The organism is Flectobacillus major DSM 103 (assembly GCF_000427405.1).
Taxonomy (GTDB): Bacteria; Bacteroidota; Bacteroidia; order Cytophagales; family Spirosomataceae; genus Flectobacillus; species Flectobacillus major.
Genome location: NZ_KE386491.1, coordinates 355001 through 470343 on the forward strand (window position 1 = coordinate 355001; position 115343 = coordinate 470343).

Below are 115343 nucleotides of genomic sequence, written 5' to 3' on the forward strand. Positions count from 1 at the left end.
AGAGCTCACATCGACGGGGAGGTTTGGCACCTCGATGTCGGCTCGTCACATCCTGGGGCTGGAGAAGGTCCCAAGGGTTCGGCTGTTCGCCGATTAAAGTGGCACGCGAGCTGGGTTCAGAACGTCGTGAGACAGTTCGGTCCCTATCTGTTGTGGGCGTAGGAATATTGACAGGTTCTGACTTTAGTACGAGAGGACCGAGTTGGACTGACCGCTGGTGTATCAGTTGTTCTGCCAAGGGCATTGCTGAGTAGCTACGTCGGGACCAGATAAGCGCTGAAAGCATCTAAGTGCGAAACTGACCTGAAGATGAGTATTCCAAATAAGGGCCGTTGTAGATGACAACGTTGATAGGTTGTAGATGTAAAGGTAGAGATACCAAAGTCAAGCAATACTAATTACCCAAAAGCTTGTATCAACTGTACTAACTATTTAGTTCTTACTTGTTCAACATCTTTCACGATATGCGAACCTCAAGATATTAGAGGGTTTATATGAGGCTAGAGTCTGATATAATTAACAATACCCTCAACAGGCATTATGGAGCCGATAGGACTGGTGTTCACCTCTTCCCATCTCGAACAGAGCAGTTAAGCCCAGTACCGTTGATGATACTGCAATCACATGCGGGAAAGTAAATAAGCTCCAAATATATAACAAAGTGAAGGCTACCTGAAAGGGTAGCCTTTTTTGTTGTATGATGGAATAGGATTATTATCAATATCAAAGTGTACTTCGGTATGTAATATTTAGTACAAATCTTAGTAATATTTGCAGGCATTGCTGAGTCGCTTAGAAATAGTTCGGCGGAGTCTGATTGGTGATAATACTTCTACGCCATCACCAAAGCCTAAAATTTCTTTCTCTAGCTCAAAATTGATTTGTAATGCTAATTCAATGGTGAGTCCTCTTTCATTTTCCTCGATAACTTTTTGTGAATGATGTAAAGGTTTCGTAATTACATAAGGGGCATGCAAAGGGGTAAACTTTAATACTATTTGTTGTGGACGAAGATTATTTACAGTAACTCCAATGGTATTTTTATAGTATTCTTCTTGAACAATGATATCATTTGGTAGGTAAGTAATGTCTTCAGAGACGTGAACTTCTTGTATTCTGTCCAAAGCAAGGTGTAAAATTCCTTCTTGTTCCTTCCTTTTTCCTACTAGAAACCAACGGTTTTTAAATTCTTTTAACCACCATCCGTGAAATACAAAAACTCCCTCTTGCCGTGCTTTGAATGATTTGTAAGTTATGATAAGTGCTTTTTTAGCTAAAATGGCATGATAAAGATAGTCTAAATAGGAAAGTCCCTTCAAATTCTCATTTTTTTCAAAATCAATAATAGAACTTCGTTTTTCTTGTGCACTGTAAACGTGTTCTTCTAGCTTATTGACTACCTCGCTCAATTGATCAAAATGTGAAAAACCTTTGAATTGCTTTAATAATGATAACGCCTCATTCATTTGAATAAGGTCTGTTTGGGTAATTGGTGATTTTGTAATGCTAAAATTAGGGTCAGCATAGGTATAATATTTTTTATCAACAACGATTATCGGTGCTTCATATCCTAATTTGTCACTGCGCATGACTTGAATATCTGCTTGAATGGTACGCAAGCTGATTCCTTTATCTATTCCTTCATACTCATAGAGTGCATCAGATACCTTTTCTATTAAATCATCTAAAGTCCATTTTCGCTGACGATTCTGTAAACAAGCATCGATTGTTTTGTAGCGAATGAGAGCATTTCTATTGGTTGGCATATTTAAAGCACACTTTTTATAAGTTTTTGAAATATTTTTTACAAAAAAGTAAAAATAAATACATCTACGCAAAAAGACTGCGTAGATGCACTGCAAATTTGTATTAGAAATTTAAAACAACCTAATGTCATGAAATTCAATTTCTTAAAGAAGACCAATACTATTCTCAAAAATTATGAAGGAGCACCTTCTTATAAGTTGAGTCCAGAAATGGAATTATATAGTGCTACGGTGACAAGCCTGCTTCATGACAGTTTCTATGAAAAAGCAGAAGAAAGATTAATACGCCTACAGCAATTGATTGAAAAAGTGTCACCAGAATATTGTGCTAAACTGGCAGTGTATGCTCGCCGTTCTATGAATTTGCGTTCTGTGCCAATTGTGCTTTCGGTAGAGTTAGCCAAAAAAGCGGATGCAGGAGCTTGGGTTGGAAAAGCTATTGAGCAAATAGTTTTGCGACCAGATGAGATCACTGAGACTCTGGCTTATTATCAGCAAACCAACAAAAGGACAGGAACAAAGCGACTCAATCGACTTTCAAAACAGATTCAAAAAGGTTTGGCAAAAGCATTTAATCGTTTTGATGAATACCAGTTTGCCAAGTATAATCAAAATACGGAGGTAAAATTAAGAGATGCCTTGTTTTTGGTACATCCGAAACCTAAGGACTTAGCTCAACAAGTCGTTTTTGATAAAATTACTCAAAATACCTTGTCTACGCCATATACTTGGGAGACAGAACTTTCTGCACTTGGACAGCTTCATTTTGGAAGTGAAAAGGCAAAAAATAAAGCCTTCAGAGCTAAATGGGAAGAGCTGATTCTGAGCAAGAAAGTAGGGTATATGGCCTTGCTGAGAAATCTTAGAAATATGCTGGAATGTAATATCTCAGATGAATGTTTGGATATGGTTTTATCTTATTTATCTGAAGAAAATGCCGTCAGAACTGCCAAACAGCTACCTTTTCGATATTGGTCTGCCTATCGAGAATTGAGTAATATAACCGATGGTAGAGTGACTAGGGTTATTGATGCTTTAGAAAAAGCGATGCTATTAAGCGCTCAAAACATCAAGGGTTTTGATAACGATACCAAAGTTGTTTTGGCTTGTGATGTGTCAGGCTCGATGCAACAAAGATTATCTGCAAAAAGTAGTCTGATGTATTATGATATAGGTTTGCTATTGGCGATGCTCTTGCAAAGCCGTTGTAAAAATGTAGTTACGGGGATGTTTGGAGATGCTTGGAAAGTGATACAAATGCCTAGTAAAAGTATTTTATCGAATGTAGCAGCATTTCATCGACGTGAAGGAGAGGTGGGATATTCAACAAATGCACATTTGGTGATTGAAGATTTGTTAAAGCGTGAATATCAAGCTGATAAAGTGATGATTTTTACGGATACGCAGTTATGGAATAGCCAAAATAGAGATGCGAACAGCATTAAAACGGCTTGGCAAAACTATAAAAGGAAATTTCCGAAAGCAACATTATATCTTTTTGATTTAGCTGGTTATGGTCAAAGTCCCATGAGAGTAGAATCAGGAGATGTGTATTTGTTGGCGGGCTGGTCAGATAAAATTTTTGAAGTACTCGATGCCCTAGAAAATGGACAAGGTATTGTAGATTTTATTCAAGGAATAGATTTGTAAAGTACCTATGTGTTAAGTTCTAAGCATAAGGCTATCATATTGAAGATTTTGTAAAATGCCGTAAGGTTAAGATACTTCGCAGCCAATATAGGGGAGGAATGGCGTGATTGAGTAATACAATGAGGTCATCTGGTTCGACTCCAGCAATGCAATGCCCCGTTCTCGACCTGCCTATTGCTTTTACAAAAAAACCAGAGTGCCGTAAAAGAGCGATACTTCGAATGTAATCGACTCCTTTTATCATCGCTCTTTGCTCATTGCCTCTGGTTTTTTAAGATTTTAAAGAGTGTCGTAAAAAAGCGTTACTTCGGCTGATTGGGTCGTAGGTTCGATTCCTACCTGTCTTGTACAGTAGCTCAGCGGTAGAGCAAATTATTAATGTCGCTTTTTGCATGTTACCTCTTTATTTCCCTTTAAATAGTTCTACATCTTTTAAAACAATTATACAAATTCTAAAAAAATGGAAACAGTAATCATTACCCAAGAAGACTTACAACAATTGGGTGTACATCATGAAGAAGCCTACCCAAAATTCTTGAGGGTAGCCAATGGTTTGTTAAATAATGGGGTTTATCCCAAGTCTCATATATTGTTATTGTTTGCTCAAATGATAGATTCGCCAAAGAAGTTTAGTTTTTCCAAAAACAAATTGACCAATTTGGCGCTCTATACCAAACATTTGAAAGAGATAGGTCAAGAGCTTGTTTTATCAGAATATGGACAATCCTTGTTGGAGGCAGAAAAAAACAAACCTAAATATGAATTACCTAAAACGGGTCGTCAGTCAGAAAACTATTTTGACTTAAGAGAAGAAACATTATCCTACCGAATTTACGGAGGAAATTACATAGAGCAAGGCGCCTTGGACCAAATGCAAACAGCGATGAAATTGCCTATTTCGGTAGCTGGAGCACTGATGCCCGACGCCCATCAAGGATATGGATTACCTATTGGCGGGGTTTTGGCAACGACAGCAAATACCGTGATTCCGTATGCTGTAGGCGTGGATATAGCCTGCCGTATGTGTATGAGCGTATTTGATTTACCTGTGTCGATGATTCAACGAGAAGATAAATTGTTGAAAAAAATGCTTGAAAACCATAGCTTCTTTGGGATGGGTTCAGAGTCGAAGCAGAAATATGATGATACACTTTTTGACCGCTCGGAATGGACTGCAACAAAGTTAATTCGAGACTTAAAAGATAAAGCTTATCGACAATTAGGAACCTCAGGAACGGGTAATCATTTTGTTGAATGGGGTGTTTTAGAGGTTTTAGAGCAAGACGAATTAATGGATTTGCCCGTAGGAAAATACCTTACTTTGTTGTCACATTCGGGGTCAAGAGGATTTGGTGGTGCTATTGCCAATCACTATTCAAGAATAGCTATGGAAAAAACTAGGCTTCCTAAGGAGGCGAAACATTTGGCATGGCTAGATATGAATAGCGAAGAAGGGCAAGAATATTGGTTATCTATGAATTTAGCAGGAGACTATGCCTCAGCCAATCACCATGAGATTCATCATAAAATTGCTGCTGCCCTGAACCAAACGCCATTAAAGCGAATCGAGAATCACCATAATTTTGCGTGGGAAGAGCGTCTTGCTGATGGAACTCCAGTAATTGTGCATCGAAAAGGAGCCACGCCCGCTGGTAGCCAAGATTTAGGGATTATTCCTGCCTCGATGACTCAGCCTGGCTATGTGATTCGAGGGAAAGGTACACCAGAGGGATTAAATTCTGCTTCGCATGGCGCAGGTCGTAAAATGTCTCGTACCAAAGCTTTAGGAACGATTACTAAAGATGATTTGAAAGAAGCTTTATCAAAAGCTCAGGTTCAATTGATTGGGGCCGATCTTGATGAAGCACCACAAGCCTACAAAAATATTGCTAAAGTAATGGCTGCCCAAGAAGAGCTTGTTACCGTTTTAGCCCAATTTTCGCCTAAAATCGTACGTATGGCCGATGGTAAAGAAAAGGCTGAAGATTAGACATTTTATAAGAAACATGAGTCGTCCCTAATTTGGTGAATTGTGATTGAGCGAATGAGTGATTATTGTTGAACATGATTTTCTCCAGTAGATTTGCATCTAAAGATGAGTTATTCAGACATTGAACATGAAAGCGAGTTATTACGCCTTTTTGATTAATAGTCAATAAAAGCCTACCATTTGTGTGCTTTTTTCCAAATAGAGTGTAACTCAAGTCGCACCCTATTTGGAAAAAAGCACGATGGTTTACCTCGTGAATCCCAACGAACACCAATAGGAGGTTAAAATTCGAGATGACTCATGTTGCTTAGGCAAAATTCTTAACTACGAGTTTGCTTTATCCTATTATATTCCTTTTGTAAAGGCATTCGATTCAATCGTATACCTGTTAATTTGGCTGCAGCATTGGCAATGGCCGCACCAATTGGCCCAATAGGAGGCTCGCCTACGCCACGAGGAGTATCGCCCGTAGAAACAATTTCTATGATTATTTCTGGTGCATCTTTTAATTGAGCCATCTGATAAGAAAGGTACTGATTAGGCATCACCTTACTATTTTCTATTTGTATTTCCTCGTACATACTTGCACTAAGCCCCATCATGATAGCCCCTTCGCACTGAGCTTTTATACCATCTGGATTAATCACTAAACCTGCATCGAGGGCACAGTATACCTTTACTACTTTTATTTGCTCATTTTCAAGCTTTATTTCTACTACCTGAGCTACAGGAGTATTTACGTCTGTAGAACAGGCTATTCCCAAAGCATGGCCTTGGGGTAAGAGTGGATTTTTCCATTCCGCCATTTTTTCTACGGCTTTTAGTACCCCTTTGAGTCTTGTGCCTCGTTCATCGTCGGCAATATGGGCTATTCTAAAGGCTATTGGGTCGATATGACTCTTGAAGGCTAGCTCATCGATAAAAGATTCTATGGCAAATGAATTAGCCAATAAACCTAAGCCTCGCCACCAACTTGTGGCAAAAGGTAATTGACATCGCCAAGAGACTGTTTGAAAATTAGGAATTCTTTCATACTGAAGCATACCACCACGCCATGCCCCAAAATCCGCGCCCAAGATAGGAGCTGCAAAGCTTGGCACAAGCGACGACCCAAATGCTACATCGCCACTAGATGTATTATGCTCTAAAGCTATAATTCTGCCATTTTGTAGCTTGGCTTTTAAAACATGATGGGTTGGTGGTCGTAAATAGCTATTTTGAAACTCTTCTTCTCGCTCAAACAATACCTGAACGGGTTGTTCAACAGCTCTGGAGAGTATCACTGCTTCGGCCGCATGCGGTGTATACAGCCTTCGGCCAAACCCTCCACCCAAAAAAGTAGGCTGTATGTCAATATCTTCTTCGGCAATCCCTGTAGCTTTGGCCACCTCGCTGCGGGTCAATAAAACAGACTGTGTACTCATTTTGAGCGTCACTTTACCATCCTGATACAATGCTGTAGCTCCATTGGGTTCCATCTGAGCATGAGCTCCCATTGGAGAGTGATATTCGGCAGTATAAATATCGGTATCTTGCCAAAATGATTCTGTATCGCCCGAAGACTGAATAAGCGTTGGCGTTCCTTTTCCAACCTGAACTGTGGCTAGAATATCCTGCTGTTGTACGGGCTTTTCGGGTTGTGTCCATGTTACTTTCAGTTTTTGTTTGGCTTCCAAAGCTTGATACCGTGATAAGGCTACTATTCCGACAAAGTTTTTTTCTACGAATACTTTCTTTACGCCTGTTGATTGTTCTGCCAATGTGGTATCTATTGACACAATCGTTACGTCAAATTGTGGTGGCCGTAAAACAGTAGCAAAAAGCATATTCGGAAAAGAAGCATCAATACCAAAAATAGGTTCAGCCTTTATTTTGGCTATTAAGTCGACTCTAGGCAAGGCTTTTCCGATAATTTTAAAATCTGTATTTTTCTTTAAAACAGGTTCTGTGTCGGGTATTATCCACGTTGGAGTCTGGGCAACAATTTCGCCGTAGGTTAGCTTTTTTGTTTGATAGCTCACAATACTATTTTGGGTTATCAAGCTGTCGGGCGATACATTCCATATCTTAGCAGCTTGTAATTTTATCATTTCCCGCATATTGGCTGCCAAGGTACGTAAAGCCATATACATACTCGAAACCGAGTCGCTACCACCTGTAGTATTAGGGTCGTTTGGGCCACGTTTTGTAGTACTATGCACCACTTGTATGTGCTGAATGTCGGCATCAAGCTCTTCTGCTACAATTTGAGCCAAAGCCATAAAAATTCCTTGTCCCATTTCTACTTTGGGCGAATAAATGGTGAGTTGATTATTGGCCAAAATTTCGAACCATAAAGTAGGTTCGTCGTTGGTGCTAAAAGTTCTTAATACGCCTTTATCGGCCTGTTCTGCAAACTTACGTCTTACAAAGCTTTTGCCAATGATACCAAGCCCCAAAGCTAATCCAATACCTATTCCTGATTTAACAAGAAAGTTTCGTCTCGAAAATGTCCATTGAGTAGCCATATTTCAGTCTTTTTTATGAGCTATTTCTGCTGCTCTATGAATGGCCTTTCTTATTCTATAATATGTTCCACATCTACAAATATTAGTAATATATTCATCTATTTGTTGATTGGTTGGCTTAGGGTATTCCTGCAATAACTTTACGGTAGCCATCATAAATCCAGGTTGACAATAACCACATTGAGGTACAATTTCTTCGAGCCATGCCTGTTGAACAGGATGAAGTTGCTCGGCCTCGCCAATACCTTCGATAGTTGTTATTTGCTTGTTTTGAACCAAATTGGCAGGATACGAGCATGAACGTACAGCTTCATTGTTGACAAGAACGGTACATGATCCACAAAGACCTTTCCCACAACCATATTTTGTACCTTTCAAATTCAGTATATCACGAATTATCCATAACAAAGGCATGCCTTCGGGAACTTCAATAGCTTGTTTTTTACGATTTAATTCAAACGTTAATTTCATTAGATTAGCAGTTTGTAAGCTATAAATTCACTATTGTGATTTTGATAATAAATAGTAATGTTCTAATATAAGCAAAATATGTCACTTTATTGAGGAATAAATAGCAGGGGCTCAGGTAGGCAAAAGTAGTAATTTGTCTAAGCCCTACATTTGTTTAGATAAATATCTTGCACCAGAAACTAAAATCATAGAACTTCACGTTAAGAAAACAAACCATTTAATCTTCCAAACAAATGCTTAAATCAAAATTATTCGCACTGATATTGACGTTGTTGACTATCAACGCTTTTGCCAGTAAAAATCCCAACAAAAAAGACGAAGGAACTACAGGTATTCAATTTTTTCATGGAACATTCAAGGAAGCTTTAGCCAAAGCTAAAAAAGAAAAGAAATTAGTATTGATGGATTGCTATACTACTTGGTGTGGGCCATGTAAATATTTAAAAACCAAAGTGTTTACAGATAAAGCTTTAGGTGACTATATCAACCAAAAGTTTATTAGTATTGCTGTTGATTATGAAAATGGTGAAGGCCCTGGGGTAGCTCAAATGTATCCAGTAGAAGGCTATCCAACTTTATATTTCTTGGATGGTGCTGGCAAAGTAAAGAAAACAATTTTAGGTGTACCTCAAGGTGGAGCAAAAGAGATTTTACAAACAGCTCAGAAACTCAAATAATACGTAATTAAGACAAAAAGCCCGTACATCTACGATGTACGGGCTTTTTGTCTTAATTATCAGTCAATATTTAAGATGTTTGTTGTTCGTCGTCCAATAAACCTTCCTTTTTAGCCTGAGCTTTGTAGTCGTGAAGTTGTACAGGTTTTGCTTTATCGCTTTTCATATTCAAAAACTCAACCAACAACGAGAAGGCAATAGCGAAGTACAAATAGCCTTTTGGCACAGTTCCTATATGCGAATCGAAAATAGCAACCTCCGAGTTATGAGCACTTTCGGCAATCAACATAAAGCCAATCATAATCAAGAATGCCAAGCCCAACATTTGAATAGATGGGTGTTCGTTGACAAACTTACCCACTGGCCCTGAAAAGCCCATCATAATCAAAATAGAAAATATCACCGACATAATCATAACAGGCAAGTTATGCGTTAAACCAATTGCTGTCAAAATTGAGTCTATCGAGAATACAATATTGATTAACGCAATTTGCAAAACTACGGCTGTCAACTTATCGGCAGCACTTCCTTTAGGACGTTCTACGTGATCGTCTTGTGGGTCGCCTTCTAGCTTATGATGGATTTCGGAGGTAGCCTTATAAAGTAAGAACAGCCCCCCAATAAATAAAATCAAACTTTGACCCGAAATACCAGCTTTAAACCAGCCCCAGTCAATATGTACAAAAGGCTCTTGTAAAGAAATAATAAATGACAAGCCAAATAGTAATATTACACGAAATAACATGGCTAGCAACAAACCAATATTACGAGCTTTGGCTTGGTCTTTCAATGCCAATTTGTTAGCGGCAATTGATATAAAGATAATGTTGTCAATTCCGAGTACAATTTCAAGGAATGTAAGGGTGATTAAACTAATAATAGCATCGGGGCTAAATAAGGCTTGTATCATTTTTAGACTTTGGTTTAAGAAATATTAAATGTCTTTAAGATTTCTACAAATCTATTGGGTTTTGGGAATAAAAAAAATGTTCTTTTCCATAGAAGGTAACTTTTGATTACAAACTCTAGGTATTAAATGTCAGTTGGTAAATACATTTTCTAAAAATATCTGAGAATCCTAAAATATTATTTAGGTATTTGTTATTAAAAAATAAGCTTTGAGTATAAAAAAGCCCTCTGTGTGTGTTAAATCAATAATTAATCCTAAAAAAAAAATTATTTTTTTTAGGATTTAACTTACTGATAACAAAATAATTAAAGACTATTTGATGTTTTTTGTTATTTTTTTTTGCTAGAAAAGCTTGCAAGTTAAAATTAAAGGGTGTAATTTTGCACCACGTTAAACGAAACGGAAATAACAAAAACAAATTGGTTTCATAGCTCAGCTGGTTCAGAGCACCTGCCTTACAAGCAGGGGGTCCTAGGTTCGAATCCTAGTGGGACCACCAATTTTATTGACACAATGGTTTCATAGCTCAGCTGGTTCAGAGCACCTGCCTTACAAGCAGGGGGTCCTAGGTTCGAATCCTAGTGGGACCACCAAAAGCCCTCTTACGAAAGTTTGATGGCTTTTTTGTTTTTGCATTTTTCCTAGTTGGCTTTTCTGCACAGCCAAGTATTTAACATAAAAAACTCATATTAATTTGGTGTTCTTTTGAATAATAGTACAAAACCAGTTTGATTTTTATGAGCCTGTTTAAGTGTATTTCAAGTTAGTATCATTGAATAAGTTAGAAATACCAGAAATACTTCTTGAACTCATGATTTTAAAAATAAAAGGAATCACTAAACTCTTTTAAAGCTTAGTATTTATAATAATTAATTGCCTATTAGTTGGCGAAATATAAAAACGCCTTAGAATGTCCCATTTGAAGGCCTTCGATACTTTCCTGTCAATGTACTTTTATGTCCTCTCAATCGCCTTAAAAGCTTTTAAACGAGCTATTTTGAGGGCTATTCCTTATTAAAGCCATATCTTTCCTCAATCCTCAATACCAGTATAATGGTTTTCTTCGTAATTTTGCTATATTCTTTTGTTTACCATATATCAATTCAATGAATAATAATCCTTACGAATTAAATCCCCAAGTACAAGACCAAGATTATATTCAACAATTATCAGTAGATTGTGTCATTTTTGGCTTTCACCAAAATCAACTCAAAGTATTAGTATCACGATTTAAGAATACTGATTTGTGGGGACTTTTGGGAGGGTATGTTAGGCAACAAGAGAATATCGATGATGCCGCCAAACGGATTTTATATGATACTACACGACTTGAAGGGATTTATTTAGAACAATATCATACTTTTGGAGAATACGACCGTACCAGTAATGAGCAACTTCAGCTTATTCTGCAAAAAAATCAAATATCCATCGAAGATTCTCATTGGATGTTGCGTCGTTTTGTTTCTATTGGGTATTATGCTCTCGTTGATTTTTCGCAGGTACAGCCTAGTCCTGGGTTTTTGTGTGATATCTGCGAGTGGTATGACCTACAACAGCTTCCTACGTTGGTACTAGACCATGAAATAATGATTCGGAAAGCTTTGGCATGTCTGCAAGGTGGTTTAGATCAAAAACTTGTTGGTTTTAGCTTATTACCCGAAACATTTACGATGGCCGAACTCAAAATCCTTTATGAAACTATATTGGCGAAGAAAATCAGAATGAATAATTTTCAGCGGAAAATATTAGATCTCAATATTCTTGAACGCATAGAAAAAAAATATACAGGTGCTGCCCATAAAGCTCCATATCTATATCGTATCGCTCAAAGAGATAAAATTATTGATAGTGTTTAGGGTAAAACAACTTGATAGAATTTGGATAGTCTATTTATGGTTTCTCTAAAAAACGTTCAATGTTTATTTTTTTACCATCCCAAACAGCATAATGATAACTCGTTTCTTCGTTGTCATAGCACCATTCCCCCAAATTAATATACCTACTTTGAGTACCTACCTCCAAGTCTAACAAAAGGTGTCTATGCCCAAAAATATAAAAATCATGGTGTTTTTTAGCCTCTTCTGCTATTGCATGGTTGAGCAACCACTCGCTATTACCTTTAAATACCAATTCTCGTTTGATTCTTTCAGGGTCTTTTCGGCTTCCCGACCACCAATGTGCCAAGGTAATACCAATGTGTGGGTGTAACCAACTAAAAGCCCATTGGCATAGCTTATTTTCAAAGACTTTCTTCAGTACTTTATAGCCATTATCGCCAGGGCCCAATCCATCGCCGTGAGCAATATATAATTGCATGGGTAATGTTTTTTCGGGGTAATAAATAGCGTACTCTTGTGGGTCTCGGTATACCTTTATGCCCATTTCTTTGGTGAAATAGTCAAAAATCCAGATGTCGTGATTGCCTGTAAATAAAATAATTTCGATGCCATTATCAGATAGTTCGGCTAGTTTGCCCTGAAGTCTAATAAAACCTTTAGGAATTACATTTTTGTATTCAAACCAAAAATCAAATATATCACCAACCAAAAAAATAACTTGTGCATCATTTTGGATGCTATCAAGCCAGCGAACCATTTTACGTTCTCTTATCAAACTTTCTTCATGAGAGGGGTATCCAAGGTGAAAATCGGAGGCAAAATATATTTTTTTATGGGGTTGGAGTTGAATCTGAATCATTCTATGAATTGTAAAACAGCGATGAAATGATATGTTTATGAGTTTGGGTTAAAGCACGAAGATAAAAGAAAAGTAGCTAAATTATGACAAAGCACTTACAAAAAAAGCCCTTCATCTTGTTAGATAAAGGGCTTTTTTTGTACAGATAAGCTACTATTTAGATGCTTCAGGTGTTTCGGTTTCTACCGATTCAGCTTGAGACTCTTCATTAGCTTTTTGTTCTTTTTCAAGTTCTAGTGCTTTTTCTTTTTCCTCTTCACCTTTGATAAACTCTTGGTAAGTAGTCAATTGAGCAAAAGGACGCTCACCTACCAATCTTTCTAAGTCACTTTGGAATAACACTTCTTTTTTCAAAAGCTCTTGAGCCAAGATTTCTAACTTATCACGTTTTTCTGTTAATAAATCTTTGGTACGTTGATAAGCATTTTGAATAATTGCTCTTACTTCTTCATCAATCTCACGTGCTGTTGTTTCAGAATAAGGCTTATTAAAGTTATACTCCGAACCTTTTGAATCATAATAAGAGATATTACCTAATTTTTCGTTCATACCATAGATTGTTACCATGCTATATGCCAATTTGGTAATTCTTTCTAAGTCGTTTTGAGCACCAGTCGAAATTTTACCAAAAATAATGTCTTCAGCCGCACGACCACCCAAGGTAACACACATTTCGTCTATTAACTGTTCGGTACGGTACAAGAATTGTTCTTTCGGCAAATATTGAGCATAACCCAAAGCCGCAATACCACGAGGAACAATGGTTACTTTTACCAACGGATTGGCGTGTTCTAAGAACCATCCTGCAATAGCGTGACCTGCTTCGTGATAAGCAACAATTTTCTTTTCTTCAGGCGAAATCAATTTATTTTTCTTTTCCAAACCACCGATTACTCTGTCCATCGCTTCTTGAAAATCTTTCATATCAACCGCAGTTTTTCCACGACGAGCTGCAATCAAAGCTGCTTCGTTACAAACGTTGGCAATTTCAGCTCCAGCAAATCCTGGCGTTTGAGCCGAAAGTTCTTTCGGGTCAACATCCGAAGACAACTTCAAAGGTTTTAAGTGTACTTTGAAAATTGCTTCACGGCCAACAATATCGGGCTTGTCTACCGAAATCTGACGGTCAAAACGACCTGGACGTAGCAACGCTGAGTCTAGTACATCTGGGCGGTTGGTGGCAGCCATGATAATAATACCAGAGTCGGTAGCAAAACCATCCATTTCAACCAACAACGAGTTCAAGGTATTTTCACGCTCATCGTTTGCCCCAGGCATAGCACCTCGGCCACGCGAGCGACCTACTGCATCAATCTCATCAATAAAGATAATACAAGGTGCTTTTTCTTTGGCTTGTTTAAACAAGTCACGAACACGAGCAGCACCTACACCAACAAACATTTCAACAAAGTCTGAGCCAGACAACGAGAAGAACGGTACACCCGCTTCGCCTGCAACAGCTTTGGCCAATAAGGTTTTACCTGTACCCGGAGGGCCTACTAATAATGCACCTTTTGGAATTTTACCTCCCAAATCAGTAAATTTCTTAGGATTCTTCAAAAACTCTACAATTTCTTGTATTTCCTCTTTGGCCTCGTCTAAGCCAGCAACATCGTTGAAGGTAATTTTCACTTTTGCTTCGCCATCGAACAAAGTAGCACGAGAGCGGCCAATATTGAAAATTTGTCCTCCAGGACCACCAGCACCCCCCATTCTAAAGAACATGAAGTAAATACCAACAAACATCAAAATTAACAATCCGGGTCCCATCAAGAAATCAAAAATCCCCGTTCGTTCGTCAGAGGTTGCATGAATTCTTTGTTCGCGAGGAATATCCTTTTGTAAGTCATTCAGTTCTGTTTCAAAAGAGAAAGCCGAATTGATAGGAAGCTCAAAATGAGGGCCTGTACCTTGTGTCATTACCGAACCTTGTTGGTCATTGAGCTCGGCTTTATATTTGGGTAATGCTTCTTTTTTAAGCGTAATCTCTACAATATCTTTGTTTTTGATTATGGTTAATTTTGAAATTTCATGATTCAAAACCATTTGTTCAAATTGCAGAGGCTCTATGCTTTTAAGCACACGAGTTTTACTGAGAAAGTAAATGCTAACCAAAGCAATAATTAAAGCAACTACTAACCATCCTTGGAATCCACCGCTAGGTACGTTGGGGCGACGAGATTGTTTCGGGAAGTCCTGCTGTCTGTTATCTCCGCTATTATTTTCTGCCATTGTTTTTAAAATTACACTTTAAATTCATAATGCTGGTTCTGGATTCTGATACTTTAGATGTAGCCTACCTTACTTTACTTTTAAAGTTATATAAACAGGTTTGGTTTCATCGAAAATCCAGAATTTTACCACTCTTAACTAAACAACATCTTGTAAACGTACTTTGTTTCTAAACAGATATATTCGTGAAAAGTGGTAAATTGATTTTATAAGAGGTTTAAACTGGTGCCTAAGCGGCATCTTCGTCAATATAAGTAAAATCTGCATCGCCCCATAATTCTTCAAGTTTATAGAATTCTCTTCTATCTTTTTTGAATACGTGTACGATTACGTCATAATAATCCAATAAAATCCATTCACGATTGGTTTTACCTTCTACGCTTTTTGGATTGGTATGCGTTGCTTCCCATACTTCTTTATCTACCGAATCTGCAATGGCATCAATTTGTGTGTCGGATGTACCTGCACACACCACAAAAAAGTCGGCAAAGGCATTTTTTACTCCTCTCAAATCCATCACTACAATGTCTAATGCTTTTCTTTCTTGCATTCCTTTTACTACTAAACGACTAAGTTCTTCTGAACTTATTTCTTTTTCTGCTTTAATCTCTACCATGCTAAATTCTTTATATATTGTTCTCTTGTGGACTGAGCCTAGTATATTTGTACAACTTTTTTGTTGATAACCGATACGCTAGTGCCGTATATCTTCTATTTAGAAACCTAAAATTACAAAATAACCTTGTACAAAATTCAACCCAATACTTTATTTACTGGCAAAATTATTAAATATCTGCCAACTTGTCATTCTACTAACGACATTGCGGCTGAAATGATTCAATCTCAGGATGTTTTTGAGGGTACTATTGTGATTACCGACCATCAAACTGCTGGAAGAGGACAAAGAGGCAATACTTGGGAAGCCTCCAGTGCACAGAATTTGACTTTATCGATTATCTTAAAACCATCTTTTCTAAAAGCTAGCGAGCAATTTAAACTCAATGTAGCGATTTCTTTAGGTGTTTACGATTTTTTGAGTGAGTTTATCGATGAAGGTTTAAAAATTAAATGGTCGAATGATATTTATCATGAAAATAAAAAATTAGGGGGTATCCTTATCGAAAATACTTTACAGGGGTATCAAATCGGCTATTCTGTTGTAGGTATTGGTCTTAATATCAATCAATTACAGTTTACTGTTCCTACGGCTTCTTCTCTAAGAAAAGTAACGGAATCGCCTATTCCTTATGATTTGGACGCGGTGCTGGGAAAGTTGCTTGAGCAAATTGAAAAATATTATCTCCAAATTAAACAGGGCTATTACGAAACCCTCAAAATAAAATATTTGCACGTGCTGTTTCGCTACCAAGAATGGCACTATTTCAGAAAAGATGGTCAATTATTTTCTGGCCAAATTATTGGTATCGATGAAACAGGCAGGCTCGCTATAGAATCGGAAGATATGGTACATTATTTTGGTTTTAAGGAAGTCGAATTTGTAATTTAATAAAGTTATCTTCTTGGCGAAAATGAATCAAAACTCTGGAAAAATACATAACCAATAAGACAAGTCAAAAGACCTATCAGAATAATACGTACTACTGCTTGACTTTTCATTGGTTATGCTGGGGTTAAGTTGATGACCTGATATTTGTAATATTCTTTGAATTCTATGGTTCGATTGTTGAGAATGAGTAATTACATATTGTTTTTTTTTTTGTTTAATAATTGGAAGTTAATGAATATTTTTTGATTTAACTAATAGATAATCAGTATGGTTTTGGGTTTGTTGTAAGTGGGGTAAATGAATACTGGAGTAGTTCTTATTAGATAAATATGGTGCTTAAGCCGATTGCTAGTTGTGCTATCTTCTTTTTGTTTTTATCCAATATCTCTTAGCTTATTCAAATGGTCTAGTAATCAGTAAATTATTCAAATAAATATAATTAAAATCTATTTTTATATTTATCTTGTTTGAAAAAAACTACTGACTCGATACTATTTTTGCTATGTCCAGACCATTCGGAACTCTTGTTGAGAACTTTTACTATTGGGAAGCCCAAACCCCTAATAATGTTTTTCTTAAACAACCTCAAGGTTCTACCTTTCGAGATTTTACTTTTGCCGAATCAGGAAAGCAGGCTCGCAAAATAGCCAGTGCTATTTTGGCCATGAATTTACCGCCCAATAGCCATATTGGTATTGTATCTAAAAACTGTGCCCATTGGATTCTTGCCGATTTGGCAATTGCTATGGCTGGGCATATTTCAGTACCATTTTACCCAACCCTAACAGCCGAACAACTTCATCAAGTATTGGTTCATGCCAATTGTAAGGTTCTATTTGTCGGAAAACTCGATACTTGGGATGCCATGAAAGAGGGTGTGCCTGCTGGAATAAAGTGTATAGCCTTTCCAACGTATTATGAGGGTTCACCTGCTATATTCGAGAACTGGGATGCTCTGTTAGATAAGTTTCAGACATTATCTATCAACGTTTCACCCAAATACGATGCCATTTGTACCGTTGTCTATACCTCTGGTACTACAGGTGTACCCAAAGGTGTTATGCTTACTCATGGAGCATTTGTTGAAGCACTTAATCATACCAAAGAGGTAGGTTTATTAGAGATGTCGAATACCCGTTTTTTTTCGTACTTGCCGCTATGTCATATTGCCGAGCGGAATATCGTAGAAGCAGCAGGTATTGCTACAGGAGGTACGATTTATTTTGCTGAAAATATAGATTCTTTTCAAAAAAATCTTGAAGCGGCACAGCCTACACATTTTCTGGCTGTTCCACGTATCTGGACAAAATTTCAGTTGGGGATTCTCTCAAAAATACCACAAAAGAGACTCACCCTTTTGCTGAAACTACCCCTACTCAATACCTTGATTAAGCGAAAAATTAAGCAAGGATTGGGACTAGCAAAAGCAAAAATTATTTTGACAGGAGCAGCTCCAATGCCTACAAGTCTTTTACAATGGTTTCAGCAGCTCGACATTACGATTCAGGAGGCTTATGGTATGACCGAAAATATGGGGCTAACTTCTTTGATGCCACTCAACGCTGTTAAGTCGGGTACTGTAGGCAAACCTCATAAAGGTGTGCATATACGCATTAACCCCAATACCCAAGAAATCCAAATGCAATCGCCTTGGAATACACTTGGTTACTATAAAGAACCTGTTCTTACCGAAGAACTATTCCATGAAGGCTGGCTTTGTACAGGCGATATGGGTACTATTGATGAAGATGGATACCTGAAAATTATTGGTCGAGTAAAGGATATGTTCAAATCATCAAAAGGCGAGTATATTGTACCTACACCTATCGAAAGCCTATTGGCTGTAAATCCTATTATTGAGCAAGTGTGTGTGGTTGGCTCGGGCTTGCCACAGCCGATTGCCCTTGTTGTTTTGTCAGAATTTGGACATAATATCTCCAGAGAAGTACTTATTGATACCTTTTCTACTATACTAGAGCGGATAAACCCTCATTTTAACAACTATGAGCATTTGCAAAAAATGGTTATTGTAAAACAAAATTGGAGTGTTGAAAATGGAATACTAACCCCTACGCTAAAAGTAAAGCGGAATGTAATTGAAGCTGCTTATAAAGACCGAATCTTTAGATGGTACAATATCTCGGAAAAAGTGGTTTTTGAATAAATATTACTAAGCTATTGGAAAAGGTATTTTTGAAATGAAAATATCATTCTATTTCAAAAATACCTTTCGTTATATTTAATAAGAATACACTGTAAGTATGAGCTTTGGCTTTAACAGTATCAGAGTAGTCAATTAATTATTTAATCTCAAAACTCAGCACTTTTGTTTAATGCCCACCGCCAAAACTAACAGGTTTGTCGGCATCTCCTTCAGTTTTTACAATTTTGACAAATGTTACAGCAATAGCGGCAAAAAACATACAAATACCACCCATTCTTAGTACATTGGCAGGATTACCCCCCAACAGACTATCGTATGTCAACCAGGTGAATATAATCTGAATCATCATCGGAATCACGATAAACATATTGAAAATACCCATATAAACCCCCGTGCGTTCTGGCGGAATACTCCCCGCAAGCATCTCATAAGGCATCGACATAATACTAGCCCATGCAATACCAAAACCAACCATCGGAGCATATAAAAATTCTCGATTATGAATCTGTGGAATTGTCAACATAGCAATACCCGCTAGAATCAAACATACAAAGTGTACCCACTTGGCCCCAAATTTTTTGGCAAACCAAACCAATATAAATGCTGAAGAAAAAGTGACAATATTATAAAAACCATTGATTTGACTTGTAATTAAGTCGGCCTGACGAAATTCGCTTGAAAGAGGGTCTTTTGTTCCAAAAATAGATTGAGAGATGGTTTTAGTAACATATTGCCAATAACAAAACATAGCAAACCACTGGAAAAGCTTCATAACAGCTAGTTGACGCATCGTTTGAGGCATTTCTTTGAAGGCATCTATAATTTCTAGTAAATTAGCCCATGCACCTCCCTTACTGGCTTTGATTTTATCAATTTCTTCCTGCGATAGTGGATATTCGGGGGTTGTCATAACGGAATATCCAATGGTGGCAATAGAGGCTACTGCACCGACCAAAAATGCTGCTACCGTTCGGTACGGAATACCAGAGGGCATTTGTCCCGAAATACCTGTCCACTCAAAAATCGTGGGAGTAAAGTTGGCTAAAGTAATGCCTAGTCCACAAAAAAAACTTTGCATCAAAAAACCCAAAGATAGCTGAGGAGCTGGAAGCTTATCAGAAATAAAGGCTCGATAAGGTTCCATAGCAATATTATTACCAGCATCCAGAATCCATAACAAGCCTGCGGCCATCCATAAGGCACTACTAAAAGGCATAAACAACAAACATAAACTACACAGAAGTGCCCCAACCAAGAAATAGGGTTTTCTTCTGCCAAAACGCCCATACGTTTTGTCGCTCATAGCCCCAATAATTGGCTGAATAATCAAACCAGTAATAGGCCCCGCAAGCCAAAGTAAGGGTAAAGAAGACTCTTCGGCACCAAGATAAGAGTAAATAGGACTCATATTAGTTTGTTGTAATCCAAAACTATATTGAATCCCAAAAAATCCGAAATTCATATTCCAGATTTGCCAGAAAGATAAACGAGGTTTTATAAATGTCATAAAAATGGTTAATTAAAAAATGGTAAAACCATAGCATCTTGAATTATGCCTTAGTTTTACAACAATATTAATCAATAAATTAGCTTTTATAAAGATTTTCTTAGACTTTTCATTCAAAAAAAACTCCTCTTTTTCCCCTTTAATATGATAGCATTATATATTCTATAAATTCCAGTGAAAAATCTGGGGCAATTGCTTAGCTATGCACATATTTGTTTATTTTTGAAAATGCTACTTCTTAGTTTATTCTGTTCATTATGGGGCTTCTGCCCAAAAACTCTTCCAATCGACTCGTTTGTGGTGGTTCAGGAAATTGTGTTGGAAGGCAATAAAAAAACCAAAGACTATATTATTACTCGGGAATTAGATTTTGCCGTTGGTGATACGCTTTATCTTCATCAGCTCGATAAACGCTTGGAGTTTAATCGACGTAAAATCATGAATACCAGTTTATTTCATTATGCCTCATTGACAAGCGAGGTAGATACTAGCCCCAAAGTTACCATTCGTATTAAACTAGAAGAGCAATGGTATATTTTAGGGTATCCAGATATTCAGATTGCAGATAGAAATTATAATGAATGGTGGAGTAGGGGCCGCCGATTAGATAGGCTGATTTTTGGAGCACATATTATTCATAGTAACTTTAGAGGTCGTGCCGAAAAACTGTTGATGAACTTAGAAGTTGGGTTTGCTCAAAAAATAGAGCTTTTTTATAGAATTCCTTATATCGATAAAGCCCAAAAAACAGGTATAGGATTTGGAGTGTCTTTTTCTACCAACAAAAATGTAGCATTTTCAACCTTACGAGATACGCTTGCCTTTATCAAATCGGACGATGTTTTACGCAGGAGATTTTATGCTGTCGCTTCCCTAAAAAAGCGTTATCATTTTTATGATAATCATACTGTCGAGCTACGTTACAATAACAACTGGATTGCCGATACTATTAGAATACGAAATGAAAATTATTTTTTGAAAAATAAAAATACTCAACACTACTTCCAGCTTAGCTATTATTTCAACTATGATTTTAGAGACAATGTCGTGTACCCGCTCAGGGGGTATCGTTATGAGCTATATATCAACAAACTCGGTATTTTGCCCAGCGACGACCTTAATCAGCTAGATATTGTTGCCGATTATTATCGTTTTTGGCCTATTAATAAACGCTTTTTTCTTAGCTTTAATGCTGAGGGCAAAATATCGTTTCCACAAAAACAGCCTTTTTTCAATACGCGTGGTTTGGGTTATGGTGTTGATTTAGTGAGGGGCTATGAACTATTTGCCATAGATGGGCAAAAATATATATATGGAAAAAATAACCTTCGTTATTTACTTTTCGATAAAAAATTTCACTTCAAATTTATTCGGTCAAAGCAGTTTAATACAGTTCCTGTACAGCTTTACCCCAATATATTCTTCGATGCGGGTTATGTTGCCAACCAATATGCTGCTGTCAATCAAAGTAGATTTGCCAATACACTTTTGTATGGTTATGGTATAGGAATAGATTTGGTTTCGTACTATAATATGGTAGTGAAGTTACATTATGCCATAAATCGTCAAAATAATTCAGGATTTATTTTCAATATTACCCGTGAGTTTTGAATGAAACCCATATAAAAGACAAAAGGAGACGTTAAAAACATCTCCCTGTGCAAATTAATAGTTCTACACCTATTATCTTAAATATTTTTATAAGGTATTGTATTTTAAAAACATAGGGCGACAAGGGTCGCCCTTGTTTCCTAAATACCTAACCACTAATTTCTTTGTTTAAAATTACTTATTGTCCTAAGTACTGGCGTTTCTTTTCTAAAAACTCCTTTTTCTTACGACGAGACACCGAAATCTTCGCTCCATCCTTCAATTGTACGTACATATCTTCCTTAACATCAAAGTGAACTAAATAATTCAAATTAATTGCAAAAGACTTATGTACCCTCACAAACATTTCGGCATCTAATTTACTCAAAAAATCTTTCATTGTACGCGAAACTAGCAAGTTTTTTCCATTACTGAAGTAAAACTTTGTATAATTGCTAGTAGCTTCGAGGTAAGTGATGTCTTTCCAAGCAACAGAAATGTTTTTTTTGCAACAAACAGGCAATGAGATGTAACCCTCTTTTGGGGTTTTTCGGGCATAAACGTCCGGCTTCGGCAAGCGAAGTGGCTCTAGAGAAAATACATTGTAGTCACCGTTAAGCGGAGTAACGGTAATAGCAGATAAATTAGAAAGTCTTGATGTTACCATGATAGTTTTTTAAAGTTTCGTTCGGATATAAATTTTATACTAATGCATGGTTAGGTTGCTGATACAAATTTGAGGCTTTTTTTTGACCCTGTCAATCACATCATGATGTGATTTATATGACCAAAAGTCCTATTTTCATGCTTAATTTCTTTATTCTCGACCCGAAAGGTCAACTATTTATCATGTTTTAATGATGTGGCGACTATCAAAAAAGGGAATCTAAATACTATTTTTTGTAAAAAGAACTCTAGTACCTAATAACTATAATTTATTACACAATATTTTCATGAATAGCCTTGGCAACAGCTTCGGTTTGGGAATGCACATGTAGCTTATCATAAATCTTTTTGATATGCGAACGTACAGTATCCATGGTAATGCCACATTTATCGGCGATCATTTTGTAACTATTACCTTTTACAAGCAAATTCAAAATTTCGGTTTCTCGTTCTGTTAGTTTATACGACACATTTTCGGCTACCCTAGGTTGTTGTTGGGGCAACATCTGTAATACTTTTCGGGCAATACTCGATGTCATGGGTGCTCCGCCGTGATGGGCATCATAAATGGCCTCCAGTAATTTGGTTGGAGGAGTTCTTTTTAGCAAATATCCTACCGCACCAGAGCAAATAGCGTCAAAAATATGTTCATTGTCGTCAAAAACAGTAAACATTAGTACATTTACATTTGGTGCCATTTTTTTTATAGCCCTTAATCCTTTCAAGCCATTGGCTACAGGCATATCAATATCCATTAGCACAACATCGGGTTTAAATTCCCTCATTTGGGCTTCTACATTTTCACAATTGATGAAAGCTCCCGCCAACTCAAATCCTACCGACCCTTTCAGTAAGACAGAAAGGCTTTCTCTTAAATCAGGATTGTCTTCATAAACTACTATTTTAATGGGAGAAGAAGTCATAATTTTTATTGGTTCTTTTTTAGAATATAAATATTAAGTAGAAAGAGAAATTTATTCTTAATGAATAAAACTAATGACAAGCGTGATAAATATACAAAAACAAATAATACAGAGTTGCTAAACCTTCAAAAAAAAAAGAAATACCACATGATCATGTGATGCTTTGCTATTGTTAATTGATGATGCAACTTCGTAATAGAGAAGTAATTATTGGTCATTCCTAGAAATCGTGATAGGTGACTCAGAAAGTTTTTGTACTTTTGTCATATATTTCAAAATCTTTTATTACGACCCAAAGGTTTTGGTTTAATAACGATAGTTACTGTTTCCAAATATTTCAATATCAGTGAAAAAAAAACGATTTTACTTTTCTCTTTTCGTTATCCTTGGCATTATGATATCCTGCCAAGACCCTAAGCGAGAATCCGATACACAAGTCAACAACTTAACCGATACACCCCAGCAGGGTGGGCTTTCGCTAAAAAACTACACCCCTATATTCCAATCTATTCTTAAAAACGAAGATGGTATGGCTAGAGGTGTTACTATTGGCGATAAGTTTGATGCTATTCAGGAAACCACACTACCCTCAGAAACTCAACCTGACAACGGAAGAAGTTATACTGAGTATTTTGATAATACAGACCTTAACTTTGCTGATATTTTATATACAAAAGATGGCGATAATAAAGTCAGCGAAATATCGATTGATGTATATATCGAAAAACAAGTAACAGTAGATAGCCTTATTTCAGAATTTAAGTCATATTTTGAAAAAAAATATGGAAAAGGTGTGGAGCAAGAAAAAGCTACAACATGGGATTTGTCGGAAGGAAAAAATACCTTAATTCTGCAAAATGTAAGTACTCAAAAAGACCCAGGATTTAAAATAGTCTTTTCTATAAAACCAGAACGTAACCCTCAATAGGCAATTGTTGTGAATTGAAAGACTATCAATTAGATATATAAAAAAATCCCATGATTTTTTTCATGGGATTTTTTATTGAATTATACTTTATAAACCCAGCCTCTTTCGTCGGCTTTCACGCCTAAACGAATTGAGTTGATTTCATCATAAACTCTTTTCGAGAAAGCGTCAGCAGGGCGTTCTGGTAAGTCGTAATCTTGCCCTTCAAAGCCTATAGTGGCAATTGGTGCAATAACTGCGGCAGTACCTGCTCCGAAAGCTTCTTGTACTTTACCCGATTGGATACCCTCTACCAATTCTTTTACTGATAATTGGCGTTCTTCTACCTGCATACCCCAGTCACGAGCAATTTGTAATACCGATTTGCGAGTAATACCGTCCAAAATCGTGTCGCCAGTTGGTGCTGTTACCAATACGTTATCAATCACAAACATAAGGTTCATAGTACCAGCTTCTTCTACAAATTGGTGTGTAGCAGCATCTGTCCAGATGATTTGGTCATAACCTGCCTGAATAGCCAATTGAGTTGGATACAACGAACCGCCATAGTTGCCTGCATTCTTCGAGAAGCCTACGCCACCATGAGCAGCACGAATATACTGTGTTTCAACTTTTACACGCAAAGGCTTACTATAATAAGCTCCTACAGGGCAGTTGAAAATGATAAATTTATAGCTTTTTGATGGTGTTACACCTACATACTCGTCGGTTGAGAACATAAATGGACGAATATACATCGAACATCCTGGTTTGGCAGGAATCCAAGCAGCATCCAATTTCAGTAAAGCCGACAAGCCTTCCAAAAATACATCTTCAGGAATTTCTGGCATACACATACGTACAGCCGATTTGTTCAAACGAGCCCAGTTGTCGAGTGGTCTAAACACCATAATTTCACCATCCTCATTTTTGTAGGCTTTCATTCCCTCAAAAATTGCTTGTCCATAATGTAACGACATCATGGCTGGAGTATATGAAATAGGGCCATAAGGTACAATCTGTGGTGTTTGCCAAGCACCGTCTTTATAATCTACCACAAGCATGTGGTCAGCAAAAGAGCGTCCAAAAACAAGGTTGTCAAAGTCAACCGTCTCAATTCTCGATTTCTCTATCGGATGAATTTCGATTTGCACTGTATCTGTCATAGTAATATTGCGTTATGCTTTATACAAAATTGATGTTAAACTCTTGCTTTCCAAGCTACCTCTTCCACGCCCAATTCTTTTGCCATATAACGGCAAAGTATAAATAAATAATCAGATAATCGATTCAAATACCTAATAACTAAGTAATCGGTATCGCTTTCTTCAGATAAACGTACTACCATTCGTTCGGCTCGGCGGCAAACAGTACGAGCAATATGCCCAAACGAAACCGACTGATGCCCGCCCGGAAGAATGAAGAAACGCATGGCTTCTAGTTTTTCGTTCATGGTATCCATCGCTTTTTCGAGTAGCTCTATATCGCTATCGTGCAAATCAGGGATTTTTTTCTTGGTTTGTTCTGGTTCTGAAGCCAAAATAGACCCTATCGTAAATAATCGGTCTTGAATTTCTTTAAGAAGTTCTTTTTTGTTTTGATTTACAACTTGATCTCCCAACAAACCAATATATGAGTTAAGCTCGTCGATAGTTCCATAGGCTTCTATTCTCAGTTCTGATTTCAAAATACGTGTACCTCCTACCAGCGATGTACTTCCTTTATCTCCTGTTTTTGTATAAATCTTCATCTGATAATAAGCTATTTATGAATCGTATTAGCACCCTCCATTAAGTATTCGTAATATGTTTTTTGTGTTGCAGATAGGCTCGCCAATAGTATATTTACTTGATATTGCAAAGCTATATTTTTTTTGAGGATTTTTGCTTATAAAAATCTAAAAAATAATTGTTATAACAACAAATTTTTATTCTGCTTGCTATTTAATCTTGCCAATGAGACAAAATCCCCTTTTATTACTGCGAAAAAATACTTTTTCTTAGACAAAACCTCAGTAGCTTGGCACATCCCTAATTTTTATATCCGAATTAGTTCTTCTCAAAATTAGAAATCCTGACCTTTCTGAAGTAATTTTGCGGTCTGAAAAGGAGGATTAGTCAATGGTCTGGTGTCATTGGTTCAAAAAACATAAAACTGACTAACCTACCCACAACCAAGGAAGCAAGACCGATGTAACAATGAGTATAGAATTATTTTTTTCGAGAACATGGCGATATGCCTCATTATTGGCTTTTGCTGTTATTTTATTGTTTACTTATCGTGGTTTACCAGATTTTACGGCCGTACATTTTGGCGAAACTGGTCGAGGAGATGGATTTTTACCTAAAGACCAAATTTTTTATTTATTTCTGGGTATTAGCTTAGTTGTAAATATTTTACCGATTGCTTTGGCCAAAAATATTGAAAAAATTCCTGATGTATCTTTTTCGTGGATTCCCAACAAAAAATGGTTGAACTACCGCAATCAACTCAATGCAGCCATTATGAACTGGCTTAATTTGCTTCCTGGGGCTATTAATACATTCTTGATTTTGGTACTAAGAGCCATTTTGACATTGAACGACGAGCGTAGCTTTAGTACTGATTATTCTTATTTGCCAGTTGTTGGGCTTGCACTTCTGATTGGTTGGCTATTTTATTTACCTATCAAAATTTTATATACCAACCCCGTTTCAGCAGATTAGCATACAATGGATTACACATCAATCAATCAAATCAAACTTGCAGATTTTACTTACGATTTGCCCGATGAGCGAATTGCTAAGTTTCCCCTTAGCCAAAGGGATCAATCTAAGTTACAGGTTTATCAAAAGGGGAAAATTACACATACGCAGTTTTATCATATTGCCGATTTTTTGCCAGAAAATAGCTTTTTGGTTTTCAACAATACCAAGGTGATTCCCGCAAGAATTCATTTTCAAAAAGCCACAGGAGCTACTATTCAGATATTTTTGTTACACCCTGTTGCTCCAACGCCAGTGATTAATTTGGCTATGGAAGTAAGCACACAGTGTGTTTGGGAATGTATGATTGGGAATAGAAAACGCTGGAAAAAAGGCGATATTTTGACCCAAACCATACAAGTAAACCAACAAGCTGTAGCCGTATCAGCTAGCTTAGTAGATAACGAGCATGAAAATCATGTGCAATTATCGTGGCAGGCTATCAATACTAACGACGAAATACGGTTTGTAGATTTAATACAAGCTTTGGGCGAAATACCACTACCGCCGTACCTTAATAGAGATACACAAGCGTCTGATTATGAGACTTATCAGACTATTTATAGCCAGAAGAAAGGGGCTGTGGCTGCTCCTACAGCGGGGTTACATTTTACCGAAAGTGTGTTGGCTACATTGGCCGCTAAAGGTATTCAGCAGGAGTTTTTGACACTGCATGTGGGTGCAGGAACTTTTCAGCCTATCAAGGTCGAAAATATTGTAGAACACCGTATGCACAACGAACAGATTGTTTTTTCGAGAAAAAATATCGAAAATCTGTTACAAAATATCGGTCATGTTATTCCTGTGGGTACAACTTCTATGCGAGCCCTCGAAAGCTTATATTGGTATGGTGTAAAATTGATTCAAGCAAAAGAAGATATTCCATTTTTTATTGAAAAGTTATTTCCTTACCAACACGATTCTATGGAGTTGCCTACGCTTGAGGCTTCTTTACTGAGTATTTTGGACAATATGAACCAGAAAAATCTTGAGGAAATTACGGGCGAAACTGAAATTTTTATTTTCCCAAGTTATCAATTAAGAGTTTGTAAGGGTATTATCACTAATTATCACCAGCCCGAAAGTACGCTTATTTTATTGATTGCCGCTCTGATTGGTGAAGATTGGAGAAAGGTGTACCAAGAAGCCATGAACAATGACTATCGTTTTTTGAGTTACGGCGATTCATCGTTGTTATTGCCATAAAGAAATAGAGATTGCTCAAAATGGCAATCTCTATTTACATTATTAACCTTTTCTATAAAGCTTATACATAACTCAGCCACCAATAGGCCGAATGATTTCGCTTATACGCCCCGTACCATTGACATAAGGGATATAATCCTACCACTACCACAATCCATATCAAATATACTGCCCACAAGCCAAAACCGTATCCTTGTAAATGAGGTGACATGTATACCCATGTGTTTAGTACCATAGCATCTGCCCCAAAGCCTGTCATGGATGCTGCTATGGCTGCCAGTATATGAATCACATAAACATGTAGAATATAATAAAACATCGAAACTCGCCCATATACCAGTACTTTGTTCCATATTGTATGTGTTACCTTTTCTAAATAAGCCAGTGCCAAGAAGGCTGGCCCTAGCGTTAGTAATAGGTACAACAAAGAAGGTGGATACTTGCTGACATTGACAAATGAAAGAGCTGTCATAATAACCGAGCCTTGTGTTTCCCATAAACGTGTATCGCCATAAAGATTGGTAGCTCGTATGATAACAAACAAAATAATAGTTCCCAAGCCAATTTTCTTTAGGAGGGTTTGTCGTTGCTGAGCTTGGTATTGCTTGGTGTACAACTTTCCTAATACATATCCTAATGCCATTACGCCTACCCAAGGAATAATGGGATAACCTATGAAAATAATATGTTTAGGAATCCAGTCAAATATCCGTTGCTGATGCAATACCGCCCATACAAATGCTAAAAAGCTATTATCATTGATTGTGATAGTATCCAATAAATTATGCCCAAAAATCATCAATAAGGCAATGGCAAGTATCCATTTTATAGGCCAATATACCATTCTCGATAATACAATCATACTAAGCCCAATTGCTCCAATTACCTGAAAGGAAATAATTCCAAATCGGATATTAAAAAACCAGCCAATATTCAAAACTGTAAGCTCCAATACAATTAGTCCAATTCCACGTTTTAACAAATAAGTGGCTAAGGCTTCTATTCCTTTTTTTTGGCCAACCTGATAGGCCGAAGTACCTGCTAAAAGAATAAAAATTGGAGCACAATAATGCGTGATTATCCTTGTAAGAAATAAAGTAGGATAAGTTTTGGCTAAATCTGTTGGGTCAAACAGATACGCATCTGCATGAAAAAAATCACGCACATGGTCGAGCGTCATAATAATAATCACCAAACCTCTTAGTAGGTCGATAGATTCTATTCTTTTGGTTTGTGGTAAACTTTCCATAGGATTTTGCCAGAAATATGAATGCTTTATTGTATTTTTATCAAACAAAAATACAATAGCTTATTTCAAAATATACCTTAATAAAAATGGAATAATTGCTATTTTGCCTTTGATTTAATGTTTATTGGTACAAAATGCCTTTGATTATGGAATTAGATAAATTGTATTGGGATATTTTGGTATTGTTGCAAGAAAATGCCCGCTTATCCTTTGCCGAAATAGGCCGACAAGTGGGCTTATCGTCGCCTGCGGTAGCCGAGAGGGTTCAAAAACTAGAAGAAGCTGGTATTATCAAAAGATTTAGTATCGACCTCGACTGTGAAAAATTAGGATATTCTCTCAAGGCGAGTATCTTGTTCAAGGCTCATTCGGGTAAAATACAGGCATTTTTGAATTATATCAAGCAAATGCCTGAAATATACCAGTGCGACAGAATTACAGGAGAATACTGTTTAGTGATGAAATTGGTAGTAAAGCGACCTAACGACCTAGAAAATATTATTAATCAATTTTCAGAATTTGGAGATTCTACCACTTCTGTAATACTTTCAAGTCCAATTGATTCGAAAGTAATGCACCCATATCCATAAGCTGGAGAGCTTATAATCAGGAAGATAGCTCCTTTGTAAGTATTTGATTTTGTTATATTGTATTTGGGGCATTTTTACCTATAAGCTAATACTGGTATTGATCGCCCCAATCTTGTTGTAATTTCTGTCTTATTTTTTCTTCGGCCAAGTTAGGCTGAGGTTCAAAGAGTTTTTTGTTTTTTACAGCATCGGGCAAAAACTGCTGTTTAACAAAATTACCTTCGTAATCATGCGAATATTTGTAGTTTTTACCATAATCCAACGACTTCATCAATTTGGTTGGAGCATTTCGCAAGTGTAAAGGCACTGGCAAATTACCTGTTTCACGTACCAATGCTTGAGCTTCGCCAATAGCCAAATAAGCAGAGTTACTTTTGGCAGAGGTAGCCAAATAGATTACCGTTTGCGAAAGAATAATTCGGGCTTCGGGCAAACCTACCGCCCTTATCGACTGAAAGCAGGTATTGGCCATTAATAAGGCATTAGGATTAGCCAAGCCAATATCTTCGGCTGCTAGTATAATGAGTCGTCGCCCTATAAATTCAATATCTTCGCCTCCTTCTATCATTCGAGCTAACCAATATACCGCAGCATTTGGGTCTGAGCCGCGAATAGATTTTATAAAAGCCGAAATAATATCGTAGTGCTGCTCGCCATCTTTGTCGTACAAGGCTATATTTTGCTGTAGTTTTTCGACTACCATTTCATTGGTAATCGACAAGGTTTCTCCCTCTTGCTGAAAGTTGGTTACTAGCTCTAAGATATTGTATAATTTACGACCATCGCCTCCCGAAAACTGTAGAATAGCCTCATATTCTTCAAGTATAATATTCCTATTTTTTAAGAATAAATCTTTGTCCAAAGCCTGATTCAACATCAATACTAAGTCATCTTTCTCCAAAGGTTTTAATACATAAACCTGACAGCGAGAAAGTAAGGCCGATATTACTTCAAAAGAAGGATTTTCGGTAGTTGCACCAATTAGTGTAACAATCCCTTGTTCGACAGCACCAAGCAAGGAATCTTGTTGAGATTTAGAAAAACGATGAATTTCATCAATAAACAAAATAGGAGAGGGCGTATCAAAAAACTTTTGTTTTTTAGCCGATTCAATCGTTTCACGAATATCTTTTACACCAGCACTAATTGCCGAAAGTGTATGAAAAGGGCGTTTGAGGGTTTGGGCAATAATACTGGCCAAGGTAGTTTTGCCAACTCCTGGAGGTCCCCATAGAATAAAGGAAGGAATTCGCCCTGATTCAACAGCCCTGCGTAAGACGGCTTTTTCACCAACCAAATGTTGTTGTCCAACATAATCATCGAGCGTCTTTGGACGCATACGTTCTGCTAAGGGTTGCATCTGTGTTTGTTTAGGTTTTCGCAGAAATAAAACACGTAAAAACCCCGAAAATTGTCTGTTTTGACATTTTTTCGGGGTTTAATTTTGTATAAAACTATTGATAATACTGTAAACTAAGCATAGCTATTAAGCATTACTGGCATTACAAGCATCAAAATATCTTCGTTATCTTTGGTTTCGGCAGGAATAATCAAACCAGCACGGTTGGGTGCCGACATTTCAAGGGCAATCATATTTGAACTCAAATTGTTCAGCATTTCGATAAGGAACTTCGCATTGAAGCCTATTTCCATAGCATCGCCATCATAGTCGCATAGTAATCGCTCGTTGGCTTCGTTTGAGTAATCCAAGTCTTCTGCCGATATTACCAAATCATTTGGTAATAATTTCAAACGGATTTGATGAGTAGTTTTGTTAGAATAAATAGAAATACGTTTCAACGAACCTAACAACTCCTGACGATTGATTGTCAATACATTTGGATTGTTTTGTGGAATAGCATTTTCATAGTCAGGAAAACGCTCATCAATCAAACGGCAAATCATTTTGATATTATTGAAGCTAAAAAAAGCATTCGATGCACTGAAGTCGGCTGTAACAGCGGTATTATCAGAAGGCAAAGATGATTTTAATAAATTCAACGCTTTGCGAGGTATAATCATGGTTGACTCCTGCTCCGATTGAATATCGCTTCTTCTATAACGGATTAATCTATGGCCGTCGGTTGCTACAAAGTTGGTATATTGGCCTGAAAGCTGTACATACACCCCTGTCATAGCAGGGCGAAGGTCGTCGTTAGAAACTGCAAAAATAGTATTGGCAATAGCAGCACCTAATACATCTGCTGGAATTTCGACAGAAAGACTTTTAGACACCTGTGGAACACGAGGGAAATCTATCGCATTTTCACCAGAAAGCTTGTATCGTCCATTTTCAGTGATGATTTCTGTACCAAAGGTATCTGTATCAACCTTGAAAGTAATAGGTTGGTCGGGCAATCCTCGTAGGGTATCTAACAACAAACGAGCAGGAACTGCAATAGACCCCGTGTCTGTTGATTCAACTTCTAAAGTGGTAATCATGACTGTTTGCAAGTCCGATGCCGTCACTGTTAGTTGAGATTGTTCTAATTGGAATAAAAAGTTCTCTAAAATTGGCACAATAGGGTTGTTGGTAATAACGCCATTGACCGTAGAGAGCTGTTTTAAAAGGACTGATGAAGATACAACGAATTTCATTAGTGCTGGAATATTTTTGGTTTGGGAATCCTTTTGACATTAAGCGTTAGATGTATCGAGCCGAAAAGGTACTCTTTCAGGTAACGCATAATATTTGGCAACTGCCTAAAAGTGAAGTTTATTTTACTTGTGCAAAAGTACAAATAAGCCTTGAATTATACTCTATTTAAGCAAACTTTCTCTTTCGGAGGTAATTTCGTAAGATTCCCAACGCTACCACAACAACAAGCGGGAGTACCAAATTGATCGTTTGCCAATATTCTCTTTCATTCTGTAAAGCCGACTTGTCTAAAGGGCGTAAAGTTACTTCTTTATTACGGGCTGAAATAACGCCATTATCGTCGAGCAAATAATCAAGAGCATTGAGTACAAAGTCTTTGTTGGCAAAGGTATTGCCCGAATAGCGGTCAAAGCCCAGCGGAAGAGGTGTATTGTTTTTTCTATCAAAATCATTTACAGCAATATCGCCATCGGCACAAACGATAATTTTTGTGGCTTGGCCATTGCTTTTGAATGTAGAGGCTTTGGGGTCGTTGGGTAAAATTCTATTTTTGAATAATGACTCAAATTTTCCTTCTAGTAATACACTTACCATTTGTACTCCCGCTTTGTATTGCTCTGCACGTAGCTCTTTGCTCGCAACATTATAACTCATTACGGCAGGGGCATTGAGCAATTGGGTGTACTGAGAAGTAAGCAAAAGGGGTGTTTTGATAATACCATTAGCCTTTACGGTATCTAACGAGCCTGTATATTTGGTATAAATTGCGTCGAGATTTTTTACAATAGGCGATTTCCCAAAATTATTGATCAATGGAAAATACTGCCAAGGAACAAGCTGTATATTGGACTTATCACCAAAGTTGCCAATGTCCATTGGTATAGCGGCACACATTTGGGCATCTTTGATAAGGTTATGGTTGAAGCGTACCCCATATTTAAACAGCAAGTCGTCGAGGTTGAGATTGAGTGGCGTACAAACATTTCCTTCACGAGCAGCCGAATCTACCTTTACGGCATCCATAAAGAATAGAGCTTTGCCTCCATTCATAATAAACTGGTCTATCTTGTATTTATCATCTTCACTAAAAGCTATATCTGGCTTTAGGACAAACACAGCGTCGAGGCCATCGAGGGTAGGAGAGTTACGTAAATCTACAGGATATAGCTCATAGAATTTTTTTAAAGAACCAATCAAATCGAGTTGATTAACAGCTGGAAGTGTGGTATAGTTAATAAAAAAGCCTATTTTCTTTTTTTCTTGCTGGGTCAATACTTTGATAGCCGATGCTAACTGGTACTCTACCCCTTCATAAGATTGGTTGAGGATTTCTTGTGGCGATGCCATTTTGTTGCCTTTAAGCAATAGCGTAGCTACTTCTCGGTCTTTGTAAGTAATAATAGCCCCTGGCAATACCAACGACTGTACTTTGTTGCCATCCTCATTATTGAAAACATTGGTAGGTGGAATTCCCTTTTTAGCAATTTCTATGATTTTCTGGTTGCGTACCTTTTCATCTTTTATTTCGCTGTTTAGGTCAATAAAAGTATACCTAATATTGTTGCCTCCATAAATTTTAAATTCATCTAATGTTTCCTTTACCGCATTTTCTAACCGTTTGAATCCTGCAGGAATATTTTTGCCAGTAAGATACACTTTGACCGTAACTTCATCGTCGAGATTTTCGAGGAGTGATTGGGTAGCAGGAGCAATAGTATATCGGCCTTCTTGAGTGAGGTCGATTCTAAAAAAATAATAATTAGCGGCATAGTTGATACCGATAATCACCAAAATAACGAGAATAAACGGAATAATTTTGTTCTTCATACTTTCCTAAACGATGGCAAGGCTTTTTTTCTTGCAAAGCTACTAATAAAACAAGAAAAGCACCCCTTTCGAGGTGCTTTTCAGATACATTAAAGCAATAAAATCTTAATAGAATTTAGCTCTGTTGTCAACAACTTTCGCATTTTCCTTGATTGCTTCGTTGATATAGAATGAAGCTCTTTGAGAAGCCATCATTCTTGCAGTGTTTTTGTACATTGTCACATCTGCAATAGCAGGAGCAGGAGTAGCTTTTACTGTTTCCATAATAAATACTCCTTGTTCGCCTTTGAATGGTTTCGACTTTGTACCAACTTTCAAGCCAAAAGCTTTACCTAAAGCAGCAGGGTCGGCACCAGCACTAGCCAAAACACCTTGAGCCAATGTAATATCGTTGGCACTTTCTACCAATGCACCAGCACCATATTTCTGAGCGATTTGTTCTAAGCTACCCGAAATACCATCTAATTTTTTGATAATCTGTTCGGCTTTCAATTCTGCTCTTACACGTGCTGTAAGTTCGTCACGATAGTCATTTACTTTTACTTCATCTTTTGATGTCTTGCCAGTTAAAACAGCTACAATGTATTGGTTTTCATTTTGGAATACATCCGAAACTTCACCTACTTTAGTATCATCGTTGAATGCCCAACGAACAATTTCACGAGCATTTGTCATGTTGTTTACGTTAGTAGCTCCTTCTTGAATGCGGTCAGCACGCAATAACAATACTGATTTATCTTTTTTACTAGCCGCTTCAAATTCCTGAATAGTAGTGTTGTCAGCTGCAAAGTTGTCGGCCTTACGCAACACTTCATCCATAGTAGCTTGGCTTGGAGCAATTGTACGGTTTACAGCAGCCAATTTATAACGTGTATTAGATTTTGCATCTGTTACTTTGATTACGTGAAAACCAAAGTCAGTTTCAACAATACCAGGAAGAACCCCTGTTCCGTTAAAGCCAAATACGGCTTTTTCGAAAGGTTTTACCATTGAGCCATTGTTTTTGAAGAAACCTAAATCACCGCCTTGTTGAGCTGTTCCGTCCATACCATTGATACGAGCCAATGCTTCAAAATTAGCACCACCTTTGATCTGAGCCAAAACACCCTCTGCACGCTTACGAGCAGCTACTTTGGCTGAGTCGCTTTGGTTTTCTGGACGAATCAAGATATGGCTAGCACGTACTGTGTATAATGAATCTTTTTGGATTCCACCGTATTTGTAGATAGAGTAAACGTTACCATCTTTGAAAGGGCCATAAATACCACCAGCATTCATTGTTGATAACTGCCCTTTTACTGCCTCTGGAATTTCAGCAAGCGTCATGTAATAAGGTGTTTTTACATCTGAATTCATCATTGCAAACGCCGAGTCATTTTTAGCAATAGCCAATTCTTTAGCCAAACGCTTGATGTCGTTGTAGAATGATGCTGTATCTTGTTTTGAAGGAATAACAGGGAATGTAACGTACTGTAACGAACGAGTATTTTCGCCTTTGAACAAATCCTTGTGTTTAGCCAAATAGTCTTCCAATTGGCTGTCTGTTACCTTGATAGTCGAGTCGGCAATTGAATAGAATGGAACATACAAGTAGTGTACATCAACCTTAGCTGTTTGAGCATTGTATTCTTTTTGAGCCTCGATATTAGTTGTATAAGTCGACATTCTCAACAAGCTTTCATATTTAGCTCTCAAACGGTCTTGGCTCAACGATTTCTCGAAGTTAGCCCATGCTTGTTGCTGAGCAGCAGGCATTGTTTTTAAGTTTTTCAAAAACTGAATAACAAAGTTTTTCTCAAACTGACCTGTTTGTGGGTTAGTGAATTGCTGACGTACAGAAGGGTGGATATTATCGCCTTGCACCATGTCAACTAATTCGTCTGGAGATACCGATAAGCCTAGGGCTTCATATTCTTTGCCATAAGCTAAGTCCAAGATATATTGGTTCCAAACTTGTTCACGCATCATCGACAACTCTTGTTCGCTAGGGCCACGACCTGTCTGTGCTGAATAAGCTTGCGAAGCTTCTTCTACTTTTTTCTGGAAATCCTGATATTTTATAGATTCTCCTGCGATTTCTCCAACTTCGTCGCTACTCCCACCGAAGAAGCGAGAACGACCTTGGAAAATGTCGCTTCCTAATAGGAATAGAATTAAACTTACGGCAATGGCTGCCGCCGCAATTCCCGATTTTTCTCTGATTTTGGTAATTAATGCCATATTTAGTACTTTAAACGTTATGCGTTAATGGGTTGTTAAACGTTGCTCGTTAGGGCTCAATAATAGAGAACTTTGCCGATGAAACCCCAAACGAGATAGATATTCTGCACAAAAGAAACGCAAAATAATGATAATACTTTGTAATATCAAAATAGCTTCTTATCATCTTGTTGTTTAGAAGCTATGAAATGGTATTTTAATGCTTTATTTTTTGTTAATTTTGTTATTTACTTTTGAAGTACAAAAAGTTATATAAAATATATAATTGACTGATATTCAGGTTTTTGTTATTGTGGAGGTCGTGTTTGATAAGGTTTCAGGCGAATAAACCGATTTTTGTCAGAATTATGAATCTTATAGCTGAAAAATTAATATATAGCTGTTACTTCCTATCTGTTTTTCAGTCTTTTATAATAACCTAAGTGTATTCCTGTGATTTATCTGTATTTACAGAAGTTTATTAGAACTTATTTATAGAATGTTTAAAGTGGTAGAAAGGATCTTGAATCTGCTTTGATGGTGGTTGCTTGATGTTTTATGCTGCGAAGGGTACTAATGCTAAAAATTAAATATACCTTATTGGTAAGGCACTTTGATGGTAAGACTTCAAGTGATGAGGACATCGAGATAAATCGATGGCTAGATGAGAATATTACCAATTTTTTGACTTATAAACGTTTGAAAGGGGTTTGGAAGAAAGCCATTTCGCCAGTATCAGCTCAAGAAATAAAGGAAGAACAACTTGCTTGGAAAGGTATTATTCAAAAAATATTGAAAGAAGATACTTGATATATAAACATGAGTCATTCCGAATATTGAGAACAAACAAGGCGGTCGAAAAACTAATTTCGACCGCCTTGTTTGATTAATAGCACGATGATCTACCTCGTGAATCCCCATAAATACAAACAAGAGGTCTTTATTTTAAATTATTCCAAAATTCAGGATGACTCTTGTTTTGTTTTTAGGCTTTTATTACTTTTTGTAAAGCCTCAAAAAATCTATCACATTCAGTTTGTGCGAGGGCTAGGCTTGGCAACAAACGTAGTGTGTTTTTGCCTGCATATCCACAGAATATATGATGCTCAAAAAGAAGTGCGTCTCTGATTGCATCAACGGGCTGTTCAAATTCAATACCAATCATCAAACCTCGTCCTCTGAGTTCTTTGATACCGTTTATAGATTGAAGGTTGGTCATTAAGTAATCACCTATAGTAGCTGCATTTTCAATCAAGTTTTCGTTTTTCATGACATCCAAAACTGCCACAGCGGCTGCACAAGCCAAATGATTGCCGCCAAAAGTAGTACCCAACATCCCAAATTTGGCTTGAAATTTAGGAGAAATCAGTACTCCACCTATTGGGAAGCCATTACCCATACCCTTGGCTGTAGTAATGAGGTCGGGGTGAATATTGGCAAATTGGTGTGAAAAGAACTTGCCCGAACGCCCATATCCACATTGAACAGAGTCGAGGATAAGTAATGCTCCTGTTTTGTCACAAATTTCACGGGCAGCTTTCAAAAATGCTTCAGATGCTACTTGAATACCCCCAACGCCTTGAATACCTTCTACGATAACAGCACAAGTTTCGTCATTGACATTGTTTTGAAGTGCCTCAACATCGTTGAAGGGTAAAAATGTAACATGGTCTGAATAGTTTACTGGTGCTACAATTGCTTTGTTGTCGGTAACAGCTACCGCACCAGCGGTTCTGCCATGAAAAGCTTTTGTGAAAGCAACTACTTTTTTTCGTCCGTTATAGAACGATGCTGTTTTCAAGGCATTTTCGTTGGCTTCCGCTCCTGAATTACACAAGAAGAGAGCATAGTCTTCATACCCCGATAGTTTGCCTAGCTTATCGGCTAATTCCTCTTGGATAGGAATTTTCACAGAATTAGAATAGAAGCCAATATTGTTGAGCTGATGTGTTAGTTTTTCTACATAATATGGATGCGAATGACCGATAGAAATTACGGCATGGCCACCATATAAATCAAGGTATTCAACCCCGTTTTTATCCCATAAATAGCTTCCTTTAGCTTTTACGGGTTCAATATCGTATAATGGGTAAACATTAAATAGATTCATGATTGAATTATGGCTATTTCCCCGAAGGGATAACGTTCTTTTATTTATTTTTTTTGCCACCACCAATAGTGACTCCTAGTACGAAATAGTCTTCAAGATACCAGATACTTTGTTGAGCATAATCGCCGTCACGGCCTGTTGTGCGAATATCGTTTAGGCGTGCAAAGCCTCCTTTTATATCGTTACGAAGGAAAATTCGCCTCGAAATATCAAATTGAAGTCCTGCTTTTAGGGCCATACCATAGCCTGCTACATTCCAATAATTATTTTTTCCAACAGTGAAAAGGCGTACATCACTTCGGGGAACAATTGCCCCGATACTAGCACCCACCAGCCAATCAAGCCCCTGAACATCATTTTTGGCTTTCCAAATCCTATCGAAACGTTCGATGTCGACACTCGCAAAGTTAAAGCCATCTGTATGTTCAAATGTCAAAAAATCACTTGAGTTTACCTGAATAGGCTTACGGTCAAAAGTACCTACATACGCTGGGTTTACTTGAATAGCAGGGTTTGAAACTTGTGCCGAAATTGTTCCAGAAATGGTACTTTGCTGGTCGTTTACCATCACGTATTTCATGTGGTCCCAACCGATTGAAATAGCCCAGTGGTCGTTGAAGAAATAACCACCCCTAAAGTTAAATTGAGGAATCGAAAACAACGCAGGGTCGTAATATTCTTTTCCAAATGGGGTAGGTGCATCTTTGGCTACAACATCATGAAGGGTAAAGTCATAGCCTTGGCCAACAAATCGAATATCCGACTTGGCGTAAGTTGAGCGGTTGTATCCCCAATAAATAAATCCTTGTCCCTTGCGACTGTAAGGTTTTTTGGCTTGTGAAAATCCTAGGCTAGGCAATAAAATTCCTAATAGGATGATTAACTTTTTCATTATATTATGTTGTTGAGAGTAAATTAGGTTTGTAAGCTATGAAGGCTTCCTAGAAACCAACACTTTTTAGGTTTAATCCAGTTCGTTCTGGTAACCCAAAAATAAGATTCATATTTTGCACGGCTTGTCCCGATGCTCCTTTGGTAAGGTTGTCAATAATACTTGTTATCAACAAATTACCATTGTGCACTTCTAAATGAAGTAACGCTTTGTTGGTATTTACCACCTGCTTTACATCAATAGCCGAGTGGCTTACGGTAGTAAATGGATGGCCAGCATAGTAATTTTGATAAAGGGTTTTGGCTTCTTCTAATGTTCCATCAAATCGGGTATATACATTGGCCATAATACCACGAGTAAAATTGCCACGGTAAGGAATAAAATTGATGGCTTGGTCAAACCCATTTTGGAGTTCATTGACTGTCATCCCGATTTCGGTAAGATGTTGGTGCGTAAAAGCCTTATAAATAGAGATATTATTGTTTCTCCATGAAAAATGACTTGTTGCTGAAAGTGATTGTCCTGCACCCGTAGAACCCGTCACCGCCGAAATATGAATAGCATCTTGAACTAAGCCAGCGGCAGCTAAAGGCAAAAGAGCTAGTTCGATAGAGGTTGCAAAACACCCAGGGTTGGCAATATGATGAGCTGTTTTGATTTTGTCACGTTGTAGTTCTGCCAAACCATATACAAAGCCTTCCGACTGGTCACGATAATCTGTACTAAGGTCGATAATTTTTAGTGCTTTAAAAGCAGGGTTGGCTTCTAAAAATTTTTTCGACTCGCCATGGCCTGAACATAAAAACACAACATCGATATTGGTATGTAAATCGTCAGAAAAAGTTAACTCTGTATCGCCTAGCAAATCGGTATGCGTTGCATAAACAGGTTTTCCGACCTGTGATTTTGAGTTGACATAGGTTATCTCAACATTGGGGTGGTTAATCAAAATTCGTAGTAGTTCGCCTCCTGTATAGCCTGCTCCACCAATAATACCTACTTTAATCATGGTTATAAAAATTAAATGCTGCGATAATTTTCCTTGCATAGCTAACGCCAAACAGAGGATTTACCGCAGCATATTTATCTATTATTAATTAGCTAAATCTGTAACTTTTCTGTGAATCATTGTTTGGTTAGAAACGATTTTTGAGAAACCTCGTACGTCGTCGCCACTCCAAGCGTTGTTCATTTCGCCATAAGAGCCAAATACAGAAGACATCAAATCGTATTTAGATTCAATACCTACAACAAAGTAGCGATATGGGGCTAAGTGGATTTCAACAATACCCGAAACATTGTCTTGAGTATCAGCCAAGAAGGTTTCAAAGTTACGCATTACGGGCTCTAGAAATTGGCCTTCATGCAACATTGTACCGTACATTTCAGCAATGTTTTGTTTCCAGTAAAGCTGTTGTTTGGTCAAGGTATGTTTTTCTAACAAATGGTGAGCCTTGATTATCAACAAAGGAGCGGCAGCTTCAAATCCAACACGCCCTTTAATACCAATAATTGTATCACCTACGTGAATATCCCTACCAACTCCATAAGGAGCAGCAATATCTGTCAATTTTCTGATAGCTGCTACAGGAGAAAGCGTTTCGCCATTGATGCCTACTAATTGACCTTTTTCAAAATGCAACTTCACACTTTCTTCGCCAGTTTTGGTTACTTGCGTTGGCCAAGCTTCTTCTGGCAAATAGCCATTAGAGGTAAGAGTTTCTTTTCCACCAACCGAAGTCCCCCAAAGTCCTTTGTTGATAGAATAAGCAGCTTTGTGCCATTCTCTCACAACGCCTTTACCTTTCAAATAGTCAATTTCAGCCTCACGAGAAAGTTTTAGGTCACGGATAGGCGTGATAATTTCAACATCGGGCGTAAGAATTCTGAAAACTACATCAAATCGTACTTGGTCGTTACCTGCTCCTGTACTACCGTGTGCAATGGCCTTTGCTCCGATTTTGTTGGCATATTCAGCTACAGCAGTTGCTTGGAATACCCGTTCTGCCGAAACCGACAAAGGGTAAGTGTTGTTTTTGAGCACATTACCATAAACCATGTAACGGATACAATCGTTGTAATACTTCTCAACAACGTCTAAAGCTACGTGCGAGGCAACACCCAAACCATAAGCTTTTTGTTCAATGTCTTTTAATTCTTCTTCTGAAAAACCGCCTGTGTCAACCAAGGCCGAATGCACTTCAAAACCACGGTCTTCAGATAAATACTTGACACAGAAAGAGGTATCTAGTCCTCCAGAAAATGCTAATAATACTTTAGGTTTACTCATTGGTTTCATTTGTATGAATCGGCTTACGGTACGGTTCGTCGCAAAAACGATTCAAAACATTTATATTATCAAATAACACTTCAATTAATGCTTGATTATACTGCTTCTCTTTTGAGTTTGCGGTCTTTTAGTCTTTCTCCCATTTTCAAAAACATCTTTTCTTTGATAGACTTCAGGCGTTCAAGTACCTTAACGTCTTTCAAGAAATTCCATTTCTCATGTTCTGTTTCTTGGATGGTAGCCACAGACGCTTCTTCCTGAGCTTTTTTGCCCCACTCAGGGTCAAAAATCATGCCTGTACACAAGCAGTGCTTACGGCCAGTACGGCTCAAAACGTCGTAGTTGACACACGACTGACAGCCTTTCCAGAAAGCATCATCTACAGGAAGTTCGCTGAAAGTGGTAGGCTCGTACCCAAGTTCAGAGTTAATTTTCATGACAGCCAACGAGGTAGTAATACCAATGATTTTGGCGTCAGGATATTTGCTTCTCGACAGCTCAAAGGCCTTGGCTTTTACGGCTTTGGCTACGCCAAATTTTCTCCATTCGGGTTTTACAATCAAACCAGAGTTGGCCACGAATTTGCCGTGTTCCCACGTTTCGATATAACAAAAACCTACAAATTGCCCTTCGGTATCGATAGCAATAATAGCTTTTCCTTCGTTGATTTTATCACGTAAGTACTGAGGTGAACGCTTAGCGATACCTGTACCACGAGCTTTGGCGGATTCTTCCATTTCGAGGCATATAGCCTCTGCCAGATGTAAATGTTCAGCGGATGCGACCTGAACTGAGTATTGATTCATTGAATGATAGCGATAGCGTTAACCTGCTACGGTTCAAGGAGTTGGTTCGAAAAATAATAAGATAAATAAGGATAACCAGACGGCTTACCACATAGGTAGGCAAAAGAAGATATAGGGGTCAAACCCTAAAAAAGAATGGTCGCCTGCGTAAAGACGCAGCGGGTTCAATAATGATATGTAAAAAAATATTTTTCACTGGAATGATATGCTTGTTTTGCTTTGTGAAATTCTCAAGTTTGCTAACAAACTCGATTATTTTTTTATAAATACTTGACGACCTTTTGTATATTGTTGACTCGTAAAATTTAAAATCGTGCAAAGTTTACCAAAACTAAATGTAAGATGCAAGAGTTTTTTTGAATAGTTTGTAGTTTTACTCATAACACGATGCCTTGAAGCGTATAAATCACTACTTTTTTGTATTTATTTGATGATATATGTAAGGATTTGTTTAATTGAATGACATAAAAAGTTTGCCCCTTTTTAGTTTGGATTATTAGCAATTATTAAGTAAAATTGATAGATTATAAGTTTGCTCCTGTTGGTGCTACAAGCTGCCTAATAGGATTTTTATGAAAATATAATACCGATATTATATGAATGAATTGACGGCAAATGACCTTATGTATGGTTATATGAATGGAATTTTTCCTATGGCTGATACAGACGGAACATTGTATTGGTATTCGCCCGACCCTCGTGCTATTATACCAATAGATACTTATAAACCTCCTAAATCCCTCAAACCCATTCTTAATAAGCATCTGTTCGATATAAAAATCAATGCCGATTTTAATGCTGTGATGAGGCACTGTGCTTCGCCTAGAAATGGTGAACCCGAAACCTGGATTTCGGAAGAAATCATACAGGCTTATTGTGAGCTACACAATAAAGGAATGGCCTATTCGGTAGAGGCTTATCGCAACGACCTACTTGTAGGAGGGTTGTATGGTGTAGCTATTGGTGGGGTGTTTTTTGGTGAGTCGATGTTTTATCTTGAACCCAATTCGTCTAAAGTGGCTTTTCATTATTTGATGGAAAATCTCAAGAAACAAGGTTATATACTATTAGATACTCAATTTATCAACGACAATGTTAGGCGATACGGTGCTATCGAAATACCTCGTGCCGAGTATATCAAATTGCTTAAAAAGGGATTAGATATGTCATGCTCTTTTATTGATACGCCTTTTTCGGAATTGTTTTACCAAAAAATAGAATAAATCCTAAGTTTTGGAGCAAATGAAGTTTGAGCAAAATCTACAGCCTATTTCTTTTATCCCTGACTTTCCTGTAAGCTTCTCGGCAGTTTTTGGCAATGTCTATATTTTTTCATGAGGTGATTGTCTATCTTTGCAATAGATTATTCTGAATCTATGACGCTATTACTTTTTGTTTACTGTAATGCTGTCAAGTGGGCTATACAAGCCGTTTTTCTTGTAATAATCGTATCAATTCATGAGAAGATTAATACCAATGTAATGTCAAAACCAATATTAGTTATCAAATTCGGAACGGCTTCTATTACGCATAAAAATGGGGAGTTGAATGAAGCTATTTTACAAGAAATTGCAAGACAGGTAGCTGTGCTACACGAAAATTATCATATCGTATTGGTGTCTTCGGGGGCAGTAGGAGCAGGCAAAAGCTTTATCAAAGAATACAAAGGCACAATTACTGAGCGAAAGGCTGCTGCTGCCATCGGTAATCCTTTGCTTTTGGCCAAATACACTCGCTATTTTGCTGAATATGATATTGCGATTGCCCAAAGTTTGTGCGAACGCCAGCATTTTGCCAATCGTAACCAATTTTTACAACTCAAAGAAACATACCAAGAACTCTGGGACAATGGCATTATTCCTATTGCTAATGAAAATGACGTGGTAAGTAATTTGGAACTGAAATTTTCTGATAATGACGAATTGGCTACTTTGATAGCTACAGGTTTTGGGGCTTCGGCTTTGCTATTGTGTACTTCTGTAGGAGGGCTTTTAGACGATAACAAACAGATTATCCCTTTTATTGAACAAATAGACGAGCGAATTTTGGGTTTTGTCGATACCGATAAATCGGCACTGGGCTTGGGTGGAATGGTTTCTAAACTTAACTACACTCGTTTGGCTACTCGTATGGGTATCAAAGTTGTGATTTTTGGAATGTCGCCTGAAAATGGTATTATTGAGGCAGTAGCTGAAAAAATAGGAACAGTGTTTGCTCCACAAGAGGTAAGTTTGTCGGCTCGACAAAAATGGTTGGGCAGTGGGAGTGTTATTGCTGGCAAAGTAACTGTAGACGACGGTGCTGTTAATGCTTTGAACAAAAGAAAAAGTCTTTTAGCGGTAGGAATCCAAACGGTGTCTGGTGAATTTGAGCGTGGTGAAGTTTTTGAAATTCTCGACGAAGAGCGAAGTGTGATTGGAATAGCTCGTGCTAGAGAGTCATCGGTGGTGATTGCTCAGAATTTGAAAACCCAAAATTTTGAAGTAGCCAATGCCGACGATATTGTGCTTTTATAATATGGAATAGGTCGCAAGTAGTAATTCTTGCGACCTATTTTATGCCATTGCTAGCGGTTAGTTTTCATTAGGTATTCCTCAAAAATAGAATGCTTTTTCAAAGTATATTGCTCGCTGGCATTGGGTTCGTACTGAGTATCCAAAAAGTCCATAATATTAGTACTATTTGGCATAAACGGCGACTCGATTGTGGTGGTGGGTTGGCTTGGTAAAATACCCTGATAAATTCTGTACACCGAAGGAATTGAGCAATAGAGAAAGAAACTCAGCCACAGTATATATTTTTTACTTTTATTATTTTCTCCTCGGAGCTTGTCGAGCTGTGTAACAATTGCTACCCCAAGAGCAAAACTAGCAGGAATAGCCCCTCTAAACAACAAATCATTACAAATGCCCATTCGGTACAAAGCCAACAGGGCTATAGATACCAACGAAATAATAAGAAATGGATTTTGGGCTTTCAATTGGGGTTTGAGTAAACCATACCAAATCAGGAGATTACTCATAATAAATATCAAATAGCCTCGTAGCCAATAAGGGCTGCTATTCCAAATAAATTGATTTACATTCGTTGTATTGTTGATGGTATTGTTGGCTGTAAGGTACAAGGCCACAGGAATAAAAGGAATACCAATGAGTACATATTTCCAGAAATCCTGAAAAAGTTTAACTTGTTGGCGAGTGGCCCACAGCTTGGCTAACATGATAGGCACTAGGCCAATACTAATCAAAGGACTCCATAAAACGGTACTCATGAAAATCAAAGCATCAGCTTTGTAGCTTTTCTGCTCTGACGGTTGCATCAAAAATAATGTGGTAATTCCTGCTGGAATCAGATGTTGAGGAACCCACTGAAAAGACGTAATCATCGGCGACCAGAAGTTGATATTAAAGCCGTTGAGATGCACATTAACATATTTGATACACGTTTCAAAAAAAGGAATATCCAACAAATCTATAGGCAATAGCACCATATTGGCATTATTGAATAATAAAAAAAGAACAACTATGAGCAGAGAGTTTTTGAGGCTTAAAAGCCAAAGAAGAATTAAAAAAACGCCTATCCACGACCAAATAAGAATCAGGTATTTACAATAAGCTAATCCCATTACTTTGCCTAATACCGCTGTGGTAAGGTAATAGCCCCAATAATAACAACAATAAGCCTTTACGTTTTCGTAGTAAACAGGCCATTTGTGAGTCACTAAATCGTAAATTTTAAAGTTATTCGCTCCCCAGTCAATTACTTGAGACCTGTATTCGCCTATACCAAAGCAAAGACATAACCCTAAGGCTATGAGGGCAAGTATTATAAGAGTTTTTGGATTAACCTTGGCAGATTGCTGTGTTGGAATAGCTATCTGTATTTCTTCACGAATAGATTCCCCCCAAAATACATATAGTAAAATAATACCAAAAAATAACCCAAGAGTAGGCTTGAGCCACGTTGCCAAAAAAATAAAGTTGGGAATAAGCAAATAGGTCAAAGAGGCAATTCGGAGGGCTGTAGTATGGCTCTGAATTGCTAACATCAACTGTTTTTTGATATGTATGGTTAACGTCATGTTTTAATAAGGGCTTCAACGAACTAACCCAATCTATGCTTTAGGTGGTTTTGGAGAGAGTAAGAAATAACGAGCTGCCAAAAAAACCTTTTTTGAGCAGTTGCTCCTCTAATTTGACAAGTTGATAAAAAAAGTTATTGAGCCAATTGGCTGGCAAACTTACATCCGACACAATTTTTGTGGGGTCTATCAAGCCTAGTTTGAGTTGAATTTGCTGAGAAAAACGTACTGCCAAAATCAACGGTGACAACAACACACTCCAATATGAAGCCGACCGAATGGCTAAGCTTTGGGGTAAATATTGACTAAAACTACTAACCGTAAAGCGGTGTTTGCCTCCTACAGCAATATCGTGAGTACCATAAAAGGCATCGAACGCATTGTTGTTAGAAACAAAAACACCTTGAGGCTTCAAGAGTTTGCCTATTTCAATTAATGTTTGTCTAATTTGCTGTTTTTCAAGGCAATACAACACATCGTTGCATACTATTACATCAAACTGCTCGTCAGTGAATACGCTCGACACTTGGTCGGCACTTACTTTCTGAACGGATAATTGCCTTTTTTGACAAAAGAAAATAGATGAATCTGAGTAGTCTACACCTTGTATATGGGTGTATCCATTTTTTTGGAGGAACAATAGCAATCCACCTGTACCACAACCAATATCTAAAATTTTGATAGTTTTGTTTTGCCCGTGGTGGTGGTGAATAGCTCCAAGTACTTTTTCATGCAGGATTTTGTACCACCAAAGCCTTTCCTCGACTTCAAACATCATTTTATATTCTTCGTGACTACTATTGAGCATGATTCGTATGTTTTGATTTTATGACAAATTGAGGCAAATTACTTTGTGTTAAATAGCCTTTGGCTACATATTCTCCAATAATACCAAGTCCAATAATCTGTAATCCTCCTAGAGAAGCAATGAGTAAGAAGATAGGCGAAAGACAAAATATGCCTAATAAGGTAAATATACCGCCTAAAAAGCTCAGAAACGAAAGTATAATACCCAGCAAAAGAATTACCCTAACTGGAAGCAATGAATACCCAAAAAGGATAGACATAAACAGGGCTATGAGTTTTTTTGGGGTATAGCTCGACGTACCTTCGGCACGGTGGAGGTGTGTTACCAATACTTTCCCAACGTTTTTGGTGACCCTAAAAATAAGAGCATCAATGTATGGATAAGGCCCTTGATAATGACAAATTTCGTGAACAACCTCTTTTCTGATGAGTTTGAAACTCGATAAGTACAAATCTGCAGGTTTGTCGAATAGTTGAGTTGTCATTTTATTGACAATCCAGCTACCGAAATTTCTGAAAAAATGGTGTTTTTTGTCTTCGTAAAAACTATAAACTACATCAAGGTTTTCGGTTTGAGCTTTATCAAGTAATTTCAAAATTTCGCTTGGAGGATTTTGAAAATCATCGTCGATAATAACAGAATACAAACCCTTGGTATGATTCAAACCACATATTACGGCATTGAATTCACCAAAGTTACGTCTTAGCGATATAAAGGTAATATTAGAGTATTGTAAGGCCAATTGGTTACAAACCTCTTCCGAATTGTCGGGGCTTCCATCATTCACCAAAACGATTTCAAAAGAAATATGAGAAAGCGTTTCGGTTAAATGAGCTACCAGTGTTGCAATCGTTTTGGCACCTTTATACACGGGAATAACAACCGATAATAACATTAAAATTGATTGATTACGTCAATAATATATTCTATTTCTTGTACTGATAATGCCGTATTTAGGGGCAAACTTAACACTTCCTGATGAATCTGCTCGGTAATAGGCAAATGAAGGGTATTCCAATGTTCAAATGCTTTTTGTTGGTGCGGAGCCACAGGGTAATGAATGTCTGTGCCAACACCTTTTTCGGCTAAGTAGGCTTTTAGTTGGTCACGTTGAGCACAACGAACCACAAATAAATGCCAAGCATCATCCTCGATGGTTTGGTGTGGAGGCAACACTATGGCCGAATGCTTAATATTTGATAAATACAATTTGGCCAAATATCTTCTGTAGGCGTTCTCTTCGTCTAACTTTTCAAGTTTGAGATTGAGAAACGCCGCCTGGATTTCGTCGAGTCTACTATTAATTCCTTGTTGGTCAAAGATATACTTTTGACTAGACCCGTAGTTTCTTAATCCTCTAATTTTAGCAGCAATTTCGTCGTTGTTGGTAGTAATAGCACCGCCATCGCCCAAAGCCCCTAGGTTTTTGGAAGGATAGAAGCTAAAACCAGCGGCATCCGACAAACTACCCGCTTTTTTATTTAGATAGCTTGCTCCATGAGCCTGAGCGGCATCCTCAAATATTTTCAGGCCATGTTTGTCGGCAATAGCCCTAATAGGCTGTATGTCGCAACATTTTCCGTATAGATGAGTTAATAAAATAGCCTTAGTATTGGGCGTAATATGTTGCTCTATTGCTTTGGGATTGATAAGGTATGTATCTAAAAGCGGTTCAACAAGTACTGGACGAAGGCCTACATTGGTAATAGCCAAAATGGTGGCAATGTAGGTATTGGCAGGAACTAATATTTCAGCGTGTGGAGGAAAATTATATGCTTTTAAAATCAGGATAAGGGCATCGAGTCCATTTGCTACACCAATACAGTGCTTGACACCACAATAGGCTGCAAATTTTTTTTCAAATAATATAACATCCTCACCTAGTACATACCAACCTGATTCAATTTTTTGGGAAAATACTTCGACAAACTGTTTTTGATAAATGCTATTGGTGGCCTTGAGGTCCAAAAAAGGTATTTTCATACAGAAGTAGATTGTTCATAAGGTTCATAGATATAGTCATCTTTGTCATAAAATTCGTTAGCCAAAACTAGTAAAATTGAATCACTTGAGAATTGATCCATGATATGCCAATCTTCAGGAGCTAAAACCAAACATTTCTGAGGAGAATCCAATAGGAAATTTTCCTGTTTTTGTCCGTTATCACTTAGTACTCTACAGCTACCTGATATACATACTAGAGCTTGCCAAGTTTTTTTATGCCGATGTCCACCTCTTATCGCATTTTCTTTTCCTTGAATATAGAAAACTCTTTTTATGGTTCCTGGTAGAACTTTTTCAAATACAGTTAAATCCCCTGCATCTGAGCTAAATGTATCTAATTGTAGCAATTGACTCATAAGTTATTGAGATAAATTTCAAATGGGCTATTATTATAAAATAAAATATTTGTATGTTGGTTATTTTCTGACAGGGGGTATTCTACCTAATTTAAACGTAATATAATATTTATGGGATTTTTTTTTACAATACCAAGTATATTGGCAAGAATTGTAAAAACGATGATTTTCAAGGAAAGAATTATGGAAATAATATGTAACCTAGATTCAAAAATAAAGGAATATTACAAAGAAAACAATTGCTTTTGGGGACTATTTATTAAGTGGATGCCCTAAATAGATAAAATACAACTGTATGTTTGAGTGGCAAAGTGATAAGTACTTTGTGAAAAACTTATAAATGTTGTACTTTTGTGAAGTAGCTAAAAATAGAAATCCGATTACGTTGAAGCCAACCAAAGGCGGATATGACTTTAATATAAAAATGGTTAATTCACAAAAAAACGCCCGTTTTACGGGCGTTTTTTGTTTTATTATGCAATAACCACTGCAATTCCTTTTTCAACGTCTTGCTCTACGGTTTTGTATTTGACATTTTCTTTAATGCTTCCGTCTTTGTATTGTACCGTAACTCTTTGGTTGCGGTCGGCTATTTTGATTGCCTGACGTGGAGCTACTTTTTCAACGTTTTGACCAGCACTTGGGTCGATATAGTCGTTTTCGCCACCTAAGCCCCCTGCCAAACCGCCAACCAGTGAAGAAATAGCTTCTTCTTTCTGTAATTGTAATTTAGGTTGTGGAGCTGCTTTTACTTGTGGGGCAGGTTGCTCGGCTTGTTGAGCTTCGGGCATATCTGCTTTCATCAAGAAACTAACAGTATCGGTATTGATTCTGCTTAGGAAACGTTCAAATAATTTAACAGCTTCAAATTTGTAAATCAATAGTGGGTCTTTTTGTTCAAAAACAGCATTTTGTACTGATTGCTTCAAATCGTCCATGTCACGGAGGTGTTCTTTCCATTCTTGGTCGATAAGGCTAAGAGCAATGAATTTCTCCATTTCAGCAATTACCTTTTTGCCTTTTGTTTCAATTGTTTCTCTGGCATCGGCAAACAAGCCCGTTACTAAAGTACCATTGGTAATAGGTACTTGAATACCTGAATAGCCTTGCGAAATGGCTTCTTGTGCAAATAAAACTACTTTTTCGGCAAGTTGTTTATTCTTTTCGTGGTAATGCTTCTCGGCAACATCGTACAAGCGAGTTGTGCGTTGTTGTGTATTAAGCTTGGTGAATTCTTCACGTTGGAAAGGTGGCTCGATACCCAAAATATCAATACAACGCAGTTCTACCTCTTCAAAAGAAATATTGTTCTGGATAATTTCCGAGCAAACATCATACATATTGTTGGCAATATCCAATGCTAACCGCTCGCCAAACAAAGCATTTTGGCGACGTTTGTAAATGGCATTACGTTGGTAGTTCATAACGTCGTCATATTCCAACAAACGCTTTCTGATACCAAAGTTATTTTCTTCTACTTTTTTCTGAGCTCTTTCTACCGACGACGTAATCATAGAGTGTTGGATTACTTCTCCTTCTTCCATACCCATACGGTCCATTACTTTGGCAATACGGTCAGAACCAAATTTACGCATAAGGTCGTCGTCGAGCGACAAGAAGAATTGAGATGAACCAACATCCCCCTGACGACCTGCACGACCACGCAACTGGCGGTCGACACGGCGAGATTCGTGACGCTCTGTACCTACAATGGCCAAACCACCCGCTTTTTTAGCTTCTGGCGATAGCTTAATATCTGTACCACGACCGGCCATGTTGGTAGCAATGGTTACTTTGCCCGATTGACCTGCTTCTGCAACGATTTCGGCTTCACGAGCGTGCTGCTTGGCGTTCAATACATTGTGGCTAATTTTGCGAATAGCCAACATTCTACTCAATAACTCAGAGTTTTCGACCGAAGTTGTACCTACAAGTACTGGACGACCAGCATCTACAAGCTCCTGAATTTCTTGAGCTACAGCATTATATTTCTCACGAACTGTTTTGTAAACTTTATCTTCGTGGTCGAGGCGAGAGATTTTTCTATTGGTTGGTATCGTTACTACGTCCAATTTATAGATTGTCCAGAATTCGCCTGCTTCAGTTTCGGCTGTACCCGTCATACCGCAAAGCTTGTGGTACATACGGAAATAGTTTTGAAGCGTAATTGTAGCGTAAGTCTGAGTAGCATCTTCGATATTTACGTTTTCTTTGGCCTCGATAGCTTGGTGTAATCCGTCCGAATATCTACGGCCATCCATAATACGGCCAGTTTGTTCATCTACGATTTTCACTTTGCCTTCGTCGATAATATATTCGGTATCTTTCTCAAACAAAGTGTAAGCCTTCAACAATTGACTTACTGTATGAATACGCTGTGTTTTAGCAGAATAATCACGAATTAGAGCTTCTTTTTTTACTAGACGCTCATGTTCATTGATTGTTTCGTCTTTTTCAATAGCATTCAAATCTACAGAAAGGTCTGGAATTACGAAGAAGTTGGCATCATCAATCATCCGAGCCATAAAATCAAGTCCTTTTTCGGTCATTTCAACTTGATTATTTTTTTCTTCAATCGTAAACATCAACGGAGCATCAGCCTCAGGCATCAATTTTTGGTTTTCAGCCAAATAGATACCCTCTGTTTCTTGCATGATTTGTTTTGTACCTGTTTCGCCCAAAAACTTAATTAATGGACGGCTTTTGGGAAGCCCTCTGTAAGCACGGAATAAAGCCAAACCACCCTCTTTTTTCTTGCCAGCGGCAATAAGTTTTTTGGCTTCTACCAATTGGTCTTGTACAATTCTTTTTTGTTGCTCAACCAAACGGGCTACCAAAGGATTAAAGATTTCAAAGTCTTGTTCGTCACCACGAGCCATTGGGCCACTGATGATTAATGGCGTACGGGCATCATCAATTAACACGGAGTCAACCTCATCGACCATAGCGAAGTGGTGCTTACGTTGAACTTGTTCTTCGGGGCTACGAGCCATGTTGTCACGGAGGTAGTCAAAGCCAAATTCGTTGTTAGTACCATAAGTAATGTCGGCCAAATACGCTTGTCGTCTTTCGTCGGTATTAGGTTCGTGCTTGTCGATACAGTCAACGGTCAATCCATGAAATTCAAATAAAGGAGCGTTCCATTCCGAGTCACGTTTGGCAAGGTAGTCGTTGACCGTAACCAAATGAACACCTTTGCCTGCCAAAGCATTCAAGAAAGAAGGCAGGGTCGAAACCAACGTTTTACCTTCCCCCGTTGCCATTTCGGCAATTTTACCTTGGTGTAAAACAATACCCCCAATCAACTGTACATCGTAGTGAATCATGTTCCACTCGATTTCGTTGCCAGCGGCCGTCCATTTGTTATGCCAGATAGCGGTATCGCCTACAATTTCAACGTTTTTCTTTTTCGCAGCAATAAATTTGTCGTGAACAGTGGCCGTAACCTCTAGTTTTTTGTTTTCGGTGTACCTTCGGGCAGTTTCTTTTACAATAGCAAAAGCTTGTGGAAGGATGTCCATCAAAACAACCTCTAATTCTTTATTACGTTCTAATTCTAGTTTGTCAACTTCATTGAAGATACCTTCTTTGGCATCTACAGACATTTCGGGGTTGGCTTCTATTTCCATTTTAAGGTCAGAAATATCTGCATCAAACTTGGCCAAACGTTCTTGAATAAGGGCTTTTAAATCAGCCGTTTTTTGACGTAATTGATCGTCTGTTAAGCTTGAAAGCTTGGCATATTCTACCTTAACATTTTCTACGATAGGTAATAGTTCCTTAATATCACGTTCTGACTTTGTGCCAAAAAACTTGGTGACTGCTTTGGTTAAGTAATTTATCATTTTGCTCTTTGTCGTTAATCTTTAGAGATTTGATTAATAAATAGGGTTCTTTTTTGATAAGAATAGCATTTAAACTCCCTATTCTACTACGTACAGAAAATTAAATACTTACAAATTTAGTTCATTAGAACCTTTTAAAAACAATTTCGTTATAATTAATATTGTAGCCAAAACAGAATTGGTCGTATCTTTGAAGATTCCCAAAACACTTTTTTTTACATAAGTAACTGAATATCATGGAACAAACACCCCCTCGTCGCCGTCCTCCTCGTCAAAAGCTAAAAATGCCCCTTTTTGGAAATTTGGGCGGTGGAGCAAGTAATTCTTCGTCAAGACCCGAGAAAAGCCCTTTGAGTGGTAAAATTACACCTATCGCTTTTTTAATTGCATTGGTGGCTTATGGGGTTGACTATGTGATGGATAAAAAAAATACGCACCGTACTATTACGGGAGCTAGTGATGTAAAAGAGATGGTTTGGAACGGAAAAGTGACCAAGAAATGGGCCAACGTTATTTCGTCCGACAATATTCATTATTACATTGAAATGACAAAGATGATTAATGATACTACTTACGAGAAAAATACCGTAGATTTAGTAGGTGAAAAAACCGATTTTTGGGATAAAATAGGCCCCAATAATACCTTGGTCAAGAAAGAGGGAGATTTGAACGTAACTGTAAAAAGATTCTTTAAAAAAGATACTGTCCTAACTCTCAAATATTAATCTAAACCCCACAAATAGTAGAATATTTGTGGGGAAGTATAGGTCTGATTATCAGTTGATAATACAGTAGGTAGTATAAATCTAGTGAATTTCTTGATTTTCTAGAGTCTAGTGGCATAAAATTTGTGTAGGTAATTACAAGACCTGAATAAAATATTATAACGCCATGAAAAAAATTATACTACAAAGTATATTGATATTGTTTGTCTCATTATCCGCTTCTTTTTCTCAGTCTTCAAAAAAAAACATAGTCAATGGATTTAAGTTGCAAGGTACTGATGTTGATGTTTATGTTCTTTGTAACCTTACCAATATAAGTTTATCTAATGTTGCTAACTTGTTAGCATCAAATTTGTTTGCGTCAATGTATTTGGTTGAATCGGTGTCTGAAACGCCCAACTGGGTTATAAAAGATACTCCTCTGGCCGAGGTATCTTTGCCTGATGATTTGGAGCTTGAGGAAAACCAAATTAAGCAATTACAAGGACAAAAAGCCCAACAAAAGCCTCTGCTTGTGATGACTCCTTCCCCCAAAACGGTTGTTGTGGCAGCTCCCCAAGCTGAACCTACAGTGGCTACTACAGGAGGAATTTATGATTATGTGGTTAAGGAAGCCGCAGCAGAAGTAACGCTTACAGAGGAAGAAAAAAAGCAATATTATGCTGGTGGAATAAGGGTTTTATCGCTTTTAGAAGAAGCAGCTCTTAGTGATTCGATATTTACTAAACCCGACCAAAGAGCTGTTTTTCATGGTGGAAGCGATGCTTTTAAAAAATATTTAGAAAAAAACGTAAAGGCCTCTAGGAAAGCTCAACTCAAAGAAAAACAGGAACAAGTAATAGTACAGTTTGTTGTCAAGAAAAACGGAAAACCTGAAGCTTTTAAGTTGATGAAAATGGCCGATTACCAGAGTAGTGAAGAGGTACTTAATGCCTTGCAGGATATGCCCAATTGGCTACCAGCTCAATACAAAGGAACAGAGGTTAGCTCGGTGGTAGAGGTAACCGTTCCTGTTATAAAGCGATAGCAAAATAATTTATATAAAATCCTTTCTGATAGATAAGTTTCAGAAAGGATTTTTTGTAGAAACTTATCTAGTCAAAATAAACGGGTTTGCTGGGGTTTTTGTAATAGTCAAACATCATTTCTATTTGATTTTTTACAATCCTATCTTCAGACAGCAGAGGGAGGTTTTCGAGTGTAAAAAATGCAACTTCTGATGTTTCTTGTGTATGTGCGGCCAATGTTCCGCCAACGATTTCACAAAGGATAAACAGCTTATACACATACCATGCTTGAGGAGGGTGCGGATGATTTTTCTTATCAAATACACCCAAAAGTTTTTGAGCTTTTACTTTTAGCCCAGTTTCTTCCCAAGCTTCTTTTTCGGCTACTTCCGAGGGCGAATAACCTACATCGCCCCAACCTCCAGGAAGTGACCATTTGCCATCGACATTTTCTTTTACCAACAGGATTTCTCCATTGTCATTGAAAATTACCGAACGAACATCTACTTTGGGCGTTTGGTATCCGTCACGTTCGCTAGCAAATAAACGTGTGATTTTTTCGATAGGCTCGTCGCTGAGGTTTTGTAGAATTTTGATACTCAAATCCGATAATTCCTGATAGCGTTCAAGGTCGAAGGGTTTATCTTGTGCGTAAAATATGCCTGCCTGAGCAATAGATTGTATTCTTTGAGCAATGGCGAGCCAATCGGTATTTTTCATTGAAAGCAAATTTAGAAGAGTGTGTTGTTAGATTAGTCGGTATATTTTAAGAAAATTAATCAATTCAAGGGTGTCGGCTAAGCCTAGCTTTCGTAACATGTTTTGGCGATGTTTATTCACAGTATTGACACTGATAAACAAATCTTGGGCAATATGCTCGCTGAGCCGGCCTTGCCCTAAAAGTTTGGCAATTTCGAGTTCTCTTTTGGTTAGTAAAGGCAATTTTTGACAAGTACTGAGATTATTATCAATTTCTAATAAAATATCAGTATTTCCTCCAGAAAGAAGTAGGTGTTGCTTTCCGTCTTTCTTGAAATGGGTAATATCCGAGATATAAGCTAACGTATAGATAGCCTGTTTTTCTTCATTGACTTTCAAAATAAGGTTTTCTTGGCATATCCTTGTGGTAGCCCCATTTTTCCGTTCAATTCTATAATCATAAATAGCCCGAAACGACCTTAACTGTTGGTTCTCTAGGGAGAGTAAATAACTGTTGATTTTTTTTGAAATCTCGATAAGTCCTAATTTATCTTGAGGTAAAAATTGATTGACGAAGCCTTCCATTCCAACTTTGTATAGATAGTCGGCAGACCAGCCACATACTTTGTCAACATCGCCTAGAATTAGGGCGTATTGTAAGGTAGTGGTGTCTATGACAGCCATTGCAATACCCTGCATCAATAAAGTATCATGTAAAAGTGGGTTATCTTTTGTCAACGTCTCAAGCATCTTTTTGTCACTGCTCAAATCTTCCGATTTCCATATCTGTTTGAAAACCTTGAAGTCGAAAGTATTCGTAAAGACGTTACTCATAACAATAATCTTAGTGAATGATAACTAATCGAAAAAGCAATAATCTATTTAATCCTCTTGTAACAAATACAAGGCTATTGTTTTGTCATGATAGCCTTGTATTTATGATGAGTGTAATACAATATTAATTTGGTTTTGGAGCTTTATAATTTAAAGGTCTCCATGTATTATTTTTTGAATTAAAATCGGGTAAAACATGGTCTGGGTCGATAGTAACAGACTTTAGTGGTAAGGTTGTTGAGCTTTTGAAAGTCCATGTACCACCTCTTTGCCAAATTTCTACAGGAAGAGTAACTCTTTCCTTTGTTCCACCAACCATTTCTAGGTCTATTGTAGCTGGTAGGGCCATTTTTTCAAGGTTTTCGATAGTAATAATAGCACCATTCTTAGGGTCTTGTTCTATGTACTGAACATCCTTTACGGCTTGGTCAAGCTTCCATGTTTCATAAAACCAACTTCGCCAAAACCAAGAAAGGTCTTCGCCAGCAGCATCTTCGATTGTTTTGAAAAAGTCATAAGGAGTTGGGTGCTTAAAAGCCCAGCGTTTGATATATTCACGGAACGCATAATCAAATCGCTCTTCACCCAAAATTTGCTCACGCAATAATTTTAGTCCAATCGCAGGTTTGTAATAAGCCTCATATCCTAATCCACTAGCCTGAATAACATCTGGAATATTCATTATAGGCTCGGCGGTATCACGGAATAACTGTTTGGCCAATTGGTGCATATCAATTTTATTACTTTTGTATTCGCCATTGTTAAAATTATCGGTCGAATAGAAGTTGATAAAAGTATTAAAACCTTCGTCCATCCAAGCAAATTTTCTTTCATTAGAACCTACAATCATAGGAAACCAGTTATGACCAAACTCATGGTCAGTTACACCCCAAAGGCTTTCGGTACGGCTAGTACTGCCACAAAAAACTATGCCAGGATATTCCATACCACTAATAGAACCCGCTACGTTGGTGGCTACTGGATAGGTATACTCATAGAGCCATTTTGAGTAATACTCTAAACAACCTTTAACATATTCGGTCGAGCGTCCCCAACCTTTTTCTCCACCAGCCTCGGCAGGATAGGCCGACATAGCTAAGGATTTTTTGCCACTTGGTAAATTAATTTTGGCCGCATCTATAACAAATGCTTTTGACGAAGCAAAGGCCACATCACGAGCCATATTACAACGGAATCTCCATGTGATTTTGCCTTCTGTTTTTGGGCGAGAATTACCTTCTGTGATTTCATCTTTACTTCTGATGATGACAGTTTTGTCGCTATTAGAAGCTTGAGCCAAGCGTTTTGACTGCTCGGCTGTCCAGCATTCGTTAGGGTTGATAAGCTCGCCAGAGCCCACAACAATATGCGAAGCTGGCACTGTAACGGCATACTCAAAGTTGCCGTATTCTAAATAAAACTCGCCTGCTCCTAAATATGGCAACACATTCCAGCCTTCAATATCGTCGTAAACGGCCATACGAGGATACCACTGGGCAATCTCGTAAATTGTACCTTGTTGAGCTTCGTGCATACCAACACGATCTGATCCATATTTAGGTATTTTGAAAGCATAGGCTATCTTAATTTTGGCAATACCTGTTTTCTCGTTAACAGGTGTTGTCAGTTTGAGCTGCAAACGAGTATCTGTAACTAAATGCTCAACGGTTTTGCCATCTACCGTTACCGATTTAATTTCATAACCGCCATTGAAACTGGTGTTACCAAATCGTCCGCCTGTAATGTTAGTAGTAGCGGCTCCTCGTGACTGTGTATTAAACTGGTTTTGGTCGAGTTGCAGCCATAGGAAATTAAGCTTGTCGGGCGAATTATTTTTGTAGGTAATTTCTACTTCGCCTTCTATGGTATTTTTTTCATCGTCGAGCGACACATTGATTTTGTAATCTGCTTGGTTTTGCCAATAGTTTGCCCCAGGCGAGCCAGTACCACTACGGGTTGGTGTTGTGAGTGAATAATTGAACAGAGGGTTGAATAGGTCGTACTGACTGTAATTAGATTTTTGTTGGGCCAATAGAGTATCCGACCCTAAGAGTAGGAGCGATGCGGCAAGTAATTTTTTCATTTTGAACGAGTTTATATTTTCAAAAAGTTTTAGTGCCAATAAGACACAAACTAGGTTTTATAGCATGCAAGATATTCAAATATTATGAAAAAGCCTTATTTGAAAAGGCATAATGCTGGCGTGTTGGTATTGGTAGCGAAGTTTTATATTTGTATTTTAAATAGCATAAATTATGACGCAAGCATCAAGAAAAATAAGACCGCAAGAGCGAGAATTGATTGAATACCTTTTGAAACAAATAGGTTTTACAACCGACGATTATCCTATCAATGAGGATGTGGTAGAATATGAAGGAGGCAAAATGGGCAGTATCAGTATGGGCGAAGACCCCAATTTGTACGATGGCGACCTGATTCAGGTGGAGTATATCGATACCGATGAAACACCTGTTGTTATTACCCTTACCAAAGATGTTAATAATAAACTATTGGATTTAGATTTTTGGAAGGTAGATTTTTCAAAACTATTGGTGTATCCTACTCCCGATAAAGTAGTAAGAAATGAAGCTGTGTAATACCCATATCGAATTACAAAGGGGTTGTTTGAATACCAGTAAGTTGAGGAGATTTTAAAAGGAAACTAGAAAATCCTGATTTAGGGTAATTTTAAATAGCTTTTATATCAGTAAATATATTTCGGCTATGATTATATACAGCATTTTCGTTGTAAAACGTTGTATATAATCATAGCCTTTGATTAGTAATTATATTGCCAATGCCTCGAATAAAATCTCTACGGCATGTTGAGCTGTTCGGCCCGTACCGTCGTGAATCTGATGGCGACAGCTTGTGCCTGAGGCTGCTATAATAACCTCTTCGGGCTGCTGACGAATCGTCGGGAATAATACCAATTCGCCTACCTGATTAGATAGCTCGAAATGCTCCTTTTCGTAGCCAAAAGAACCCGCCATGCCACAACAGCCACTCGGAATTAATTGTACCTCATAATTGGCAGGTAATGATAAGGCTTTTTTGGCTGGTACTAAACTCGACAATGATTTTTGTTGGCAGTGTCCATGTAATTTTATCAAACGCTTTTCTTGAGTAAACACATTGCTAGCAATACGTTTGGCATCAATTTCTTTGGCCAAGAATTCCTCCACCATCAAAGTGTTTTTTGCCAATGATTTTGCCGACTCAACCAAGTTGTCATCCACTAAATCAGGATATTCGTCACGGAAAGTCAAAATAGCTGAAGGCTCAATGCCAACCAAAGGCGTTTGTTCGGTAATAATATCTTTTAGCATCGTTACGTTTTTGTTGGCCAAAGCCTTAGCGTCATCTAGCAACCCTTTTGATAACTGCGGACGACCCGACTCTACGTGTTTTGGTATAACTACTTCATAGCCTAATTTTTCTAATAACAATACAGCCTTTTTGCCAATTTCTACATCATTGTAATTAGTAAACTCATCGGCAAATAGATATACTTTTTTGCTGAGACCTGTTGTTTTTGAACGCTTTTTATTCCAGTTTAAAAACGTTTCTTTTGCCAGTAAAGGCATAGTACGTTCGGGGTGAAAGCCAACAAGATTATTAGCGATTTTACGTAGGGCAGGCGTTTCAAACACCAAATTATAAGCCCAAGGTACATAAGAAGCTAGTTGAGAAAGTTTTGAGAAATTCCCGACCAACTTACTTCTAAGGGGTACACCATTTTCTTTGTAGTATTGGTGTAAAAATTCCATTTTTAGTTTGGCAACATCTACGTTCGATGGGCAGTCTGATTTACAACCTTTACAGGCCAAGCACAAATCCATCACTTCTTTGATTTCTTCATGATTAAAGCGGTTGGCTTTGTCTGAATTGGTCAAAAACTCACGTAAAATGTTGGCTCTTGCCCGAGTAGTTTCTTTCTCGTTGCGAGTAGCCATATAAGAAGGACACATAGTACCACCCGATAAATGTGTTTTACGGCAATCGCCCGAACCGTTACATTGTTCGGCATGTTGCAGAATATCTTGGTCGTGAAAACGGAAAGTAGTTTTGAACTCAGGTGTAGTTTGTCCAGGCGTATAGCGTAGGAACGTATCCATAGGAGGTGTATCAACCACCTTATTGGGGTTAAATATATTCTGAGGGTCCCAAGCTTTTTTAAGCTCTTTCATCAATTGATAGTTGTGTTCGCCAACCATCTGTCTAATAAATTCGCCTCGCAAGCGGCCATCGCCATGCTCGCCCGACAACGAACCTTTGTATTTTTTTACCAAAGTAGCAATTTCTTCAGCAATTAAGCGGAATTGTTTATTGCCTTCTACCGTTTTGAGGTTGATAATAGGGCGGAGGTGTAACTCGCCCGACCCTGCGTGAGCATAATGCACACAGTACATATTGTTGGCCGACAAAATTTCGTTGAATTCTCGAATAAATTCAGGTAAGTCATTCACATCAACGGCTGTGTCTTCAATTACTGCCACAGCTTTTTCATCACCGGGGAGGTTGGATAACAAGCCTAGTCCTGCTTTTCTTAAGTCCCATACCTTTTTGGTATCGGCAGCACCATATACTACAGGAAAATGATAGCCCAAGCCAGCTGCACGCATTTCTGCTTCCATTGCTGCGGCAAGTTTTTCAATTTCCGAAATCGCATTACTACGAAGCTCGACCACCAAAATAGCCCCAGGGTCGCCCTGTACAAAGAATCTGTTTTGGCGGTGTTCTGGATTGGCTTTGGTACATTCCAGAATATAGTGATCCATCAATTCAGATGCCGAAGGCTTATATTTCAACGCAATAAGATTAGCTTTCAACGATTCATCTACCGAGTTGAAATGGGCACAAACCAACCCTATTTCTTTAGGAGGCATATCGTTGACATGCAGTTTGATTTCGGTAATAAAGCAAAGCGTACCTTCCGAGCCTGCAATCAACTCACACATATTGAAGGGCTTACCATTGGGTGTAAATGGCTCACAATTGAGCAACATATCCAAGGCATAACCTGTATTTCGTCGTTCGATAGTAGGTTTAGGAAACTCTTCCCTTATTTCATCCTGATTTTTAGGATTCGATAAAATATCATTTGTTTTTAAATAAATCTTGTCGAGAAGCGTAGCTGACCCGTTTTTTTGTTGGGCTGAGCTTACTATATGTTGAAAAGAAGCTAAGTCTGTAGCCTTAAAAACGGTTTCGGAGCCATCAGCCAAAATAGCTTTTATTTCTAAAAGGTGGTCGCGAGTAGAGCCATATACCACAGAGTTTGAGCCACATGAGTTATTGCCTACCATACCGCCAATCATAGCACGGTTGGCTGTTGAAGTTTCAGGCCCAAAGAAGAGGCCATATTTTTTCAGCTCCATATTAAGTACATCACGTACTACTCCTGGTTGTACACGTACCCAATGTTCGTCTTTATTTACTTCTAATATTTGAGTAAAGTTTTTTGAAACATCCACCACAATACCATTCCCAACTACTTGTCCTGCCAAGGATGTTCCAGCAGTACGAGGAATAATGGACGTACCATTTTCGGCGGCAAACGCTATCAGTTTTTTGATATCATCAATTGATTTTGGAATGGCCACAGCAGTAGGCATTTCACGATAGGCCGACGCATCGGTAGCATACAAAGTACGCATTACAGTATCATAATGAAAATCACCTTCTAGTATTGAGGCAAGTTGTGCGAGGAGCTGTTTACTTACTTTTTGACTCATTTTGGATAAGGGATTAATGCACAAATACCCAAGAAAGTATCTATGATTAAGACAAATTGGGACTAATTATGAAAGAGTTTTTGGTTACTGATGACAAATTATAGAAGAAGAAATTGGCGAAAATATGTTTTTGAGTTGATTATAACTTCAATCGCAAGGTCAAATTCTATAGGGTTAAGTATGTTTTGCCAAAGCCAACTAGTTGTATTTGACAAAGATATTTTAAGCCTTAATGGAGTACTTCATTCTATAATTTGGTGGTTCAAAGATACAAATTAAAGAGATAAGTATTTTTAGCAACAGACCGAATATTGTGTAAATGTTCAATAAAAAAGAAAGAGTTTTTCTAAAATAGTGCAAGGGGGGGGATTTCAGGGGTGAAGCATCTTGTTGAAAAGGAAGATAAAGCAAAAGGAAGAGAGATTATACTCATTATAACTAATAAGTTATTATACAAATTATCACCAAAAGGCATAGTATAGCCATGACAGAATACTAATGAAGAATAGTGGTAATTAGGGGTTATTTCTACAGTAGTATGGATATAAACTTTGCATAAGATTGCAAAACATAAGTTTTAATATGGCAATATATTGCATATTGTAAAATTTTGATAAGACTCAAAGAAGCCCAAAGTAAAAGCTTGATTGTAAAACAAAAATGATAAAACAGGACAATATATTTGTGATTTTCAAATTGGACTTTTTTTAGAATCATGTCTCAAATTTTGTGTTTAAGGTAATTAGGGGTATTAATAAATGAATTTATGACTACTCATAGATGTATTTATTTAATCATTTTCTTTATAGGAAAAGTACAACAAGTACTTATTGTTCACGAGAGTCTAAATTTAACATTTTTTAACAAAAACTACCCATACGCAAATTTTTACAAACTTTTGCAAAAGAGTACTACCCTGTGCTAAGTTGAGGAGGTATAGTTTTAGTGCAATTTTAGAGAAAAGTTGCAGGATGTTAGAATAAAATTTTTTCAAAAAAAAATTGAATTATAGAAACTTTCTCGCCTATTTTGTCAAGTGGAATCATAGCAATTTTATACTTTTTGGCAAGAAAGTCCCAAACACTTACAACCGCTAATTCATAAAACGACGAGTGTTTAGTCTTTTTTACTCATATAAAAACTACGATTTCATTTCTCAAATTTCATTAACCATTTTTCCCAATCTTAATATTACCTATGAAAAATCATTTTTACCGATGGTTTGGTCGCCCAACGCGACAAGGTGCAGTATCAAAGGGGCTTTTGAAGTTCGCAATGATAGCTGTAGCAATGCTTGTGTCTGTAGGGGTGTATGCTCAGGACAAAAATGTTACTGGAAAAGTAACTGATAGCGGTGATGGCTCAGGCTTACCGGGTGTAACAGTACAAGTAAAAGGAACAAACAAAGGTACTCAAACTGATGCTACTGGTTCTTACAAAATTGCTGTTCCGGGTGGAAGCACTTTGGTATTTTCGTTTGTAGGCTATGCAAAACAAGAGGTTTCAGTAGGCAATCGTTCTGAAATCAACGTAGGTCTAGCTTCAGAAACTAAGGCATTAGATGAAGTTGTTGTAATTGGTTATGGTACTGTAAAGAAGAAAGATGCTACTGGTGCTGTAAATGCAATTGGTACAAAAGACTTCAACAAAGGTATTGTTTCGTCTCCTGAACAATTGATGCAAGGTCGTGTTCCAGGGGTACAAATTACACAATCAAGTGGTGAACCTGGTGGTGGTATCAACGTGCGTATTCGTGGTACATCTTCAGTATATGGTGGTAATAACCCATTATTTGTTGTAGATGGTGTTCCTTTGAGTGGTGATAATACTTCTGGTGATGGTGATGCAAGTGGTGTTGGTCGTCAAGCAGCAAAAAACCCATTAAGTTTTATGAACCCTGATGATATTGCAAGTATCGACATTTTGAAAGATGCTTCTGCAACAGCTATTTACGGTTCGCGTGGTGCTAATGGTGTTGTTTTGATTACTACTAAAAAAGGAAAAACAGGTAAAGGAACATTAGATTATGGTTATTCTTTAGGTATTAGCAGTATTACAAAGAAATATGACTTGTTGTCTGCTTCTGAATTTGCAGCCGCTAACCCTACTCAAAACCAAAAAGGTTCTACAGACTGGCAAGATCAGATTTTTAGAACAGCGATTACTAACCAACACAATTTAGCTTATGGCGGTGGTGACAACTCTGGTAGTTACCGTTTCTCTTTGGGCTATATGGGCCAAGAAGGTATTATCGAGAAATCTAAGATGACTCGTTACAGTGTAGGTTTTAATGGAAACAAGAAATTTATCAATGACCGTTTAACTATTGGTACAAGTGTAAACTTGGCGAATACTGAAGATGTAGGTGTGCCTATCTCAGAAAACTCAGGTTTTACGGGTGACTTATTGGCAGGGGCTTTGAAATCAAACCCTACAATGTCTGTTTATAAAGCAGATGGTACTTATAACCAACCAGGTATTACAGAACCAAACCCTGTAGCTTTCTTGAACTTATCTAAAGATAATACGAATACCCTTCGTGCATTAGGTAACTTCAATGCTGAACTACAAATTGCAACTGGTTTGAAATTCAAAACTGTAATTGGTTTTGACCGTTCTTTCTCAACAAGAAAATCAGCTTACTCTAAAGATTTGGTGATCGAAGGTGTTAGTGGCTTGGGTCGTGCTTACGTAAGAGATATTCAAGTAAATAACCGTTTGTTTGAAAACTACTTTACTTATGATAAAGATTTCTCTAAAAACTTTACATTCAACGCATTGTTGGGTTATTCATACCAAACATTTGAAAGAGAAGGTAAAAATATCACCGCTACTAACTTCCGTGTAAGCGAATTAGATTTGATGTTGAATAACTTAGCTTCTGCTAATAGCGGTACCAAAGGTTCTTTGATTCAAAACTCATTTGCTGAAAGAGACGAATTACAATCATATTTTGGCCGTGTAAACGTATCAATCAATAGTAAGTATTTGTTGACTGGTACTCTACGTGTCGATGGTTCTTCTAAATTTGGTGGTAACAACAAATATGGTTATTTCCCTTCTTTTGCATTCAAATGGAAATTGTTTGAAGAAGCATTTGTACCAAGAGATGTATTCTCTGATTTAGCTCTTCGTGTAGGTTATGGTATTACTGGTAACCAGTCAATCCCTCACAACTTGTATGATAGAAGAGATAGATATAGCAACTGGAGTATCAACCAAGGCGGTGACAACATTGAAGGTGGTGGTTTGAATGCTGTTGCGTTTAACAACCCTGATTTGAAATGGGAAACTACTTCAGCATTGAACATCGGTTTGGACTTCGCAATCTTGAAAAACAGACTTTCTGGTAATATCGAATTCTACGAAAAACATACAAAAGATTTGTTGTTCCAAGTAGTATCTGCTCAGCCAGCTCCAACACCATTTGTTTGGAAAAACTTAGATACAGATATTCAAAACCGTGGTGTTGAATTAGGTTTGAATGCACAAGTAATTGATGGTGGTGACTTTACTTGGGAGGTGTTGTACAACATGGCATATAACAAAAACTTAGTGAAAAACTTAGTGGGTGTATATGATACAGGTGAAATTAACGGTCAAGGTCTTTCTGGTGCATTTGCTCAACGTATTGCTGAAGGTCAGCCATTGTTTGCATGGTTCTTGCGTCAATTCGGTGGTTATGATAGCAATGGAAACTCTGTTTACCCAGAAGGAGACTTCCAACAATTTATCGGAAAAAGTCCACTTCCTACTGTTACTGCAGGTTTGACAAACAACTTCAAATACAAAGGTTTTGATTTGAGTTTCTTCTTCAACGGTGTATTTGGTAGCTACCTTTACTCTAACACGGCTAACGCATTCTTTACTGCTGGTGCTTTTGCAAACGGTCGTAACGTTGTGAAAAGCGTAATTGGTAACGGTGAAGGCCCATTGAATGCTCCAGACGTATCTACTCGTTTCTTGGAAAAAGGTGACTTCGTTCGTTTGCAAAACTTAACATTAGGTTACAAAATCAAAACAGGAAGTAAAAATATCTCTAATTTAAGAGTATTTGTGACAGGCCAAAACTTGTTAACTTTCACCAACTACAGTGGTCAAGACCCAGAGGTGAACACAAACAAATCTCTTAACGGTATTCCTTCGGCTGGTATTGATTATACTGCTTACCCAAGAGCAAGAACTTGGACAGTAGGTGCTAATATTTCATTCTAATTAATGTTAATCTGAATACTTTAAAACTAATCAGTAAAGTTTCAACTTAATACTTTATTAAACCGATTGAAATAGATAGTAGGTCAATAACATTTAAAAGAAAATTCACAATGAAAAATAAACATTTTCCTAAAGTATTATTTACTAGTATAAGTTTCTTTGCTCTAACTGCTTGTACAGACTTAGTTGTTCCTGAAAAGGATTCTAGCGTACGTGCTTCTTCTGGAGATGCTACTTTTACGCCAGGAAATCCAACAGAACTATTAGCGTCTGCTTATGTTGACTTAGGTACTTATACAGACCAAGCAGGTATATATGCACTAGGAGAGCATACTTCTGCTGAAATGATTCCGCCAACTCGTGGTGTAGACTGGGGCGATAATGGTGTATGGCGTACATTGGATGCCCACACTTGGGATGCTTCTCACACGTATATTAGAGATGCTTGGAACAATTTGAACCAACGTGTATATAAAACCAACGAAATTATTGCGTCGAGCCCATCTGCATCTCAGTTAGCTCAGGCTAAATTTTTACGTGCGTTTAACATGTATCACGTAATGGATTACTTTGGTCAAGTACCATTCAGAGAAGTAACTCAAGGGGTAAATGAATTCCCTAAAATTTTGTCTCGCTCTGAAGCTTTTGATTTTATCGTGAAAGATTTGGAAGAAGCCCTTCCTGGATTAAGCGATTTGAAACCAAATGTAACGCCAGGGGTTGCTTCAAAAGCAGCTGCCAATGCTTTGTTAGCTAAATTGTATTTGAATAAAGCTGTATTCAAGTCATCTACTCCAGCAGGCCCATATACTTTTGATAAGGCCGATATGGATAAAGTGATAGCTTATGCCAATGCAGTTACTGCTTCTGGATATGCTTTAGAGTCTAGCTATTTCAAAAACTTTGCTAATGCAGGCTCTAGCGAGGTGATTTTTGTAAGTAATGAAGGTACTGCTCAAAACCGTTGGTTTATGACACTTCACTACAACCAAAACCCTTCAGGTTGGAATGGTTTTACAACTTTGGCTGATTTCTATGACAAGTTTGAAACTGGTGACCAACGTAAAGGTTCTCCTGCTTTGGGTAATGGAAAAGAATTCTCAGGTATTGGACGTGGTTTCTTGATTGGTACTCAAATTGATGATAGCGGTAAACCAATTGTTGATACAAGAACTCAAAAAGTGCTTTCTTTCACAAGAGATGTACCTTTGGCTGGTGCTGCTACTGATAAAGGTATTCGTGTAATCAAGTATCACCCATCTGATGCTGGTAAATATATCTTAACTCGTTTGGGTGAGGTAGTATTGGCAAAAGCTGAAGCTCTTTTCAGAAGTGGAAACGCTGCTAGTGCTTTGACACTTGTTAATGAACTAAGAACTGCTCGTGGTGCAAAAGCTTTGACATCGTTGACAGAACAAGCTCTTTTTGACGAAATTGGTCGTGAAACATACTGGGAAGGTGGAGCAAGAACTTACGAAATTCGTTTCGGGAAATTCTTGACTGGTACTGGTGCTGAGAAAAAAGATGCTCATTTAGTATTGTTCCCTATTCCTTCTTCGGCAATTGTTTCTAACCCTAACTTGAAACAAAACGCTGGATATTAATAGGTACACTAAATGTAGCTGTTATATTAAACAAGAATGCTCGATTTATCGAGCATTTTTGTTTAATATCCTAATATTTTCAAAAGTCCAATTGTTATGGGTGTTGTTTTGTTACTGAATTTATTCTATTAGAGCACTCTCAAAAATTAGTAATTGTAAAAGATGAAATTAAAATTTATTATAGGTGTACTGGCATTTTTTACAGTATTATCTTGTAGTTCTTCTGACGTAAGTAAAGCTAGAGTTAATAAAATTTTGGAGAAACTTAATGACCATGAGGCAAAAATTGAAGTGCTGATTGATGGTAAGGATTTTTATCCAGAAACAAGCGTGTTTCAAGGTGAACTTACCGTATTTAATTCTTTCTTTCGGGTTAGTTTGTTTGACCAATACAGAAGCAATGTCGTATTAGCCTTTGGCGGAGAGCATTGGTATAAAGAAAAACCTATTGAAAAAACAGTGTTTAAAGACAATCAAATCAATGCGAGTGTAATGATTGGCCGCATAAAAGATGAAAAAAAGAACCTTGGAGAAGGGTATTTAATGACCGAAGGACATATAAAAGTTATTTCCTTGAATAAGGAAAAAGCGGTGATTAGCTTGACAGGTAAAGTAGGATTGTATCAAATGCAAAATGAACCTACCCAATGGAATACCTTGAAGGCGTTGATTGTAATCAAGAAGCCTCTGTTTAAGATGCAAGATGTGAAAGAAACAGATTTATTTTACCAACAATAACTCTGTTGTTATTGATGATGCCATTGTAGAAGTTCCCAAAACCATTTTTATACAAAAGATTTAAACTAATGAAGTATTTAGGTGTATTCATGCTAATACTGCTGTTGTATACTACCAGTTTGGCACAAAAGAACATCGAGATTCAATCTCCCAGTACTCGAATTAAGCTAGGGCTGGCTCTCGCCTCCAATGGCAGTATTACCTACAGGGTAAGTATTAATAATATTACTATTCTCAGGCCATCTTCTTTAGGATTTAAACTGGCTAAACCTGCTGTTCTACTCAATCGCTTTGCTATTACCTCAACTGATTCGACCGAACATCTTGATACGTGGCAACCTGTTTGGGGTGAAACCCACAGTATTACCAATCACTATAAGGAAATAAAGCTCCACTTGAAGGCCGTTCCGTCCAATATCTTACTTGATATTATTTTTCGGGTATTCAACGACGGCGTAGGCTTTCGCTACGAGTTTCCAGAACAAACTAATTTCAAACATTTTATTGTAGCTGATGAGTTAACACAGTTTAATTTGAGTGCCAATAATAAAACTTTCTGGATTCCAGGCGATTACGACACCAATGAGTATCTTTATAATACTACTCTTTTTACTGGAATAAAGGCTCTGGCTGCTGCCAATAAAGAAAAAGATATTGCCGTAAAATCAATCATTGGTGACAATGCCGTACAAACTCCCTTGATGATGAAAACCCCCGAGGGTATTTACTTGAATATCCACGAGGCGGCTTTGGTGAATTATCCTGTAATGCACTTACTTGCTGATACCCCCCAATTAGGGCTTACATCGCACCTTACACCTGATGCCGTTGGCAACAAAGCGTATTTGCAAACACCTGCCAAAACGCCTTGGCGAACATTGGTTATTACTGAAAAAGCTACGGATGTGTTGGCTTCAAAAATGATTTTGAACCTTAACGAACCTTCAAAAATTGAACATACCGACTGGATTAAGCCCCAAAAGTTTATAGGAATGTGGTGGGAAATGCACGTGGGAAAAGCTACTTGGGAAAAAAGTAGTGGCAAACATGGGGCAAATACAGAAAATGTTAAAAAATACATAGATTTTGCCGCCAACAATGGCTTTGATGGCGTATTGGTAGAGGGCTGGAACGAGGGCTGGGAGGATTGGTTTGGCAATTGGAAAGAGGAGGTTTTTGATTTTGTAACACCTTATGCCGATTACAATATAGATGCCCTATTGGCTTATGCCAAAGATAAGGGGGTAAAGCTTATTATGCACCACGAAACCTCTGGTTCGGCAACCAATTACGAACGCCGAATAGACAGGGCTTTCCAATACATGAATGACAAAGGAATTAATACCGTAAAAACAGGTTATGTAGGGAAGATTATCCCAAGGGGCGAGCATCACGATAGCCAATGGATGGTAAATCATTATAATCGTGTGGCCGAAAAAGCGATAGAATATAAAATTATGCTGGAGGCTCACGAGTCTGCACGCCCAACGGGCTTGCACAGAACATATCCTAACTGGCTCGCCAATGAAGCCGCCCGTGGCAATGAATTTAACAATGCTCCTACTTTGGGGCTAACCCCTGAGCATGAAACAATACTACCTTTTACTAGGCTAATGGGTGGCCCAATGGACTATACACCGGGCTTTTTCAGAATGCAACTAAATCAATTTGAGCCTTCTCGCAAAACACGTGTTAGAACTACACTTGCCAAACAATTGGCTTTGTACGTAACCATGTATAGCCCTCTGCAAATGGCGGGCGACTTACCCGAAAACTTTAGCCGCTATCCTGATGCTTTTCAGTTTATCAAAGATGTGCCTGTAGACTGGGACGATACCAAAGTACTAGATGCCGAGCCTGGCGATTATATAGCTATTGCCCGCAAACAAAAAGGAAAAGAAAGCTGGTTTGTAGGAGCAATTACCGACGAAAATGCCCGTGAAATTACCGTCCACTTTGATTTTTTACCAAAAAATCAGCAATATCAAGCAATCATTTATCGAGATGCCGATAACGCCAATTGGGAAAGTAATCCAGAAGCCTATGTTATCCAAAAAGTTGAACTTAACAGTACGTCTGTCTTGGCATTAAAATTGGCCAAAGGTGGAGGTTGTGCTATTAGCATAGTCAAATTGTAGTTTTTCTGTAAGCATTATTTAAAATTATTACCAATGAAAATTTTTCAGAAAATCGCTTTTATTCTTTTCATAAGTATGGCTGTGGCTTGTTCTAAACAAGAAAATGAGCCTGTGTTTGAGCTGATGAAAGAAGAGGAAACGGGTATCGTATTTAATAACAAAATTGAGAATACCGAAGAGTTTAATATTTTCAATTATCGTAACTTTTATAACGGTGGTGGCGTAGCAGTAGGTGACATCAACAACGATGGATTACCCGATATTTTCTTTACGTCCAATATGGGGTCTAACAAACTTTACCTCAATAAAGGCAATTGGAAATATGAAGATATTTCTAAAAAAGCAGGTATAGAAGAAGCCGATAAATGGAATACAGGTGTAGTAATGGTTGATATTAATCATGATGGACTGTTGGATATTTATGTCTGTAATGCGGGCTATCGCAAATTTACTAAACAGCAAAAAAACGCTCTTTTTATCAACAACGGAAACCTGACTTTTACCGAATCTGCTGCTAAGTATGGTTTAGATGAAGGTGGATATACCACACATGCAGCCTTTTTTGATTACGACATGGACGGCGATTTGGATTGTTATATTCTCAACAATAGCTTTATTCCTGTAAATACCCTTAACTATGCTAATAATCGTGATATGCGTGCTGAAGATTGGCCTGTAAAGGATTTCTTGAAGGGGGGAGGCGACAAATTGATGCGAAATGATAATGGTGTTTTCCATGATGTGTCTAAGGAAGCAGGTATTTATAGTAGCTTAATCGGCTTTGGCTTGGGTGTCACTATAGGCGATGCCAACAACGACCATTATCCAGATATTTACGTTTCCAACGATTTTTATGAAAAAGATTATCTGTATATCAACCAAAAAGATGGGACTTTTAAAGAAGAAATAGAACAACGGATGAAGCATATTAGTTTGGCTTCGATGGGTGCCGATATGGCCGATGTCAATAATGATGGTTTCTCTGAAATTATTACAACCGATATGTTGCCAAGAGATGAATACCGCCTCAAAACAACTTCTTCTTTCGATAATCATTATGTGTTTAAATTAAAAAAAGACCGTGGTTTTTATAATCAGTTTCAGCAAAATAGCCTTCAACTCAACAACCAAGATGGTACCTTTAGCGAAATTGGTAATTACGCAGGTGTTGCCGCCAGCGATTGGAGCTGGGGGGCATTGATGTTTGATGCCGATAACGATGGTTACAATGATATTTATGTGTGTAATGGGATTTACCACGATGTAATCGACCAAGATTTTATTGATTTTTTTGCCAATGAGTTGATGCAACGTATGGAGTCTACAGGCGTAAAAGAAAGCTTTAGCAAGATTATTGAAAATATGCCTTCACATCCAATTCCCAACAATTTTTTCCATAATACCCAAACCCTAAAGTTTGAGGAGAAAGCCAAAGCGTTTGGATTTGAAACCCCGTCGTTCTCTAATGGAGCTACGTATGCCGATTTAGACAACGATGGCGACTTAGATTTGGTGGTAAATAATGTCAATATGCCTTGCTTTGTATATCGCAACAACTCAGATAAACTAACCAATAAAAAGCATTATATCAAGGTGAAATTACAGGGTGAGGGGCAAAATACTTTTGCTGTAGGGGCCAAAGTGGATATTTATGCCAACAAAATGGTACAAACTCGTATGGTAGTTCCTTCAAGGGGCTTTCAGTCTAGTACCGAATATCCATTGACATTTGGCTTGGGTAGTATCTCAAAATTAGATTCAATGGTTATTACTTGGCCCAACCTCCGAATCAGTGTCTATAAGAATCCTAAAATAGATTTTACGCATACTGTAGCTATTAAAGATGCCCATAAAATAACGAATTATCCTCCAACACAATCAACCAAAGGGTATTTTGAAGTCCTTGCCAGTCCATTAGAAAAACACGTAGAAGATAGTTACGAAGATTTTTATCAAGAAAAAAACTTACCTGCATTGCTTTCTCGCGAAGGGCCTAAAGCCGCCGTTGGCGATGTGAATGGTGATGGGCTAGAAGATATTTATATCTGTGGTGCCAAATATCAAGGAGGGCGGCTTTATTTGCAAACGGCTTCTGGTTTTCAAAAATCACCTCAGGCTATCTTCAAAACGTTTTCATTTACAGAAGATACTGCCGTTAGCTTTTTCGATGCCGACAACGATGGTGATTTAGATTTGTATGTAGGTAGCGGAGGCAATGAAAATACCAAAGGGTCGAGCGAACTACTAGACCGCCTGTATCTTAACGATGGTAAAGGACAATTTAGCTATGTGTCGAATGCCATTCCTATTAATAGCTACAATACATCTGTGGTATTACCATACGATGTTGATGGCGACGGCGACCTAGATTTATTTGTAGGCAGTAGGAGTGTTCCTATTCAGTATGGTCAAAACCCTCCAAGTTTTATATACGAAAACCAGGGCAATGGTACATTCAAGGATGTAACCTCATCGGTAGCTCCTGATTTGCTCGAATTAGGGATGATTCGTGATGCCTCGTGGAGTGATATCAATGGCGACGGTAAAAAAGATTTGGTGGTTGTTGGCGACTGGATAGCTCCGCAAATATTAATTGCATCAGGAAAGAAATTTCAGAAAGCTACCAGTGGATTAGAGCAATATACAGGTTTTTGGGAAGCTGTAAAGGTTTTGGATATTGACAAAGACGGTGACAATGACTTGGTAATAGGTAATATGGGCGAAAACTTTACCCTAAAAGCTAGTATTGAAGCTCCGCTCAAAATCTGGGTAAAAGATTTTGATAAAAATGGTAGCACCGACAAAATCCTGACCAAGACAGTAGGAGGGAAAGACGTACCTGTTTTCTTAAAAAGAGAAATGGCCGAACAGTTTCCAGCCCTTAAAAAGCAGATACTAAAACATTCAGATTATGCCCAAAAAACTTTACAAGACCTTTTCCCTTCCGATATCTTAGAGGGTAGTCTTATAAAAACAGTAGGTTATTGTAAATCAGTAGTTGCTGTTAACGATGGCAAAGGCAACTTTACTTTGAGCGAGCTACCAGAAGTAACCCAATTGTCGTGTATCAATGCTATTGAAACCACCGATATAAATCACGACGGGCTACCCGACCTTATGCTAGGAGGAAATTATACAGGATTTATTCCACAGCTCGGAATGATAGATGCAAGCCGTGGCAATGTGCTAATCAACAAAGGGAAAGGACATTTTGAAGCCCTAACAAACCAGCAGAGTGGCTTTTTGCTCAATGGCGAAATAAAGCAGATTGTTCCTTTAAAAATGAAAGGTCAGGTCAATTACCTGGCATTGGTCAACAACGATTTTCCGAAGGTGTTTAGGTTGAAAAAATAACGTATTCTAATAGTCAATCAAGCGTGCTATTTCCTGTGAAATATGAATACAACTCATTTTGTCAGAATTGCTATCAGCCTAATCTTGTGTTTCAATGGTATTAATACCTTTGCTCAACAGGTAGGAAATTATGTTAGTTTCATAAAAACTAATACTGAACTAAGGCTTAAAGGAACAACAGGAGATATTTTGATTCAAGTATTGGGTCAAAATATCTTTAAAATACAAATGTTGAAAACCAATCAAATAGTGGTGGATAGTGCTTACACAATTATCCTGAAACCACAGAGATTAGACAATCCTATCAAAGAAACATCAGAAACAATAGAAATACAATTTGAGAAATGTGTTTTACAAGTAGATAAATATCCGCTTCGGGTAGGCTTAAAATCTGGAAATTCGTTTAAAATACAAGAAGATGAAGGCTTTACTCAAACACCCGATTCTGTGTATCTTTCTTTCCGAATAAATCCCAAAGATATATTTCATGGTGCAGGAGCAAGGCCTTTTGGCTTAGACCTTAACAAAAAGGTTTTTGATTTCTACAATACCTACGAGCCAGGTTATTATGAAGAAAACACCAAGGTGGTACAAGGTATCAATATCCCTTTCTTGGTATCGTCGCACCGATATGGGTTATTGGTTGATAGTCAATTGCCAGGCTCTATGCGGATGTACGTAGGTGCATTGGATTCTACAAAGTTAAATATCCAAATTAATAGCAAGGGACATTGGGCATATTACTTGATTAATGGAGATTCCAACGATGAAATTTTGGCAGGATATACATTACTGACTGGACGACAACCTTTACCACCCCGTTGGGCTTTTGGGTATTTACAATCAAAATATGGTTATCGTTCAGAAGAGGAGGCCATCAGTGTGGTATCTAAGTTAAGGGCTCAAGGGTTTCCAATAGATGCCCTCATCCTTGATTTGTATTGGTATGGCAATGAAACCAAAATGGGGAATTTGGATTGGGATTTGTCAAAATGGCCTAATCCTACCAAAATGATGGGCGATTTTTCAAATAAAGGCGTAAAAACTATTCTGATCTCTGACCCTTATGTAACAATTAATTCCTCCAATTTCAAAATAGCAGATTCATTAGGCTATCTAGCAAAAGATATTTTGACCCATAAAACCAGCACCTTTTCTATGTGGAATGGGGTAGTTGGTTTGTTAGATATTTATCAATCCTCTACTCAAAAATGGTTATGGGATAATTACAAACGCCTTATTAATCAAGGTGTAAGCGGTTGGTGGTCGGATAAGGTAGAACCCGAAACACATCCTTTAAATTTACTCCACCCAATAGGTTCTACCTTACAGGTACATAATTTATATCCGTTGATATGGGCTCAAAATATGTCGGAAGGGTATCGCATAGAATACCCTCAAAAAAGGCTTTTTCATCTTATTCGTTCAGCCTATACTGGTGCACAACGATACGGAGTGTTGCCTTGGAGTGGCGACGTAACGCGTTATTGGGCTGGGCTCAATGTCCAAATCCCGATTATGCTACAGTCAGGCATGTCGGGCTTGGCTTATATGCACTCGGATGTGGGGGGCTTTTTTACCGACCCTTCGCAGAAAGATAAAAATGAAGAGCTTGATTTAAGATGGTTACAGATGTCGGTTTTTTCGCCAATGGTTCGTGTACATGGGCTTCGCGAAAATATTGAACCCTACAATTTGTCTGAACCTTTTGGCTCAATTTTTAGAAACTACCTCAATATTCGCTACAAGCTTTTACCCTATATTTATACACTTGCATGGCAAAACACAACAACAGGAAGACCAATTTGTTTGCCAATGGATTATTTTGAGTTTGATAAACCCTTAGGTAATAATAAAGACCAATATTTCTTTGGTGAAAACTTGCTAGTAGCTCCTGTATTATTACATGGAATGCTTGTGCGTAAGGTGGTTTTACCCAAAGGAAAATGGTTTAATTTCTGGACAAATGAACTGCACGATGGTAATAATAATGTATTTAATCAATTGTCATTAGAACACATTCCTGTATATGCCAAAGCTGGAAGTATTATTCCTCTGGCTCAGTCGGCCAAAGTATCTACAGAATACTATACCTCCGATAGTTTATTGCTAAAATACTTTCAAGATATATCAGTGCCAAGTACAACATTTACGATGTATCATGACGATGGAAATAATCCGCAGGCAATAGCTAGCCAGCAGTTTGAGCAATTACAGTTTTCGGGCCAAACTTGGACAGATAGTATTGCTATTCAGTTGAATAGAACTCATACATTTAAAGGTGGGCTATCTACTAGAGCCATGGTTTTAGAAGTAGAAAACCTAACCTCTATTCCCAAATCGGTTAAGATTAACAACCAGAATGTTGCCGTGGTATTGAACGAATCGGCTTTTAACAAAGATTTTTTATCGTACTATAATGTGGCTACCAAGCAGCTCAAAATACGGTATCTGTGGAATTGTAACGAACGAGTTCAGATTAGTATTGAACGCAATGGTTTGGCAATTATCACTGGCATAGATGAAGAACTGGCAGAAAGCAGTTTCTTTAGTGTTCATCCAAATCCTGTTCAGGCTGGTCAAAACATTACCATAACTACTAATATTCCATCTACGGGTAGATACACCCTCGAATTACTCTCTGAACAAGGAACGGTATTGTCGCAAGTAAACATAGGAAAACAGTCTAAAGGTGTTGTATTAAAACAAAACTGGGAAATGCCTGTCGTACGTGGGGTACATATTATTCGATTGATAGAAGAAAATGGAATAGTGGTCAGTAAAAAAATAGTAATTTTTTAAAAAGAGCTAAAAAAAATAGATATGAAGCCTTTATTAAGTCTTTTTTTGCTGTTCTGTATAGGTTTGTTATCTTGTGTAGAAACTTATGATGTCGAAATTAATACTTCAAAAGGGTATTTACTTGTCGATGGAGTCCTCACAGATTTAAACGAACCTCAGGTTATTACCATTAGCCGAACCCTAGAAGATGCCTCTTTTTCTAGTTCAGAATATTCAGCTTCTATTCGTTCTAAAGAAACTACAACACTTCCAGTTACTCAGGCTCAGGTAAAAGTAGTGGTGAATGATAAAGAAACCCTCGAGCTAACTGAAATAGAGCCAGGGTATTATCAGTTGCCCAATGGCTTTAGAGGAAAAGTTGGCAATACATATCAATTAATGTTTTTGACTACCGATGGTAAAAGATATACATCGTCTGTTGAAAAAATGTTGCCTGTACCCACAATCAAGAATATTTATGATGAGTTTAATCCAAAAGGAATTAAAAGTGCTTTCCCTGGAAGCGAGCAGATAGCTTGCAATAATATATATGTTGATTTTGATGATACCGCAAACGAGAAAAACTTTTATAGATGGCGTTGGGTTAACTGGGAAATTCAAACAATTTGTGAAACATGTAGGCAAGGAAAGTATTACCTATACGAAACAGGAAATGGTATAACAGGCGATTGTTATCGAGACCTTACCTTGCTAGGAAATAACCTCTATGATTATAGCTGTGATAATTTATGTTGGGATATTTTTTATAGTTCAGACATCAATATCCAGTCGGATATATATACCGATGGGCAGTCGCAAAAAGGAAAGCTAGCCGCCCAAATACCACTGATACAGTCTAACGCATCGTTAGTAAGTGTTCAACAAATGTCGCTGACTCCTAATGCTTATCGAAACTTAAAGTTATTACAAGACCAATCTGTTAATACAGGAACGTTGGCCGATACGCCTCCTGCACCTATCAAAAGCAACGTCAATAATATCAAAGACGAACAAGAACTTGTATTAGGCTTTTTTACGGTTTCATCGGTGTCTGAGATAAGGTTTAACCTTACTAGAAAAAATACCTCTGGCGGAGCCTACAATAATATTTTTAAAACTATCAACAACCGAGATGCTATTTACGAAGAACCTTCTAATGAACGACCGTATATTCCTTTAGCTATCTGTAAAAAAAGTAGAAAAAGAACACCAAGTATGCCTCAAGGTTGGAAATAATCCCTAAACATTCCCAAAATGAAATTCAAATATTTACTGACTTCAATATGTATATTTTGCTTCACGTCGGTATCTGCACAAAGTGTAGTGGAGGGAATCTTATTGGACTCGTTGACACAATCGCCTTTGCAGGGGGCATCAGTTGTTGTAGATTTTAGCAAACGATTATCAAGTACCACTACCGATGCCAAGGGGCATTTTTATGTATCAGTACCAGAAGGAAGTCATGTCTTGAAAATTAGATATTTAGGTTATTTACCTATATCATTATATATTCCTAAAGGGGGCAATAGTATCGGTCTTGTTTTTAAAATGAAAGCTGTTGCCAACGAAATAGAACAAGTAATTGTAACAACAAAAGGTCTTGATAAAACCGTTCGACAACCCTTGTTGGGAGTAAATCAAATTAGTATTAAGAATTTAGAAAAGCTTCCAGCGGCATTTGGCGAACTAGATTTACTAAGAGGAATACAGATGTTGCCAGGTGTTACAAGTGTTGGCGAGGCATCAAACGGCGTAAATATTAGGGGTGGTACAACTGATCAAAACCTTATATTACTCGACGATACCCCCATTTTTAATCCAACTCACATGTTTGGCTTGTTTTCGGTATTCCCTCCCGATGCTGTATCTAACTTAGATTTATTTAAAGGTAATGTTCCTGGCCGATTTGGCGGGCGAGCAGCCTCTGTAATTGACGTAAAGCTTAAAAATCCTAGTTTAGATAAGCTTCATTTGAAAGGAGGTATCAGTATTGTATCGAATAGAGTAATGGCCGACATTCCTATTGTCAAAGAAAAACTAGGGATATATATTGCAGGACGAGGGGCATTCAATGACTTTATGTTGCCTTTGGCTTCTGAAAAATTCAATGACATTAAAACCAAATTTGGAGAAGGGGTCTCTAAATTATTTTGGCGAATCAATAGCAAAAATACCTTTACAGCTATGGGTTATACAAGTCTTGATTATTTTAAAACAAACTTGTTGCCCAATCTTCCCAATGTGGTAGGAACATCTACGTATTATAATCATCAAACCACCAATGCCATGATGCGTTGGTATCATGTGATTTCATCAAAAATAGATATTCAGACAACAGCGGTTTTTGCACAATATTCTCCTACTATTGCAACTACCGAGTATCAATCAGACAATGCCGTTAAACTAGCGTCAAGCCTTTTACAAAAACAACTCAAATCTAATATCAATTACCAATTAGATAATTTTAAAATAGAAACAGGATTAAGCTTTACGCAATATATTATTAAACCTGGCACACTCAACCCCAACAAAAGTGTGAGTGTACAGTACATTACTACTCCAACCGAATATGCCAATGAAATGGCATGGTATGGCGACACAGAATTAGCCTTGTCGACTAAGCTGGCTCTATCACTTGGTTTACGCTATTCTTATTTTGCCGCTATGGGGCCATCTAATTACCGAAATTACCAAATATCAGAACCCCGTGATGATTTTTCGGTAATAGATACCGTACAAGTGGCATCTGGTAAGGTGATTCAATCTTACGGTGGCTTTGAGCCTCGAATAGGTATTCGATATACCCTCAATGAAAACTCATCTTTGAAATTTGGGTATAATTTAATGCGACAATACTTACAAGTGGTATCCAATACAACAACACCGATACCTACTTCTCGCTGGAAAACAAGCGATAAACATATTAAGCCTCAAATTAGCAACTTGGTTTCGGCAGGATATTATCGCAACCTAAAAGATAATATCTATGAGGTTTCGGTAGAAGGCTATTTCCGATATACTCAAAATATGGTTGATTATAAACCCGGTGCCGACTTTTTACTACAGCAGTATCCCGAAACTCAAATTGTACAAGGCGAAAGCCGAGCTTATGGCCTAGAGCTTATGGTGTCTAAGAAAAAAGGAAAATTAACAGGCTGGGCAAATTATACATATTCTCGTACCGAAAACCGAACCCTCAGTGGCCTCAGTGCTTTAGAGAAAGTAAATAATGGAAATTGGTATGCGGCCAATTATGACCGCCCGCATAGCCTAAATACCTCTATTGATATATTCGTAAATGACCATAACTCGTTTAGTTTTACATTTGTGTATAGTACTGGCCGCCCATATACCGAACCTGTTGGTTTTATCAACTATTTGAACAACTTTTACCCATTTTATGACCAACGAAACAATAAGCGTATTCCCGACTATCATCGCTTAGACTTTGCTTGGAATATCTATAACCCAACCATGAAAAACAAAAAAGTGAAAAGCCATTGGTCATTTACTGCCTACAATTTGTATGCACACAAAAATGTGTATTCTGTGTTTTTTAAAAGCGAGAATGGCGTGAACAAAGCGTATCAGTTGCAAATATTTGCCGCACCAATTGTATCAATCGCATATAACTTTGAGTTTTAGATATATTAACCATTTTTAGTAAAATAATTAATCATGCAAAAAGTTTTTATACAACTATTTATCCTTTGTTTGTTATTCAGTGCTTGTAGTCAGCATAAGGAAGAATATACCTTTGAACTACTAGATTCCCAACAAACAGGTATTGATTTTTCTAATGATTTGATACCTACCAAAGACTTCAATATCTTTCGCTATATGTACTTTTATAATGGAGGAGGTATTGGTGCTGGCGACTTGAATAACGATGGCTGGGTAGATATTGTACTGACCGCCAATATGAAAGACAATAAAATATTCTTGAATAAAGGCCAAATGAAATTTGAGGATATTACTGAAAAGGCTCATTTTAAGGGAGAAAAAGGGTGGTCGAATGGGGTATCAATCGTCGATATTAATCAAGATGGCCTATTAGATATTTATGTAAGCCAAGTCGGTGATTTTGATATGCTCAAGGGGCATAATCTTTTGTTTGTTTGTCAAGAAATTAGCAAAGAAGGTATTCCTGTATATGCTGAAAAGTCTAAAGAGTATGGGTTGGATTTAGTGGGCTTTGGTACACAAGCCGCTTTTATAGATTACGACTTAGATGGCGACTTAGATATGTTTCAGCTAAACCATTCGGTACATCAAAATGGTACATTTGGTTCAAGAGATAAATTTAAAAATACGTTTCACCCACTGGCGGGTGACAGATTTTTTAGAAATGACAATGGCAAATATATCGAAATAACCCAAAATGTTGGTATTATTTCTGATGCTTTGGGGTATGGCTTGGGCGTAGGCATAGGCGATATTAATTTCGATGGATACCCTGATATGTACATAGGAAATGATTTTCATGAAAATGATTATTTATATATCAACCAAAAAAATGGTACATTCAAAGAACAACTAGACCAATCTATTCGGCACACTAGCCAGTTTTCAATGGGTATCGATATTGCCGATATTAATAATGATATTTTTCCCGAAATCATCTCTTTAGATATGCTTCCATTCGACCGTGAAATACTCAAGCGTTCGGAAGGGGAAGATTCATATTCTATCTTTCGGTATAAATTACTTCAAGGATATAATTATCAATTTGCCCGAAACAATCTCCAGCTCAACAATGGCAATGGTACTTTTAGCGAAATTGGGATGTACTCAGGTGTACATGCTACCGATTGGTCGTGGTCGCCTTTATTGGTAGATTTTGATAATGATGGTAGAAAAGATTTGTTTATTTCAAATGGTATTCCTAAAAGAATGAATGATATAGACTATATCAATTTTGTATCATCGGAGGATATTCAGCAAAAACTCGATAACAAGGAGATGGACGAAAAAGATATTTCGTTGGTTGATAAACTTCCCGAAATAAAAATACCGAATAAGTTCTTCAGAAATACACCTACTCTACAGTTTCAAGACCAAGAAACGGCTATCCTCAATAATCAAAACTCTTATTCTAATGGAGCTATATATGCGGATTTGGACAACGATGGCGATTTAGATATTATTACCAACAATATCAATGATAAAGCTTTTGTGTATAGAAACTTGGCTGAAAAATACGCTCCTAATGCCTCGCATTCAAAAATATACCTGAAAGGCTCTGAAAAAAATCTTAATGCTATAGGGGCAAGGGTGTTAGTATTTAAGAAAGAGGAAATGCTATCTTTTGAAAAATTTCCTGTTCGGGCATTTCAGGCAAGTATGGAAATACCACTGTCTATAGGATTAGGTAACAAAGCCGAAATAGATTCTGTATATTTAATTTGGCCTGATAGATCATATCAGAAAATACCTACATCAGGCTTGAAAGATTCTTTGTCGATTACTTACAAAAAAGGACTACCGATATTTGATTTTGAAAGATTTAAAAATAGAAAAAATAATAATGGGTCGTTTCGTGATGTTGCTAATGATTTTAATCTAGCCATTAGTCACGAAGAAAATGACTTTGTAGAATTCGAGCGTGAAGCACTGATACCACACAAAATGTCTTCAGAAGGGCCTGCTTTGGCTGTGGCCGATATTAATCATGATGGCTTGGAGGATATTTTCTTGGGTTCGTCAAAGGAATCTTTACCTCGTTTGTTTCTCCAGAATACCAATGGTAAATTCAGAGAAAGTATACAAACAGCCTTTAAAAAAGATTCGATTTATGAAGAGGTTGACGCTCAATGGGTCGACATCAACAACGATACTCACCTTGATTTGGTGGTGGCCGAAGGTGGAAACGAGTTTTTTGGTAAGTCAGACTACCTGTTTCCAAGAGCTTATCTCAATGACGGAAAGGGTAACCTCACGATCAAAGATGATGCCTTCCCCGATATTAGAATGACAGCTTCGACTATCAAAGCCCTCGACTTTACAGGCGATGCCAAGTTCGATTTGTTTATAGGTGGTAGGGCTGTGCCTTATGGCTATGGCAAAGTGCCAAGCTCGTATTTGCTCAAAAATGACGGAACTGGCAAGTTTAGCGATATAACTTCTACTGTAGCCAAAGATTTGCTGACTATTGGGTTTGTGAAAAATGCAGAATGGGCAGACTTAGACAAGGACGGTGACCAAGATTTGTTACTTTCTTTAGAATGGGATGGTATTTGTATGTTAGAAAATCAAAAAGGGAAGTTTGTGAAAAAAATGCTAACGACCGAAAAGGGATGGTGGAATTTTACTTATACACAAGACTTTGACCTTGATGGCGACCTAGATATTTTGGTGGGAAATCTCGGCCTCAATAGCCGCTTGAAAGCGTCGGACACCGAACCTGTGAAGATGTATGTGAGTGATTTTGATAAAAATGGTACAACCGACCAGCTATTAACCTATTATTTAGGAGGAAAGGAAACCCTTTTTGCCAATAAAATGGAAACCCAAAAACAGTTTCCTTTTATGAAGAAAAAGTTTTTGTTGGCCAAAGATTTCGCCAAAGCCGAAATCGCTGATTTGGTTGGAGGTTCAGAGCTATCTAATGCAACTGTTTTTGAGGCTAATTACTTTTCAAATGCAATACTCATCAACGATGGTAAAGGAAAATTCTCCCTAAAAGCGTTGCCATATCAGGCTCAGTTTACGCCTTATTATGCCGCACAGGTGGTTGATGTCAACAAAGACCAACTTCCTGATGTGCTATTGATGGGTAATTTTTACGATTGCAATGTCCAGATGGGTCGCTATGATGCCAATTATGGTACATTGTTACTCAATAAAGGTAAAGGCAATTGGGAGGTGAAGTCGATAGGAATACCTGTAGACGGACAAGTAAAAAGAATCCGCCCTATTCGTATTAAAGGCAAAACTTACTATTTGGTAGCCCGAAATAACAACAAACTCATGGTGCTAGAGCAGTTACCCTAAAATACCATTACTATCCCCGCAAGTTTTAAAGCTTGCGGGGTTTTGTTTTTAGCGAATAAAAGGTAAAAGAGTGCCAAGAATGTTTTATTTTTGAAGCGTTTAGTCTTATAATTTTTTACTAAATAACAACTACAAAACATAAAGTGTTATAGCTTGTTATTTAGTAAATACGGCATTCAAAATTGGCTATTGGTTGAAGAATTTTATGAAAAAAATACTGTTTTTTGTTGGTGTATTGGCAACACTTGTGGCTTGTTCTACCCAAAATAAAGATACTTTATTTGAAGAACTTCCAGCTTCTTATACTGGCGTTGACTTTACTAATAGAATCTTAGAACGCTCAGATTTTAATATTTTCAATTATCGAAACTTCTATAATGGCGGCGGCGTGGCATTGGGCGACATCAACAACGACGGCCTACCTGATATATTCCTGACTTCTAATTTTGAACAAAATCGCTTGTACCTCAATAAGGGTAATATGCAATTTGAGGATATTACCGATCGTGCTGGTATTACAGGTAAAAAGTTTTGGAGTACGGGTGTTACTATGGCCGATGTCAATGGCGATGGCAAGCTCGATATATATGTTTGTAATTCGGGCAATAAGGATAATCGAGGCAACCAGCTGTATATCAATCAGGGAGTCAAAAATGGAGTGCCTTTTTTTGTAGAACAGGCTCAGCAATATGGCCTTAGTAATGGAGGGTTTACAACTCATGCCGCTTTTTTCGACTACGACCACGATGGCGATTTGGATATGTATTGTCTCAACAATAGCTTTACGCCTATGGATAGGCTAGGTTATGCCAATCTCAGAAATAAGCGTGACGATTTGGGAGGAGATAAGCTTTATCGTAACGACAACAATCATTTTGTAGATGTAAGTGCCGAAGCTGGAATTTATGGGAGCTTGATTGGCTTTGGTTTAGGGGTTACTATTGGCGATGTCAACAACGACAACTGGCCTGATATTTATGTATCTAATGATTTTTATGAACGGGATTATCTCTATATCAATCAACGAAATGGAACATTCAAGGAGGCCATAGAAGAACAGATAGGGCATACGTCTCTGTCGTCTATGGGGTCGGATATTGCCGATATTAATAATGATGGTAATCTGGATATTTTTGTCACCGAGATGTTTCCTGAAAGTGATGAAAGGGTCAAAAAAACAGCGACTTACGAGAGCTATGATTTTTTTGAATTTAAGCTCAAACAAGACTATTATTATCAGTATATGCGAAATATGCTGCATCTTAATAATGGCGATGGTACATTTTCGGAAGTGGCTCAGCAGCTTGGTATTCATGCTACCGACTGGAGCTGGGGCGGGCTGATGTTCGATATGGACAATGATGGCTTAAAAGACCTTTTTGTGGCAAATGGTATCATGAAAGACCTTACCGACCAAGATTATATTGCTTTTTTGGGAGATGAACATACCATGCAACAAATGTTGAGTGGTAAAAAGTTTGACTATCGTGAGTTTGTAGACCGAATGACCTCCACACCTGTACCAAACTATGCCTTCAAAAATTATGGAAATCTTAAATTTGAAAACAAAGCTGTAGATTTTGGCTTGGAAGGGGCCGGATTTTCCAATGGCTCGGCTTATGGCGACTTGGACAACGACGGTGATTTAGATTTGGTGGTCAATAATAACGATTCGCCTGTGTCGATTTATAAAAACAAAACCAACGAAAAAACCAATGCCCACTATCTAAAAGTAAAATTGAGCGGGTTTGCTCATAATCTTTTTGGTATAGGGGCAAAGGTTTGTATTTTTAGTAAAGGCCAACAACAGGTTTTACAACAATTACCCAACCGAGGATTTCAGTCTTCGATGGACTTAACCTTGAATTTTGGCTTGGGGACTACCACTACTATCGACTCGCTGATAGTAATCTGGAGCGATGACCAACGCCAAACGTTGAAAAATGTACTAACCAATCAAACCCTTACTTTAGTACATAGCGATGCCAAAGAAAAGTTTGTCTATAAAGCTCCAAGCACTCAAAATTTGCCTTTTCAAGATATTACCCAACAAGTTAAATTAGACTATAAGCACCAAGAAAATGACTTTGTCGATTATAATCGTGATGGCTTACTAAAGCAGAAATACTCTACACAAGGACCCGCCTTGGCTCTTGGCGATATCAATGGCGACGGCCTAGAAGATATATTTGTTGGGGGGGCATCTACACAACCCAAATGGCTTTATTTACAGCAAAAAAATGGTACATACCAAGGTGTAATGCCTGCTGAATTTCAAAAAAATATAGCTTTGGAGGTGGTTGATGCCTTGTTTTTCGATGCCGACAACGATAATGATTTAGATTTATATTGGGTAACAGGTAGTAACGAATTTGCCAAAGATTCACCTAATTTGACCGATAAGTTGTTTCTCAATGATGGCAAAGGAAACTTTACCGAACAGCTATCCTTGCCGCTTATCAAGGCTAGTGGCTCGTGTGTAAAAGTAGCTGATTTTGATTTGGACGGCGACCTCGACCTATTTATAGGTACACGGTTGATTCCTGAAAATTATGGCCGAACGCCTAGTAGCATTTTGTTACAAAACGATGGAAAAGGTAATTTTAAAAACGTAACTGATTCCATTTTGGCCGAAAATAAGGCTTTAGGCATGGTTACAGATGCCTCTTGGGTAGATTTAGACGGTGATAAATACCCCGAATTGGTTATTGTGGGAGACTGGATGCCTATTACCGTTCTTAAAAATAAACAAGGAAAGGGTTTTCAAAAAATTGATTTAGGCTTAGATAATATCAACGGCTGGTGGAATTGTATACAAGCTGCCGACATCGACGATGATGGCGACACCGATTTTATTATCGGTAATTTGGGGCTAAATCACCATTTCAAAGCAAGTGCTACCGAACCCGCCGAGTTATATGTTAATGATTTTGATAAAAATGGCTCATTAGAACAAATCATGACCTGTTATCGACAAGGTAAAGCTTGTCCAGTAGTATTGAAGGCTGATTTGCAAAAACAATTACCTAATATTAAACAGAAGTTTTTGAAGTTTGCCGATTATGCCACTGCTTCGATGGATGACCTATTTGACAATAGCCAAATGGAAGGAGTTACGATGCAAAAAGTAACCAATACTACCTCGATTTTCTTGATAAATCAAGGTAATGGAAAATTCTCGGTAAAAGAGTTACCTCAAGTGGTACAAATGGCTCCAATAATGAGTATCCAAACCTTAGATTATGACAACGATGGTCATCTGGATATATTACTAACAGGTAATTTCTATGACGTATTGCCAGAGGTAGGTCGTTATGATGCCAACTATGGAATTATTTTGCGAGGAAAAGGAAAAGGACAATACGACGTCTTACCTTCAACAGTATCAGGCTTGATGATAAAAGGACAAGTCCGTAAAGCAAGACTGACGAAGAATAGTTCAGGCAAAAAACGCATTATCATGGCCAAAAACAACGATAACCTACAAGTAATAGGGATCAAATAACAACAAATAAGGCGGTCGAAATTAGTTTTTCGACCGCCTTGTTTGATTAATAGTCAATAAATGTCTAGCATTTGTGTACTTTTTTCCGAATAGGGTGCGAGTTGCACCCTATTCGGAAAAGTACGATGGTCAACCTCATGACTATTTTAAATTATCCCAAAATTCGGGATGACTCATATATTGATAATCAATATTTATTCAAACATCAAATATAACGTAACAGTATGTACATTCAGTTTGCGAATGGCATTAGAATAAGAAAACGGACTGGTTGGAGCAATATACATATTGGTCAAGCCATGCGAAAATCGTAGTTCGGGCGTAAATTTGAAATACTTAAAAAACTGTTCAAAACCTATCCCATATTCCAAAGAAATATCTGCCCCACGTGTATTAAGCCTTGTTGTAGTAGCGGCATTTTTCCTTACATTAGCTTCAAGGCCTAATTTGATACCTGCATCGACAAACATTCTACTATTGCCTCGTCGCTGCGATTTGAATTTTAACAAAATTGGCAATTCTAGCCAAGTAGATTCTCTTAATTCTTCGGGGTAATCTTTGGTAACATTGAAACGATAATTGATTTCGCGTCCATACAAGGCTACATTAAGGCCAGTTTTGAGGTCGAAATAATTACTTAAAGTAAAATTGGCAATACCTCCTACCTGAAAAGCAAAGTTAGAGGGCGATACCACCGTTACCGATGTGTCGGTTGGGCTAGTAAATTTGGGGCTATGGTACAAATTAAAACGTGAACCACCAAACCCAAATAAAAAGCCAAAATGTACCAGCTTTTCGTCATAAAACTCATCGTAAATGCGTTTGTATTTGTAACGCTGAGCCAATGAGTTGCATGTATTTCCCAAAAGCAAAAGACAAACAATAGCAGCAAAAATTACTTTTTGCCTATGTATATTGAGCTGATTCCGAAAGTGAGTGGTATACATTGAGTTTGAGTAAAGCCTGCTTTTCTGAATACGCTCAAAAAGTTTTCTCCATCTGGAAATGCCTGTACCGACTCGGGAAGGTACGTATAGGCCGATGCGTCTTTTGAGACTAGATTACCAACAACAGGCAAAATATACTTGAAATAAAAATTATAAAGTTGTTTGAATGGAAATGATTTTGGCTTAGAAAATTCCAGAACAATACATGTTCCGCCCGATTTCATAACACGGCACATATCGGTCAAGCCTTTTTCTAAGTTTTCAAAATTCCTAACACCAAAACTAACGATAACAGCATCAAAGGTATTGTCTTCAAACAATAATCTTTCCGAATCACCTTTTTGCATTTCGATGATATGCTCAACACCTAATTTTTTAATTTTTTCTTTTCCAAAGCTCAGCATTCCTTCCGAAATATCTACTCCTACGATTTTTTCAGGTTTCAAAGCCAAGGCTTCAATCGCAAAATCGCCAGTACCAGTAGCAATATCTAGTATCGTTTTGGGCTGCGATGCCTTCAATAATTTGATGGCTTTTTTACGCCACAAAATATCAATTCCGCCACTGAGTAAATGATTAAGAAAATCGTATTTTGGAGAAATATTATCAAACATTTGAGCTACTTGCTCTTTTTTACTGGCATCTTGCTCTTTGTATGGAAGTACGGTCATCGTCGAAATGATTTTAATGAAATAAAGTAGCTTGGGGCCTTTACCAAATAGCAACTTTGAATACTGACAAGGGAGTCGCTTGCCCAAAAGCGACTGCAAAGTTACGATTCATCTCCGAGATAACAGCTTGTACAAGAATAATGTTTCACAAGAATCAAACCAGTAATTAGGAATTGGCGTAGATAATGCTAAATTTATTTGGTAGAAAGAAGTTTTCAACTCAATTACACAATCCCAAACAACTTAATCCATGTACTTATGACAACTATTGTGATGTATACTATGGCATTTCTTTATGCTTTTGCAGGTGTTTTTCATTTTTTAAAACCTAGATTTTTTTTGGCTATCATGCCTCCGTTTGTCCCTGCTCATCAGTTGATGGTGGCTCTTAGTGGAGCCGCTGAAATTTTGTTGGCAATAGGACTTCTTTTTCCTCAAACCCGTTCGTTGGCTGCTTGGGGTATAATAGTATTGCTGTTGGCTGTTTTTCCTGCCAATATTTATATGGCTACTTCTGGAAAATTCACTGCTCTGCCACAATGGGCTTTGTATTTGCGTTTGCCTCTACAGTTTGTGCTAATTTGGTGGGCTTATCAATATACACAGGCATAAAAATCTAAAAAAACTGATAAGACCAGCTCACAGAAAAATACTCATCGAGTTTCTAGCGAATGTTCAAAAGCAATCCTGCTTCCGAGTAGCGTGTTAAGGTTTACCCACTTCTTTTATGATAGCCCAAAAGCTATAAAAACAGTGTAGCCGTTTTCTAAAGAGGCTATTTGATTTCGGCAACTTGGTAGAAAAAGTTTCTCCAATTTTATTTTAAAATGGTATGCTTGCATAATAATATTTATTGTATTATTTTTACTTAAAATATGAAAAATAAGTATGGTTTGTAAGTATTCATATAGGCAAACCACCCAACAATAAATAGTAAGATGATGGCACAACAATATTCGCGTCGAAATCTCGACTTTATGCTAAAAGAAGTCCTCCATGTTGGGGAATTGACTAAATATCCTTATTTTCAGGACTATACACCCGATATGTTCGATATGGTGTTAGATACTGTCGAAGAAATAGCCGACAAGATTATGCGTCCTGCCTATGTAGAATCTGACCGCAAACAGCCTGAGTTAGTCAATGGGCAAGTGAAAGTGCATCCGGCGGTAAAAGATTATATTAAAGCAATGGGCGATGCGGGTTTGATTAATGCTTCTTTTGCTTTTGAGCACGGTGGACAACAATTGCCAGTGGTGGTTAATGCTGCCAACGAGTTTATCAGAGGAGCAGCTCATAATTCTTTGGTAATGTTTACAGGGCTAACTGCTGGGTCGGCTCATTTGATATATTCTTTTGGCTCGACAGACCTACAAGAAAAGTTTGCTCATAGAATGGTTTCGGGCGAATGGACAGGCACGATGTGTCTGACCGAACCCCAAGCGGGTAGCTCGCTCTCGGATGTGATTACGACAGCACAGCCTTTGGCTGATGGAAGTTTTACAATTAAAGGTCAAAAGGTGTTTATTTCGGCAGGCGACCACGATATTGCCGATAATATTATCCATTTGGTGTTGGCTCGTATAGAGGGTGCTCCATTGGGTACAAAAGGAATATCGTTGTTTGTTGTACCCAAATTTAGGGCCGACGAAAGCGGTAATTATACTATCGACAACGATGTGATTTCTACAGGTATTTACCACAAAATGGGGCAGAAAGCTACGCCAGCAATGCACCTTACTTTTGGCGATAAAGATAATTCGATAGGTTATTTGGTGGGCGAACCTAACAAGGGGTTAACCTACATGTTTCAAATGATGAACGAAGCCCGTTTGGGTGTAGGTATGGGAGCTACTTATATTGCCTCTGCAGCCTATTATGCTTCTTTGGAATATGCTAAAGAACGACCACAAGGACGACGATTAAACAATAAAAATTTGGAAGAAGGACAAACATTTATCATCAACCACCCCGATGTAAAAAGAATGTTGTTGTTCCAAAAAGCAATTGTAGAGGGGTGTATAGGCCTGTTGTTTGAATGTTATTTCTGGCAAGATATGATTCATGCTCATGGGCATCATTCAGAGGAGGCCAAGCCATATCAGTTATTGCTAGATTTGATGACTACCGTTGCAAAAACTTACCCAGCCGAATATGGTATTAGGTCGGTCAATGAGGGCTTGCAGGTATTTGGCGGATATGGTTATACCGAAGATTTTCCATTAGAGCAAATGGCTCGTGATGTGAGAATTATGTCGATCTATGAAGGAACAACAGGTATTCATTCGCTCAACTTGCTAGGTCGTGGTATTACAAGTAACAACGGTAAAGCTCCACAATTACTATTTGGCGAAATAATGAAAACCATCGAAGCCGCCAAAACCCACGATGAATTGATACCTTATGCCGAAAAACTGGAGAAAGAATTGGGCCGATTACAGAAAGTAACTATCCATTTATTGGGAATAGCATCACAGGGCGACAACGAAGTATTCCTTTCTGATGCTAACTTGTACATGGAATTTTTTGGGACGGTGTCGGTGGCTTGGCAGTGGCTCAAACAGGGTATTGTTGCCAAAGAGGCTTTACTAACACAAAACCCGCTTGGCGATGATTTAGCTTTTTATGAAGCAAAGCTCCATACCATGAAATTTTATTTCCACTATGAATTAGTCAAAACATTAAGTTTATCGGCAAGGCTATTAGACACAGAAGTGCTTACTGCAACTTCCGACTTTCAGCCTGCGATTTAAGATACCATTACACTAAATTAACAAGCTGAATCAAGTAGAAGGACGAGTCACTCAGGTGTTCGTCCTTTTTTTATGAACTGATTTACAGTCGCTCACCAGCCTTAATTGCTATAGGAAGGAAATTTTCGGCAGGAGGAATTGGGCAAGTAAACGTATGATTATAAGTACAATAAGGATGATAGGCCAAATTGAAATCTATAACCAATTGACTACCTTTGATATTTTGGGGGTCTAAATCAAGGTAGCGGCCTGCACCGTAGGTTTCTTTGCCCGAAGTAAGGTCTTTGAAAGGTAAAAACAATAAGCCTTCGGCGTTGATAAACAGCTTTAAAGCATATTTTTTTCCTCCTATTTCAAAAGTAGCATTGCCATAAGGCTCGTACGCCTCGGTTTCGCCTCCTGTCATTTGAATTTCTATTTTTTGTCCACTTTTAAGCTTATCGATTGTTGCTGTGACTCTCCAAGTGGGGTCAATAGCGAAATAAGGAAGTTGCCGAAAAGCATTTTTATTTTCAATGGGCGACTCTTTATCGGTTTTTAGGTATTGGTCTTTATCGTTTCGAATACCCTGAATTTGGGTTTTATAACTTGCTATATCCTCGACCGACTCCGTTTGGGTACTACCACTATTAATAATATTGTAAGCTATCGTAATTATTACAATGATGGCGATGAATCCTATAATCTTTTTCATAAAATACGTTATTTATCCTAAATTCTTTACAAAGATAAGTCATTAGCTTGAAGGCTTGGGTACGAAACCCAAAAATCGTATTACTCATAAAACTTGACGAATATCCTAAAGCCTTATTTGATAACTTTTAACTTTGTGACTTGAATTTTTGTTGAGTAAAAAACAATCAATATTTTAAACAGTCTAACATTATGTTTACAGGAATTATAGAGGCCATCGGCGAAGTAGTAGATATTCAGGCAGAAGGCAGCAATATTACATTCAAATTGACATGTCCATTTACCCAAGAACTCAAAGTAGACCAAAGCTTGGCTCACAATGGTGTTTGCTTAACCGTAGTAGATATTCAAGGCTCTGTGTATGCTGTAACAGCCATCGACGAAACCCTCAAGAAAACCAACCTTGGCCGATTGTCTGTAGGCTCGAAAGTAAACCTAGAGCGTTGTATGCCTGCCAATGGCCGTTTTGATGGACATATTGTACAGGGGCATGTCGACCAAACAGGTATTGTTACTGCTATTACCGAGCAAGATGGTTCGTGGCTATATGATTTTGAATATGAGCCAAACAACCAAAATATTACAGTAGAAAAAGGCTCTATTTGTATTAATGGAACAAGCTTAACCGTTTTTAATTCAGGTACAAATACTTTTAGGGTAGCCATTATTCCTTACACTTACGAGCATACGGTTTTTCATACTTTACAAGTAGGCGATACCGTTAATCTCGAATTTGATATTGTAGGGAAGTATATCCGAAAAATGATGAATCTCTAAAAACACAAATTGGTGGGTATCAGAAGTAATAACCTGTGCCTACCAATTGTTATTCCTAAATACAATATCAAGTATGAAAAAAGCTCAAATGCTATTATTCTTCACTTTGTGGTCTTTACAACGCCTATTGGCTCAACAAGTAATTCCCGAACCTGTTTTTCAACAAAAAGTAGCTGGTGAGTTTGTGTTTTCACCCGATATTAAAATACATATTCCTGCAGGAAACGAAGAAATTGCCAATATCGCTAACTTTTTGTCGGAAAGTATAGCCTTACCTACAGGCTACAAATTGCCAGTATCGACAACGCCCCGAATAGGAAAGCATATCAATTTTAAACTTGAAAAAACCACTTTCAAGGTACTCGGGCAGGAGGAGGGATATTCCCTAGAAATTACCCCTAAGCATATCGACATCAAGGCACATTCTGCCAGTGGAATGTTTTATGCTGTACAAACTTTATTGCAACTTTTGCCCAAGCAAATAGAAGCCAAACAGTACCAAAAACTTACGTGGAAAATACCATGTACAAGCATAACCGATTACCCAAGGTACGCTTGGCGTGGTATTATGCTAGACGTAAGCCGCCATTTTTATCCAAAAGAATATATTAAAAAATTTATCGACCAACTGGCAAAGTACAAATTCAATACTTTTCATTGGCACTTGACCGACGATCAAGGTTGGCGAATAGAAATTAAATCATTCCCAAAACTAACTTCAGTTGGAGCATGGCGTGTACCCCGAATCGGTAACTGGTGGGACAGAGAACTGCCCTTACAAGGAGAAACCCCCAACTATGGAGGCTTTTACACACAGGACGATATTCGGGAAATTGTGGCTTATGCCCAGTCGAGGTATATCCAAATCCTTCCCGAGATAGATGTGCCAGGGCATAGCCTTGCTATGCTAGCGGCGTATCCCGAACTATCGTGTGCAGGAGGCAATAAGTTTCAGGTAAATGGCGGTTGGCGGTTTTATCGTGAAGTAGAAAATTCGCTTTGCCCTTCCAACGAAAAAGTGTACGATTTTCTGGACAAAGTTTTTGGGGAGATTGCAGGGCTTTTTCCGCATCGCTATATTCATGTTGGGGGCGACGAATGTTATAAAGGTTATTGGGAAAAAAGCCCCGAATGTCAGGCATTGATGAAGCGAGAAAACCTAAAGAATACCGATGAGTTACAGAGTTATTTTATAAAAAGAGTAGAGAAAATATTGGCCTCTAAGGGGAAAAAACTCATTGGATGGGACGAAATTTTGGATGGTGGCCTTGCTCCAGATGCCACTGTGATGTCATGGCGAGGAGCAAAAGGAGGTATCGAAGCCGCCAAACAAAACCATGCCGTAGTAATGTCGCCCAATACCCATGCTTATTTAGATTTGTACCAAGGCGACCCTCTGGCCGAGCCTAATACCTATGATATGCTACGCTTGAAAAAGGTGTATAGCTTTGAACCAACACCAAGCGGTGTCAACGAATCATTGATATTGGGTGGGCAAGGCAACCTGTGGACAGAATCTATACCCAATGTTCGTCATTTAGAATACATGATGTATCCACGAGCATGGGCTTTGTCGGAAGTACTGTGGAGTAAGAAAGAAAAACGAAATTGGAATTATTTTGCTACAAAAATGGAAACACACTTTGGCCGAATGGACGAAGCAAAAATCAATTATGCTCGCAGTGTGTACGACCCCGTAATTAGGACAATCAAAGAAGGCAATGCCATAAAAGTAGAAATGCAAACAGAACTAAGTAATTTGGATATCTATTATTCGTTTGATGGTACCAATCCAGACAACTTTTTCCCAAAATACCAAGGCAAAACCCTGGTGATTCCTAAAAATGCAAGTTACCTGAAGGTACAAACCTACCGAGCTGGCAAGCCAATCGGACAACGTATTACTATTCCCGTAAAAACACTACTGGACAGAGTTGGGCGTTTTCAGAATGTCATAGATTAGGGATTTCATAGGGTTTTACGTGAAATGCTAAAAGATGGTGCAAATGAAGCCGATATTATTACATATTTACAAGATAAAAACATTCCTGCTGACGAAATTACGTTAACAAAAGTTGCCGAACAGATTTTACAGACACCACCTGAGCAAGGTTATTTGACTATTTCAAACGCTTTGCAGTGGCGATTACAATACCAACGAATTGTTACATTGGCCGATGGTATTTCTGGAATAGAGAAAATTGTAAGCTATAACAAACCTCAATGATGAAAGTATTTGGAGCGAATATTACCCATCAGGTTTTGGATTACTTAAATGATAGTCTGAGAAATATGGTGTCTGTAGAAGAAGCCAACAGCAAATTATTTCAATCTTTTGGGGTGATACAATTTTTTGATAATGAAGAAGATTTACAGATCCTCAAAGAAAGTATATCAATTTCACAAAGCATCGTTTTAGACCCAGATAGGGCTGAATATGGTGATTTTCAGACCAATATAGAGCTAGCAAATAATATTGCTTTACATCTAACAACAAAAGATATTTCGCCAGAAATTATTATCGAACCAACTTGTGGGAAAGGAAATTTTATAGTTGCTTCTTTGAAATATTTCAACGGTGTTAAAAAGATTTATGGTATTGAAATATACAAACCTTACGTTTGGGAAAGTAAATTTAACATTCTTGATTTCTATCTAAAGAATCCTAACGAAAATAATACAAAACATAACCTCCCCGAGGTTTCAATTATTCATACCAGTATTTTTGACTTTGATTTTAAAAATATTGCCAAAGAAAATAACACAAAAAAGATTTTAATTATCGGAAATCCACCTTGGGTTACAAATGCAAAACTAGGTAGCCTAAACTCATCTAATCTTCCTAAAAAAACAAATTTTAAAAATCATAACGGATTAGATGCAATAACTGGCAAAGGTAATTTTGATATTGCCGAATACATTACATTAATGATGGTTGAAACTTTTCAAAACCAAAATGGCAATATAGCATTGTTGGTAAAAAATGCTGTCATTAAAAATATTGTATTTGACCAAATTAACAATAAATATCATATTTCTGACCTAGAAAAATATTTGATTGATAGCAAAAAAGAGTTTAATGTATCTGTAGAGGCTTCTTTGTTTTATTGTAAGCTCAATTCAAACCCTACGTTTTGGTGTACAGAATTTGATTTTTACAATAATTCGGACGTGAAATCAAATTTTGGTTGGGCAACAGATAAGTTTGTTTCTAATCTTGATAATTATAGTGATTCCATTCAAATTGATGGAAAATGTCCGTTTGAATGGCGACAAGGAATTAAACACGACTGTTCTTCCATCATGGAGTTAGAGCTTGTAAATGGATGTTTTGTGAACGGATTGAAGGAGGAGGTTAGTTTAGAAAGTGATTTGGTATATGGTATTTTAAAAAGTTCGGATTTGAAAAATACCATAATAAATCAAACGAGAAAACATACAATTATAACACAAAAGAAGGTTGGTCAAGAAACGGATTATATCAAATATAACTTTCCGAAAACCTATAAATATTTGAGTGAGCATCAAGATATATTTAATGCGAGGAAGTCGAGTATTTACAACAATAAACCCCCGTTTTCTATTTTTGGTGTTGGTGAGTATTCCTTTAAACCATACAAAGTTGCGATTTCAGGGCTTTATAAAACCTACCATTTTACACTTATTTTACCCCAAAACCAAAAACCAGTAATGCTTGATGATACCTGCTATATGTTGGGTTTTGATAAATTAGAATTTGCGGTTTATTCTCATATACTTTTAAATGCTAAAATAACAACGAAACTGCTGCAATCTATAACTTTTGCAGATGCTAAACGGACATTTACAAAAGATGTTTTAAGGCGAATAGACCTTTTAGCATTAGCTGAAATAATAGATAAATCTGAATTGAAAAAAGAACTAGATTATATAAACCAAACATATAACTTCAATTTGACCTTAGATTATTGGGACGACTTTATGAATGAAATGAAGCCAATAGAACGTATACAAATGGAGTTGTTTGCATAATATTCCAAATGCGGAGCAGATAGACTTAAATTAAACTGAAGGAAGGCTTTTTTGTACTAAACTGCTCCGTATTTGGTAATATTCACAATGATTTGTTTACTTATGTACCCAAGTCGAAAATCAAGTTATGCTTTGGCTTGTATGATTTTCTGAATAATATGAGTTGCATGAACTCTCGAATTTTCTATAAAGAGCGAATGCGTATTCATACCACCACAGATAACGCCTGCTAAATAAACGTTAGGTAAATTTGTTTCTTGAGTATTTTCATCATAAAATGGTTTTCGGATGTCATCATCTGACAATTCAATGCCTATTTTTTGTAAAAATGCCAAGTTGGGTTGATACCCTGTCATGGCAATCACATAGTCGTTTGGAATCGTAACCAAGCCCTCGGGCGTATTAATATCCACTTCGTTTTCCCGAATAGCGGCTACAGTAGCATTAAAATAGCCCTTAATAGAACCTTCTGCAATACGGTTTTCAATATCGGGTTTGGCCCAATATTTTACCCTAGCACCAATACCATCGCCTTTTATTACCATGCTTACATTGGCACCTTTTCGCCATGTTTCCAAGGCTGCATCTACTGCCGAATTATTAGCTCCAACAACCAATACATTTTGCATAGAATAGAAATGAGGTTCTTGATAATAATGGGTTACTTTGGGCAAATCTTCCCCCGGTACGTTCATCAAAAAAGGAATATCATAAAACCCCGTTGCTATAACAATATGACTGGCTTGATAGGTATTTTTAGGAGTTTTTACTTGGTATTGTGTTTCAAAAGGAGTTACGGCTTGTACTTCTTCAAAAAGGTTTATTTTCAAGTTTCTGTGCAAAGCCACACGGCGGTAATACTCCAAAGCTTCTGAACGAGTGGGCTTGGCATTATTAGATACAAACGGAACATCGCCGATTTCTAACCTTTCGGAAGTACTAAAAAAGGTCATATTGGCAGGGTAGTTGTACAACGAATTGACCAAACAGCCTTTTTCAAGAATCAAATAAGTAAAGCCAGCTTGTTGGGCTTCGAGGCCACAAGCCAAGCCAATAGGGCCAGCCCCAATAATAATTAAGTCGTAGTTGTTCATCTTTTATTTTTACTCATGGCAGAGTAATATTTGTTCATCATTTCACGGTCTTTTCTAATTGCCTCAAGATTCATGAAAATAGAATTTTTATTATCGTTAACTCCCTTAATAAGAGCTTGAGGGGCTATATGATTATAATAATCTAAGGCTTTATTTAGTTCCACTTCGGCCTGATTCAGCAAGCTAAAGAGCTGTTCTTTATAAGTAAGTGCAGTTTGCTGTTGCTGGTGGGGTATTTTGTTTTCTCGTATTTTCCGAGAAATAGCGGTATAGTTTTCTAAAATCTGGGTAGATTTCATGGCATAGTGGAAGCCCAAAGTATTATAAGCGTTGTTGTTGTTAGGGTCGTGTTGTAAAATACGCTCTTGGCTGCTGACAACCCTACTGGTAGAATCAAGCTGCTCAAAAGTTAATAGTGTCTTTCCAAGTGGGAATTTACGACTATACCGAAAAGGAGGGCCTTTGATAAATTCTTTTTCGGTAATGATATTATCTGACAGTTGCCAGAGTGGGTCGAATGGATAATGAGTCAGCAAAAACTGCGAAGGTATTGTAAGGTAAAAATCCCAAGTTTTGCGTTGCTGAAATTGGTCATTAATCATAGCTCCAGCACTCCAAGTGAGGTCTATTAAATACCATTTTTGATTAATTTTTACAGCATTCCACGCATGACTTTCTATTCTAAAAGTAGAATCTGCGGGGTTTGAAGAATTGCGAACTTTGCCAAACCCTTCAATAATTTGTGTTTTAAGACCTGCATATTGACATAAATCATAAAAAATATTGGCGTATCCACCACAAATAGCCTTTTTCGACGAAAGTACTACAGCACTCGACTGCGTATTGCCCAAATCTAGGGTTGGCAATCGCTCGTTGAAAGTAGCAAAATCGTAATGAATATTGTCGGTTATCCAATGAAAAATAGCTACCATTTTCAACGAGTCTGTCGGTTGTGTACTTGTCAGTTGTGCTGCGAGTTTTTTTACAGGGTTTTGAGAAAAACATTTAGGCAAAAAAGCGAGTAAAACAATGCTAAGGATGTATTTCATGAATAGTTATTTGATAATTAGTGAATTAATTGGTACATTAAGTCTTTTGTTGGTATTCATGAGGCTATTCCTAACATCCTGATTTTGACCTTTCATAAGAATAAACAGTTTTTTCGTAGAATGTTTACCGAAAACATAGAGTTATTAGTCAACAAGGGCTAATATCCTTTTATTCATTACATATATCAAGCCCCACTAACTATTTGACAGACAATTTATTGCCAAATATGATATAACTAAATTTCCAGCATAGTCATTTAAAAATACCTACGAATAATGAAATTATGGTAATAGCCCTAAAATATCAGTATTTTTGTTTCCTCACATGACCCTTTATTCAATATGAAAGCAATTTATCAGTACGTTTCAATTTTTGCTATCGCAATTTTGTTTACCAGTAAAACTTATGCACAAGATACCCCCAAAGGTATTACCATTTTATCTTATAATCATGTAGGTTTGGCGGTAAAAGACCTTAAAGTAAGCTCTGCTTTTTATCGAGAAATAATAGGGTTAACACCTGTAAGTGTACCCGATAATTTATTGTCTATTCGACGTTGGTTTCAGATAGCACCAGGGCAAGAACTCCATTTGTTATTGGGGCGAAACGAGCCTGTAAGCAACAATGACAAAAATGGGGCTCACTTTTCATTGAGTATTCCGACTAATTCAGCCGATGGAATAGAAGCTTTTTTGAAAAGTAAAGGCATAGCCTATCATCGCCAACAACGTTTTGATGGAGCTTTTCAAATTTATGTAACCGACCCCGACGGCTATGTAATAGAACTAAACGAGCCAAAGAGATAGTAGTTAAGTACAAGAGGTGAAAGATGCGTATGAATTCTTGAAATTATAGTTGACTATTCAATGATGATAAAAATAGAGACTTGAGTTTACAGTTTGGACTCTTACAATATCTAACTCCATATAACCAATAAAGCCTGCCAATGGTATTTGGCAGGCTTTGTTAAATAGGTAGGTTAAATATTGTTATTCGCTTTTTACTGATGATGCTCCCGACACATCGCTTCGCACCGAAGGTGTACCTATGTAACGTACCGACGATGCACCGCTTGCTTCTACATTCAATGATTTCTGGGCGTTTACACGTACACTTGTTGCTCCCGAAACATCTAGGTCGGCGTCTTTTGTACTAAATTCCAAAGCATTGAATTTACTGGCCCCAGAAGCTTCTAATTTCATGATGCCTCCTTTTCCTTTCAAGGTTACATTCGATGCTCCCGAAATATCAAATACAATTTTGTCGGCATTGAGGTTAAGCTCTGAATGTGATGCTCCCGAATAGGTAACTTTTAGGTATTCGAGGTCATTAAAACCCCATACTTTTGAACGAGTTGCTCCCGAAAAATCTAATGCTTTTAAATCTGGAAGAGTAATCGTAAAATGTACTCTTTTGCGGTTTTTTCCCCACGACCAACCGCTATTGTTTTTGTAAGAAGCCACCAAACGCTTTCCTTTGATTTTTACTTCAAGGTCGTTTAGGTCTTCTTCTCTTTCTGCTTCGACACTTACTTTGTACGAATTTCCTTGTGATATATCAACAATAAAGGCACTTGACATTTCGATTTCGTTGAAGCCCGATAAGTTAAAATCTTTTTTGCTTTGAGCAACTGCGAATGTACTGAATAAAATAATAGCACCTAAAGTAAGGGCACTGCGAAGGTAGGTTTGAAGTTTCATGTGTTTCGTATTTAGTTTTGCGTATATGATGCAAGTTTTGATTCATTCGTTGCATCAGATACTGATTTTTATTGAAATTTCTCAAAATATCCTTAATTAGCTCTTGCTGTACCTCAATCTGTAGGTGAATAGGTAATGCCTTTCAAATCGGGAGGCTGGTATGCCACAAGGATTTGTTTTATTGAAGAGAAAAAATATGCCAAATATATAAAATGCTTATAATCTGCAGTTTATATATTTGGCAATAAACGAAGTGTTCGTTTTTATTACAATTTTTGTTCTAAACCGAACACCTATTATTCGTCATTAGCTTTGGTAATGATGCCGTTGTCGGTTAGTGTTTTTTGTACAAGAGCGTCGCCTTTGTAGCGGATTTGAGCTACCTGTTTGGCTTTGGCTTCCAAGTTGTGATTTACTTTTACTTCGGCACGGGCGTTGTCGGTTACTTCTATTTTGGCATTGTCGGCTTCAAGGTCAAAGGCTTCTAAATGAGTTATGCCGAACCCTTTTACTTGAAGCTGGTTGGTGCGTCCCGAAAGTTTTATTTGATTATTGCCACGCATTTCTATAGATAACCTGTCGCCGTCAAAGTCTTTGAGGCTGGTAGTACCCACACCTTCCAAAATAGCAAGGTCGGTTAAGCGTGGTACTGTAATATGGATTTCGAGAACCGACTGGCTATTGTTTTTATTTTTACTACTAATTTTTAATCTGTTATTGACCACCTCAGCTTTAATTTGTTCTACAAACTGCTGTGTTCCTGCAACCTCTACTTTGTAGTTTTCGCCCTGTTTAACTACCAGAGTGGTTACGCCTACCAAGTCGGTTTGAATTGCTTCAAAGTCTTTTAGCGGGAGTTTTTGTACAAATTGTGAAGATGAGAAATCGCTTTCATCATCAAAACTGTCATAATTGTTATCATTAGAGTATTCTATAGGAAACCTATTGAGGCATTCTAGTTCACCATTTTTATTAAACTGCCAAAGCGAGCCTTTGAAAAGGTTTTTGTCTGTGTCGAAATACTTGTTTGGTACTCGGTTTTCGATAAAGTAAGCAAACTGGCGTGTCATACTGAAGGGCTTTTCGAAAGGAATATAAAGCTTCATTTTAACACGTTGGTCACGGAAACGAGCATTTTCGGTAAACTCAAACTTATTGTCGAACAGCAATACCGAATCTTTATTAACCACCGAATAGGTAATGGCTAAGGCATTCTTTTCGGCATCTTTTTTGTCTTTTCCTTTGGCTCTTATTTCTTTTTCTAGTTTAAGCTCTGTGCCTTCGTAGCCAATAAGTTCGAGATTGGTTTCAAAGCGGAAGTTATCATCAATATTTTTGCTATCGAGTAAAGGCGTTTTTTTACCAAAATTATAAGTTATCGTATTTTCGATAGACGATGTACGGGCAAAGTTTTTGGCGTAGCGTACTCCTGTGTACATACTGGCAAACAAACCAACAAAGAAGATTCCAAAAAGACTCTGCCAAATAACTGGCGTAAACAAGCTACGGCGTGTAATCAATGAAATACCTGCCAAACCTACCATAGTAGTAGGAACAATAGCCGCCAAAAAACCACCAATAAACATGATAGGAGAGGCATCTCGTGCAATTAGGCCAACAGGTAGGTCGTCGCCAATAAAAACATGACCGTTTTCTAAAGCTGTAATACCCACAAACAACGAGAAAAATAACACCAATACTGTAGCTAAGGCTGTTAATAGCATGATACTACCTGCACTAAAGCGTATGATTGTGGCAAAAAACGCTGCAATAGGGCCTACTGCTTTTACCAATTGTGATATGAGTCGAAACGGTAGCAACAAAAGTTTGGTGAGAGTATCCTCGGGTTTGTTTTCAGTAGACAAGGTTTTTTTGATATTCGATTCTATATTCTCTAAGGTAATAGGCTCGCCAGTCATCTGCATTTTATCGGTAATGGTTTTTGCTTCGGGGGCTATTATCCACAATATAAGATAGATAACAATGCCCGACCCAAACATGAATATCATTACAACAAAGATAAATCGTAACATTCCGAGGTCGAAACCCGTGTACGATGCTAGCCCACTAACCACACCACCGAGGACCTTTTGGTCGGGGTTACGGTAGAATTTCTTGATAGTATCGTCGTCTTCAATGTTGAAATTAGAAGGGAAAGCAATCCATGATGCTATGTATAGCACAAAAATTACCCCGCTCAATGGTGATTGTGTAACTGGCGAAAGGCCTATAAATAGCACCAAAAAGATAAGACGAACCCAAAGGGCATCTATGCCTAGATAATGAGCAAATCCTGCACAAACACCTCCCAAAAGTTTTCTTTTGGTATCTCTGAATAGCTTTTTGGGGCCATAAGGTGCTTGTTGTGAACCATTGTTTGATGATTTTTCACTTTGAGGGTTTTCAGAATAAGTGCTACTTGAGCCTTTTTCGGTATTGCTTTCTTCTGCCAAAAGGTCTTCTTCTTCTTGAATGGCTTCAAAATCAGAAACTGTTCCCATCGATGCAATCAACTCCTCTACGTCGTCGAGGGTAATGGCTTGGGTATTTTCCTTTTTTTGTTTGTCCCAAAATTTTTCGGCTATACGAGCCTCAATATCATGGATAATTTCTTTTGAGCCCTCATAAGAAGCAAAATGCAACTGAATAGCTTTGAGGTAATTCCCTAGTTTTTCGTAACCATCTTCTTCTATATAGAAAATGATACCTGCTATATTGATAGAAATAGTCTTTTTCATTGGAGTGATATTTTTATTGCTTAGCCAAGGTTAACACGCTGTGTCAAGCTTATAAGCAAGGTTTAAGGTTTACTTTTGGTATTATTCGTTGGCTGTATCGGTTGTGTTTGGGCTTGAGTCATCTTGTTCTTTATGATGATAAAACGAATCGTGAATTACTTGCCCTACCGATGCCTGAAGCTGTATCCAAGTGCTTTCTAGCTGCTCTAAGAATAGCTTGCCGTTGTCGGTTAATACATAGTATTTGCGTGGTGGCCCCGACGATGATTCTACCCATTTGTAATCTAAAAGACCTGAGTTTTTCAGACGAGTCAATAAAGGGTAAAGAGTACCTTCTACCACCATAATTTTGGCCGAAGTGAGTTCTTCAAGCATATCCGAGGCATATACCTCGCCTCTTGATATGATATGCAAAATGCAGAACTCCAAAATCCCTTTCCGCATTTGCACTTTTGCGTTTTCTAAATCCATAACATTGTATTTTATAGGAAAGCGATATACAGTATGCCCAATACATTAATCCCTTGGGCTTAATGTGCATGCTTTTGTTTTATTGCTTCATTAATTATTGATTCAAAGATATAAAAAGGTACTATGCGATGCAAGGTACTATAGGAAAAATATTTTCAATATTGGATAAAAGGCAAAAAAAAAGACATTTTTGGCAAAATGAATCTAGTAAGTGCTAGCAAGTGGCCAAAACTAATGCGTTTTGAAAGTGTATAAATAAGTTGATTTACTGGAGGTTATAGCACCAAGGTTTTGTTTGAATCGGAAAAGGCCTTCGTTGATTTGTCCTTGGGTCGACGAAATCCCCAAATCCAATATTTCATAGCCCTGTTCTTGGGCATATACATAAAGGGTTTCTATCAACATAATACTTGGGCTAAAAGGCAGGTAGTTGGCATGGTCGGCAGGGAGAAAATAATAAAGGATGTTGTTTTGTTGAACAACAATTAGGGTACAGGTAGCAATAAGCTGTTGCTTGTCATATACGACACATTGCTTGAACTCGGCTGAAAATTGTTGATGAAGCTGGATGAAATCGTTGAGCGTTAAACTAATTGGATAGTTTTTGCGAATACGTGCTGCTATAATAAACTGATAAATGGCCTCATAATTAAAAGGTTTTTTGAGCAACTGGGCTGTAATACCTGCTTGTCGGCATTTGTTCAAACGGCGTTTGGCCGAAGTGTGTAATTGTGTATAGAAAGGCTTTTCGGTAACTGCAAGGTGCTGATTGTGGTCGGTGTAACAGACCTGAAATCCTAATTCTATCAATATTTGATGTAGAATATTGCTATTAGCCTGATAGCAGGTGGGGCATTGTATGAGCTTTAGCGAAGAGCACCCTAAGGTAGATAAGTACTGAAGAATTTCCCTGACAAATTGTTGAATCTCGATAGCAGTAATCTGCCCACTAAGCTCAAAACCGCCAAAGCTTGCCCTGAGTGGGCTAACAGCCTGTGCGTGGGTTACCCAAATATGAATGGAGGCAAGGGCAATTTCCTGAGAATTATCTAGCCAATAAAACGAATAGGGCGACTCCGACGATTGACTTGGCCAGTGTTTGGGCTGATTGAATAAAAAACAATCAACGTCAATACCAAAGTTGGGTTGAGTATAAGGATATACTATTTTTAACATAGCAACAAGGTGTAGTATTGGTGGTTTATCGAAAGGCGTATTTATGCAAAATTTCTTTGAGCTGTACTGGCGTAAAAGGTTTACTTAAATAATCAACCATACCACACTCTAGGGCTTTGTCTCGTTGAGCTTTTAAGGCACTAGCAGTAAGGGCAATAATGGGCGTATTGTTATTTGGATTTTGGGTATTAATAATTTTGATAGTAGCCTCGTAGCCATCTAAAATAGGCATCTGAATATCCATCAAAATCAAATCATACTTTTTTTCTTGTGCTTTCTGAAAGGCTTCTAGCCCATCAAAAGCCACATCAAGATTCACTTGCCATTTTTCCAGCAAGGTACAAGCATATTTACGGTTAAGCTCATTATCTTCTACCAATAGTACGTTGAGCCCCTCAATGACAGGAACAATATCATCGGTTTTGGGAGGTGCAAAAGCTTGTAAGGCATTTGGTGTTATATTTTGAGGGTTCTTGACTTTTTTCAAAGGCAAGGTAAAAAACACTTTTGTTCCTTTACCTTCGGTACTTTCTACCCAAATTTTACCTTGTAAAAACTCTATAATCTGTTTACAAATCGACAATCCTAAGCCTGTACCAGGAGCTTTGATTTTATTTTTGTCGTGTAGTTGAGTAAATTTATTGAATACTAAGTCTACTTTGTCGGCAGGAATACCAATACCCGTATCAAAAACCTGAAATTCAAAAATTGTATCTTCTGCTGTATTTTCAAGCATTTTGGCTTTTAGGCCAATTTTGCCTTTTTCGGTAAACTTATCGGCATTGCCCAAAAGGTTAAATAATACCTGATAAATAAGGGTTTCGTCGGCATGATAATACTGCTCCATTCGCATATCTATCATAAAATCAACCTCCAAGCCTTTTGATACAACCTTCATTTGGAAGGTTTGCTGAATGGTTTTGAGCAAGCCACGAAGGTCAAAATCTTTGGGCTGGGCAGTAATTTTGCCAGCATCCATTTTAGCAATATCGAGGAGGTCGGTAATAAGATTGAGCAAAAATTGAGACGAGTTTTTGAGAATATCAAAATACTCTAACTGTTGGGCATCGGGCTTGGTATCGTACAATAAGTGCGTAATACCAATAATAGCATTGAGTGGCGTTCTGATTTCGTGACTCATATTGGCCAAAAACTGCTTTTCGGCATTACGAGCTTCCTCTATGGCCTGTTCGGCTAGTTTACGGTGAGTAATATCTCGAATAATATCGCGCGAGCCCTTATAAACGCCATTCTCGACAATGGCGGTAGCGTTTATTTCTAAATATCGGACAGCCCCGTCGCCTCTGATTACCCGCCCTACATAGTTTTGATAAAAGCCATCTGTTAGTAGTTTTCTAAGATAGATATTAGATTTTTCTCGGTCGTCGGGATGTACTAGCATACCCAAATCGAAGTGATTCATTTCGTCACGAGAAATACCTAGTATATCTAAAAAAGTATCGTTAGCGTCTTTGATTTGTCCTGTTTCTGAAATAATTCCTACCCCGTCATTTACGTTCATGAAAAGGTCTTGATAACGTTGTTTCGATTCTAGCAATTGTTGTTTGTATTCTGTAAACCTAAATAAAAGAGCTTTGGTTTGATAGCTTAAGCTTTGGGCACTAGTGTCATCGACAATATCTACCGCTACATCCATTTCTTTACAAAGCACTTCAATTACCTCTTTTTGACTTCTAATAGCCCTTCTAAGCTGTGAGTTTTGCTCTTGAGCCATCGTAATAAGGTGACGATGTTGGGTAAATTGCTGAAGTTGCCACTGATGAATCTGGCTACCAGTCACAAAGAGAAATGCACTGAGAGCTACAAGAACCAGTATGGTGTCGGGCAAAATTTGGTCTGAAGAAAGTATCAAATAATAACCCAGAAAAAACAGAATAATACAAAATAAATTATAAAAGAATCGCTCTAGGGTATTTAGCAAAAAAGATAGGTTGAAATACGAAACCGCTAAGGCCAAAACCAGTAGTTCGGCACCATAAAGCTTGGCAATAATAGCTCCTAGGTATTGAATAAAAGTAAGACCTGCTACCGATAGAATTATCCAGCGTTTGAGTATACCTTTTTCGTTGGATTGCTCAAGCCGAGCAATCGAAATATTACGGATTTTGCCCAGAACATAAAAAATACCTATTTCAAAACTAATCATAACACCCAAATAGGTGTCCCACCAAAAGGGGGTTAGAATATCTTTGAGTACCCAAAAATCACCAATACTTAGCACAGGAAGAGCCACAAGGCTCAGTTTTAGGGCAAGCTGAATCGCTTTTGACTGAAACGCTAACCGCTCGGTCTCAAATTCACGGAAGTGAGACTGAGGTAAGGGGGTTGAAAACCAATTTTTGATTGTTTTTAGAGGCACTGGGTTAGTATTTTGAGGTTTAAGCAAGGAATTTCCGAATAAAAATAATTGCTATTCGATTTTAAAAATCAAGGTTAATATAAGTAATATTTATTTTTTAGATAAAGCTTTTTTGATTTTGTCTCTGTTAAATCAAAAAAATCTTTTATTTTTTGTAAAAAAAGAAATACGGGCTACAATTTAAGTACTATCCCGTTCAAAAGCAAACAAGTGAAACTCCTATTAAAATGAAAAAAAGAAACTTTACCCTATTAAGTATCGTACTGATATTTACGATAAAAATGTATGCTCAGATTGTACCCAATAAGTGGATTTACGAGCAAAAAAAGTACTGGAAAATTCAGATTGCCAGCAAAGGTGTATATCGGATTTCTTTTGAGGAAATGCAAAAGAAAGGGCTTGGATTACAGCTTAATCCTGCTTATTTTCAGATGTTTAGAAGAGGTGAGGAGGTTGCATTACTCATAGAAAACAACAACGATACCTTATTTAATAGGGGTGATTCCTTTTCGTTTTTTGCTCTTCCCAATGATGGTAAGGAAGATACTCTTTTGTACCAAAAAAACAGTCATCAGCCTCAAATCGACTACAGTTTATTTACTGATACTGCTGCTTATTTTCTGGTTTATTCTCCTGAAGTACTTCATCCTAAACGTATTGTTTCGGCATCTATTGTACCTAATCTTGCTAAGATTCAGGAGGTACATTGGGATATACATCGACAAGTTTTTACCGATAATTATTTTGTAGGACTCACCGAAAAGGGGACATTCCCCAATGAAGAAATCTATGATAGCCATTATGTAGAAGGTGAAGGCTGGATGAGTCCAACGTATGGGGGTACAACACCACTGACCTATAATTTGCCTTTTACCAATGCCCAAACAGGTCAGTTGCATTTCTCCATTGGCTTGGTTGGGCAGGTGCTTGGCAAACAATGGGTTATTGTCAGTAATACATGGAATGACGAACGGGATTCTATTTTGTTGGAAGATGCTCGTCCTGTTGTATTTAACAAGACTATCGCATTCAAGGCCGATAATCCTAATCCTGTTTTTGCATTTACAATCCAAGGAACAAATACCACCAGTCGGTATGCCATTAGTACAATAGCGTGGAGGTATCCACAAAAGTTGGTATTGAACGAAAAAGAAAAATATTTGAACTGGCCTGAAAATAATAGCCTACAGCAGGTTTTGCTCGAATCCGCTAGCTCCAACTGGCAGTATTGGGATGTGTCGTATCAAAATCGGCCAGAGCTATTGACTACTTCTAGGCTATTTGCCAATCAGATTGTTTTAACAACCAATGCTACCCAAATTTATGCTTTTGAAACGCCTAAAAGCGTATTATCTATCAAGCCTGTAACTTTTGCTAGTATAGAAAAAGGGGCTGATTATTTGATAATTACAGATAGTAGCCTTCTCCAAAAATCTAATGCTATTGCCGACTACGCTCACTATAGAGCTTCAACAGCAGGGGGGCAATTCAAGTCTAAAATCCTTACGACCGAACAGCTCTATGACCTTTTTAGTTTTGGCGATAAATCTATCATAGCTCTACAACGCTATTTGGCATGGATGAAAATACCTTCCCAAAAGCAGTATGTATTTTTAATTGGCTCGTCGGTATATCCTCACAAAGCCCGAAAATCAGCGGCAATGTATGCCCTCGACCTTGTTCCAAACGTGGGCTGGCCAAGTTCTGACACCCCTTTGGTTATGGATTCGGTGGGCATAATGGGTATGGCGATAGGCCGTTTGGCAGTAACCAATACACAAGAAATAGAACAGTATTTGGCTAAAGTAAAAGAGTATGAAAATGTAGAAAGCTTGGGTTTGTGGCGAAAACGTTTTTTGCACCTGAGTGGTGGTAGGTATTTGTCGGAACAAAAACTATTTAAACAAAATCTGGATGAAATACAGCAAATAGCCCAATTAGCACAACATGGGTTGTATTTTTCTACGATAGCCAAAAAAACCGATGACCCCGTAGAGTTTATCAATACCGCTCAGCATGTTAATCAAGGGTTGGCTATGATAACCCTATTTGGACACTCGGCCATAGGCCAAGCCGACTTGGATATTGGCTATGCAAGCAACTCGGCATTGGGTTACAAAAACCAAGGGAAATATCCATTTGTACTGGTTAATGGCTGTGATGCGGGCGATTTGTTTTCGGGCAAAATAGCACTGGGAACAGATTGGATAACAACCCCAAACAAAGGGGCTATTTTGTTTTTGGCACATACACATACGGCTTATCCAGCCTATCTGCAAGGCTTTTCAAAGATGTTTTATACTCACCTCTTTCAAGACTCGTTGGGCTTAGCAATAGGCGATATTCATGCCAAAACGCTTGAATCGTTACATTTAAAAACGCTAAACAATGCTTATTGGCAAAGTACTTTACAGCAGTTTACCTTACAAGGCGACCCCGCTATTAGTTTGACGAAGTTTTGGCAAAAACCTGATTTGGCTTTTGCCGAGCATGGTATCGAAATAACAGAAGAGCCAGATTCTTTGAAAATCACTTTGATTGTCAATAATTATGGCAAAGCTCCCAAAACTCGTTGGGCTATTGCTGTTCGTTGTGCTGATGATAGCAAAACGCTTACTACTTATCGTTTTGAGCAACATATAGTACCTTTTTATAGCGATACCATTATCCTAAAAATTCCTAAGGGTATAACCCTTGCCCATCATAGCCTAAAAATGACGGTAGATTTGGACATCGATAACCAGCTAGATGAATGGCAGGAAAACAATAATACAGCCTTTTATGAATGGACATTTCGGTCGCCAGTGGTAAGTATTTTTTCACCCGAAAATTTTGGTATAGTCAATCATACAAAAGTACTTTTCAAGGGCTTTGTTGCACCTATTATAACCGATGGCATTAGCTTACAAATAGATACACTTATTAGCTATAATTCACCTTTTTGGCAGCAACAACGTTTGCTTGCCAAAGGTTATTTTGAGCAGGCGGTTACATTGTTGCCACAAGATTCGTTGACCTATTATTGGCAAATAGTAGATACACAACAAAAGGTATTGGCAAGTGGCTCGTTTACTTATTTGTCTGGTACAAAAGAGGGTTGGATGCACAATACTTTTGAGCAACTTCAGTACACTAATACCGACAAAAATGTTGTATTGCAAGATAGAAAATGGCAACAAAAACCGCTGAAACTTACTTTGAGTATGCGGATAAGTGGAGCTGATGTTTTACAGGATAATTATGTTACATCACTGGTAGTCAATGAACTACAGTATTTGGGTAATGGGTTGTGTTATCCTTGGAATAGTGTCAATGCTATCGCTTTTGATATTTCGCTACGACCCTATTCGGTGATACCAACGCTAAGTTGTGGCAATTCGCCTTACTGTATCAATAATTTGCATGAAAGCTTGTTGGTCAACCAAAACCCCATGATAGTGTATCTGAATGCCATCAAACAAAAGGAATGGGTTTTGTTGTTTAGTAGAGGCCGAGTCGATACCCAAAGCTGGTCGAGCGAAGTCTGGCAGGCGTTACAAGCTTTTGGGATTTCAATCACCCAACTAAAAGTCTTAAAATCGGGCTGTCCATTTGTGATTTTAGCACAAAAAGGAGGAATGGTAGCTTTTGAAAAATATGGTACTAGAACTACCGACAACTTACTTGTTGATAATTTTACCATAGAACAGGTTGCTTCTACATGTATGATTAAAAGCCCGTGGATAGGTTCGGCTAGGCAGTGGTATTTCCTGAAAAATCAGATAGAGTATGATTCGACACAAGCCACTTGGACAGTAGAAATCTGGGGCAAAACCGCAGAAGGCAATAGCCAAAAATTACAAGAATACCCCCGTGCCTCAGTCATAGATTTAACCTCGATACAGGCTAGTCGTTATCCTTTTTTACAGATTTGTTGGAAAGTAACCACTTTTGCTACAGCCAAGGTTATTCCTCAACTGCAAAAATGGGCGGTTTATTATCAGCCTTTGCCCGAAGGCATCTTATTAGAAAATAGGTCTCGAAAGGTGTTTCAAGAGCTTGAGCCACTGCATTGGCAAATGCAGTTCAAGAATATCAGCCAACAACCTTTTCAAGACTCGATTAGCGTAAAAATCGTTTTGCAAAACACACTGGGAGTACCCTTAAAAACCCAATATAAATTGCTAAAAAGTGTATTGCCCAACGATTCGGCTTGGGTAAATGTACTGATAGACAATGACTTGCCTTCGGGATATTATTGGGTAAGTATTGTAGCCAATCCTTATAGCCAACCCGAGCAGGATTATTCCAACAATACAGCCACTTTTGCTTTTGAGATACAACCCGACCAAACACCACCTGTACTTTCGGTAAAAATCAACGAAAGAATAGTGACTAATTACGAACCAATACTTGCACACCCACAAGTCGATATTTTGCTGGAGGACGAAAACCCCTTTCGGCCACTACCTCGGCAAGCCATACTTTTTGAAGAAAAACATTGTCGTTCTTGCTCATGGATACCGCTGCAACTTGGCGATTCGGTACAAACCCGTTTTTCTCGGTTTCCCAATCTGTTACATTGGCGATATTCCCCCCAAAGTTGGGTGAAAGATACCATCTGGATTCGGGTACAAGGTACAGATGCCCAGCAAAATCGGGCAGGAGTAGAGCCTTATCAAATAGCTATTTTGATAAAAAATGACACCAATACCATCAAAGTAAATGTTTGGCCCAATCTGTTACAGGCGTATAGTCGGTTCATTATTAGTGATATAACCGAAAAAAATACAGAAGGATTGATTCAAATTTGGGATATAACAGGGGTTTTACAAACCGAATGGCCGATTGTTTTGAATAGAGGGCTCAACGAAATAATTTGGGATGGCAAAGACCGAACTGGTAATCTTTTGTTAAATGGTATGTATTTTTACAAAGTAATTCTGCAAAATAAAGACACCATCTGGGCGTTGAGGAATAAGTCCGTTTTTGCAGGCAAAATTTTCATTTTCAGATAAATGCCATTAATCTTATGATGTTAACCGTTGATATTTATAGTAAAAATACTTGGTGGAAAATCGCCTTTTTAGCTTTCTGTGTGATTCTAGGGGCTTTTTCTTTGTATTTTACCGACAGAATTGTTTCAAAATTGGAAGAACGGGAAAAGCAACAAATACAGCTCTATGCCGAGTCGTTTAAGTTTATGATGACCAACGAGCTGGATAAAGATGTAAATTTCTTTTTTGAGAAAATCAAAAAGGCTAATGAAAATACTACTATTCCTGTGATTTTGAAGGACGGAGCGGGGTATTTGACGGCTTCAGAAAGTATTCAGATTCCTGAAGGACTAAACTCTAAAGAGCAACAGGCCTTTTTACAAGAAAAACTCAATGAAATTCTAAAAGATGATAATCCGCCCTTTGTACTCGACATGGATTTTCACAAAGAATATGTGTATTATGGCAATTCAAGGCTATTGAATATGCTTCGCTATTATCCTGTTTTTCAGTTGATTGTCGTGCTTATTTTTGGTTTGGCGGCCTACCTGTTTTTCGATGCCTCGCGGCGTGCAGAACAAAATAGGGTGTGGGTGGGGCTTGCCAAAGAAACAGCTCACCAGTTGGGTACACCGCTGTCGTCGTTAACGGCTTGGGTAGAGTATTTTAAATCCGACCCTAGTTATGACCCCGAAATTGTACGAGAACTAGAAAAAGACGTAGAACGCTTGGATGTTATTACTACCCGCTTTTCTAATATTGGTTCTGTTCCAGTTCTCAAAGAAGAAAATATTGCCGAAACAGTAGAGGTATTTATGAGTTATTTGAAACGACGAATTTCGTCGAAAGTTTCACTGACTATCGAAAATAGATTAGAGGCTTTTCCCAAGGCATCTATTAATAAATATTTGTTTGAATGGGTAATCGAGAATATTTGTAAAAATGCCGTGGATGCCATGAATGGGGTTGGAGCTTTGAAGATTACAATGGAAAATATCAAGCATAATCAAATAGCAATTGATATTACCGACACAGGCAAAGGTATCAGTAAACAAAATCTGAGCAAAGTATTTAGTGCGGGCTTTAGTACCAAAAAACGAGGTTGGGGGCTAGGGCTTACTTTGGCCAAAAGGATTATCGAAAATTATCATAATGGTAAGTTATTTGTAAAGCATTCAGAAGTCGGAAAAGGAACAACTTTTAGAATAGTAATAGATGGTGTTGTATAAAAAATGTGGCTTTTATATGCTTGAATATCAATTGCGTAGTTGTGTGTCCGCTTACTCATTCATGTAATAAATTGCTGATTGAAAAGTAGCGGCACTGTTGGATAATAGCTAAAAATACTTATCTTTGACACAAATGCCTGTAGGAACTGGAATAATTGACGGACTCTATCTATTATTCCAGTTCCTGTTTTTTTGATAAAAATCTTATGCTTCTGTAGTTACTTTAATCTTGATAGACAAAATAGGTTTTATTTTATGACTATGTCATAAACATAAGATTATATGGTTTTATTGGCAGGATTACATCAATAGTCATTTATTTTCTTCATTAGTAAAATATTCTTTCTTCGAAAAGAGTGACATCTATCTATTTTATAAAGTCGTATAATATTGTACGTTAAAAATTAAACCTGTTGTATGATGAAAAAAGTATCCTCATTATTAGTGAGTATTATGCTTTCGAGTGGCGTTCTTTATGCTCAAGACACAAAGCCTTATGTAGGTAATGCTATTAGTATTCAAGCTGGAACGTATGGCTTTGGGCTTGGAGTGGCTCATCAGCTAAAATCTGGGCTC

The 115343-nt window shown here is 37.7% G+C and carries 79 protein-coding genes, 2 tRNA genes and 2 rRNA genes (2 of these 83 running past the window's edge); 41 read left to right on the forward strand and 42 right to left on the reverse strand.

Going from position 1 to position 115343, the window contains the following annotated elements:
- Together FLEMA_RS0103415 and rrf are read left to right on the forward strand one after the other, a co-directional pair.
- Positions 1-418 (forward strand): 23S ribosomal RNA (locus tag FLEMA_RS0103415) (it extends 2403 nt beyond the left edge of the window).
- Between the two features lie 121 nt (positions 419-539).
- Positions 540-651, forward strand: a 5S ribosomal RNA gene (gene rrf / locus FLEMA_RS0103420).
- A 110-nt stretch (positions 652-761) separates the two neighbouring features.
- Here rrf and FLEMA_RS67360 read toward each other — a convergent pair.
- A complete protein-coding gene (locus tag FLEMA_RS67360; protein WP_044174265.1) occupies positions 762-1766 on the reverse strand; it encodes a helix-turn-helix transcriptional regulator in 1005 nt (334 codons plus the stop codon).
- Positions 1767-1895: 129 nt separating this feature from the next.
- On the opposite strand from FLEMA_RS67360, the gene FLEMA_RS0103430 reads away from it, so the two are divergent.
- The gene (locus FLEMA_RS0103430; RefSeq protein WP_026994252.1) at positions 1896-3416 is read left to right on the forward strand and encodes a TROVE domain-containing protein; all 1521 of its coding nucleotides are present in this window, start codon (positions 1896-1898) and stop codon (positions 3414-3416) included.
- Positions 3417-3876: 460 nt separating this feature from the next.
- Positions 3877-5406 carry an RtcB family protein gene (locus FLEMA_RS0103435; protein WP_026994253.1) on the forward strand — a complete coding sequence of 510 codons (1530 nt, stop codon included), beginning with the start codon at positions 3877-3879 and terminating at the stop codon, positions 5404-5406.
- 320 nt (positions 5407-5726) lie between these two features.
- Here FLEMA_RS0103435 and FLEMA_RS0103440 read toward each other — a convergent pair whose 3' ends face one another.
- Positions 5727-7913, reverse strand: coding sequence for a xanthine dehydrogenase family protein molybdopterin-binding subunit (locus FLEMA_RS0103440; RefSeq protein WP_026994254.1), 2187 nt, complete (start codon positions 7911-7913; stop codon positions 5727-5729).
- 3 nt (positions 7914-7916) lie between these two features.
- Complete coding sequence (locus FLEMA_RS0103445) at positions 7917-8384, reverse strand: (2Fe-2S)-binding protein (protein ID WP_026994255.1); 468 nt, start codon at positions 8382-8384, stop codon at positions 7917-7919.
- A 233-nt stretch (positions 8385-8617) separates the two neighbouring features.
- Here FLEMA_RS0103445 and FLEMA_RS0103450 point away from each other — a divergent pair, with 233 nt between their 5' ends.
- Positions 8618-9061: a thioredoxin family protein gene (locus tag FLEMA_RS0103450; RefSeq protein WP_026994256.1), complete on the forward strand. Its 444-nt coding sequence runs from the start codon at positions 8618-8620 to the stop codon at positions 9059-9061.
- Between the two features lie 70 nt (positions 9062-9131).
- Here FLEMA_RS0103450 and FLEMA_RS0103455 read toward each other — a convergent pair whose 3' ends face one another.
- Positions 9132-9968, reverse strand: coding sequence for a TerC family protein (locus FLEMA_RS0103455; RefSeq protein ID WP_026994257.1), 837 nt, complete (start codon positions 9966-9968; stop codon positions 9132-9134).
- 424 nt (positions 9969-10392) lie between these two features.
- Here FLEMA_RS0103455 and FLEMA_RS0103460 point away from each other — a divergent pair.
- The 3 genes from FLEMA_RS0103460 (at position 10393) to FLEMA_RS67370 (ending at position 11827) form a co-directional block, all read left to right on the forward strand.
- Positions 10393-10470, forward strand: a tRNA-Val gene (locus FLEMA_RS0103460).
- Between the two features lie 16 nt (positions 10471-10486).
- Positions 10487-10564: transfer RNA gene (locus tag FLEMA_RS0103465), tRNA-Val, on the forward strand.
- Between the two features lie 513 nt (positions 10565-11077).
- The gene (locus tag FLEMA_RS67370) at positions 11078-11827 is read left to right on the forward strand and encodes an NUDIX hydrolase (RefSeq protein ID WP_044170727.1); all 750 of its coding nucleotides are present in this window, start codon (positions 11078-11080) and stop codon (positions 11825-11827) included.
- Between the two features lie 34 nt (positions 11828-11861).
- On the opposite strand, the gene FLEMA_RS0103475 is transcribed toward FLEMA_RS67370, so the two are convergent.
- From FLEMA_RS0103475 to rsfS, 3 genes are all read right to left on the reverse strand, one after another.
- Complete coding sequence (locus FLEMA_RS0103475; protein ID WP_044170730.1) at positions 11862-12668, reverse strand: UDP-2,3-diacylglucosamine diphosphatase; 807 nt, start codon at positions 12666-12668, stop codon at positions 11862-11864.
- Positions 12669-12821: 153 nt separating this feature from the next.
- Positions 12822-14900, reverse strand: a complete 2079-nt coding sequence (gene ftsH, locus FLEMA_RS0103480; RefSeq protein ID WP_026994259.1) for an ATP-dependent zinc metalloprotease FtsH — start codon at positions 14898-14900, stop codon at positions 12822-12824.
- Between the two features lie 229 nt (positions 14901-15129).
- Positions 15130-15516 (reverse strand): ribosome silencing factor, encoded by a 387-nt coding sequence (gene rsfS / locus FLEMA_RS0103485; RefSeq protein WP_044170732.1) that lies wholly within the window; start codon positions 15514-15516, stop codon positions 15130-15132.
- Between the two features lie 126 nt (positions 15517-15642).
- On the opposite strand from rsfS, the gene FLEMA_RS0103490 reads away from it, so the two are divergent.
- Together FLEMA_RS0103490 and FLEMA_RS0103495 are read left to right on the forward strand one after the other, a co-directional pair.
- The gene (locus FLEMA_RS0103490; RefSeq protein ID WP_026994261.1) at positions 15643-16407 is read left to right on the forward strand and encodes a biotin--[acetyl-CoA-carboxylase] ligase; all 765 of its coding nucleotides are present in this window, start codon (positions 15643-15645) and stop codon (positions 16405-16407) included.
- Between the two features lie 502 nt (positions 16408-16909).
- On the forward strand, positions 16910-18571 hold the full coding sequence (locus FLEMA_RS0103495) for an AMP-binding protein (RefSeq protein WP_026994262.1): 1662 nt from the start codon (positions 16910-16912) through the stop codon (positions 18569-18571).
- A gap of 166 nt (positions 18572-18737) precedes the next feature.
- On the opposite strand, the gene FLEMA_RS0103500 is transcribed toward FLEMA_RS0103495, so the two are convergent.
- Positions 18738-20078, reverse strand: coding sequence for an MFS transporter (locus FLEMA_RS0103500; protein ID WP_026994263.1), 1341 nt, complete (start codon positions 20076-20078; stop codon positions 18738-18740).
- 228 nt (positions 20079-20306) lie between these two features.
- Between FLEMA_RS0103500 and FLEMA_RS0103505 the strand changes: the two genes are divergently transcribed.
- The gene (locus tag FLEMA_RS0103505; RefSeq protein WP_026994264.1) at positions 20307-21689 is read left to right on the forward strand and encodes a BamA/TamA family outer membrane protein; all 1383 of its coding nucleotides are present in this window, start codon (positions 20307-20309) and stop codon (positions 21687-21689) included.
- Positions 21690-21867: 178 nt separating this feature from the next.
- Here FLEMA_RS0103505 and FLEMA_RS67375 read toward each other — a convergent pair whose 3' ends face one another.
- Positions 21868-22335, reverse strand: a complete 468-nt coding sequence (locus FLEMA_RS67375; RefSeq protein WP_052353936.1) for a LytR/AlgR family response regulator transcription factor — start codon at positions 22333-22335, stop codon at positions 21868-21870.
- 271 nt (positions 22336-22606) lie between these two features.
- The gene (locus FLEMA_RS0103515; protein WP_026994265.1) at positions 22607-23257 is read right to left on the reverse strand and encodes a response regulator; all 651 of its coding nucleotides are present in this window, start codon (positions 23255-23257) and stop codon (positions 22607-22609) included.
- 394 nt (positions 23258-23651) lie between these two features.
- On the opposite strand from FLEMA_RS0103515, the gene FLEMA_RS0103520 reads away from it, so the two are divergent.
- Entirely contained in the window at positions 23652-24185 is a 534-nt protein-coding gene (locus tag FLEMA_RS0103520) for a hypothetical protein (RefSeq protein WP_044170734.1), read from the forward strand.
- Positions 24186-24265: 80 nt separating this feature from the next.
- Here the strand turns inward: FLEMA_RS0103520 and FLEMA_RS0103525 are convergent, their stop codons facing one another.
- On the reverse strand, positions 24266-25330 hold the full coding sequence (locus FLEMA_RS0103525) for a branched-chain amino acid aminotransferase (protein ID WP_026994267.1): 1065 nt from the start codon (positions 25328-25330) through the stop codon (positions 24266-24268).
- A gap of 35 nt (positions 25331-25365) precedes the next feature.
- Positions 25366-25914, reverse strand: a complete 549-nt coding sequence (locus FLEMA_RS0103530) for a cob(I)yrinic acid a,c-diamide adenosyltransferase (protein WP_026994268.1) — start codon at positions 25912-25914, stop codon at positions 25366-25368.
- A 448-nt stretch (positions 25915-26362) separates the two neighbouring features.
- On the opposite strand from FLEMA_RS0103530, the gene FLEMA_RS75875 reads away from it, so the two are divergent.
- Together FLEMA_RS75875 and FLEMA_RS0103540 are read left to right on the forward strand one after the other, a co-directional pair.
- Positions 26363-26869 (forward strand): hypothetical protein, encoded by a 507-nt coding sequence (locus FLEMA_RS75875; RefSeq protein WP_026994269.1) that lies wholly within the window; start codon positions 26363-26365, stop codon positions 26867-26869.
- Positions 26870-26875: 6 nt separating this feature from the next.
- A complete protein-coding gene (locus FLEMA_RS0103540; protein WP_026994270.1) occupies positions 26876-28114 on the forward strand; it encodes an S-adenosylmethionine:tRNA ribosyltransferase-isomerase in 1239 nt (412 codons plus the stop codon).
- A gap of 61 nt (positions 28115-28175) precedes the next feature.
- On the opposite strand, the gene FLEMA_RS0103545 is transcribed toward FLEMA_RS0103540, so the two are convergent.
- The gene (locus FLEMA_RS0103545; protein WP_026994271.1) at positions 28176-29363 is read right to left on the reverse strand and encodes an acetyltransferase domain-containing protein; all 1188 of its coding nucleotides are present in this window, start codon (positions 29361-29363) and stop codon (positions 28176-28178) included.
- Positions 29364-29509: 146 nt separating this feature from the next.
- On the opposite strand from FLEMA_RS0103545, the gene FLEMA_RS0103550 reads away from it, so the two are divergent.
- Complete coding sequence (locus FLEMA_RS0103550) at positions 29510-29953, forward strand: Lrp/AsnC family transcriptional regulator (RefSeq protein ID WP_044174271.1); 444 nt, start codon at positions 29510-29512, stop codon at positions 29951-29953.
- Positions 29954-30038: 85 nt separating this feature from the next.
- On the opposite strand, the gene FLEMA_RS0103555 is transcribed toward FLEMA_RS0103550, so the two are convergent.
- The 4 genes from FLEMA_RS0103555 to FLEMA_RS0103575 form a co-directional block, all read right to left on the reverse strand.
- A complete protein-coding gene (locus tag FLEMA_RS0103555) occupies positions 30039-31313 on the reverse strand; it encodes a replication-associated recombination protein A (RefSeq protein WP_026994273.1) in 1275 nt (424 codons plus the stop codon).
- Between the two features lie 113 nt (positions 31314-31426).
- A complete protein-coding gene (dnaN, locus tag FLEMA_RS0103560) occupies positions 31427-32551 on the reverse strand; it encodes a DNA polymerase III subunit beta (protein ID WP_026994274.1) in 1125 nt (374 codons plus the stop codon).
- Positions 32552-32717: 166 nt separating this feature from the next.
- On the reverse strand, positions 32718-34379 hold the full coding sequence (gene gldG / locus FLEMA_RS0103570; protein ID WP_026994275.1) for a gliding motility-associated ABC transporter substrate-binding protein GldG: 1662 nt from the start codon (positions 34377-34379) through the stop codon (positions 32718-32720).
- Between the two features lie 105 nt (positions 34380-34484).
- Entirely contained in the window at positions 34485-36599 is a 2115-nt protein-coding gene (locus tag FLEMA_RS0103575) for a peptidylprolyl isomerase (protein ID WP_026994276.1), read from the reverse strand.
- A 555-nt stretch (positions 36600-37154) separates the two neighbouring features.
- On the opposite strand from FLEMA_RS0103575, the gene FLEMA_RS0103580 reads away from it, so the two are divergent.
- Positions 37155-37388: a hypothetical protein gene (locus FLEMA_RS0103580; RefSeq protein ID WP_144080033.1), complete on the forward strand. Its 234-nt coding sequence runs from the start codon at positions 37155-37157 to the stop codon at positions 37386-37388.
- 175 nt (positions 37389-37563) lie between these two features.
- Here the strand turns inward: FLEMA_RS0103580 and FLEMA_RS0103585 are convergent, their stop codons facing one another.
- The 5 genes from FLEMA_RS0103585 to FLEMA_RS0103605 all read right to left on the reverse strand — a co-directional run bounded on the left by FLEMA_RS0103585 (position 37564) and on the right by FLEMA_RS0103605 (position 42676).
- Positions 37564-38691: an aspartate aminotransferase family protein gene (locus FLEMA_RS0103585; RefSeq protein WP_026994278.1), complete on the reverse strand. Its 1128-nt coding sequence runs from the start codon at positions 38689-38691 to the stop codon at positions 37564-37566.
- A gap of 37 nt (positions 38692-38728) precedes the next feature.
- The gene (locus FLEMA_RS0103590) at positions 38729-39580 is read right to left on the reverse strand and encodes a hypothetical protein (protein WP_044170737.1); all 852 of its coding nucleotides are present in this window, start codon (positions 39578-39580) and stop codon (positions 38729-38731) included.
- A gap of 49 nt (positions 39581-39629) precedes the next feature.
- Positions 39630-40589 carry an N-acetyl-gamma-glutamyl-phosphate reductase gene (gene argC, locus FLEMA_RS0103595; RefSeq protein ID WP_026994280.1) on the reverse strand — a complete coding sequence of 320 codons (960 nt, stop codon included), beginning with the start codon at positions 40587-40589 and terminating at the stop codon, positions 39630-39632.
- Between the two features lie 84 nt (positions 40590-40673).
- A complete protein-coding gene (gene argG / locus FLEMA_RS0103600) occupies positions 40674-41870 on the reverse strand; it encodes an argininosuccinate synthase (RefSeq protein ID WP_026994281.1) in 1197 nt (398 codons plus the stop codon).
- 95 nt (positions 41871-41965) lie between these two features.
- Positions 41966-42676, reverse strand: a complete 711-nt coding sequence (locus FLEMA_RS0103605) for a GNAT family N-acetyltransferase (RefSeq protein WP_026994282.1) — start codon at positions 42674-42676, stop codon at positions 41966-41968.
- Between the two features lie 596 nt (positions 42677-43272).
- On the opposite strand from FLEMA_RS0103605, the gene aat reads away from it, so the two are divergent.
- Entirely contained in the window at positions 43273-43899 is a 627-nt protein-coding gene (aat, locus tag FLEMA_RS67385; RefSeq protein WP_044170739.1) for a leucyl/phenylalanyl-tRNA--protein transferase, read from the forward strand.
- Positions 43900-44157: 258 nt separating this feature from the next.
- Positions 44158-45192, forward strand: coding sequence for a glutamate 5-kinase (proB, locus tag FLEMA_RS0103620; RefSeq protein ID WP_026994283.1), 1035 nt, complete (start codon positions 44158-44160; stop codon positions 45190-45192).
- 50 nt (positions 45193-45242) lie between these two features.
- Here the strand turns inward: proB and FLEMA_RS0103625 are convergent, their stop codons facing one another.
- The 6 genes from FLEMA_RS0103625 to secA form a co-directional block, all read right to left on the reverse strand.
- Entirely contained in the window at positions 45243-46757 is a 1515-nt protein-coding gene (locus FLEMA_RS0103625; RefSeq protein ID WP_026994284.1) for a hypothetical protein, read from the reverse strand.
- Between the two features lie 40 nt (positions 46758-46797).
- Positions 46798-47565, reverse strand: coding sequence for a class I SAM-dependent methyltransferase (locus tag FLEMA_RS0103630; protein WP_026994285.1), 768 nt, complete (start codon positions 47563-47565; stop codon positions 46798-46800).
- Positions 47555-48460: a glycosyltransferase family 2 protein gene (locus tag FLEMA_RS0103635; RefSeq protein ID WP_026994286.1), complete on the reverse strand. Its 906-nt coding sequence runs from the start codon at positions 48458-48460 to the stop codon at positions 47555-47557. The genes FLEMA_RS0103630 and FLEMA_RS0103635 overlap by 11 nt, the downstream gene beginning before the upstream one ends.
- Positions 48460-49548: a DegT/DnrJ/EryC1/StrS family aminotransferase gene (locus FLEMA_RS0103640; protein ID WP_044170742.1), complete on the reverse strand. Its 1089-nt coding sequence runs from the start codon at positions 49546-49548 to the stop codon at positions 48460-48462. The genes FLEMA_RS0103635 and FLEMA_RS0103640 overlap by 1 nt, the downstream gene beginning before the upstream one ends.
- Entirely contained in the window at positions 49545-49925 is a 381-nt protein-coding gene (locus FLEMA_RS0103645) for a sugar 3,4-ketoisomerase (protein ID WP_026994288.1), read from the reverse strand. Before FLEMA_RS0103645 ends, FLEMA_RS0103640 begins: the two co-directional genes overlap by 4 nt.
- A 473-nt stretch (positions 49926-50398) precedes the next feature.
- Positions 50399-53770, reverse strand: coding sequence for a preprotein translocase subunit SecA (secA, locus tag FLEMA_RS0103660; RefSeq protein ID WP_026994289.1), 3372 nt, complete (start codon positions 53768-53770; stop codon positions 50399-50401).
- A 236-nt stretch (positions 53771-54006) separates the two neighbouring features.
- Between secA and FLEMA_RS0103665 the strand changes: the two genes are divergently transcribed.
- The gene (locus tag FLEMA_RS0103665; protein ID WP_026994290.1) at positions 54007-54495 is read left to right on the forward strand and encodes a hypothetical protein; all 489 of its coding nucleotides are present in this window, start codon (positions 54007-54009) and stop codon (positions 54493-54495) included.
- Positions 54496-54661: 166 nt separating this feature from the next.
- Positions 54662-55522 (forward strand): hypothetical protein, encoded by an 861-nt coding sequence (locus FLEMA_RS67390; protein WP_044170744.1) that lies wholly within the window; start codon positions 54662-54664, stop codon positions 55520-55522.
- Between the two features lie 67 nt (positions 55523-55589).
- Here FLEMA_RS67390 and FLEMA_RS0103675 read toward each other — a convergent pair whose 3' ends face one another.
- The 3 genes from FLEMA_RS0103675 to FLEMA_RS0103685 all read right to left on the reverse strand — a co-directional run bounded on the left by FLEMA_RS0103675 (position 55590) and on the right by FLEMA_RS0103685 (position 59118).
- Entirely contained in the window at positions 55590-56222 is a 633-nt protein-coding gene (locus tag FLEMA_RS0103675; protein ID WP_044170746.1) for an NUDIX hydrolase, read from the reverse strand.
- Positions 56223-56249: 27 nt separating this feature from the next.
- On the reverse strand, positions 56250-57035 hold the full coding sequence (locus tag FLEMA_RS0103680) for a response regulator transcription factor (protein ID WP_044170748.1): 786 nt from the start codon (positions 57033-57035) through the stop codon (positions 56250-56252).
- A gap of 124 nt (positions 57036-57159) precedes the next feature.
- Entirely contained in the window at positions 57160-59118 is a 1959-nt protein-coding gene (locus FLEMA_RS0103685) for a M1 family metallopeptidase (protein ID WP_026994293.1), read from the reverse strand.
- Between the two features lie 172 nt (positions 59119-59290).
- Between FLEMA_RS0103685 and FLEMA_RS0103690 the strand changes: the two genes are divergently transcribed.
- Positions 59291-59632: a DUF6984 family protein gene (locus FLEMA_RS0103690; RefSeq protein ID WP_044170750.1), complete on the forward strand. Its 342-nt coding sequence runs from the start codon at positions 59291-59293 to the stop codon at positions 59630-59632.
- A 189-nt stretch (positions 59633-59821) separates the two neighbouring features.
- On the opposite strand, the gene FLEMA_RS0103695 is transcribed toward FLEMA_RS0103690, so the two are convergent.
- Positions 59822-62773, reverse strand: coding sequence for an FAD-binding and (Fe-S)-binding domain-containing protein (locus tag FLEMA_RS0103695; RefSeq protein WP_026994295.1), 2952 nt, complete (start codon positions 62771-62773; stop codon positions 59822-59824).
- A gap of 1197 nt (positions 62774-63970) precedes the next feature.
- Between FLEMA_RS0103695 and FLEMA_RS0103700 the strand changes: the two genes are divergently transcribed.
- The 10 genes from FLEMA_RS0103700 (at position 63971) to FLEMA_RS0103745 (ending at position 88101) form a co-directional block, all read left to right on the forward strand.
- Positions 63971-66988, forward strand: coding sequence for a SusC/RagA family TonB-linked outer membrane protein (locus FLEMA_RS0103700; RefSeq protein WP_044170752.1), 3018 nt, complete (start codon positions 63971-63973; stop codon positions 66986-66988).
- Between the two features lie 110 nt (positions 66989-67098).
- Positions 67099-68592 (forward strand): RagB/SusD family nutrient uptake outer membrane protein, encoded by a 1494-nt coding sequence (locus tag FLEMA_RS0103705; protein WP_026994297.1) that lies wholly within the window; start codon positions 67099-67101, stop codon positions 68590-68592.
- A gap of 162 nt (positions 68593-68754) precedes the next feature.
- Positions 68755-69330, forward strand: a complete 576-nt coding sequence (locus tag FLEMA_RS0103710) for a hypothetical protein (protein WP_026994298.1) — start codon at positions 68755-68757, stop codon at positions 69328-69330.
- A gap of 68 nt (positions 69331-69398) precedes the next feature.
- The gene (locus tag FLEMA_RS0103715; protein WP_026994299.1) at positions 69399-71468 is read left to right on the forward strand and encodes a glycoside hydrolase family 97 protein; all 2070 of its coding nucleotides are present in this window, start codon (positions 69399-69401) and stop codon (positions 71466-71468) included.
- Between the two features lie 33 nt (positions 71469-71501).
- The gene (locus FLEMA_RS0103720; RefSeq protein ID WP_081681251.1) at positions 71502-74822 is read left to right on the forward strand and encodes a VCBS repeat-containing protein; all 3321 of its coding nucleotides are present in this window, start codon (positions 71502-71504) and stop codon (positions 74820-74822) included.
- Between the two features lie 42 nt (positions 74823-74864).
- Positions 74865-77624, forward strand: a complete 2760-nt coding sequence (locus FLEMA_RS0103725; protein ID WP_026994301.1) for a glycoside hydrolase family 31 protein — start codon at positions 74865-74867, stop codon at positions 77622-77624.
- Between the two features lie 21 nt (positions 77625-77645).
- Entirely contained in the window at positions 77646-78839 is a 1194-nt protein-coding gene (locus FLEMA_RS0103730) for a DUF4249 domain-containing protein (protein ID WP_026994302.1), read from the forward strand.
- Between the two features lie 18 nt (positions 78840-78857).
- Positions 78858-81248, forward strand: a complete 2391-nt coding sequence (locus FLEMA_RS0103735; RefSeq protein WP_026994303.1) for a TonB-dependent receptor — start codon at positions 78858-78860, stop codon at positions 81246-81248.
- 33 nt (positions 81249-81281) lie between these two features.
- On the forward strand, positions 81282-84596 hold the full coding sequence (locus FLEMA_RS0103740) for a VCBS repeat-containing protein (RefSeq protein ID WP_026994304.1): 3315 nt from the start codon (positions 81282-81284) through the stop codon (positions 84594-84596).
- A gap of 205 nt (positions 84597-84801) precedes the next feature.
- Positions 84802-88101 carry a VCBS repeat-containing protein gene (locus FLEMA_RS0103745; RefSeq protein WP_026994305.1) on the forward strand — a complete coding sequence of 1100 codons (3300 nt, stop codon included), beginning with the start codon at positions 84802-84804 and terminating at the stop codon, positions 88099-88101.
- A 194-nt stretch (positions 88102-88295) separates the two neighbouring features.
- Here the strand turns inward: FLEMA_RS0103745 and porT are convergent, their stop codons facing one another.
- Both porT and ubiE read right to left on the reverse strand, forming a co-directional pair.
- Positions 88296-89048, reverse strand: coding sequence for a type IX secretion/gliding motility protein PorT/SprT (gene porT, locus FLEMA_RS0103750; protein ID WP_026994306.1), 753 nt, complete (start codon positions 89046-89048; stop codon positions 88296-88298).
- Positions 88997-89719: a bifunctional demethylmenaquinone methyltransferase/2-methoxy-6-polyprenyl-1,4-benzoquinol methylase UbiE gene (ubiE, locus tag FLEMA_RS0103755; RefSeq protein WP_026994307.1), complete on the reverse strand. Its 723-nt coding sequence runs from the start codon at positions 89717-89719 to the stop codon at positions 88997-88999. Before ubiE ends, porT begins: the two co-directional genes overlap by 52 nt.
- 282 nt (positions 89720-90001) lie before the next feature.
- On the opposite strand from ubiE, the gene FLEMA_RS0103760 reads away from it, so the two are divergent.
- Positions 90002-90331: a DoxX family protein gene (locus FLEMA_RS0103760; protein ID WP_374755610.1), complete on the forward strand. Its 330-nt coding sequence runs from the start codon at positions 90002-90004 to the stop codon at positions 90329-90331.
- A gap of 326 nt (positions 90332-90657) precedes the next feature.
- The gene (locus FLEMA_RS0103765) at positions 90658-92472 is read left to right on the forward strand and encodes an acyl-CoA dehydrogenase (protein WP_026994309.1); all 1815 of its coding nucleotides are present in this window, start codon (positions 90658-90660) and stop codon (positions 92470-92472) included.
- A gap of 82 nt (positions 92473-92554) precedes the next feature.
- On the opposite strand, the gene FLEMA_RS67395 is transcribed toward FLEMA_RS0103765, so the two are convergent.
- Complete coding sequence (locus FLEMA_RS67395; protein WP_044170755.1) at positions 92555-93166, reverse strand: DUF1684 domain-containing protein; 612 nt, start codon at positions 93164-93166, stop codon at positions 92555-92557.
- A gap of 191 nt (positions 93167-93357) precedes the next feature.
- Here FLEMA_RS67395 and FLEMA_RS0103775 point away from each other — a divergent pair, with 191 nt between their 5' ends.
- The 4 genes from FLEMA_RS0103775 to FLEMA_RS0103790 all read left to right on the forward strand — a co-directional run bounded on the left by FLEMA_RS0103775 (position 93358) and on the right by FLEMA_RS0103790 (position 97953).
- Positions 93358-93942 (forward strand): riboflavin synthase, encoded by a 585-nt coding sequence (locus tag FLEMA_RS0103775; protein WP_026994310.1) that lies wholly within the window; start codon positions 93358-93360, stop codon positions 93940-93942.
- 73 nt (positions 93943-94015) lie between these two features.
- Positions 94016-95905, forward strand: coding sequence for a beta-N-acetylhexosaminidase (locus FLEMA_RS0103780; RefSeq protein ID WP_026994311.1), 1890 nt, complete (start codon positions 94016-94018; stop codon positions 95903-95905).
- Positions 95906-95929: 24 nt separating this feature from the next.
- A complete protein-coding gene (locus FLEMA_RS0103785) occupies positions 95930-96169 on the forward strand; it encodes a hypothetical protein (RefSeq protein ID WP_026994312.1) in 240 nt (79 codons plus the stop codon).
- Positions 96166-97953, forward strand: coding sequence for a hypothetical protein (locus tag FLEMA_RS0103790; RefSeq protein WP_144080034.1), 1788 nt, complete (start codon positions 96166-96168; stop codon positions 97951-97953). The genes FLEMA_RS0103785 and FLEMA_RS0103790 overlap by 4 nt, the downstream gene beginning before the upstream one ends.
- Before the next feature lie 125 nt (positions 97954-98078).
- Here FLEMA_RS0103790 and FLEMA_RS0103795 read toward each other — a convergent pair whose 3' ends face one another.
- Positions 98079-99047 (reverse strand): YpdA family putative bacillithiol disulfide reductase, encoded by a 969-nt coding sequence (locus tag FLEMA_RS0103795; protein ID WP_026994314.1) that lies wholly within the window; start codon positions 99045-99047, stop codon positions 98079-98081.
- On the reverse strand, positions 99044-100096 hold the full coding sequence (locus FLEMA_RS0103800) for a transglutaminase domain-containing protein (RefSeq protein ID WP_026994315.1): 1053 nt from the start codon (positions 100094-100096) through the stop codon (positions 99044-99046). Before FLEMA_RS0103800 ends, FLEMA_RS0103795 begins: the two co-directional genes overlap by 4 nt.
- Positions 100097-100438: 342 nt before the next feature.
- Here FLEMA_RS0103800 and FLEMA_RS0103805 point away from each other — a divergent pair, with 342 nt between their 5' ends.
- Positions 100439-100903, forward strand: coding sequence for a VOC family protein (locus FLEMA_RS0103805; RefSeq protein WP_026994316.1), 465 nt, complete (start codon positions 100439-100441; stop codon positions 100901-100903).
- 183 nt (positions 100904-101086) lie between these two features.
- On the opposite strand, the gene FLEMA_RS0103810 is transcribed toward FLEMA_RS0103805, so the two are convergent.
- The 5 genes from FLEMA_RS0103810 to FLEMA_RS67405 form a co-directional block, all read right to left on the reverse strand.
- Positions 101087-101797, reverse strand: coding sequence for a head GIN domain-containing protein (locus FLEMA_RS0103810; RefSeq protein ID WP_026994317.1), 711 nt, complete (start codon positions 101795-101797; stop codon positions 101087-101089).
- A 296-nt stretch (positions 101798-102093) separates the two neighbouring features.
- A complete protein-coding gene (locus FLEMA_RS67400) occupies positions 102094-104535 on the reverse strand; it encodes a PspC domain-containing protein (protein WP_026994318.1) in 2442 nt (813 codons plus the stop codon).
- An 81-nt stretch (positions 104536-104616) separates the two neighbouring features.
- Positions 104617-105006: a PadR family transcriptional regulator gene (locus tag FLEMA_RS0103820; RefSeq protein WP_026994319.1), complete on the reverse strand. Its 390-nt coding sequence runs from the start codon at positions 105004-105006 to the stop codon at positions 104617-104619.
- Between the two features lie 231 nt (positions 105007-105237).
- Positions 105238-106182: a GNAT family N-acetyltransferase gene (locus FLEMA_RS0103825; RefSeq protein WP_026994320.1), complete on the reverse strand. Its 945-nt coding sequence runs from the start codon at positions 106180-106182 to the stop codon at positions 105238-105240.
- Positions 106183-106207: 25 nt separating this feature from the next.
- On the reverse strand, positions 106208-108562 hold the full coding sequence (locus FLEMA_RS67405) for a hybrid sensor histidine kinase/response regulator (RefSeq protein ID WP_144080035.1): 2355 nt from the start codon (positions 108560-108562) through the stop codon (positions 106208-106210).
- A gap of 227 nt (positions 108563-108789) precedes the next feature.
- On the opposite strand from FLEMA_RS67405, the gene porU2 reads away from it, so the two are divergent.
- The 3 genes from porU2 to FLEMA_RS0103845 all read left to right on the forward strand — a co-directional run.
- The gene (porU2, locus tag FLEMA_RS0103835) at positions 108790-113559 is read left to right on the forward strand and encodes a putative type IX secretion system sortase PorU2 (RefSeq protein ID WP_026994321.1); all 4770 of its coding nucleotides are present in this window, start codon (positions 108790-108792) and stop codon (positions 113557-113559) included.
- 14 nt (positions 113560-113573) lie between these two features.
- The gene (locus FLEMA_RS0103840) at positions 113574-114767 is read left to right on the forward strand and encodes a sensor histidine kinase (RefSeq protein ID WP_026994322.1); all 1194 of its coding nucleotides are present in this window, start codon (positions 113574-113576) and stop codon (positions 114765-114767) included.
- 417 nt (positions 114768-115184) lie between these two features.
- Positions 115185-115343, forward strand: partial view of a hypothetical protein gene (locus FLEMA_RS0103845; protein ID WP_144080036.1) — the beginning only. Its footprint extends 549 nt past the window's final position; only the first 159 of its 708 coding nucleotides appear in the window; it begins with the start codon at positions 115185-115187; the stop codon falls past the right edge of the window.

Excerpts from the sequence above, each read along its gene's own strand:
- FLEMA_RS67360 (WP_044174265.1), bottom strand. The coding sequence starts at position 1,766 with ATGCCAACCAATAGAAATGCTCTCATTCGCTACAAAACAATCGATGCT.
- FLEMA_RS0103430 (WP_026994252.1), top strand. The coding sequence starts at position 1,896 with ATGAAATTCAATTTCTTAAAGAAGACCAATACTATTCTCAAAAATTAT.
- FLEMA_RS0103435 (WP_026994253.1), top strand. The coding sequence starts at position 3,877 with ATGGAAACAGTAATCATTACCCAAGAAGACTTACAACAATTGGGTGTA.
- FLEMA_RS0103440 (WP_026994254.1), bottom strand. The coding sequence starts at position 7,913 with ATGGCTACTCAATGGACATTTTCGAGACGAAACTTTCTTGTTAAATCA.
- FLEMA_RS0103445 (WP_026994255.1), bottom strand. The coding sequence starts at position 8,384 with ATGAAATTAACGTTTGAATTAAATCGTAAAAAACAAGCTATTGAAGTT.
- FLEMA_RS0103450 (WP_026994256.1), top strand. The coding sequence starts at position 8,618 with ATGCTTAAATCAAAATTATTCGCACTGATATTGACGTTGTTGACTATC.
- FLEMA_RS67370 (WP_044170727.1), top strand. The coding sequence starts at position 11,078 with ATGAATAATAATCCTTACGAATTAAATCCCCAAGTACAAGACCAAGAT.
- FLEMA_RS0103475 (WP_044170730.1), bottom strand. The coding sequence starts at position 12,668 with ATGATTCAGATTCAACTCCAACCCCATAAAAAAATATATTTTGCCTCC.
- ftsH (WP_026994259.1), bottom strand. The coding sequence starts at position 14,900 with ATGGCAGAAAATAATAGCGGAGATAACAGACAGCAGGACTTCCCGAAA.
- rsfS (WP_044170732.1), bottom strand. The coding sequence starts at position 15,516 with ATGGTAGAGATTAAAGCAGAAAAAGAAATAAGTTCAGAAGAACTTAGT.
- FLEMA_RS0103495 (WP_026994262.1), top strand. The coding sequence starts at position 16,910 with ATGTCCAGACCATTCGGAACTCTTGTTGAGAACTTTTACTATTGGGAA.
- FLEMA_RS0103500 (WP_026994263.1), bottom strand. The coding sequence starts at position 20,078 with ATGACATTTATAAAACCTCGTTTATCTTTCTGGCAAATCTGGAATATG.
- FLEMA_RS0103505 (WP_026994264.1), top strand. The coding sequence starts at position 20,307 with ATGCTACTTCTTAGTTTATTCTGTTCATTATGGGGCTTCTGCCCAAAA.
- FLEMA_RS67375 (WP_052353936.1), bottom strand. The coding sequence starts at position 22,335 with ATGGTAACATCAAGACTTTCTAATTTATCTGCTATTACCGTTACTCCG.
- FLEMA_RS0103515 (WP_026994265.1), bottom strand. The coding sequence starts at position 23,257 with ATGACTTCTTCTCCCATTAAAATAGTAGTTTATGAAGACAATCCTGAT.
- FLEMA_RS0103520 (WP_044170734.1), top strand. The coding sequence starts at position 23,652 with ATGATATCCTGCCAAGACCCTAAGCGAGAATCCGATACACAAGTCAAC.
- FLEMA_RS0103525 (WP_026994267.1), bottom strand. The coding sequence starts at position 25,330 with ATGACAGATACAGTGCAAATCGAAATTCATCCGATAGAGAAATCGAGA.
- FLEMA_RS0103530 (WP_026994268.1), bottom strand. The coding sequence starts at position 25,914 with ATGAAGATTTATACAAAAACAGGAGATAAAGGAAGTACATCGCTGGTA.
- FLEMA_RS75875 (WP_026994269.1), top strand. The coding sequence starts at position 26,363 with ATGAGTATAGAATTATTTTTTTCGAGAACATGGCGATATGCCTCATTA.
- FLEMA_RS0103540 (WP_026994270.1), top strand. The coding sequence starts at position 26,876 with ATGGATTACACATCAATCAATCAAATCAAACTTGCAGATTTTACTTAC.
- FLEMA_RS0103545 (WP_026994271.1), bottom strand. The coding sequence starts at position 29,363 with ATGGAAAGTTTACCACAAACCAAAAGAATAGAATCTATCGACCTACTA.
- FLEMA_RS0103550 (WP_044174271.1), top strand. The coding sequence starts at position 29,510 with ATGGAATTAGATAAATTGTATTGGGATATTTTGGTATTGTTGCAAGAA.
- FLEMA_RS0103555 (WP_026994273.1), bottom strand. The coding sequence starts at position 31,313 with ATGCAACCCTTAGCAGAACGTATGCGTCCAAAGACGCTCGATGATTAT.
- dnaN (WP_026994274.1), bottom strand. The coding sequence starts at position 32,551 with ATGAAATTCGTTGTATCTTCATCAGTCCTTTTAAAACAGCTCTCTACG.
- gldG (WP_026994275.1), bottom strand. The coding sequence starts at position 34,379 with ATGAAGAACAAAATTATTCCGTTTATTCTCGTTATTTTGGTGATTATC.
- FLEMA_RS0103575 (WP_026994276.1), bottom strand. The coding sequence starts at position 36,599 with ATGGCATTAATTACCAAAATCAGAGAAAAATCGGGAATTGCGGCGGCA.
- FLEMA_RS0103580 (WP_144080033.1), top strand. The coding sequence starts at position 37,155 with ATGCTAAAAATTAAATATACCTTATTGGTAAGGCACTTTGATGGTAAG.
- FLEMA_RS0103590 (WP_044170737.1), bottom strand. The coding sequence starts at position 39,580 with ATGAAAAAGTTAATCATCCTATTAGGAATTTTATTGCCTAGCCTAGGA.
- argC (WP_026994280.1), bottom strand. The coding sequence starts at position 40,589 with ATGATTAAAGTAGGTATTATTGGTGGAGCAGGCTATACAGGAGGCGAA.
- argG (WP_026994281.1), bottom strand. The coding sequence starts at position 41,870 with ATGAGTAAACCTAAAGTATTATTAGCATTTTCTGGAGGACTAGATACC.
- FLEMA_RS0103605 (WP_026994282.1), bottom strand. The coding sequence starts at position 42,676 with ATGAATCAATACTCAGTTCAGGTCGCATCCGCTGAACATTTACATCTG.
- aat (WP_044170739.1), top strand. The coding sequence starts at position 43,273 with ATGAATGAATTGACGGCAAATGACCTTATGTATGGTTATATGAATGGA.
- proB (WP_026994283.1), top strand. The coding sequence starts at position 44,158 with ATGTCAAAACCAATATTAGTTATCAAATTCGGAACGGCTTCTATTACG.
- FLEMA_RS0103625 (WP_026994284.1), bottom strand. The coding sequence starts at position 46,757 with ATGACGTTAACCATACATATCAAAAAACAGTTGATGTTAGCAATTCAG.
- FLEMA_RS0103630 (WP_026994285.1), bottom strand. The coding sequence starts at position 47,565 with ATGCTCAATAGTAGTCACGAAGAATATAAAATGATGTTTGAAGTCGAG.
- FLEMA_RS0103635 (WP_026994286.1), bottom strand. The coding sequence starts at position 48,460 with ATGTTATTATCGGTTGTTATTCCCGTGTATAAAGGTGCCAAAACGATT.
- FLEMA_RS0103640 (WP_044170742.1), bottom strand. The coding sequence starts at position 49,548 with ATGAAAATACCTTTTTTGGACCTCAAGGCCACCAATAGCATTTATCAA.
- FLEMA_RS0103645 (WP_026994288.1), bottom strand. The coding sequence starts at position 49,925 with ATGAGTCAATTGCTACAATTAGATACATTTAGCTCAGATGCAGGGGAT.
- secA (WP_026994289.1), bottom strand. The coding sequence starts at position 53,770 with ATGATAAATTACTTAACCAAAGCAGTCACCAAGTTTTTTGGCACAAAG.
- FLEMA_RS0103665 (WP_026994290.1), top strand. The coding sequence starts at position 54,007 with ATGGAACAAACACCCCCTCGTCGCCGTCCTCCTCGTCAAAAGCTAAAA.
- FLEMA_RS67390 (WP_044170744.1), top strand. The coding sequence starts at position 54,662 with ATGAAAAAAATTATACTACAAAGTATATTGATATTGTTTGTCTCATTA.
- FLEMA_RS0103675 (WP_044170746.1), bottom strand. The coding sequence starts at position 56,222 with ATGAAAAATACCGATTGGCTCGCCATTGCTCAAAGAATACAATCTATT.
- FLEMA_RS0103680 (WP_044170748.1), bottom strand. The coding sequence starts at position 57,035 with ATGAGTAACGTCTTTACGAATACTTTCGACTTCAAGGTTTTCAAACAG.
- FLEMA_RS0103685 (WP_026994293.1), bottom strand. The coding sequence starts at position 59,118 with ATGAAAAAATTACTTGCCGCATCGCTCCTACTCTTAGGGTCGGATACT.
- FLEMA_RS0103690 (WP_044170750.1), top strand. The coding sequence starts at position 59,291 with ATGACGCAAGCATCAAGAAAAATAAGACCGCAAGAGCGAGAATTGATT.
- FLEMA_RS0103695 (WP_026994295.1), bottom strand. The coding sequence starts at position 62,773 with ATGAGTCAAAAAGTAAGTAAACAGCTCCTCGCACAACTTGCCTCAATA.
- FLEMA_RS0103700 (WP_044170752.1), top strand. The coding sequence starts at position 63,971 with ATGAAAAATCATTTTTACCGATGGTTTGGTCGCCCAACGCGACAAGGT.
- FLEMA_RS0103705 (WP_026994297.1), top strand. The coding sequence starts at position 67,099 with ATGAAAAATAAACATTTTCCTAAAGTATTATTTACTAGTATAAGTTTC.
- FLEMA_RS0103710 (WP_026994298.1), top strand. The coding sequence starts at position 68,755 with ATGAAATTAAAATTTATTATAGGTGTACTGGCATTTTTTACAGTATTA.
- FLEMA_RS0103715 (WP_026994299.1), top strand. The coding sequence starts at position 69,399 with ATGAAGTATTTAGGTGTATTCATGCTAATACTGCTGTTGTATACTACC.
- FLEMA_RS0103720 (WP_081681251.1), top strand. The coding sequence starts at position 71,502 with ATGAAAATTTTTCAGAAAATCGCTTTTATTCTTTTCATAAGTATGGCT.
- FLEMA_RS0103725 (WP_026994301.1), top strand. The coding sequence starts at position 74,865 with ATGAATACAACTCATTTTGTCAGAATTGCTATCAGCCTAATCTTGTGT.
- FLEMA_RS0103730 (WP_026994302.1), top strand. The coding sequence starts at position 77,646 with ATGAAGCCTTTATTAAGTCTTTTTTTGCTGTTCTGTATAGGTTTGTTA.
- FLEMA_RS0103735 (WP_026994303.1), top strand. The coding sequence starts at position 78,858 with ATGAAATTCAAATATTTACTGACTTCAATATGTATATTTTGCTTCACG.
- FLEMA_RS0103740 (WP_026994304.1), top strand. The coding sequence starts at position 81,282 with ATGCAAAAAGTTTTTATACAACTATTTATCCTTTGTTTGTTATTCAGT.
- FLEMA_RS0103745 (WP_026994305.1), top strand. The coding sequence starts at position 84,802 with ATGAAAAAAATACTGTTTTTTGTTGGTGTATTGGCAACACTTGTGGCT.
- porT (WP_026994306.1), bottom strand. The coding sequence starts at position 89,048 with ATGTATACCACTCACTTTCGGAATCAGCTCAATATACATAGGCAAAAA.
- ubiE (WP_026994307.1), bottom strand. The coding sequence starts at position 89,719 with ATGACCGTACTTCCATACAAAGAGCAAGATGCCAGTAAAAAAGAGCAA.
- FLEMA_RS0103760 (WP_374755610.1), top strand. The coding sequence starts at position 90,002 with ATGGCATTTCTTTATGCTTTTGCAGGTGTTTTTCATTTTTTAAAACCT.
- FLEMA_RS0103765 (WP_026994309.1), top strand. The coding sequence starts at position 90,658 with ATGATGGCACAACAATATTCGCGTCGAAATCTCGACTTTATGCTAAAA.
- FLEMA_RS67395 (WP_044170755.1), bottom strand. The coding sequence starts at position 93,166 with ATGAAAAAGATTATAGGATTCATCGCCATCATTGTAATAATTACGATA.
- FLEMA_RS0103775 (WP_026994310.1), top strand. The coding sequence starts at position 93,358 with ATGTTTACAGGAATTATAGAGGCCATCGGCGAAGTAGTAGATATTCAG.
- FLEMA_RS0103780 (WP_026994311.1), top strand. The coding sequence starts at position 94,016 with ATGAAAAAAGCTCAAATGCTATTATTCTTCACTTTGTGGTCTTTACAA.
- FLEMA_RS0103785 (WP_026994312.1), top strand. The coding sequence starts at position 95,930 with ATGCTAAAAGATGGTGCAAATGAAGCCGATATTATTACATATTTACAA.
- FLEMA_RS0103790 (WP_144080034.1), top strand. The coding sequence starts at position 96,166 with ATGATGAAAGTATTTGGAGCGAATATTACCCATCAGGTTTTGGATTAC.
- FLEMA_RS0103795 (WP_026994314.1), bottom strand. The coding sequence starts at position 99,047 with ATGAACAACTACGACTTAATTATTATTGGGGCTGGCCCTATTGGCTTG.
- FLEMA_RS0103800 (WP_026994315.1), bottom strand. The coding sequence starts at position 100,096 with ATGAAATACATCCTTAGCATTGTTTTACTCGCTTTTTTGCCTAAATGT.
- FLEMA_RS0103805 (WP_026994316.1), top strand. The coding sequence starts at position 100,439 with ATGAAAGCAATTTATCAGTACGTTTCAATTTTTGCTATCGCAATTTTG.
- FLEMA_RS0103810 (WP_026994317.1), bottom strand. The coding sequence starts at position 101,797 with ATGAAACTTCAAACCTACCTTCGCAGTGCCCTTACTTTAGGTGCTATT.
- FLEMA_RS67400 (WP_026994318.1), bottom strand. The coding sequence starts at position 104,535 with ATGAAAAAGACTATTTCTATCAATATAGCAGGTATCATTTTCTATATA.
- FLEMA_RS0103820 (WP_026994319.1), bottom strand. The coding sequence starts at position 105,006 with ATGGATTTAGAAAACGCAAAAGTGCAAATGCGGAAAGGGATTTTGGAG.
- FLEMA_RS0103825 (WP_026994320.1), bottom strand. The coding sequence starts at position 106,182 with ATGTTAAAAATAGTATATCCTTATACTCAACCCAACTTTGGTATTGAC.
- porU2 (WP_026994321.1), top strand. The coding sequence starts at position 108,790 with ATGAAAAAAAGAAACTTTACCCTATTAAGTATCGTACTGATATTTACG.
- FLEMA_RS0103840 (WP_026994322.1), top strand. The coding sequence starts at position 113,574 with ATGATGTTAACCGTTGATATTTATAGTAAAAATACTTGGTGGAAAATC.